Annotated in this window: 97 protein-coding genes and 3 tRNA genes (1 of these 100 cut by a window edge); 10 read left to right on the top strand and 90 right to left on the bottom strand. The window is 65.3% G+C overall.

Annotated features, from left to right (window positions below; translation table 11 throughout):
- Together H5T74_02510 and H5T74_02515 are read right to left on the bottom strand one after the other, a co-directional pair.
- Nucleotides 1–600, bottom strand: the 5' portion of a protein-coding gene (locus H5T74_02510; protein ID MBC7229250.1) for an acetyl-CoA acetyltransferase. It extends 549 nt beyond the left edge of the window; only the first 600 of its 1,149 coding nucleotides appear in the window; it begins with the start codon at nt 598–600; the stop codon falls past the left edge of the window.
- A 96-nt stretch (nt 601–696) separates the two neighbouring features.
- Nucleotides 697–1,266 carry a gamma carbonic anhydrase family protein gene (locus H5T74_02515; GenBank protein ID MBC7229251.1) on the bottom strand — a complete coding sequence of 190 codons (570 nt, stop codon included), beginning with the start codon at nt 1,264–1,266 and terminating at the stop codon, nt 697–699.
- Between the two features lie 263 nt (nt 1,267–1,529).
- Here H5T74_02515 and H5T74_02520 point away from each other — a divergent pair, with 263 nt between their 5' ends.
- Entirely contained in the window at nt 1,530–2,264 is a 735-nt protein-coding gene (locus tag H5T74_02520) for a hypothetical protein (GenBank protein MBC7229252.1), read from the top strand.
- Nucleotides 2,265–2,284: 20 nt separating this feature from the next.
- Here the strand turns inward: H5T74_02520 and pcrA are convergent, their stop codons facing one another.
- The 13 genes from pcrA to H5T74_02585 all read right to left on the bottom strand — a co-directional run bounded on the left by pcrA (nt 2,285) and on the right by H5T74_02585 (nt 15,558).
- A complete protein-coding gene (gene pcrA, locus H5T74_02525; GenBank protein ID MBC7229253.1) occupies nt 2,285–4,465 on the bottom strand; it encodes a DNA helicase PcrA in 2,181 nt (726 codons plus the stop codon).
- 168 nt (nt 4,466–4,633) lie between these two features.
- Entirely contained in the window at nt 4,634–5,428 is a 795-nt protein-coding gene (locus tag H5T74_02530) for an NUDIX hydrolase (protein ID MBC7229254.1), read from the bottom strand.
- Between the two features lie 330 nt (nt 5,429–5,758).
- Entirely contained in the window at nt 5,759–7,303 is a 1,545-nt protein-coding gene (gene guaA, locus H5T74_02535) for a glutamine-hydrolyzing GMP synthase (GenBank protein ID MBC7229255.1), read from the bottom strand.
- A 46-nt stretch (nt 7,304–7,349) separates the two neighbouring features.
- Nucleotides 7,350–8,510: a GuaB3 family IMP dehydrogenase-related protein gene (locus H5T74_02540; GenBank protein MBC7229256.1), complete on the bottom strand. Its 1,161-nt coding sequence runs from the start codon at nt 8,508–8,510 to the stop codon at nt 7,350–7,352.
- A gap of 600 nt (nt 8,511–9,110) precedes the next feature.
- Nucleotides 9,111–10,727, bottom strand: coding sequence for a chaperonin GroEL (gene groL, locus H5T74_02545; GenBank protein MBC7229257.1), 1,617 nt, complete (start codon nt 10,725–10,727; stop codon nt 9,111–9,113).
- Between the two features lie 44 nt (nt 10,728–10,771).
- A complete protein-coding gene (gene groES, locus H5T74_02550; GenBank protein MBC7229258.1) occupies nt 10,772–11,077 on the bottom strand; it encodes a co-chaperone GroES in 306 nt (101 codons plus the stop codon).
- A gap of 401 nt (nt 11,078–11,478) precedes the next feature.
- Nucleotides 11,479–12,501, bottom strand: a complete 1,023-nt coding sequence (gene tsaD / locus H5T74_02555) for a tRNA (adenosine(37)-N6)-threonylcarbamoyltransferase complex transferase subunit TsaD (GenBank protein MBC7229259.1) — start codon at nt 12,499–12,501, stop codon at nt 11,479–11,481.
- Between the two features lie 57 nt (nt 12,502–12,558).
- Nucleotides 12,559–13,068 carry a ribosomal protein S18-alanine N-acetyltransferase gene (gene rimI, locus H5T74_02560; GenBank protein ID MBC7229260.1) on the bottom strand — a complete coding sequence of 170 codons (510 nt, stop codon included), beginning with the start codon at nt 13,066–13,068 and terminating at the stop codon, nt 12,559–12,561.
- Complete coding sequence (gene tsaB / locus H5T74_02565; GenBank protein MBC7229261.1) at nt 13,056–13,802, bottom strand: tRNA (adenosine(37)-N6)-threonylcarbamoyltransferase complex dimerization subunit type 1 TsaB; 747 nt, start codon at nt 13,800–13,802, stop codon at nt 13,056–13,058. The genes rimI and tsaB overlap by 13 nt, the downstream gene beginning before the upstream one ends.
- Nucleotides 13,803–13,850: 48 nt before the next feature.
- Entirely contained in the window at nt 13,851–14,333 is a 483-nt protein-coding gene (gene tsaE, locus H5T74_02570) for a tRNA (adenosine(37)-N6)-threonylcarbamoyltransferase complex ATPase subunit type 1 TsaE (GenBank protein ID MBC7229262.1), read from the bottom strand.
- A 108-nt stretch (nt 14,334–14,441) separates the two neighbouring features.
- Nucleotides 14,442–14,645 carry a hypothetical protein gene (locus H5T74_02575; protein ID MBC7229263.1) on the bottom strand — a complete coding sequence of 68 codons (204 nt, stop codon included), beginning with the start codon at nt 14,643–14,645 and terminating at the stop codon, nt 14,442–14,444.
- Nucleotides 14,646–14,650: 5 nt separating this feature from the next.
- The gene (locus H5T74_02580) at nt 14,651–15,313 is read right to left on the bottom strand and encodes a uracil-DNA glycosylase (GenBank protein MBC7229264.1); all 663 of its coding nucleotides are present in this window, start codon (nt 15,311–15,313) and stop codon (nt 14,651–14,653) included.
- An 8-nt stretch (nt 15,314–15,321) separates the two neighbouring features.
- Entirely contained in the window at nt 15,322–15,558 is a 237-nt protein-coding gene (locus tag H5T74_02585; protein MBC7229265.1) for a zinc ribbon domain-containing protein, read from the bottom strand.
- Between the two features lie 213 nt (nt 15,559–15,771).
- Here H5T74_02585 and H5T74_02590 point away from each other — a divergent pair, with 213 nt between their 5' ends.
- From H5T74_02590 to H5T74_02600, 3 genes are all read left to right on the top strand, one after another.
- Nucleotides 15,772–19,317 carry a glycosyltransferase gene (locus tag H5T74_02590; protein ID MBC7229266.1) on the top strand — a complete coding sequence of 1,182 codons (3,546 nt, stop codon included), beginning with the start codon at nt 15,772–15,774 and terminating at the stop codon, nt 19,315–19,317.
- Entirely contained in the window at nt 19,317–20,363 is a 1,047-nt protein-coding gene (locus H5T74_02595) for an NAD-dependent epimerase/dehydratase family protein (GenBank protein ID MBC7229267.1), read from the top strand. The genes H5T74_02590 and H5T74_02595 overlap by 1 nt, the downstream gene beginning before the upstream one ends.
- Nucleotides 20,364–20,434: 71 nt before the next feature.
- A complete protein-coding gene (locus H5T74_02600; GenBank protein ID MBC7229268.1) occupies nt 20,435–21,562 on the top strand; it encodes a DegT/DnrJ/EryC1/StrS family aminotransferase in 1,128 nt (375 codons plus the stop codon).
- Nucleotides 21,563–21,795: 233 nt separating this feature from the next.
- On the opposite strand, the gene H5T74_02605 is transcribed toward H5T74_02600, so the two are convergent.
- The 14 genes from H5T74_02605 to H5T74_02670 form a co-directional block, all read right to left on the bottom strand.
- On the bottom strand, nt 21,796–22,314 hold the full coding sequence (locus tag H5T74_02605) for a nitroreductase family protein (GenBank protein MBC7229269.1): 519 nt from the start codon (nt 22,312–22,314) through the stop codon (nt 21,796–21,798).
- Nucleotides 22,315–22,327: 13 nt separating this feature from the next.
- Nucleotides 22,328–23,275, bottom strand: coding sequence for a P1 family peptidase (locus tag H5T74_02610; protein ID MBC7229270.1), 948 nt, complete (start codon nt 23,273–23,275; stop codon nt 22,328–22,330).
- A gap of 137 nt (nt 23,276–23,412) precedes the next feature.
- On the bottom strand, nt 23,413–24,891 hold the full coding sequence (locus H5T74_02615; GenBank protein ID MBC7229271.1) for an HD domain-containing protein: 1,479 nt from the start codon (nt 24,889–24,891) through the stop codon (nt 23,413–23,415).
- Nucleotides 24,892–24,983: 92 nt separating this feature from the next.
- Complete coding sequence (locus H5T74_02620; protein ID MBC7229272.1) at nt 24,984–25,403, bottom strand: hypothetical protein; 420 nt, start codon at nt 25,401–25,403, stop codon at nt 24,984–24,986.
- Nucleotides 25,400–26,011: an NTPase gene (locus H5T74_02625; protein MBC7229273.1), complete on the bottom strand. Its 612-nt coding sequence runs from the start codon at nt 26,009–26,011 to the stop codon at nt 25,400–25,402. The genes H5T74_02620 and H5T74_02625 overlap by 4 nt, the downstream gene beginning before the upstream one ends.
- A 272-nt stretch (nt 26,012–26,283) precedes the next feature.
- Entirely contained in the window at nt 26,284–27,417 is a 1,134-nt protein-coding gene (gene alr / locus H5T74_02630; GenBank protein ID MBC7229274.1) for an alanine racemase, read from the bottom strand.
- A 30-nt stretch (nt 27,418–27,447) separates the two neighbouring features.
- Nucleotides 27,448–27,903, bottom strand: a complete 456-nt coding sequence (locus tag H5T74_02635) for a CBS domain-containing protein (GenBank protein ID MBC7229275.1) — start codon at nt 27,901–27,903, stop codon at nt 27,448–27,450.
- Nucleotides 27,900–29,459: an NAD(P)H-hydrate dehydratase gene (locus H5T74_02640; protein MBC7229276.1), complete on the bottom strand. Its 1,560-nt coding sequence runs from the start codon at nt 29,457–29,459 to the stop codon at nt 27,900–27,902. The genes H5T74_02635 and H5T74_02640 overlap by 4 nt, the downstream gene beginning before the upstream one ends.
- Nucleotides 29,456–29,839 carry a holo-ACP synthase gene (gene acpS, locus H5T74_02645; protein MBC7229277.1) on the bottom strand — a complete coding sequence of 128 codons (384 nt, stop codon included), beginning with the start codon at nt 29,837–29,839 and terminating at the stop codon, nt 29,456–29,458. The genes H5T74_02640 and acpS overlap by 4 nt, the downstream gene beginning before the upstream one ends.
- A gap of 80 nt (nt 29,840–29,919) precedes the next feature.
- A complete protein-coding gene (glmS, locus tag H5T74_02650; protein MBC7229278.1) occupies nt 29,920–31,746 on the bottom strand; it encodes a glutamine--fructose-6-phosphate transaminase (isomerizing) in 1,827 nt (608 codons plus the stop codon).
- Nucleotide 31,747: 1 nt separating this feature from the next.
- Complete coding sequence (locus H5T74_02655; protein ID MBC7229279.1) at nt 31,748–33,103, bottom strand: phosphoglucosamine mutase; 1,356 nt, start codon at nt 33,101–33,103, stop codon at nt 31,748–31,750.
- Nucleotides 33,104–33,285: 182 nt separating this feature from the next.
- The gene (gene rpsI / locus H5T74_02660) at nt 33,286–33,678 is read right to left on the bottom strand and encodes a 30S ribosomal protein S9 (protein ID MBC7229280.1); all 393 of its coding nucleotides are present in this window, start codon (nt 33,676–33,678) and stop codon (nt 33,286–33,288) included.
- 21 nt (nt 33,679–33,699) lie between these two features.
- Nucleotides 33,700–34,140, bottom strand: coding sequence for a 50S ribosomal protein L13 (gene rplM / locus H5T74_02665; GenBank protein MBC7229281.1), 441 nt, complete (start codon nt 34,138–34,140; stop codon nt 33,700–33,702).
- 349 nt (nt 34,141–34,489) lie between these two features.
- Nucleotides 34,490–35,566 carry a bifunctional phosphoglucose/phosphomannose isomerase gene (locus H5T74_02670; GenBank protein ID MBC7229282.1) on the bottom strand — a complete coding sequence of 359 codons (1,077 nt, stop codon included), beginning with the start codon at nt 35,564–35,566 and terminating at the stop codon, nt 34,490–34,492.
- Nucleotides 35,567–35,735: 169 nt separating this feature from the next.
- Here H5T74_02670 and manB point away from each other — a divergent pair, with 169 nt between their 5' ends.
- Both manB and H5T74_02680 read left to right on the top strand, forming a co-directional pair.
- Nucleotides 35,736–37,079, top strand: a complete 1,344-nt coding sequence (gene manB, locus H5T74_02675; GenBank protein MBC7229283.1) for a phosphomannomutase/phosphoglucomutase — start codon at nt 35,736–35,738, stop codon at nt 37,077–37,079.
- Nucleotides 37,076–37,798: a hypothetical protein gene (locus H5T74_02680; protein ID MBC7229284.1), complete on the top strand. Its 723-nt coding sequence runs from the start codon at nt 37,076–37,078 to the stop codon at nt 37,796–37,798. Before manB ends, H5T74_02680 begins: the two co-directional genes overlap by 4 nt.
- Nucleotides 37,799–37,999: 201 nt before the next feature.
- Here the strand turns inward: H5T74_02680 and truA are convergent, their stop codons facing one another.
- Nucleotides 38,000–38,821 carry a tRNA pseudouridine(38-40) synthase TruA gene (truA, locus tag H5T74_02685; protein MBC7229285.1) on the bottom strand — a complete coding sequence of 274 codons (822 nt, stop codon included), beginning with the start codon at nt 38,819–38,821 and terminating at the stop codon, nt 38,000–38,002.
- Between the two features lie 242 nt (nt 38,822–39,063).
- Here truA and H5T74_02690 point away from each other — a divergent pair, with 242 nt between their 5' ends.
- Complete coding sequence (locus H5T74_02690) at nt 39,064–39,279, top strand: hypothetical protein (GenBank protein ID MBC7229286.1); 216 nt, start codon at nt 39,064–39,066, stop codon at nt 39,277–39,279.
- Nucleotides 39,280–39,455: 176 nt separating this feature from the next.
- Here the strand turns inward: H5T74_02690 and rplQ are convergent, their stop codons facing one another.
- The 51 genes from rplQ to H5T74_02945 all read right to left on the bottom strand — a co-directional run bounded on the left by rplQ (nt 39,456) and on the right by H5T74_02945 (nt 75,238).
- Nucleotides 39,456–39,806, bottom strand: coding sequence for a 50S ribosomal protein L17 (rplQ, locus tag H5T74_02695; protein MBC7229287.1), 351 nt, complete (start codon nt 39,804–39,806; stop codon nt 39,456–39,458).
- Between the two features lie 37 nt (nt 39,807–39,843).
- Nucleotides 39,844–40,782, bottom strand: a complete 939-nt coding sequence (locus tag H5T74_02700) for a DNA-directed RNA polymerase subunit alpha (GenBank protein ID MBC7229288.1) — start codon at nt 40,780–40,782, stop codon at nt 39,844–39,846.
- Between the two features lie 80 nt (nt 40,783–40,862).
- Nucleotides 40,863–41,489 carry a 30S ribosomal protein S4 gene (gene rpsD / locus H5T74_02705; protein ID MBC7229289.1) on the bottom strand — a complete coding sequence of 209 codons (627 nt, stop codon included), beginning with the start codon at nt 41,487–41,489 and terminating at the stop codon, nt 40,863–40,865.
- 12 nt (nt 41,490–41,501) lie between these two features.
- Nucleotides 41,502–41,903, bottom strand: a complete 402-nt coding sequence (gene rpsK, locus H5T74_02710) for a 30S ribosomal protein S11 (protein MBC7229290.1) — start codon at nt 41,901–41,903, stop codon at nt 41,502–41,504.
- 40 nt (nt 41,904–41,943) lie between these two features.
- Nucleotides 41,944–42,318 (bottom strand): 30S ribosomal protein S13, encoded by a 375-nt coding sequence (rpsM, locus tag H5T74_02715; GenBank protein ID MBC7229291.1) that lies wholly within the window; start codon nt 42,316–42,318, stop codon nt 41,944–41,946.
- Nucleotides 42,319–42,339: 21 nt separating this feature from the next.
- Nucleotides 42,340–42,453 (bottom strand): 50S ribosomal protein L36, encoded by a 114-nt coding sequence (gene rpmJ / locus H5T74_02720; GenBank protein MBC7229292.1) that lies wholly within the window; start codon nt 42,451–42,453, stop codon nt 42,340–42,342.
- A gap of 31 nt (nt 42,454–42,484) precedes the next feature.
- Complete coding sequence (gene infA, locus H5T74_02725; GenBank protein MBC7229293.1) at nt 42,485–42,706, bottom strand: translation initiation factor IF-1; 222 nt, start codon at nt 42,704–42,706, stop codon at nt 42,485–42,487.
- A 105-nt stretch (nt 42,707–42,811) separates the two neighbouring features.
- The gene (gene map / locus H5T74_02730) at nt 42,812–43,561 is read right to left on the bottom strand and encodes a type I methionyl aminopeptidase (protein MBC7229294.1); all 750 of its coding nucleotides are present in this window, start codon (nt 43,559–43,561) and stop codon (nt 42,812–42,814) included.
- Nucleotides 43,562–43,583: 22 nt separating this feature from the next.
- Nucleotides 43,584–44,228, bottom strand: coding sequence for an adenylate kinase (locus tag H5T74_02735; protein MBC7229295.1), 645 nt, complete (start codon nt 44,226–44,228; stop codon nt 43,584–43,586).
- Between the two features lie 29 nt (nt 44,229–44,257).
- Nucleotides 44,258–45,526, bottom strand: coding sequence for a preprotein translocase subunit SecY (gene secY / locus H5T74_02740; GenBank protein MBC7229296.1), 1,269 nt, complete (start codon nt 45,524–45,526; stop codon nt 44,258–44,260).
- A gap of 1 nt (nt 45,527) precedes the next feature.
- Nucleotides 45,528–45,971 carry a 50S ribosomal protein L15 gene (rplO, locus tag H5T74_02745; GenBank protein MBC7229297.1) on the bottom strand — a complete coding sequence of 148 codons (444 nt, stop codon included), beginning with the start codon at nt 45,969–45,971 and terminating at the stop codon, nt 45,528–45,530.
- 44 nt (nt 45,972–46,015) lie between these two features.
- Entirely contained in the window at nt 46,016–46,213 is a 198-nt protein-coding gene (gene rpmD / locus H5T74_02750; protein MBC7229298.1) for a 50S ribosomal protein L30, read from the bottom strand.
- Nucleotides 46,210–46,722 carry a 30S ribosomal protein S5 gene (gene rpsE, locus H5T74_02755; protein MBC7229299.1) on the bottom strand — a complete coding sequence of 171 codons (513 nt, stop codon included), beginning with the start codon at nt 46,720–46,722 and terminating at the stop codon, nt 46,210–46,212. Before rpsE ends, rpmD begins: the two co-directional genes overlap by 4 nt.
- A gap of 40 nt (nt 46,723–46,762) precedes the next feature.
- Nucleotides 46,763–47,125 carry a 50S ribosomal protein L18 gene (gene rplR / locus H5T74_02760; protein ID MBC7229300.1) on the bottom strand — a complete coding sequence of 121 codons (363 nt, stop codon included), beginning with the start codon at nt 47,123–47,125 and terminating at the stop codon, nt 46,763–46,765.
- A gap of 35 nt (nt 47,126–47,160) precedes the next feature.
- Nucleotides 47,161–47,697: a 50S ribosomal protein L6 gene (gene rplF, locus H5T74_02765; GenBank protein MBC7229301.1), complete on the bottom strand. Its 537-nt coding sequence runs from the start codon at nt 47,695–47,697 to the stop codon at nt 47,161–47,163.
- Nucleotides 47,698–47,719: 22 nt separating this feature from the next.
- Entirely contained in the window at nt 47,720–48,118 is a 399-nt protein-coding gene (gene rpsH / locus H5T74_02770; protein MBC7229302.1) for a 30S ribosomal protein S8, read from the bottom strand.
- A 15-nt stretch (nt 48,119–48,133) separates the two neighbouring features.
- Nucleotides 48,134–48,319 (bottom strand): type Z 30S ribosomal protein S14, encoded by a 186-nt coding sequence (locus H5T74_02775; protein ID MBC7229303.1) that lies wholly within the window; start codon nt 48,317–48,319, stop codon nt 48,134–48,136.
- Between the two features lie 11 nt (nt 48,320–48,330).
- The gene (rplE, locus tag H5T74_02780; protein MBC7229304.1) at nt 48,331–48,876 is read right to left on the bottom strand and encodes a 50S ribosomal protein L5; all 546 of its coding nucleotides are present in this window, start codon (nt 48,874–48,876) and stop codon (nt 48,331–48,333) included.
- A gap of 31 nt (nt 48,877–48,907) precedes the next feature.
- A complete protein-coding gene (locus tag H5T74_02785; GenBank protein MBC7229305.1) occupies nt 48,908–49,219 on the bottom strand; it encodes a 50S ribosomal protein L24 in 312 nt (103 codons plus the stop codon).
- Between the two features lie 34 nt (nt 49,220–49,253).
- On the bottom strand, nt 49,254–49,622 hold the full coding sequence (gene rplN / locus H5T74_02790) for a 50S ribosomal protein L14 (GenBank protein ID MBC7229306.1): 369 nt from the start codon (nt 49,620–49,622) through the stop codon (nt 49,254–49,256).
- A 30-nt stretch (nt 49,623–49,652) separates the two neighbouring features.
- Nucleotides 49,653–49,913: a 30S ribosomal protein S17 gene (gene rpsQ, locus H5T74_02795; GenBank protein MBC7229307.1), complete on the bottom strand. Its 261-nt coding sequence runs from the start codon at nt 49,911–49,913 to the stop codon at nt 49,653–49,655.
- Between the two features lie 27 nt (nt 49,914–49,940).
- The gene (gene rpmC, locus H5T74_02800) at nt 49,941–50,156 is read right to left on the bottom strand and encodes a 50S ribosomal protein L29 (GenBank protein MBC7229308.1); all 216 of its coding nucleotides are present in this window, start codon (nt 50,154–50,156) and stop codon (nt 49,941–49,943) included.
- Complete coding sequence (gene rplP, locus H5T74_02805) at nt 50,146–50,568, bottom strand: 50S ribosomal protein L16 (protein MBC7229309.1); 423 nt, start codon at nt 50,566–50,568, stop codon at nt 50,146–50,148. Before rplP ends, rpmC begins: the two co-directional genes overlap by 11 nt.
- A 6-nt stretch (nt 50,569–50,574) precedes the next feature.
- The gene (rpsC, locus tag H5T74_02810; GenBank protein ID MBC7229310.1) at nt 50,575–51,399 is read right to left on the bottom strand and encodes a 30S ribosomal protein S3; all 825 of its coding nucleotides are present in this window, start codon (nt 51,397–51,399) and stop codon (nt 50,575–50,577) included.
- 4 nt (nt 51,400–51,403) lie between these two features.
- The gene (gene rplV / locus H5T74_02815) at nt 51,404–51,820 is read right to left on the bottom strand and encodes a 50S ribosomal protein L22 (protein MBC7229311.1); all 417 of its coding nucleotides are present in this window, start codon (nt 51,818–51,820) and stop codon (nt 51,404–51,406) included.
- Nucleotides 51,821–51,854: 34 nt separating this feature from the next.
- The gene (gene rpsS / locus H5T74_02820) at nt 51,855–52,139 is read right to left on the bottom strand and encodes a 30S ribosomal protein S19 (GenBank protein ID MBC7229312.1); all 285 of its coding nucleotides are present in this window, start codon (nt 52,137–52,139) and stop codon (nt 51,855–51,857) included.
- 17 nt (nt 52,140–52,156) lie between these two features.
- The gene (gene rplB, locus H5T74_02825) at nt 52,157–52,984 is read right to left on the bottom strand and encodes a 50S ribosomal protein L2 (GenBank protein ID MBC7229313.1); all 828 of its coding nucleotides are present in this window, start codon (nt 52,982–52,984) and stop codon (nt 52,157–52,159) included.
- Nucleotides 52,985–53,005: 21 nt separating this feature from the next.
- Nucleotides 53,006–53,299, bottom strand: coding sequence for a 50S ribosomal protein L23 (rplW, locus tag H5T74_02830; GenBank protein MBC7229314.1), 294 nt, complete (start codon nt 53,297–53,299; stop codon nt 53,006–53,008).
- Nucleotides 53,283–53,921 carry a 50S ribosomal protein L4 gene (gene rplD / locus H5T74_02835; protein MBC7229315.1) on the bottom strand — a complete coding sequence of 213 codons (639 nt, stop codon included), beginning with the start codon at nt 53,919–53,921 and terminating at the stop codon, nt 53,283–53,285. Before rplD ends, rplW begins: the two co-directional genes overlap by 17 nt.
- Before the next feature lie 16 nt (nt 53,922–53,937).
- Nucleotides 53,938–54,600 carry a 50S ribosomal protein L3 gene (rplC, locus tag H5T74_02840; GenBank protein ID MBC7229316.1) on the bottom strand — a complete coding sequence of 221 codons (663 nt, stop codon included), beginning with the start codon at nt 54,598–54,600 and terminating at the stop codon, nt 53,938–53,940.
- A 52-nt stretch (nt 54,601–54,652) separates the two neighbouring features.
- Entirely contained in the window at nt 54,653–54,967 is a 315-nt protein-coding gene (gene rpsJ / locus H5T74_02845) for a 30S ribosomal protein S10 (protein ID MBC7229317.1), read from the bottom strand.
- A gap of 102 nt (nt 54,968–55,069) precedes the next feature.
- The gene (tuf, locus tag H5T74_02850) at nt 55,070–56,272 is read right to left on the bottom strand and encodes an elongation factor Tu (GenBank protein ID MBC7229318.1); all 1,203 of its coding nucleotides are present in this window, start codon (nt 56,270–56,272) and stop codon (nt 55,070–55,072) included.
- A 92-nt stretch (nt 56,273–56,364) separates the two neighbouring features.
- Nucleotides 56,365–58,494: an elongation factor G gene (gene fusA, locus H5T74_02855; GenBank protein MBC7229319.1), complete on the bottom strand. Its 2,130-nt coding sequence runs from the start codon at nt 58,492–58,494 to the stop codon at nt 56,365–56,367.
- Nucleotides 58,495–58,501: 7 nt separating this feature from the next.
- Nucleotides 58,502–58,972 (bottom strand): 30S ribosomal protein S7, encoded by a 471-nt coding sequence (gene rpsG / locus H5T74_02860; GenBank protein ID MBC7229320.1) that lies wholly within the window; start codon nt 58,970–58,972, stop codon nt 58,502–58,504.
- Between the two features lie 25 nt (nt 58,973–58,997).
- Complete coding sequence (locus tag H5T74_02865) at nt 58,998–59,375, bottom strand: 30S ribosomal protein S12 (GenBank protein MBC7229321.1); 378 nt, start codon at nt 59,373–59,375, stop codon at nt 58,998–59,000.
- 143 nt (nt 59,376–59,518) lie between these two features.
- Nucleotides 59,519–63,631, bottom strand: a complete 4,113-nt coding sequence (locus H5T74_02870) for a DNA-directed RNA polymerase subunit beta' (GenBank protein MBC7229322.1) — start codon at nt 63,629–63,631, stop codon at nt 59,519–59,521.
- A gap of 46 nt (nt 63,632–63,677) precedes the next feature.
- Nucleotides 63,678–67,010, bottom strand: coding sequence for a DNA-directed RNA polymerase subunit beta (rpoB, locus tag H5T74_02875; GenBank protein MBC7229323.1), 3,333 nt, complete (start codon nt 67,008–67,010; stop codon nt 63,678–63,680).
- A 359-nt stretch (nt 67,011–67,369) separates the two neighbouring features.
- The gene (gene rplL, locus H5T74_02880; GenBank protein ID MBC7229324.1) at nt 67,370–67,756 is read right to left on the bottom strand and encodes a 50S ribosomal protein L7/L12; all 387 of its coding nucleotides are present in this window, start codon (nt 67,754–67,756) and stop codon (nt 67,370–67,372) included.
- 116 nt (nt 67,757–67,872) lie between these two features.
- Nucleotides 67,873–68,397 carry a 50S ribosomal protein L10 gene (gene rplJ, locus H5T74_02885; protein ID MBC7229325.1) on the bottom strand — a complete coding sequence of 175 codons (525 nt, stop codon included), beginning with the start codon at nt 68,395–68,397 and terminating at the stop codon, nt 67,873–67,875.
- A 254-nt stretch (nt 68,398–68,651) separates the two neighbouring features.
- Entirely contained in the window at nt 68,652–69,380 is a 729-nt protein-coding gene (gene rplA, locus H5T74_02890) for a 50S ribosomal protein L1 (GenBank protein ID MBC7229326.1), read from the bottom strand.
- A 138-nt stretch (nt 69,381–69,518) separates the two neighbouring features.
- Nucleotides 69,519–69,944, bottom strand: coding sequence for a 50S ribosomal protein L11 (gene rplK, locus H5T74_02895; protein MBC7229327.1), 426 nt, complete (start codon nt 69,942–69,944; stop codon nt 69,519–69,521).
- 22 nt (nt 69,945–69,966) lie between these two features.
- Nucleotides 69,967–70,491, bottom strand: a complete 525-nt coding sequence (nusG, locus tag H5T74_02900) for a transcription termination/antitermination protein NusG (GenBank protein ID MBC7229328.1) — start codon at nt 70,489–70,491, stop codon at nt 69,967–69,969.
- 14 nt (nt 70,492–70,505) lie between these two features.
- Nucleotides 70,506–70,784, bottom strand: a complete 279-nt coding sequence (gene secE, locus H5T74_02905) for a preprotein translocase subunit SecE (GenBank protein ID MBC7229329.1) — start codon at nt 70,782–70,784, stop codon at nt 70,506–70,508.
- A 43-nt stretch (nt 70,785–70,827) separates the two neighbouring features.
- Nucleotides 70,828–70,904 (bottom strand) — tRNA-Trp (locus H5T74_02910).
- Nucleotides 70,905–70,978: 74 nt separating this feature from the next.
- Nucleotides 70,979–71,128, bottom strand: a complete 150-nt coding sequence (rpmG, locus tag H5T74_02915; GenBank protein MBC7229330.1) for a 50S ribosomal protein L33 — start codon at nt 71,126–71,128, stop codon at nt 70,979–70,981.
- Nucleotides 71,129–71,321: 193 nt separating this feature from the next.
- A complete protein-coding gene (tuf, locus tag H5T74_02920; GenBank protein ID MBC7229331.1) occupies nt 71,322–72,524 on the bottom strand; it encodes an elongation factor Tu in 1,203 nt (400 codons plus the stop codon).
- Between the two features lie 222 nt (nt 72,525–72,746).
- A tRNA-Met gene (locus tag H5T74_02925) sits at nt 72,747–72,823 on the bottom strand.
- Nucleotides 72,824–72,838: 15 nt separating this feature from the next.
- Nucleotides 72,839–72,914, bottom strand: a tRNA-Thr gene (locus tag H5T74_02930).
- A 163-nt stretch (nt 72,915–73,077) separates the two neighbouring features.
- A complete protein-coding gene (locus H5T74_02935; GenBank protein ID MBC7229332.1) occupies nt 73,078–73,749 on the bottom strand; it encodes a DUF1638 domain-containing protein in 672 nt (223 codons plus the stop codon).
- Nucleotides 73,750–74,048: 299 nt separating this feature from the next.
- A complete protein-coding gene (locus H5T74_02940) occupies nt 74,049–74,444 on the bottom strand; it encodes a hypothetical protein (protein ID MBC7229333.1) in 396 nt (131 codons plus the stop codon).
- Nucleotides 74,445–74,662: 218 nt separating this feature from the next.
- Complete coding sequence (locus H5T74_02945) at nt 74,663–75,238, bottom strand: SCP2 sterol-binding domain-containing protein (GenBank protein MBC7229334.1); 576 nt, start codon at nt 75,236–75,238, stop codon at nt 74,663–74,665.
- A gap of 627 nt (nt 75,239–75,865) precedes the next feature.
- On the opposite strand from H5T74_02945, the gene H5T74_02950 reads away from it, so the two are divergent.
- Nucleotides 75,866–76,024, top strand: coding sequence for a hypothetical protein (locus H5T74_02950; protein ID MBC7229335.1), 159 nt, complete (start codon nt 75,866–75,868; stop codon nt 76,022–76,024).
- Between the two features lie 180 nt (nt 76,025–76,204).
- Complete coding sequence (locus tag H5T74_02955) at nt 76,205–77,707, top strand: CoA-binding protein (GenBank protein ID MBC7229336.1); 1,503 nt, start codon at nt 76,205–76,207, stop codon at nt 77,705–77,707.
- On the opposite strand, the gene H5T74_02960 is transcribed toward H5T74_02955, so the two are convergent.
- On the bottom strand, nt 77,644–78,039 hold the full coding sequence (locus tag H5T74_02960; GenBank protein MBC7229337.1) for a transposase family protein: 396 nt from the start codon (nt 78,037–78,039) through the stop codon (nt 77,644–77,646). The two genes, H5T74_02955 and H5T74_02960, sit on opposite strands and share 64 nt — an antisense overlap.
- 81 nt (nt 78,040–78,120) lie before the next feature.
- On the opposite strand from H5T74_02960, the gene H5T74_02965 reads away from it, so the two are divergent.
- Entirely contained in the window at nt 78,121–78,549 is a 429-nt protein-coding gene (locus H5T74_02965) for a hypothetical protein (GenBank protein MBC7229338.1), read from the top strand.
- 426 nt (nt 78,550–78,975) lie between these two features.
- Here the strand turns inward: H5T74_02965 and H5T74_02970 are convergent, their stop codons facing one another.
- From H5T74_02970 to H5T74_03005, 8 genes are all read right to left on the bottom strand, one after another.
- A complete protein-coding gene (locus H5T74_02970; GenBank protein ID MBC7229339.1) occupies nt 78,976–80,142 on the bottom strand; it encodes a hypothetical protein in 1,167 nt (388 codons plus the stop codon).
- Nucleotides 80,143–80,181: 39 nt separating this feature from the next.
- Complete coding sequence (locus H5T74_02975) at nt 80,182–80,547, bottom strand: hypothetical protein (GenBank protein MBC7229340.1); 366 nt, start codon at nt 80,545–80,547, stop codon at nt 80,182–80,184.
- Between the two features lie 20 nt (nt 80,548–80,567).
- The gene (locus H5T74_02980; GenBank protein ID MBC7229341.1) at nt 80,568–80,888 is read right to left on the bottom strand and encodes a hypothetical protein; all 321 of its coding nucleotides are present in this window, start codon (nt 80,886–80,888) and stop codon (nt 80,568–80,570) included.
- Between the two features lie 215 nt (nt 80,889–81,103).
- A complete protein-coding gene (locus H5T74_02985) occupies nt 81,104–81,373 on the bottom strand; it encodes a hypothetical protein (protein ID MBC7229342.1) in 270 nt (89 codons plus the stop codon).
- Nucleotides 81,357–82,058, bottom strand: a complete 702-nt coding sequence (locus H5T74_02990; protein ID MBC7229343.1) for a hypothetical protein — start codon at nt 82,056–82,058, stop codon at nt 81,357–81,359. The genes H5T74_02985 and H5T74_02990 overlap by 17 nt, the downstream gene beginning before the upstream one ends.
- 44 nt (nt 82,059–82,102) lie before the next feature.
- Nucleotides 82,103–82,321, bottom strand: a complete 219-nt coding sequence (locus H5T74_02995; GenBank protein ID MBC7229344.1) for a transposase — start codon at nt 82,319–82,321, stop codon at nt 82,103–82,105.
- 473 nt (nt 82,322–82,794) lie between these two features.
- Complete coding sequence (locus H5T74_03000; protein ID MBC7229345.1) at nt 82,795–84,483, bottom strand: hypothetical protein; 1,689 nt, start codon at nt 84,481–84,483, stop codon at nt 82,795–82,797.
- 398 nt (nt 84,484–84,881) lie between these two features.
- The coding region (locus H5T74_03005; GenBank protein ID MBC7229346.1) for a transposase at nt 84,882–85,127 on the bottom strand (246 nt) is incomplete at its 5' end.

An 85,127-nucleotide genomic window follows, 5' to 3' on the forward strand; every position in this document is an offset into this window, starting at 1 on the left:
GAGCCTCACCGGCTCCGCCACCGGCTCGGATTCCAACACGTGTTCGATGGATATGGACGCCCCGTAGCCTGCCAGGGGGTTCTTGAGCGCGTTGGCTTTGTTCTTGACCACCACCGCAGCACACTGTTCCCTGGTCGCCCTGCCGTCGGTGAGGAAACGGTTCATCTCCAGCCCGGCCAGCGCATAGGCCGTGACGTCGAGTGGACGGTTGAGGACGGGGTCGAAGGCGAAGTTCAACAGATCAGGGATGGTCTTCATGTTACTTGCCTTGCTGAGCGCCTGCACCACCACGATGTCGAACTGCTCCGTGAGGATGTGCATGACGCCCACGGCGAGGGAATGGAGAAAATCTCCCGGTATGGTCTGGGCGGGCTTAAGTACCGCTCCGAGCTGGTCATTGCAATACTCGTCCGAGATGCTGTAGCCCTCGAGCATGTCCTCGGACGTGCACACGAAAGAATCCACGTCCTTGGGCTCTATGCCCGCTTCCTCGTAGGCTTTCACCGCCGCTTCGTAGGTCAGCTCACGGTATGAGCTACCCGGCGATACCGAGGTGAAGGCGGTGTAGCCCAAGCCGGCGATCGCCACCCTTTCACGCATAAGCAACCTCCTTTGATCGGACCCCTACCGGACGCAAGAGGATGTGTACAGGCCGGATCACCTCCCCGCTTAATGTGTCCGTGCTACGTGACGACTTCAATATTTCGGCATGTGCGGCCGGGCGAACTCGAAGTAGGCGGTGGCTATCTCCCGCAGCTTTTCCTCGTTCTCCTCCGGGAACTCCTTGGTCACCTTCGCCGGGACGCCCACCACCATGGAGCGTGGGGGGATGTTCATGCCCTGGGGCACCACGGCGCCCGCGGCCACGATGCTCCCGTGTCCCACCACCGCGCCGTCGAGGACCACGGCGTTCATCCCGATGACGCAGTTGTCCTCCACGGTGGCGCCGTGCAGGATGGCTCCGTGGCCGCAGGTGACGTGGTCGCCCACCTTCACCGGGCCGTGGAGCACGCAGCAGTCCTGGATGCTCGAGAACTCGCCCACCTGGATCTCGCCCCGGTCGGCGCGCAGCACGGCGTTGAACCAGATGCTGGAGTTGGCGCCCACATGCACGTCGCCGATGAGCATGGCGCCCTCCGCGATGAAGGCCTCGGGCGACACCCGCGGTACGCGGTCCTGGTACGGGATCAGGGCCAAGCGAATCCCTCCCTCTTGCTCGCCTCGCCATCCCGGGCTCGCCCCTCGGTCCCGGGAGCCCGGGATCATTAAGTAATAAGCAACACTGTGCCGGAAAGCGACACCATATTATCATACCGCCGGTAAAGCATCCAAACCGTTTCCGCGAACGGGAAGGATGAACGGAACGTCGTAAAGCCCCCGGGGGCGCGCCCGCGGCACAAGCCCCCTCTCTTTCTCAAGTGAAGCCGCCGCGGGGACGATAAACTCATCGGATTCCTTGAAGGTCGAAGCGGGGCCCGGGCGGCGCTCGAGCTTCCCGTTCCGATGCCTGTCGGGCGAGAGGAGGTAAAGTGGCCAAACGGCTCTACTGCCCCAGGTGCCTTACGCACGGGGACCCCCAGGCGGAGTTCTGCACCTCCTGCGGCACCAGGCTCGTTCCCCGCATGCGCGTGGTGATCATGCCCTTCGTGGAGAGCGGGCAGGAGCCGGAGTCCCTGGGAGAACACCGCGCGCTGGTGGAACGCGACGGCGAGCTCCAGCCCTCCCAGGCCATCGGGTGCCAGATGTACATGACCAGCGACCTCGACCGGCCGCGCCTCATCGTCAGCGCCAAGGAATCGTATTTCGCCGCCGCGGAGCGCATGCTCCCCGGGCTGGTCAAGGAACACCTCGACCCCATGGGCTTCTACGACGTCCCCGACCCCGCGGACGTGGACCGGGTGGCGGAGAGCGCCGCCCATATGCCCACCGAGCTCTTCGTGCTCATCCAGAGCGAATACGACCCCGAATACCTCTTCCTCCCGGAGGTGAACTACTTCTTCTTCCGGTATCCGCGCCTCCACGGCACGGGCTCGGGCCCGGACAGCGGCTTCGGCTTCGTGCAGATAAGCGCCTTCCTCCTGGACAACCGCGAGAACCGCATCGTGGGCCGGGGATCCGGATCGGGTCTCGAGCTATACCATCCCGGGGACGTGAGCCTGGACGAGAACTTCAGCGTGCCCCCGGAAGTCCAGGCCGAGGTCATGCGGACGGCGGGGACACGCGCGGTGGAATCCCTGCTCAAAGAGATGAAGATGATCAGGTGATCCAGCCGCGGTGAGCGCCGTCAGCCATCGAGCTTCCGCAGCGCCGCATACCTCAAGTGCAGCAGCTTCTCACCCACGCCGGGGAAGTTCACCGTGACCTCAGTCCCGCCGCGGGTACGCGAGACGGAGAGCACCAGGCCCTCCCCGAAGACGTCGTGCGCGACGCGGTCTCCGGCGTGCAGGGTGAGTGCCGTCTCCCCCGCCTCCTCCATCCACGTCCTCCGGGACGGAGCGGCGGCAACCGTGCCCGGCAGCTCGGAGGGCAGCCGCAGCAGGCAGTGCCGGGGGATGTCGGCGATGAAGCGCGACTCCGGGTTGTATTTCGTGTCCCCGTACTGCGAGCGCGTGGCCGCTCCCGTGAGATAGAGCCTGTCCTTGGCGCGGGTCATGCCCACGTAGAAGAGGCGGCGCTCCTCCTCCATGCTCTCCGGGTTGTCCATGCAGCGCAGGTGGGGAAAGACCCCGTCCTCCATGCCCACGATGAACACCACCGGGAACTCCAGTCCCTTGGCGTTGTGCAGGGTCATGAGGGTGACCGCACCCTCTTCCTCGTCGTAGAGGTCTATCTCCGCCACCAGGGACACCCTTTCCAGGAAGGCGTCCAGCCCCTCCCCGGGGTGGGCGGAGTGGAACTCCACCACCGCGCGCTTGAGCTCCTCGAGGTTCTCCAGCCTCCCGGCGGCCTCGAAGGTATCCTGCCGGCGCAGCGCCTCCAGGTAACCGCTCCTCTCCAGAACCGCCTGCAGGAGCTCCGGGAGGGAGAGGGTTTCCATCTCGCCCGCCAGACCCTGCACGAGCTCCGTGAACCCCTGCAGCTTTCCCCGCGCCGAGCTCCCAAGGTTCGGGACCTCGTCGCTGCTCCTCACCGCTTCCCACAGGCCCACCCCCCGGGAGCGGGCGAAGGCCTCCAGGTGGGCCAGGGTGTTGTCGCCGATGCCGCGCTTGGGCTCGTTGATGACGCGGCGTAGGCTCACGGAGTCGTCGGGGTTCAGGAGCAGCTTGAGGTAGGCGAGGACGTCCTTGACCTCCTTGCGCTCGTAGAACTTGAACCCTCCCACTATCTTATAGGGGATGCCGCATCGCAGCAGGACCTCCTCGAAGGGACGCGACTGGGCGTTGGTGCGATAGAAGACCGCGAAGTCGCGGTGCCCGTATCCCCCCTCCTCCATGAGCCGGTTTATCTCCAGGGCCACGAAAGCGGCCTCGTCGCCGCCGGAGGGGGCGAAGAAGAAGCGGATGGGCTCACCGTCCTCGCGCTCCGTCCACAGCCTCTTATCCCTGCGGCCGGCGATGCGCGAGACCACGTGGTTGGCGGCCTCGAGGATGATGCGGGTGGAACGGTAGTTGCGCTCCAGGCGCACCACCCGCGCGTCGGGGTAGTCCCTCTCGAAGTCCAGGATGTTGCGCAGGTCGGCTCCGCGCCAGGAGTAGATGCCCTGGTCGTCGTCTCCCACCACGCACAGGTTGCGGTGCTCCTCGGAGAGCAGCTTTATCAGGCGGTACTGGGCGGGGTTGGTGTCCTGGTATTCGTCCACGTTGATGTAGGAGAAGCGCTGGCGGTAGTGCTGCAGCACCGCGGGGAAGAGCTCCAGCACGGCGATGGTGTTGAGCAGGAGGTCGTCGAAATCCATGGCGTTGTTGTTCAGGAGCTGCCGCTGGTAGCCCTGGTACACGGCGTACACCGCGTCGGTGAACTCGTCCTCCACGCGCTCGCGGTAGGAATCGACGTCCACCATCTCGTTCTTGGCGCGCTCGATCATGGCCCGCATCATGCGGGGGGGATAGAGTCTGGTGTCCATATCCAGATCGCGGAGGACGCGCCCCACCAGGCGCAGCTGATCGTCGTCGTCGTAGATGACGAAGTTGCGGCGGTAACCGAGGCGTTCCGCCTCCCGGCGCAGGATGCGGGAACAGGCGGAGTGGAAGGTGGAAATCCACACCGCCCCCGCCCGCGGGCCCACCAGGCGGTGTATCCGCCCCCGCATCTCCTCCGCCGCCTTGTTGGTGAAGGTGATGGCGAGGATGCGCGCGGGGTCCACCCCGCGGCTCTGCACCAGCAGGGCCACGCGGTGGGTGAGCACTCTCGTCTTGCCGCTGCCCGCCCCCGCCAGGATGAGCAGGGGCCCGTCGAAATAACAGGCCGCCTCGCGCTGCTCCGGGTTCAGTTCGCCGAGGATCGCTTCCTCACTGGTCTTCGTCATACGGCATTCATCCTTCCGATGGTTCCGTCAGCGCCTTCATCCCTCCCGTCCCGGGATGCGCCACAGAATATTTTACAGGCAGGGAGTGATGTCCCTCTGCGTCGAGTTTAAGCATGTCACCCGCACCAGGAGGCCGACGCGGTCGCTTCGCCCGCCCGCGCCTCGGATTCACCGGTAGTCGGGGTCGCCCGGCAGGACCAGCTTCATGCGTCCGTCCTCCACCACCACCCGGGGAGAGACGGCGGTGACCTCACGGCCGGCGGAGAAGGCCAGGGCCTCCTCTACGCTGGTAAATCCTGCCAGAGTCATAAGGTTGACCATGGTGGGAGGGAGCATGGCGAAGGTCCCTTCGCGGTTCCTCTCCAGCGCTTCCGACGGGGATATCCAGAGGTGACCGGTCACCTCCAGGTCGTCCTGCGCGGCCACCTGGCAGGGAGGTGCGGCGGCGAGGAAGAAACGGGTGTCGAAGCGTACGGGCATGATCTCGGGGGTGATCCAGTGCGCGAAGTACCGCAAGCGGTCCAGGGCAAGCTCGAGGCCCTCCCTGGCCACCATCTCCGTGAAGGTGAGGCTCCCCTCCCTGAGGGCCTCGCGATAGGCGGCGTAACGCCCCGCCGCCTCCCCGCGGCAGTCCACCATCTCGCCGTGGGCATCGCGGGCGAGGAGGATCCCGACCTCCTCGAAGGTCTCCCTTATCCCCGCCACCAGGATCCCCAGGGCCCTGGCCGGCGATGGAGCATCCGCGAGCAGGGACATGGCCTCGCCGGGTCCCATCCCCGCGCAGATGCCCGCCGCCTCTTCCCCGCAATCGGAGTCCTCCACCGTTCCGCCGGGAAAGACATGCATGTCGGCGGCAAAGTCGCTGTGCGCGCTTCGCCTGACCATGAGGACCTCGACCCCGCTACCGCCGGACGCGTCGCGCAGGAGCATGACCGAGGCTGCGTCCCTGGGTTCCGCTGGCATACCGTCTCCCTTCTCCTTCCCCATCTTAACATCTGGGGTCAGATCTATAGCTGTGTCATATGACGTTATCTTCGATCTTCGATACGTATTTGTTTACGGGGGTTCCGAAGGGGGGCGGTATGGGTTCAGGCATAAAGACGGGGGCGAATCGGGAAGTCATGGCAAATAATGGGGTACATCGACCTTCGATGGGGATCCGCTCGCGGGGGTTCAGGCACAAAGCCGAAGGCGAAAAGGGACTTCCCCGCTGGGGCGCGCAAGCATATATCGCCGTGACTCCACCGTCGACCTATGATACCGACATCGAAGATCGAAGATCTGACCCCACCGTCATTCCCACTCGATGGTGGCGGGAGGCTTGGAGGAGATGTCCAGGACCACGCGGTTCACGCCCTTGACCTCGTTGATCACCCGGCTGGAGATGCGCTCCATGACCTCGTAGGGGAGACGCGCCCAGTCTGCGGTCATGGCGTCCTCGCTGGTGACGGCGCGCACCACGATGGGGTAGGCGTAGGTGCGCTCGTCCCCCATCACCCCCACCGACTTGATGTCCGGCAGCACGGCGAAGGACTGCCATATCTCCCGGTAGAGGCCGGCGCGCTTGATCTCCTCCACCACGATCTCGTCCGCGTCGCGCAGGATGGCCAGCTTCTCCGCCGTCACCTCGCCGATGATGCGGATGGCCAGACCGGGCCCCGGAAAGGGCTGGCGCCACACGATCTCCTCCGGCAACCCCAACTCCTCCCCCACCGCGCGTACCTCGTCCTTGAAGAGGTTGCGCAGGGGCTCCACCAGGGTGAAATCCATGTCCTCGGGCAGGCCCCCCACGTTGTGATGGGACTTGATGCGGGCGGCGTCGCGGGTGCCGCTCTCGATGATGTCCGGATACAGGGTGCCCTGGACCAGGAAATGGGTGTCCTTCATCTCCCGCGCCACCTCCTCGAAGACGCGGATGAACTCCTCCCCGATGGCCTTGCGCTTGACCTCGGGGTCGGTGACCCCCTCCAGGCGGCGGAGGAAGCGGTCCTGGGCCTTGACGTGGACGAGGTTCATATGGAAGTGACGCCGGAAGGTGTCCTCCACCTGCTCGGCTTCTCCTTTGCGCAGCAGGCCGTGGTCCACGAAGACGCAGGTGAGCTGGTCGCCCACCGCCTTGTGCACCAGCACCGCCGCGGTGGCGGAATCAACCCCGCCCGAGAGGCCGCAGATGATCTTGTTCTCCCCCACCTGCTCGCGCACCTCGGACACCGCCTCCTCGATGATGGAGACCATGGTCCAGGTGGGCAGGAGGTCGGCAGCCGTAAAGAGGAAGTTCTTGAGGATCTCCTTGCCCAGTGGAGTGTGGATGACCTCGGGATGGAACTGCACCCCGTACAGCCCGCGCGCGGGGTCCTCCATTGCCGCGACCGGCGAGGAGGCGGTGGTGGCGGTGACCCTGAAGCCGCTCGGGGATTGCACCACCGTGTCCCCATGGCTCATCCATACCGTCTGGTGCAGGGGCAGGCCGTCGAAGAGCGCGCTCTCCCCCACGATGTCTAGCTCCGTCTTGCCGTACTCCCTTATCCCTGTGGCTTCCACCCGTCCCCCAAGCTCGCGGGCCAGCAACTGGTGCCCGTAGCAGATGCCCAGGATGGGAAGGCCCATGGACAGGATCTCGGGGTGGGGACGCGGCGCTCCCTCCTGGTAAACACTGGAAGGACCGCCGGAGAAGATCAGCGCCCTCGCGCCGCGTCTCCTTATCTCCTCCGGGGAGATGTCGTGAGGCACGATCTCGGAATAGACCCTGCATTCCCTCACCCTGCGGGCGATGAGCTGTGCGTACTGAGCCCCGAAGTCGACCACCAGCACGCTTTCCCTCGTTCCGGTGCTCAACATCCCCTCCCTTTTCGTCTCCGCCTATGCCCGTGGAACCTCGCGGCGTTCATTTGATCATGCCCACACCCTGCTCGAACTGCAGGGCCTTGCCCTCGGTGCGGATGGCCGGGGCGACCATGACCTCGGCGCGCTGGAACTCCTTGATGTTCGCGTACCCGCAGGTGGCCATGGAGGTGCGCAGGGCCCCGAAGAGGTTCACGGTGCCGTCGTTCTCGTGCGCAGGCCCCACCAGGATCTCCTCGATGCTCCAGCGCTGCTCCGTCTTCACCCTGGTGCCGCGCGGCAGCTCGGGGTGGAAGGTGGCCATGCCCCAGTGGTAACCCAGGCCCGGCGCCTCCTTGGCCGCGGCTATGGGCGAGCCCAGCATCACCGCGTCCGCGCCGCAGGCGATGGCCTTGGCGATATCCCCTCCCGTGCGCATGCCGCCGTCGGCGATGACATTGACGTACTTGCCCGTTTCCGTGAGGTGACGGATGCGGGCCGCGGCCGCGTCCGCCAGGGCTGTCGCCTGGGGCACCCCTATGCCCAGCACCCCCCGGGTGGTGCAGGCGGCACCCGGCCCCACTCCCACCAAGACCCCCACCGCTCCCGTGCGCATGAGGTGCAGGGCGGTGGAGTAGGAAGCGCAACCGCCCACCACGGTGGGGATGGGCAGTTCGGCGATGAACTTCTTGAGGTTCAAGGGCTCGCTGCGGGTGGAGACGTGTTCGGCGCTTATCACCGTGCCCTGGATGACCAGGATGTCCAGGCCCGCCTCCAGGGCGACGCGGTAATACCGCTCCACCTTCTGGGGGGTGAGGGAAGCGGCGGCCACCACTCCCCCTTCCTTGATCTCCTTTATGCGCCGGGCGATGAGCTCCTCCTTGACGGGCTCCTGGTAGAGTCTCTGCATGCCGCGGGTGGCCTCTTCCTTGCTGAAGGAGGCTATCTCCTCGTAAACCGGCCCGGGATCCTCATAGCGGGTCTGGAGCCCCTCGAGGTTGAGCACCGCCAGCCCGCCCAGTTTTCCTATGGTTATGGCCATCCGCACATCCACCACCGCGTCCATGGCCGAGGCGATCAAAGGGAGCTGGAAGCGGTATCCGCCCAGCTCCCAGGTGATGTCGATATCGTCGGCGTCCCGTGTGCGCCTCGAGGGCACGATGGAAATGTCGTCGAACCCGTAGGCTCTTCTTCCTGATTTTCCCAGACCTATCTCGACCTCCATCTCCACCTCCATACTTGCCTTGCCACGATATATGACTGTCTTCCCCTCCTGTTCCACGATACGGGGAAGCCCGCTGGTCCAGATGCGGTTTGCATCCCTTCAACCGGGGTAACCGTGAAATCCTTTTCATCTATTATTTGATGAGAACTACTATACTCCTTTTCCGATCTCGGAAAAACGCGCTCTTTCTTCGATACGCGGCCCGCGAGCGCCGAGCGAGACCGTTACCCGGCGGCCCGGGCCGGAAGAAGAACCCGAGAGCAACCCCTGCCCGGGAACGACCGGGTCGGTACGAGCGAGGCCGCGCTTGAAGCGGTCGCTTTGCCCGTTCCCTGCCCCATGCGCGCCGAGCGAGACCGTTACCCGGCGGCCCGGGCCGGAAGAAGAACCCGAGAGCAACCCCTGCCCGGGAACGACCGGGTTGGTACGAGCGAGGCCGCGCTTGAAGCGGTCGCTTTGCCCGGTCCCTGCCCCATGCGCGCCGAGCGAGACCGTTACCCGGCGGCCCGGGCCGGAAGAAGAACCCGGCCCGAAACAAAAAAGGGAGGGGATGCAAAGGGGAGGGGCGGAGCCCCTCCCCTTGCGGGAATCTCCCCTTTATTACATCATCCCCGGCGGCATACCGCCCGGCATGCCCGCGGGATGCTCCTCCGGCTTCTCCGCCACCACCGCCTCGGTGGTGAGCAGCAGCCCGGCGATGGAGGCCGCGTTCTGGAGGGCGGAGCGCGTGACCTTGGCGGGGTCGATGATGCCCTCCTTCATCATGTCCACGTACTCGCCGTTGACGGCGTTGAAGCCGTGGCCCTTCTTGAGGCCCTTGACCTTCTCCACCACCACGGAGCCCTCGGCGCCCGCGTTGTTGGCGATCTGGCGCAGCGGCTCCTCCAGGGCGCGGCGCACGATCTCGGCGCCGGTCTTCTCGTCGCCCTCGAGGTCGTCGGTCTTGATGGCCCCGATGGCGTTCACCAGCACCACGCCTCCACCGGCCACGATGCCCTCCTCCACGGCCGCCTTGGTGGCCGAGAGCGCGTCCTCGATGCGGTGCTTCCTCTCCTTCAGCTCCACCTCGGTGGCGGCGCCGACCTTGATCACGGCCACGCCGCCGGAGAGCTTGGCCAGGCGCTCCTGGAGCTTCTCGCGGTCGAACTCGGAGTCGGAGCGCTCGATCTCGGACTTGATCTGGTTGATGCGCCCCTTGATGTCCTCGGGCGACCCGGCGCCCTCGACGATGATGGTGTCCTCCTTGGTCACCTTCACCTGGCGGGCCTTGCCCAGCATGTCCAGGGTGACGTTCTCGAGCTTGATCCCCAGCTCCTCGCTGATGGACTGGCCGCCGGTGACGATGGCGATGTCCTGCAGCATGGCCTTGCGGCGGTCACCGAAGCCGGGGGCCTTCACCGCCACGGACTGGAAGGTGCCGCGGATCTTGTTCACCACCAGGGTGGCCAGGGCCTCGCCCTCCACGTCCTCGGCGATGACCAGGAGGGGCTTGCCGGCCTGCATGACCTTCTCCAGCACGGGCAGGAGATCGGCGATGGCGCTGATCTTCTGGTTGGCGATGAGGATGTAGGGGTCGTCCAGGACCGCCTCCATGCGCTCCGGGTCGGTCACCATGTAGGGGGACAGGTACCCCTTGTCGAACTGCATACCCTCCACGACCTCGAAGCTCATGCCGAAGGTCTGGCTCTCCTCCACGGTGATCACGCCGTCCTTGCCCACCTTGTCCATGGCGTCGGCGATGATGTTGCCCACCTCGTCGGAGTCGGCGGAGATGGCGGCCACGCGGGAGATCTCCTCCTTGGTCTCCACCTCCTTGGCCATCTTCTTGATCTCGTTGACCACCATGTCCACGGCCTTGTCGATGCCGCGCTTCAGGGCCATGGGGTTGGCTCCGGCGGCCACGTTGCGCAGGCCCTCGCGCACGATGGCCTGGGCCAGCACGGTGGCGGTGGTGGTGCCGTCACCGGCCACGTCGTTGGTCTTGGTGGCGACCTCCTTGGCGAGCTGCACGCCGCAGTTCTCCCAGACGTCCTCCACCTCGATCTCGCGGGCGATGGTCACGCCGTCGTTGGTGATCACGGGGGCGCCGAACTTCTTCTCCAGCACCACGTTGCGCCCCTTGGGGCCCAGGGTCACCTTCACCGTGTTGGCGAGCTTGTTCACGCCTTCCTCGAGCAAGCGTCGCGCTTCCTCGTCGTACATTATCTCCTTGGCCATTTTCCCTTTTCTCCTCCTTCAGGGTTCCCTGATTCCAAGGACCACTACTTCTTTTTCTTGTCCTCTTTCTCGACCACGGCGAGAATGTCGCGCTCGCTGAGTATGAGGTGCTCTTCTCCCTCGATCTTCACCTCGGTCCCGCCGTACTTGGAGTAGATGATGGTGTCCCCCTCCTTTACCTCCAGCGGGACGTACTTGCCGTCCTCCCAGCGGCCGGGACCCACGGCGATCACCGTCCCCTCCTGGGGCTTTTCCTTTGCGGTGTCGGGGATGACCAGTCCGGACGGGGTCTTCTCCTCGCTCTCCCCGGGCTTCACGATCACCCGATCACCCAGAGGCCTCAGCTTCATCTACACATCCCTCCATTCCTCTCTTTCCTCTTCCTGCTTCCTTCCCGACTATCTCCACCTGGCACTCAACATGCCAGAGTGTTATCACTCTTTGTTGAAGGCTGTTAGCACTCTAGATATTAGAGTGCTAAGGGAAGGATAGGGCAAGGAAGAAAAAAAATCAAGGGGGTTTTTACGGAAGAGCTGCAGGGGAAAGGCCTTGGAGGCGGCAACGGGCTCGCCCGGGCGAGCCAGGGCTACCCCCACCTCCCCGTAGCGGTGGGACAGGGGTCGGCAGACCCCTGCCGCAAGGAGCTCATGCGCCGCGACGGCACCCCGACCAGCGGGGCGGGAGGAAAGGGGGCGGCCAACCCCTGCCACCCGAAAAGCCGCATACGGCCTCCGCGACCGGCGCCATGCCCTCAGGCCAGGGGAAGGGATGCGGCGGCGTCCACCTCGAGCGAGGCCACGTCGCCCTCCTGCAACATGCGCCACCCCAGGGCGGCGATCATGGCCGCGTTGTCCACGCAGAGCCGCATGGGGGGGTAATATAGCATGATGCCCCGCCCGTAGAGCTCCTCGGCCAGCCTCTCGCGCAGGCTGCGGTTGGCGGCCACGCCCCCCGCCAGCAACACCCCTCCTACCCCCTTCTCCAGCGCCGCGCGGGTTATCTTGTGCACCTGCACGTCCACCACCGCCGCCTGAAAGGAGGCGGCGATGTCGGCCACGTTCACCGTACCGCCGCTCTCCCTCACCCTCCTTACGTGGTTGATCACCGCCGTCTTCAGGCCAGAGAGGGAGAAATCATATCCCGCCTCGCGCATGAGGGCGCGCGGAAAGCGGACGGCCTCGGGGTCGCCCTCGCGGGACAGGCGGTCTATCTCCGGACCCCCGGGATAGCCGAGCCCGAGGTATCTCGCCACCTTGTCGTAGGCCTCGCCCGCCGCGTCGTCCAGGGTCTCTCCCAGCACCTCGTAGCGGCGGTGGGAGGGCATATAGACGAGCAGGGTGTGACCCCCGGAGGCCAGAAAGGCGACAAGGGGGGGTTCCAGGCTTGGGAAATGCAGGAAATTGGCGTAGATGTGCGCTTCCAGGTGGTTGACGCCCAGGAGGGGGATGTCCAGGGAGAAGGCCAGCGCCTTGGCGGCGGTCAGTCCCACCAGGAGGGCTCCGATGAGCCCCGGTCCCCGCGTCACCGCCACCGCCTCCAGCTCTCCCATCCCCACCCCCGCGCCCTCCAGGGCCTGCTGCACGGCGGGCAGGATGGCCTCCAGATGCGCCCTGCTGGCGAGCTCGGGGACCACCCCCCCGTAGCGACGGTGCAGGTCGGCCTGGGAGGAGATGACAAGGGACAGCGTCTCCTCTCCCCTCCGCACCACGGCGGCCGAGGTCTCGTCGCAGGAGGTCTCGATGCCCAGGATCAGCCCGTCCTTCGCCCCGCTCATCTCCGCGCCTCCCCTTCACGGCGTGCGGCCGGGGGTGCGGCGGCGGCGTTCGCGCCCTCAGCCCTCCTCCACATCCCCGTATCTCCTCCGTAGGTCTTCCAGCAGCCGCCGGTACTCCGGCGTGGTGATGTCCTCTGTCCACATGATGAGGGCGTTCTCCAGGTTGTCCAGGTAATAATGCTTGCGCTCGCCCATCACCTGGAACCCGAAGCGGCTGTACAGCTCGATGGCGGCGAGGTTGGACTTCCTGACCTCCAGGGTGAGGAAACGCGCTCCCTTTTCCTCCGAGCGTCGCACCAGTTCCAGGAGGAGCCTCGCCCCCACCCCGCTGCGGCGCCGGTCCTCCCGCACCGCGAGGGTCATCACGTGGGCCTCGTCCAGGATGAGCAGCGTGCCCCCGTAACCCGCCAGCTCACCCCCGCATCTAGCGACCACGTAGCACCCCTCCGGTTTTTCCAGCTCGCGCAGGTACATGTCCCGGGTCCAGGGGCTGGCGAAGGCTCTTCTCTCCAGCTCCATCACCTCGGCGAGGTCTTCCTCGCGCATGGTCGCCATCACCAGGCGCATCGCCCCTTCTCCCTCCTCTTCCCCGTGTCGGGGCGCCTTACGTAGAGCGGCCGGAGCGCGAAGGGATCCACGGTCTCCCCTCTCTCAGCCGCCATGCGGCACAGTCGCACCAGGCCCTCCACGCTCGGGGCGCCGTTCCCCGCCACCCCCGCCCCCGCGGGCCATACGCCGGGGTACGCGGCGATCCCCGTTCCCGTGAGGACCGCCTCCCCGCCACAGCGCTCCAGGCAGGCCGAGAGCTCACGCGCCGCCTGCTCCGGTGGAGCGACGCGCGGCGGCAGCAGGGTCCTCGGGTAACCATCCTCCACGCGGTAGATCCCGTAATACACCTCTCCCCTGCGCGCGTCCACGGCCACGAACACCAGCCGGCCGGGGCTCCCCACCCCCGCGGCCGCCACCGCCAGGCTCTCCGGAGCCACGAGCGGGACCCCCAGGGCGAAGGCCAGCGTCTTGGCGGCGGTCACCGCCACCCGCACCCCGGTGAAGGACCCGGGGCCTCTGCCCGCGCCCAGGAGGGCGATCTCCTCCCTGGAGACGCCCGCCTCGTCCATAAGTTCGTGTATCTCGGAGAAGAGAAAGGCGGTCCGCTCGCGCGCGGGGACCTCGCGGCTGAGGGTGCTCCCGGGCCCATGGAGGGCCAGCACCCCACAGGGCACAGAGAGGTCGAAGGCCAGCAGCCACCCGCCTCCCAGGGCATCCAATTCCTTTTTTTGCCTCTCATCCGCCCCGCGCATCCGCCTGTCGCCTTCCCGTCTCGTCTCCCCTCGCCGCCCGCCGCCCCCTCATCGCCCGGACAGCCCCGTAAGCCGGCTGCGCCATCCCTCGCCCCTCGGGAGGAAGACGATATGCCTTTCCTCCTCTCCGCCGCCGTAGGCGAACCTCACCTCGAGGTACGGGGGCCTGAAAAAACCCCTCGCGCGGTCCGCCCACTCCACCACCAGCACCCCGTCTCCCTCCAGATATTCCTCCACCCCCAGGTCGAAGAGATCGAGGGGTCCCTCGAGGCGGTAGGCGTCCAGGTGGACGAGGGGAAGCCTGCCCCGGTATTCTCGCAGCAGAGTATAGGTGGGGCTGGTGAGCTTCTCCCACACTCCCAGTCCCCTCGCCACTCCTTGGGCAAAACAGGTCTTCCCCGTCCCCAGCTCTCCCACCAGCAACAGCACGTCACCCGCGCGCAGCTCCTCCGCCAGCCTCTCCCCCAGGTTCTGCGTCTCCGAGGGACCGCGAGTCACCAACCTCACCGCGCCTTCGCCTGATGCGGCCATCAAACCTCCCGGATATTCCCACGGTTACCTGCGACGGCTCCGGGCGGAAACGTCCCGCCTTCCGCCCTTCCTCGCTCCGGGCCAGGTCCGGAACGCGACCCTCGCGCCTCAGAGGTTCATCTGCTCGGGCTCGCTCTCCGGCGGCTCCACCAGTCTATCTTCACGCCGGACAGTATGGGCATTATCCCGGTTCATCTGCTCGGGCTCGCTCTCCGGCGGCTCCACGGTCCCGACCTCCGGCTCGGGCCGCGCCTCACTCCTCCAGCGCGCACTCTCGGCGTCCAGGTGCTCCCGCAGTCCCCGGGGGCTCATGCTTTTCAGAAAAGGTTCATCTGCTCGGGCTCGCTCTCCGGCGGCTCCACGGTCCCGACCTCCGGCTCGGGCCGCGCCTCACTCCTCCAGCGCGCACTCTCGGCGTCCAGGTGCTCCCGCAGCCTCTGGAAATCCTCGACGAGCACGCTTTTAAGGGGCGGTTTGTGCAGGGCCGCCGCGGGATGGAACAGGGGCACGTAGGCCAGGCCGTCCCTGTACAGGAGCCTGCCGTGGAGCTGGGATATCCCCGTGCTCGTCTTGAGCAGGGTCCTGGTGGCGTGGTTGCCCAGGGTACAGATGATGCGCGGCTTGATGATCTCTATCTGCTTGAAGAGGTACGGGGTACAGGTCTCGAGCTCCTCCGGCAGGGGGTCGCGGTTTTCCGGCGGCCGGCACTTGAGGGTATTGGCGATATATACCTGGGAGCGTTTGAGTCCTATGGAGGCCAGGAGCTGGTCCAGGAACTGCCCCGCCGGACCCACGAAGGGGATTCCCTGCCGGTCCTCGTGGAAGCCCGGCGCCTCGCCCACGAACATGATGTCTGCATCCTCGGTCCCCGTGCCCAGCACCAGGTTGGTGCGGGTGTTCCCAAGCGAACAGCGCCGGCAATCCTTTATGGCCTCGTAGAGCTCACCGATGGTCGCGGCCCCGCGCCAGTCGCCGGCCATGTCCACCTCTACTTTGAGCAGCTGGAGCAGCTCGCCGCGGTGCAGGAGCCGCATCCCGAGGAGCCGGCCGAGGATCTGAAATCCCCCGCGGATGCCGACCCGCTCTTGAAGCCGAAAGTGGAAAAGAGCTTCCTGATCTTCTTCTTGCCGCAAAGGGTGCAGCGCTCCGCCTCCTCCGACATGCTTCGCGCGAAGAACTCGAAGGTCTCGCCGCACGCCTCGCACCTGTATTCGTAGAACGGCATAGCTCATCCCTTCCTTTTCGCGTTCTCGACTTGATTTTAATCACAACCGGGTTGCCGGGCAACGAGCTGCGTCATCCGGCCTTTCGGGAGGGACGTATTTGCCTCGCCACCGGCCATGGGGTAATTTCTTGCTAGTCTTGTACCCATCCCGTCGCCCGACCGAGGCAGAGGACAGCCATGGCCGTCTTGCATGGAGCGGAGAGAAAACGCGGTTTGAGCCTTTGGCCCCTCGCCATAACCGCCCTGGTGCTGGCGGCTTTCTTCCACTCCATACTCACCCTCTCCAGGGTCCCCTGGATCTCCGACATCAAGTCCTACTACTACCCGGCCTGGCGCTATCTCTCCCAGGCCTTTCGTTCCGGTGGGCCTTCCCTGTGGTGTCCCGGGATTTACTGCGGCTTCCCCCTCTTCGCCGACAGCGAGACGGGGCTGTTCTACCCTCTCAACCTCCTTTTCTTCCAGCTCCCGGCCACCGCCGGTTTCAACTATTCCATCGTCCTCCACTACCTCCTCGGGGGCTTTTTCACCTACGCCTACTGCCGGCGCCTGAACCTGGCGCGCTCCTCCTCGCTCTTCGCCTCCCTGCCCTTCGTGCTGGGCGGTTTCTTCCTGGCCCACCTGGTACACCCCAACACCATCGCCACCGCCGCCTGGATACCCCTCTTCCTCTACTTCCTCGAGCGCGCGCTCGCCGAGGGCAGGCCGTCCTTCCACCTCGCGGCGGGAGGGGTGATCGGACTGCAGTGCCTCTCCGGTTTCCTGATGATCCCGCTCATGGAGGCGTTGCTGGCCTTTTTCTACATCGTCTTCTACCGCTTCGAGGGCGAGGGGACGGGGCGGAAAGAGGCGTTGCGCAACCTCGCCTGGCTCGCCCTGGCCTTGGCGCTGGGGATGGGTCTGGGCATGGTGCAGAACCTTCCCAGTTATTACCTGGTGCAGAACTCCTACCGCGCGGGGGGGCTCTCCGAGAAGGTCGCCGCCATCGGAAGCCTGCCCCCCGCACAGCTCCTGGGGGTGGTCTTTCCCCGCCTCTTCGGACGCGGCATCGCCCAGGGAGACTACCTGGGCGCCTGGACCTTCGAGGAGACCTACGCCTACATGGGGATACTCCCCCTCCTCTTCGCCTCTGCGGCGCTGCTGCGACCGCGCCGTCGCCACGCCGTCTTCTTCCTCTGGGTCGGCGCCGTATCCCTGGTCCTGAGTCTCGGGAAGTACGGCCTCCTGTGGTCGGCGGTCCGCCACCTTCCCGGCTTCAGCGTGCTCAAGGGGTCGAGCAGGTTCATCCTCACCTTCAACCTCTCCCTGGCGGTGCTGGGAGGGATGGGCTTCGAGCGCTGGCGCGGCGCGGAGTTTCCCTCCCGGCTGTCAACGACCCTTTCCCGTGCCTGGATAAAAACGGGCGCGATCGCAACGGGGCTCACCGCCCTTTTCGTTCTCCTCTACCGCTTCAACCTGCTGTGGTTCAGGGACCTGGCCACGGCCACGGCCAGGCCCCTGCTGGAGGGCATCAAGCTGCCCACCCACCAGGTCCTGGACGGCCTGGTGTCCTTCTTCACCGCTCCGCGCCTGGAGTTCCTTCTCCCCCTGGTGATGCTCGCTCTCTTCCTGCTCCTCCTGCGCACCGAGGGAGGAGCGGGACGGGGATACGGCCCCAGCCGCCTCAAGTTGTTCATCGTAGTGGGCCTGGCGGTGGCGGATGTCTTCGTCTTCGGCAGCTTCGTGCTCAAGCCGGTGCCCCGGGCGCGCGCGGACTTCAAGCCCCAGGTCGTCTCCTTCCTCGAGGAGCACGCCGGCGATGCGCGGGTGGCCATGGCCAAGGAGCCGGGGGTGGACCGCGGGGAGTTCCCCCTCTGCTCCAACCAGCTTCTTCCCTACGGGCTCGAGGACGCCTTCGGATTCTCCACCATACCTCCCGCGCGCCTCGACCGCTTCCTGGCTCTGGCGAACAACCGGCCCGAGACCTCCGCCTTCGCGCTCCTCGGCGTGCGCCTGCTCTTCTCCAGCCTTTCCAGGGTGGGGGATACCGCCTACGATCTCTCCGACCCCTATCCCATACCCGGAGGCCTCGGCTCCGTGAGCTACGCCTTCCCGCAGGACACCTCGGGAAGGGAGCTCCGTCTCCTCCTGGACGGCAAGATCCTCGAATCCAGCGCCTCGGGACGCCTGTGCGTGAAGCTGAACTCCATAATCAACGGCCGCGTGACCAGGCAACCCGTGCTTCTTCTACATAAGGACACGGGTCGCGACGCCTTCTTCCTCGAGCTCATCGACACCGAGCAGGCCGCTTCCTTCGAGCGCACGCGGTTCAAGTCTCCCGGTTACGGCCGGGGGCGCGACGCCCTGGAGATCAGGGTCCCTCTCCCCCGGCTCGGCGAGGCGGACGAGATCGTCCTGACCACCCTCTGCGACCCGTCCCTCGCGGGGACCCGCCTGGCGGCCCTCACGGCCATCGACGAGGACGGAAGGCGCGTGCCCCTCACCGCCTGGCCGTCCGTCTTCAGTGACGGCAGGTTCGCCGTTTACGAGCTGCCGGGCGACCGCTTCCCAGCCTACCCGGCCAACGAGGTCTCCTGGAGCCAGGACTGGAAGGAGGCTGTGGACCGCGCCTTCCGCGAGAGGAAGGGTCCCGGCGAGGTCATCCTGGTGGAGAACGAGGTGGACGCCGAGACGCGGGAGGCCGTCACGAGGCTCCCGTCGGCACGGGAGGAGCCTTCCGTGGAGATGGTGGAGCGCGGGGGGAGCGGCATGTCCCTGCGCGTCAACAGCGATTCAGGCTTCATCCTGGTCATACCCTTGAACTATCTCCCCGGCTGGAGGGCGACGGTGGACGGGACGGGGACGAGGCTCTTCTCCGCCAACGGTTTCATGACCGCCCTCTACCTCCCGGCAGGAGACCACGAGGTGCGCCTCGCTTACCGCCCGCCCGGCCTCGTGGGAGGCGCGGCGCTATCGGCGTTCTCCCTGCTCCTCCTCTCGCTCCTCTTCGTCCTCGCGAGGAGGCGCGAGGCGGGAGAGACGGCGGCCCCTGGGGGCGAGAAGCCCGCGGCCGGGCCGGCGGGGGGGAGCATCAGCGCCTTCTTCCCGTGCTACAACGACTCCGCCACCCTCAAGGGGCTCATAGAGAAGGCCCTCTCCGTGCTCGCGGAGCTCACCGACGATTACGAGGTGATCGTGGTAGACGACGGGAGCGCGGACTCCTCCAGCGAGGTGATAGACACCCTCGCCGCATCCTACCGGAAGGTCCGCGTGGTCAGGCACGACCGCAACCGAGGCTACGGCGCGGCCCTGCGCAGCGGTATAAAGACCTCCAGCAAGGACTGGGTCTTCTACACCGACAGCGACGGACAGTACGATGTCGAGGACCTCCGTCGGCTGTATGCCTTGAGCGGCACCGCCGACGTGGTCAACGGCTACAAGGTGGGGCGCAGCGACGCCTGGTACCGCAGGCTCCTGGGGTCTGCCTATAACCGGCTGGTGCATTTCGCCTTCGCCATCCCCATCCGCGACGTGGACTGCGACTTCAGGCTCATGCGCGGAGACCTGGTGCGCGGACTCCACCTGCGCTCCGAAGGGGGGGCCATCTGCGTGGAGCTGGTCAAGGAGCTGCAGGCGGCAGGGGCCGTCTTCGCGGAGACGCCGGTGGGACATTACCCGCGCGCCGAGGGCAGGAGTCAGTTCTTCCGCCTGAAAAACCTGCTTGTCATGGTAAGGGAGATTACGGCACTATGGTGGAGGATGCAGAAGAAGGGAGTGGTTTGATGGGCGAACCCGCCCCGCTTCAGGAAAGGTATGCCGGCAAGAGCGTCCTGGTCACGGGCGGATTGGGGTTCATCGGCAGCGGCCTGGTGCGCCGGTTACTGCGCATGGAGGCTTGCGTCACCGTCATCGACGCCTGCTTCCCCGACCAGGGCGCCAACCTCTTCAACCTCAAGGAGGTGCTCGACGAGGTCGTCCTGGTGGTCGCGGACATCGGACGCGTGGAGGACATCTCGGCGTACCTTGTGGACCAGGACTACGTCTTCAACCTGGCCGCCTGCATAAGCCACGTGGGGTCGATGCGCGACCCCATGCGGGACCTGGAGCGCAACTGCGTGAGCCAGCTGCGTTTCCTGGGCGCGCTCACGGAGCTGAGTCCGGGAACCCGCGTCCTGTACACGGGCTCGCGCAGCCAGTACGGAAGCCCACTATACCTCCCCGTGGACGAGGACCACCCCCTCAAGCCCGTGGATTTCAACGGGGTGCACAAGACGGCGGTGGAGGAATACCACCGCATACTCCACGAGCTGGGCAAGCTGCGCTACACCTCGCTGCGCCTCACCAACATCTACGGTCCCCGGCACCAGATGCACAACGACGGTCAGGGCTTCCTGAACTGGTTCATACGCCAAGCCCTGGCGGGCCAGGAGATATGCGTTTACGGCGACGGCGCTCAGAAGCGGGATTTCCTATACGTCGACGACGCGGTGGATGCCATCCTCGCCGCCGCCTCCGACCCCCGGTGCGAGGGCCGCGTCTTCAACCTCGCCTCCGGGGTCGCGGTGAGCGTGCTGGAGGCGGCGTCCATCATCTGCGAGCTCGCCGGCAACGGCTACCGCTGCGCCCCCTACCCCCCCGATGCGGGAGCGGTGGAGCCCGGGGATATCCGTCTCGACGGCTCGCGGCTGCAGGCACTGCTGGGGTGGCGGCCCCGTACAGACCTCAAGGAAGGCATCTCCAGGACCCTGTCCTTCTACCGCCGCCACGGGCTGCGCTATTTCCGGGAGGGAAAGGCGCGCGTGGCGCTCAAGGGGGGTGCCCCGGGATGAGGTGCGTTTCCGGCAGGACGCCCGCATACGCGCCCCGTCCGGGATATCGCGGCGGATCGGGCTAGTATCCCATGGGCGACATCCGCGTCCCCTTCCTGGACCTCTCGCGCCATGACCGGGCTCTGCTCCCGGAGCTCTCCGCGGCATTCTCGCGCGTTCTGCAGGGAGGGAGGTTCGTGCTCGGCCCCGAGGTATCCGCGTTCGAGGAGGAGTTCGCCTCCTTCTGCGGCGCGAGGCACGCGGTAGGGGTGGCCTCGGGGACGGACGCCATCGTCCTCGTCCTCAGGGCGCTGGGGATAGCTCCGGGAGATGAGGTGGTGACTCCCGCCCTCTCCGCTCCCCCCACCGCCGTAGCCGTCTCCCTGGCCGGAGGACGGCCTCTCTTCGTGGATATCGACCCCGCAACCCGCTGTATCGACCCCTCGCAGGTCGAGAGGTCCATCGGCCCCCGCACCCGCTTCCTCCTGGCGGTGCATCTCTACGGCCGCCTCGCGGAGACGGAGGAGCTGTCACGGATCGCGGACGGTCACGGCCTGGTGCTGGTGGAGGACTGCGCGCAGGCCCACGGCGCCCGCCGCAACGGCCGCTCCGCGGGCACCTGGGGACGGGCGGGCTGCTACAGTTTCTACCCCACCAAGAACCTGGGGGCGTACGGGGACGGCGGCGCGGTGATCACCGATGATGCGCAGCTCGCGCGCCGCCTGCGCGAGCTGCGGGATTACGGCCGCGTGGATCGAGACCGCATCGCGGAGGTGGGGACGAACAGCCGCCTGGACGAGCTGCAGGCGGCCTTCCTGCGCGTCAAACTGGGAAGACTGGAGGAATGGAACCGCCGCCGCAGGGATCTGGCGCGCCGCTACTGGGAGGAGCTGGAAGGCCTGCCCCTCGACCTCCCGGAATGGGACGGAATGGAGGACCACTGTTTTCACCTCTGGGTGGCGGCCTGCGAGGAACGCGATGCCCTGCGCGCCTGGCTGGCGGAAGAGGGCATCGAGACCGCCGTCCACTATCCCGTGCCCCTGCACCTCCAGGCGCCTTACCTCGAGGGGGGGAAGCCGGCCTTCTCATGCCCGGAGGCGGAGCGTTTCTGCGCCAGGGCCATCTCCCTCCCCCTGCATCCCTCGCTCTCGGAGGACGAGCAGGATGCGGTGATCTCCGCGGTGAAGGGCTTTTTCCGCCGGCGTCGGAAGACGGCATGACCTCCGCATCCGCAAGCACTTCCGGTATCCTTACATTTATTACCAAGTGCCACGCAGGTACGGTATCCGTGTTTCGTGCCGCCCCCCGTGCTCGGATCCGCGTCTTGCATCGACATCCGGCGGCACCGCGCAGGTCAGAGACAGGTGATCAGGCGCATGCAGTCCATCTTCCGCGGCTGCGCCTCCTCGCGCGCCGCACAACCCGTGAGGAAGATCCGCTTCGCAGTGCCCGGTCAGAGATAGGTGGTCAGGCGCATGCAGTCCATCTTCCGCGGCTGCGCCTCCTCGCGCGCCGCATATCCCACCGGTACCAGGGCCAGGGGCCTTATGTCCCGCGCCAGGCGGAGTTCGCGCGCCACCTCCTCCTCCCGGAATGCCCCCACCCAGCAGGCCCCAAGACCGAGGGCGGTGGCGCAGAGCAGCATATTCTGGGTGGCCGCCGCGGTGTCCTGCACGGCGTAGAGCTCCACCCCGCGCCTGCCGTAGGCGGCGGCGTGGGCGGCGAGGTCGGCGCACACCACGATGACCACGGGAGCCTCGGCCACGAAGGACTGGCCCAGGGCCGCCTTTGCCAGGCGCTCCTTCAATCCCGCGTCGCGCACCACCACGAAGCGCCACGGCTGCACGTTCCCGGCCGAGGGCGCCTGGCAGGCGCAGCGCAGGAGCTCCTCCACGAGCTCGTCCGCCACCTCCCTGTCCGCACGGAAGGAACGCACGCTGCGCCTCTTCTCCATGGCCTCGAACACGTCCATGTCGCGCCCCTCCTCACACCAGGTCGGCGTGGGCGGGAATGCCCGCCACTCCCTTCGCGTGCAGTACCGCGTTGCGCACCGCGCGCGCCATCAGCTCCGCGGCCATGATCCCCACCACATCCGCGGAAGCCTCCACCTCCCCCGTGGCCGCCGCGAAGACCAGATCTCCGTCCACCTTGGTGTGGCTGGGGGAGATGGCCCGGGCGAAACCGTTGTGGGCTCTCTGGGCCACCCAGTTCACGTCGGTCTTGCCGAGGCGCGCGTTGCTCACGACCACCCCCAGGGTGGTGTTGGTGAAGGGCATGACATAACCGCCGCCCAGGGAGGACTCGATGAGCGATTGCGTGCCCGCGAACCCCCCCTCGGGGAGGCGCGCCCCCGCCAGCACCCGCCCCTCTTCGTCCACCACGTCCCCGAAGGCGTTGACCACCGCCAGGGCGAGCATCTTCAAGCCCTCTCCCTCGAAGAACGCCGTGCCCAGGCCGCTCTTGGTGGCGTTGGCGGGGCCCAGCATCATCCCCACCGTGGCGCCCATCCCCGCGCCCACGTTCCCCTGGCGCGTGGGGTCATCGCTCGCGTCCAGGCAGGCGCGGTAGCCCATCTCCGCGTCCGGCCGGGCACCAGGATCTCCCACCGCCAGGTCGAAGATCACCGCCGCGGGCACGATGGGAACGCGCGCCACCCCGGTGTCGAAGCCGATGCCCCTTTCCTCGAGGTAACGGACCACTCCGGTGGCGGCGGCGAGCCCGAAGGCGCTGCCGCCGGAAAGCACGAAGGCGTGTATCTCCTCCACCAGGTTCACGGGATGGAGCAGGTCCGTCTCCCGCGTCCCCGGAGCACCTCCCCGCACATCCACGCCGCCCTTGGTGCCCGGGGGAAGCAGCACTACCGTGCACCCCGTGAGCCCGTTCTCGTCATGCGCATGCCCCACCCTCACGCCGTCTATCGCCCACTCTGCCATGGATCCCTCCTTGCCCGCACATAACGTGGGTACCCACCGGAAAACGCCTGCCCCTACACGGTCCATTGCGGCTTCCGCGGCGGGCCCCAGCTCCGGCGTCCGCCCTCACCGCCGCCCTCGGCCGCGCCGCGTGCGCCTCAATCGGCGCGGTGGATCAGGTCCCGGGCGAACCGCAGGGCGTCCTCCCTGCTCTTGAGCACCCCCTCCATCTGCGCCGCGCGCACTTCCCTCAGTATCTCCCCCACGAAAGGGCCCTCCGGTAGGTGGAACTCGCGGACGAGGTCTCTCCCCATGATCAGGGGAGGGGTCTCCCTCTCGCGACCGTGCTCCTCCAGGAGAGCGGCGCAGAAAGCCACGTAGCGCTCCAGTTTGTCCGGGGTGGAGAGGGGTCCCCGGGTCGCGCGGCGGTCGGCCACCGAGAGGAGGACCACGTCCACCAGCTCTTCCCCCAGGCGCGAGAGGAGGTGGCGCAGCCGCCTGCGGGTGGGTCGGTCCACCACCGCCAGCCCGATATCCATGTGCTTCGCCACCACGTCGACCACGTAGTCTCCCGCCCGGCGAGAAAGCCGCAGTCTTTCCGTCAGCTCCCGCGCCGCCCCGCGGCTGTGCTCCTGGTGGGAATAGAAATGGATGCGTCCCGAGGCGTCTCGCGACACCGTCTCAGCCTTGCCGGCGTCGTGATAGAGAGCCGCGAGGCGCAGGAAGGCCTTGCGGGGATAGAGGTCCTGGAGCGGCTCCTCCATGCGCTCCCGGATATGGTCCTCGTGGCCCGGGAACATCCCCCCGGGATCGGCGATCAGGCGGTCGAGTTCCTCCAGGGTGAGCAGGGTGTGCGACCATACGTCCAGGTGGTGGTAGGCGTTCTGCTCCAGGCCCACCAGGGGCACGAGGTGCGGGAACACGTACTGCATGAGGCCCGTGGACTCGAGGTCCGCGAAGATGGGGGCGGTGTCCGGGATGAGCAGCGTCTCCAGCAGCTCCACCGCCACGCGCTCCCCCGGCGTCCTGGTGACCAGGGGGGCGTATTTCTTCATGTGGTTCAAAGTGCGCTCCTCGTATTCCAGGCCCAGGACGTGCCGAAAGCGCAGGGCACGCACCAGCCGCACCGGGTCCATGAGAAAGGACTCGTTGGAGCACTCGCGCAGGATGCCCCGGGAGAGGTCCCGCCATCCGTAATGCTTGTCCACCAGGTCGCGCGGCAGCCACAGCCCTCCCGCCGCCAGCCTCTCCACCTCGAGGGCCATGGCGTTGACGGTGAAGTCGCGGTAGGAGAGGTCCTCCTCGACGCTCATGCCCCTGATGGGAGAGAAATCCAGGGTGCGCCTGCCGTCCCCGCCGCTCGCGACCACCACGCGGTGCGCCCTCTCCTCCTCGTGCAGCACGAAGGCCTTGCCTCCGAAGCGTGCGGCGACCTCCGCGGCCACCGCCGCGGGGTCGGCGGAGGTGATGAAATCGATATCCGCGGGCACGGCGCCCAGGAAGTAATCCCTTAGATAACCTCCCACGAGATAGAGCTCCCCCCGGCGCCGGGAGGCGAGAAAGGAGAGCAGCGAGCCCATGAAGGGGTCCGCCCTCTTCAGTTCATCCAGGTCCATGGTCTTGGGGAGGGACCGCAATTCTCTCCTCCGCTAGGCAAGCCGCTTTCCCGACCCCACATTATAACCCAGTGACGGCGTCCCGGCGGCCATGCCGCGCCTCCGCGGGGTCCTCAGTCCCGGGTCCAGTAGACGCGGGCGAAGTCGGAATGGTGCTGCCACTGGATGTCCAGGTGGCCGGAATACGCCTTCTCGAACTCCTTGCCCAGCCTTTCCGCCAGGGTGCGGTCGGTGGTCTCTATGACGATCTCGTCCTTTTTCTCCTCTATATGGTAGATGCGCGCCGCGATGTTCTTGCGCAGCTTTTTCTGGGCCACGCTGCGTATGAGGTTCTTTACCTCCTCGCGGTGTCTGGCCACGAAGTCCCCCCTGAGATAGACCACGCCGTCCACCTGTCCGCGCGCCACCCGCTCGCACCCCGGGCAGAGGTGCTTCTCCCATCCGTTGCCCTTCATGGCCTTCTCGCGGACGGGTTCGTTGAAATCCCACTTCTGGTCGACGCAAACGGCGTAGCAGGACGGACATATCTTCATGGCTCCGTACCTCCTTCGGGATCCGCGCAAACACCATCTTCAGCCAGCAGGTTCAACAACTCCTCATATATCACCCCCGCAATCTCGTCGCGGTTGGAAACGGACAGCCCGTGCACCCGCACGTCCTCACGCTCCAGCAGGCGGCGCGTGAGGGGATTATCCCCCGCTTGCACGGTGGCAAGCAGGGGCAGGGGGGAATCGAAGAGGCCGGGTAGCAGGGAGCGGAAGGAATCCGAGCACAGCTCCATGCGTCCTATCTCGTCCACGACCAGGAGGTCGAAATCTTCGTCGCCGGTGTCCAGTGCTCTCAAGGCCACCCTCTCGAAGGCCAGCGTATCGACGCCGTATTTTCCCACCCGGGGGCCTACGCGGCGCGCCGCGTGCGCGAGGACCGCCGTCTCCCCTGCCAGGTCCCGTACCATGAAACCGACCCGGGAGGATCCCTCTCTCATCTCCTCGGTCACGAAGCCCCTCGCCTTGAACCCGGCCGCGGCGAGCTCCCGGACCACCTTGAGCACCAGGGTGGTCTTGCCGCAACCAGGCCGCCCGGTCACCAGGATGTTGCGGAGCGTCCTCCCTTCCCGGCTAACGCTCACGCCCTCCGCCACACGAGCCTCCCCGCCGCTTCGGCCATGCCCTGCCCCCGCAAGATGCTCCGTGCCTCACGCGCCCCCCGGTACCGGCGTCCTCCATGGCGCCGGAACGCCGCGCCTACGGCGCCTTTCCCCCGCGGGAGCGCCACACCCCGGCCACCGCATCCCGTGTACCCGCTTACATATCGTGCATATTAATCCTACCCCGCCCCTCCAGCGTTAAACCGCCGCCGTCCCGGGGCGGGAACGGCGGCCATCAGGCCTCTGCTCCCCGCCTGCGCGCGACCCTAGAGGCGGTGGAGATAGCATCTCGGCACCCGCTTACCGATGGCGCATACCACCTCGTAGTTGATGGTCCCGAGCTCCGCCGCCATGCGCTCCACGCCCACCGACTCCTCCCCGTAGCCGCCTATGACCGTCACCTCCTGGCCGGGCTCGTAGCGGTCTTCCCCGAGGTCTACCATGCAGAGGTCCATGCAGATGGTGCCCACCTGGGGGTAGCTCCTCCCGTCGATGAGCACCTCCCAGCATCCCGAGAGGGCGCGGTTCAGCCCGTCGGCGTAGCCCAGCGGCAGGACGGCTATCCAGGTATCCCGGGCACAGCGATACCTCAGTCCGTAGCTCACCCCCTCTCCGCCGCGCGCCCTCAGCAGGTGGCTGATGCGCGTGCGCAGGGAGAGCGCCGGCCTCAAGTCCAGCTTCTCCCGGAAGGCCTCGCCGGGAAGGAGGCCGTACATGGCTATCCCCAGCCTGATCATGTCCAGGCGCAGGTGGGGCAGGGCGGCGGCCGCCCCGGAGGCCGCAACGTGGCGCATGGGCACGCGCAGGCCCTTCCTTTCCAGGTCCCGGAGGACGCCCGCGAAGGCCTCGCCCTGACGGAGATTGAAAGGGTGTTCGGGATCCGAACCCATGGCCAGGTGGGTGCAGACCCCTTCGAGGAGGAGCCCCGGGTCGGCGGATATCTCCTCCGCAAGGGAGGGGACCTCCTCAGGGGCGGCGCCCACGCGGTGCATCCCGGTATCCACCTCCAGGTGCACCGGCACCCTCTTACCCGCCGCTGCTGCGGCACGAGACAGCTCGCGTAAGAACCCGCGCGTGTAGACGGTGGGGGTCAAGGAGAGCTCGATCACCCTTGCCGCCGCCTCCGGGGGAGGCTCGAAGAGAAGGTGCACCGGCGCTTCGAGGCCCGCCTCTCGGAGCTCCTCCCCCTCCTCCACCAGGGCCACACCCAGCCGTGTCGCCCCCGCCTGCAGGGCGGCCCGCGCCGTCTCCACCGCGCCGTGGCCGTAGCCGTCGGCCTTGACCACCGCCATGACCTCGCATCCGGGTCCGGCCATCTCCACGAAGAGGCCCACGTTGTGGCGGATGCACTCCAGGTCCACCACCGCGCGCGTGGGCCTCCAGCCCTCTCTCCCCTTCAACCCCGTCCGCCCCCTCGGAAGACTCCGACCTCAAGCCCCGCTCAGGGTCCTGAGGATGTCCTGGCGTGTGACCACGCCCTCCAGGCGCCCTTCCTCCAGAACCAGAACGTACTCCAGGTCCTTTTCCACCATGAGGGTGGCGACCTCCTCCACGCTGACCAGGGGACCCACGGCGGGAAAATCGCTCTCCATGACCTCGCCCGCGGTGGCGCCCACCGCCTGGCGCAGCTCCTTTTCGAAGCGCTTGAGGGACCCGGGCAGCATGATATAGCTTTCCAGAAAATGGATAAAAGTGGGGAAATGGACCTTGGCGTCCTGGTGCACCAGGTCCTCCTCGTCCACCACCCCCAGCACCCGACCGTCCTCGCCCACCACGGGGAGGAGGCGGATACGGTTCTCCACCATGATCTGCGCCATCTCCTTCACCGTGGCTTCCGGACCCACGGTGATGACCTCCCGGCTCATGATGTCACGCGCCGCTTTCACCTTTTCGCACCCCTTTCGCCTTCCTTCATCAGGGCCGTGAGCGCCAGGGGGAGGTGGGCGACGATGTCTCCCGCCAGCATCCCCACCGCTCCCGTCAACTGCGCGGCGATCCCCGCCGCCCTGGCGTGTACGTAGACCCCGCATATCCCCGCCTGTACGGGATCCAGGCCTTGGGCCAGGAATGCCGCCGCGCAGCCGGTGAGGACGTCGCCGCTTCCCGCCGTGGCCAGGGCGGGCAGGGCTACGGGGTTGATGTGCAGCCGGCCCCGGGGCGAGGCCACTATGGTGTAGGCTCCCTTGAGCGCCACTGCGCATCCGAAATCTCCCGCGGCCCGCGCCGCGCATTCCAGGCGCGAGCGCTGCACCTCCCGCGCGCCCGACCCGAGCAGGCGTCCCAGCTCGCCGGGGTGGGGGGTGATGAGGGTCGGCCATGCCCTGTCCCGCAGCGCTCCCGGAAAGGCGGCGGCGCAGTTGATGCCGTCCGCGTCCAGCACCAGCGGTCTGCGAGCCCGCCGCAGCAGCCCCTCCACCACCCTCGCCGTGGAGGGAGCGGTCCCCAGCCCGGGACCCAGCGCCAGGGCGTCGTAGCCCTCCAGCGCCTCCAGCACCGTATCCAATGCCTCCTCCGCCAGGTGCCCGCGTTCGTCCGGGAGGGGAAGGGTCATGACCTCGGTGAGCTTGACCTCCATGATGGCGTTGAGGGAACGCGGGATGCCCAGGGTCACCACCCCGGCCCCCGCCCGCATGGCGGAACGCGCGCAGAGCGCCGCCGCACCCGTGAGCCCCTCGCTTCCCGCCACCACCAGCACGCGACCGCATTCACCCTTGTGGGCATCGAGTCTCCGGCGGGGGAGCAGCGCCGCCACCTCCGCCTCTTCGACGGTCTCGATGTCGCTCTCCACCACCTCTCCCAGCAGACTCCCGGGGATGCCGATATCCACCACCACCAGTTCCCCCACCAGCTCCGCGCCGGGAAACAGGTACTGGCCCACCTTAGGCCAGGCGAAGGTCACCGTACGCGCCGCCCTCACCGCCGGCCCCTCCACGCCTCCCGTCGCAGCGTCCATCCCCGAGGGCACGTCCACGGCCAGCACGGGGGCGCCGCTCGCGTTCACGGCCTCGATGGCCCGGGCATGCACTCCCTCCGCCGCGCCGCGGAAACCGGTTCCGAAGACCGCGTCGATCACCAAGTCATGGCCCTCTCCCTCAAGCCTCTTCAGGCCCTCCTCGGCCCCCACCACCTCTCCTCCCGCCTCCAGGAGGCGTTCGTGGTTGGCGGCCGCGTCCCGGCTGAGCTCCGACGCTTCCCCGAGGAGCACCACCAGCGTCTCCGCCCCCCAGCCCGAGAGGTACCGCGCGGCCACCAGTCCGTCGCCCCCGTTGTTGCCCCTTCCCGCCACCACCGCGATCCTCTTGCCCGCGCAGAGCCCCAGCATGTCCCGCGCCTGCTCGGCCACGTGCCTTCCAGCCCTTTCCATGAGCTCGAGCGACGGCGTGCCCGCCTCTATCGCCGCGCGGTCCAGGGCGGCCATCTCGGCCGGGTATACCACCCTCATGGTCCCTCCCCCACGGCCTGCGCCACCGCCACCACCATGTCGCGGGTGTGCGAGACGCTCACCAGCACATCGCTTATCCCCAGGCTGGCGGCCAACTCCTTCGCCTTCCCGGAGAGGACCAGGCGGGGCCGCCCGTCCTCCTCCGCCAGCAGCTCGACCTCGCGCCACGAGAAACCCCGCATCCCGGTGCCCAGGGCCTTCGCCGTCGCCTCCTTGGCGGCGAAACAGGCGGCGTAGCGCACGGCGGGGCGCGAGCAGTCCCGGCACCTCTCCGCCTCACGGGGCGAAAAGAGGCGCGGCACGAAGCCCTCGTGCCGCGCCACGGCCCTCTCGATCCTCTCCACCTCTACCAGGTCCACCCCTATCCCCAGGACACGCATATACTCCCCTACGTCCCTTCCTCTCGGAAAGGAGACGCGGTCACGGCATTCTTCTTCCTTGCGCCCCGCCTTCCCTTTCCTCACTCCACGGTGACCGTCTTTGCCAGGTTGCGGGGCTGGTCAACGTTGCAGCCCCGCATCTTGGCGATATGGTAGGCGAAGAGCTGCAGGGCCGGGGCCAGCACCACGGGGTTGAAATGCGGCCTGACCTCGGGGACCCAGATGACCTCGTCGCAGAAGCCTTCCACTTCCGCGTCTCCCCTGGTGGCCAGGGCGATCACCGGCGCCTGCCTCGCCCGCACCTCCTCGATGTTGTTGCGTACCTTGTCGTAGATGGGGTCGCGGGGGATGAGGGCCACCACCGGGAAACCGGGATGAAGGAGGGCTATGGGGCCGTGTTTCATCTCTCCCGCCGGGTAGCCCTCGGCGTGGATGTAGGATATCTCCTTCAGCTTCAGGGCCGCCTCCATGGCCATGGGATAGTTGATGTTGCGCCCCAGGAAGAGGAAGTCCTCGCAGCGGCAGTACTTGTCCGCGCAGGCCTCGACGGCCTCGGTGTCCTGGAGCACCTCCTCTATGGAAGCGGTGAGGCCCTCGAGGTAGGAGAACACCTTGCGCACGAACCCCTCCTCCAGCAGCCCTCTCTCCTGTCCCAGGTAGAGGCCGAGGAGGTAGACCGCCGCCATCTGCGACATGAAGGTCTTGGTGGCCGCCACGCCGATCTCCAGGCCGGCATGGGTATAGAGCACCCCGTCGGATTCCCGCGCCATCATGCTTCCCACCACGTTCACGATGGAGAGGGAGGGGGCCCCGCAGCGCGCCGCCCAGCGCACCGCCCCCATGGTGTCCAGGGTCTCCCCCGACTGACTCACCGCCACCACCAGGCAGGAGGGGTCCAGGCGCGGCTCGCGGTAATAGAACTCCGAGGCTATGTCCACCTCCACGGGGATGTCCATCCAGGTCTCGATGATGTAGCGGCCCAGCAGGGAGGCATGGTAGGAGGTGCCGCAGGCCACGAAGATGATGCGGCGGATGGAGCCGAAGTCGATGCCGTGGCCTTCCAGCTCCTCGATGCGCAGCCTTCCCGTCCTGCCCACACGCCCGCGCAGGGTATCCCGCCATGCCTGGGGCTGCTCGTATATCTCCTTGAGCATGAAGTCGGCGTAACCGCCCTTCTCCACCGCCGAGACGTCGTAGGGGACCTCGAAGGGTTGGCGCTCCACCGGCCTTCCCTCCATGTCCGTGAGCTTCCAGGTTTCCCTGGTAATCCTTGCCAGCTCACCGTTCTCCAGCGCTAGGGCGCGGCGTGTGCAGTCCAGCAGCGCCGGGGTGGCGGAGGCCAGGAGGTTCTCGTTCTCGCCCAGCCCCAGGACCAGCGGGCTGTCCTTGCGCGCCCCCACCAGCACCCCGGGCTCGCGGGAGGACATCACCACCAGAGCGTAGGCGCCCTCCAGTTTCCGCAGGGCCTTTCTCACCGCCTCCAGGAGGTCCCCCTCGAACTCCTCCTCCACCAGGTGGGCCACCACCTCGGAGTCGGTCTGGGAACGGAAGCGGTGCCCGCGCGCGGACAGTTCCTCGCGCAGCTCCTGGAAGTTCTCGATGATGCCGTTGTGCACCACCGCTATCTCCTCCCCGCAGTCGAGATGGGGGTGGGCGTTCTCGGTGGTGGGGTGCCCGTGGGTGGCCCAGCGGGTGTGGGCGATGCCCGTGGATACGCCGTCGGGAAGCCGGCCCAGGTGAGGTTCCAGGCTGTCCAGGTTCCCCCTGCGCTTGAGCAACGCGATCCCGCCGCCGTCGAGCAGCGCTATCCCCGCGGAGTCGTATCCGCGGTACTCCAGGCGGCGCAGCCCGCGGAAGAGGACCTCCTTCACGGGGCGCTCACCGACATAACCGATGATGCCGCACATCTCAGCCCAGCTCCCGCTCCACTAACGCCGCCAGCTCCCGCGCGGCCTCCTCCGCCAGCGCGGCGTCGAGCGCCTCCACCATCACCCGCACCAGGGGCTCGGTGCCCGAAGGGCGCAGGAGCACGCGGCCCCGCTCTCCCAGGCGCTCCTCCCATTCCCGGACCGCCTCAGAGACCCCGCGCGCACCCTCCAGCGCGGACCTGTCCCGCACCCTCACGTTGACCAGCACCTGGGGGACGCGCTCCACCAGTCCTCCCAGGACGGAGAGCCTCTCCCCGCTCTCCACCAGCACCTCCATCAGTTTCAGGGCCGTCACCAGGCCGTCGCCGGTGGTGGCGTGGTCGCCGAAGATGATGTGACCCGACTGCTCGCCTCCCAGGTTCAGCCCTTCCTCGAGCATCTTCTCCAGCACGAAACGGTCACCCACCGCGGTCACGTGCACCTCTATGCCCTCCCTGCGCATGGCGCGGTGGAAGCCGAGGTTGGACATCACCGTGGCCACCAGGGCGTTCTTCCTCAGGCGCCCCGCCGCCTTCATGTGCACCGCGCACAGCGCCATGATGGCGTCTCCGTCCACCAGCTCACCCGACTCGTCCACCGCCAGCAGGCGGTCGGCGTCTCCGTCGAAGGCGAGGCCGAGATCGGCCCCTTTCTCCACCACCGCGCGCTGCAGCCTTTCCGGTCGGGTGGAACCGCAGGCGTGATTGATGTTCCTGCCGTCCGGGTCCACCCCCAGGGCATCCACCTCCGCCCCCAGCCTGCGCAGCACCTCGGGGGCCAGGCGGTAGACGGCGCCGTTGGCGCAGTCCACCACCACCCTCTTCCCCGTGAGGTCGGGGCTGGCCACGGAGAGCAGGTGTTCGAGGTAGAGGTCCTCGGCGTCGCCCCCGTGCACCACGCTTCCCACTTTATCCCCGTCCGGCCTCCCGTCCTCAACCTCGCCGCGCACCAGGGATTCCATGGCCAGCTCCAGCTCGTCCGGCAGCTTGTATCCGGTGCGGTAGAAGAACTTGATGCCGTTGTCGCGCGCCGGGTTGTGCGAGGCGGAGATCACCGCCCCCGCGTCGGCGCCCTTGGCTCGCGTGAGATAGGCCACCGCCGGGGTGGGGATGACCCCCAGGCACTCCACCCGCCCACCGCAGGAGCATATCCCCGCCGCCAACGCGGACTCCAGCATGGTCCCGGAGATGCGCGTATCCCGGCCGATGACCAGGAAGGGGTGGGCGTTCCCCGAGGCCAGCACCTTCACCGCCGCGTATCCCACGCGCATGGCCAGTTCCGGCGTGAGCTCCAGGTTCGCGATACCCCTTATGCCGTCGGTGCCGAAAAGCCGAAGCCCCCCAACGCTATCCCGCATGGCATTCTCCCCTTTTTTCATACCAGGACTATAGCACCCGCTCTTTCGGCCCTTCAAGAAACGCCCCGCCGAGAAAGAAAGGAACGCCGCTCCGCTCCGGGCCGGCTCCGCCGGACACGAGAATCTCCCCATGGAAGAGCTTGGCGGCGTGCCCTTTCAGCGCGTAGTGAGGACGTGGGGGATCAGCGCTTGGAGAACTGCGGGCGCTTGCGTGCCTTCTTGAGGCCGTACTTCTTGCGCTCCTTCATGCGCGGGTCGCGCCTCAGCAGCCCCGCCTTCTTGAGATCGGTGCGGAGGGTCTCGTCGCAATCCACCAACGCACGTGCGATGCCGTGGCTCAGCGCGCCCGCCTGCCCCGAGATGCCTCCACCCTTGATGGTGGCCTTGACGCAGTAACGCCCCTTGCTCGCCGCCACCTCCAGGGGCTGCATGATCTGGTAGCGCAGGGTCGGGCGGGGGAAATATTCCTCCAGGCTCTTCCCGTTGATGGAGAACTCCCCCTCCCCGGGGTACAGCCATACCCTGGCCACCGCCTCTTTCCGCCTTCCCGTGCCGTATCCCAGATGCTGAGGCAAAGGGGTTCACCCGCCCTTTCTTCAAGCTCTCGAGGCCAACTCGATCTGCTCGGGCTTCTGCGCCTGGTGGGGATGGTCGGGGCCCGCGTAGACGTGCAGTTTCTTGAGCATGGCCCTTCCGAGGCGGTTCTTGGGCAGCATGCCCTTCACCGCCTTTTCCACCACCATCTCCGGCTTTTCCCTCAGGAGCACCTCGTAGGAGGTCTCCTTGAGCCCGCCGGGATAGCCCGAATGCCGGTAATGTACCTTGTCCCGCAGCTTGTTGCCGGTGAGCACGACCTTGTCCGCGTTGACCACCACCACGTGATCGCCCACGTCCAGGTGGGTGGTGAAGATGGGCTTGTTCTTTCCCCTGAGGATCCTGGCGACCTCCGCCGCCAGCCTCCCCAGGACCATGCCCTCGGCGTCCACCAGGTACCATGACCTGGTTATATCGGCCTTTTTCACGCTGTAGGTCTTCATGCTCCTCGCGCGTTCCGTCCCGTCCCGTTCATTGCACGACAAGCAATAATGATAGAGGGGTGCCCCATCCCTGTCAAGCGACCCTCGCCCTCGTTTCCCTCACCCCGAGCTCGCGCTCCCGAAGGCCGGGCTGCATCCCGGGGACGGACCGCTCGGGCAGGTGAAAACCCGTCTCGTAACTTCTCCCCGGCTTCTCCCACGCGCCTTTGCATTCCCGCGGCCGTGCGGCCGAGAGCCGCAGGGACGCGGCTGCGCCCGGAGGCGGTCGTTCACGGCCCCCGGCGGCCATGCGTTCCCCCCATCGGCTCCGATAAGGGACGGTAGCCTCCCAAGACCTCCGGGGTACCCTTCAGCCCTCGGCGGCCATGCGCTCCTTGAGCAGGGTTATGACCTCCACGGGAGTGGGGTCCACGCCGTTGAGCACCGCGAGGTAGGCGCTCACGAAATCCCCCAGGTGGATGGCGCTGAAAAGACGCTCGGTGCGCGTGCCTCCCCCCACCCGCAGCACCGTCACGCCCCCCACCTTTTCCCGCAGCAGGTCCGCGGTTATCTCCACCCTCTTGGCCACCCTGGAGGCATCGTCCTCCTCCGCCAGGAAGATCGCCTCCACTCTCCTGGCATGATCATCCAGGGCGTGCCACCCCACGATCTCGTTATGGTTCATCTCCGGAAGGGCGTGGCAGAAGGCGGGCACCTTGGAGTTCTCGTTGAACTGGCACTTCCAGCGGTATGCCGCCACCGAGAGGATCCCCTCCACGCCGTAGATGACCGGGACCTTGCCACGCAGCCGCACCGCGAGCTGCTTGGCGAAGTTCCTCTCCAGGGGGGAGAGGCGCCCCCACTGCTCCCCTTTGCCGCGCAGGGCCTCCGCCGTCTCGTGGGCCACCCTGGTGAAACCCTGGATAAGCCCCATCCTCTCCATGGCCGCGGCGGCGGTGAGTGACAGGTAGCCGAGGGCCGCCCTGGGCTGCAGCCCCCCGGGCACCAGCAGGGCGGGAAAGCGGTTTGCGCGCGCCCTCTCGAGCAGTTTCCCCCCCGTGGTCAGCACCAGCACCTTGCAGCCCAGGTACACCGCGTCGTCCAGGGCGGAGAGGGTCTCCTCCGTGTTGCCCGAGTAGCTCACGAAGACGGCGAGGGTGTCCGGACCCAGCAGGCTGGGAAGGCGGTAGGAGCGGTGCACGCTCATGGGCATCCCCACCACGTCCTCGAGCAGCGCCCTCAGGATGTCCCCGCCGATGGCGGAACCGCCCATGCCCACGAAGGCCACCCGGGATATCCCCTCCGCCGCCGGGAGCTCCGGCGCATCCCTCCCTATGCCCAGCGCCTCCGCGCACTGGCGGGGGAAGTCCTCGATGGCCGCGAGCATCCCTCCGGGATCCATTTCGCCCAGGGCCATAACGTCGTCAAGGTTCACCGGCTCATGCATGAATACCCCCTCACAAGACCATCGCTCCCGATACCCGGGCCTCCGCGTCCCGGCCCCCCGAGGGGGACCGGCGACGGAGCCTCGAAAAGACGCCGCCGGCCTCCGCCGCACCGCCGTGGCGCGCCATCCGGCTATGGTAGAATTCTAGCATGCATGAAAGGAGGCCGGCGTGAAAGAAGTGCATCCCGGGATCTTCAAGGCCTATGACGTGAGAGGGGTGTATCCAGAGGAGATCGACGAGGAGGTGGCCTACCGCATCGGCAGGGCTTTCGTCACCTTCCTGGGGGAGCGGAGTATCGTCACCGGCAGGGACATGCGGCTCTCCTCCCCTTCCCTCTCCCGGGCCTTCATCGAGGGCGCCACGGACCAGGGCGCGGACGTCACCGATATCGGACTCTGCTCCACGGACATGCTCTACTTCGCCTCCGGGGCCCTGGACATGCCCGGCGCCATGTTCACCGCCTCCCACAACCCCAAGGAGTACAACGGCCTCAAGCTCTGCCGCCGCAGGGCGGCGCCCATCAGCATGGACACCGGCATCGCCGAGATAAGGGACCTGGTGCTGTCGGGGGAGTTCCCGCCGGCCTCCGCCAGAGGCGCAGTCACCGAGACGGACATGCTGGAGCGCTACGTGGAACACGTCCTCGGCTTCATCTCCGTGTCCTCGCTCCGCCCCCTGAAGGTGGTGGCCGACGCGGGCAACGGCATGGCGGGCATGATCCTACCGGCTCTATTCGAGCGCCTTCCCTGCGAGCTGGTGCCCCATTGTTTCGAGCTCGACGGTTCCTTCCCCCACCACCAGCCGGACCCCATAAATCCCGAGAACATCCGCCTCCTCTCGGCGTGGGTCCTGGAGGCACGGGGGGACCTGGGCATGGCCTTCGACGGCGACGCCGACCGCGTCTTCCTGGTCGACGACCGGGGAGATCCCGTCAGCGGCTCGCTCACCACCGCCATGGTAGCCAGGCGCATACTGGAGACCAATCCGGGGGAGAAGATCATCTACAACTGCATCAACAGCTGGGTGGTGCCGGAGACCATACGCGCTCACGGGGGCATCCCCATCCGCGAGCGGGTGGGACACTCGTTCATCAAGCAGACCATGGCGGAGACGGGGGCGGTCTTCGCCGGGGAGCATTCCGGGCATTACTACTTCCGCGACAACTACCGCGCTGACTCGGGGCTCATCGCCGCCATGTTCATCCTGGAGATCGTGAGCCTTGAGGGCAAGCCGCTCTCCGAGATCCTTGCGCCCTTCCGGAAATATCACGCCTCGGGAGAGATCAACAGCCGCGTGGAGGACATCCCGGCCAAGCTCGAGGATATAGCGCGGACCTATTCCCATGGCAGGGTGGACAGGCTGGACGGCGTCACGGTGGAGTTCGAGGACTGGTGGTTCAACGTGCGTCCCTCCAACACCGAGCCCCTCCTGCGCCTCAACCTGGAGGCGAAGAGCCGGGAGCTCATGGAGGAGAAACGAGACGAGGTGCTGGCGGTGATCCGCTCGCGATGATCCGCTTCCGCTCCATCTCTGCCGCATGCCTCGTCCTTCTCGCCGCCCTCGTATTCCCTGCAGGCTGCGGCACGCCCCGCGACGGCGAAGAGGCGGCCCTGCGCGGAGAGGCCCTCTCCTCGCTGCAAAGGCTGGCGGAAACCCCGGCTTTCCGCTACCGCCTGCGCCTGGAGAGCATGGTGGGGGTCTCCGGCCAGACCGTCTCGGGAGAGGAGAGATGCGAGGGCTCGCGCACCCCAGCGGGGTTCACCCTCTCCCTCGCCCGCTCCACGCCCGTGGGCGAGGAGGGATCCGTTCTGCTGGAGACCGGCGGACGCCGCTTCAGGCAGGAGGGCGAGACCTGGAAGGAGTCTGAGGACGCGGCATGGAACCCGCTCTACGACCCCCTTTCCTTCACCGGCGTGGCGAGACATGTGCAGTCGGCGGTCCTGGAGGGAGAGGAGGAAAGGGGCGGCGTATGGTACAGGCGCCTCCTGCTGCGCCTGGATCCCTCCGCGGCCGGGGACCTCCTCACCGCGGGTACCTGGTCCTATTTCTCCCACCTGCGCTACGAGCTCTTCCTGCGGCTCTGGGCAGGGGACGCCGCCTCCCCTCCCCTCTCGCTGCAGCTGGAGGTGCTGGCATACGACCCCGCCGAGAACCTCCTGCGCTACCGCATGCTCGCCACCCTCGAGCCCTACGACCTGGGGGCAGCGGACATCTCGCTCCCACAGCCGTGAGCCGGGATCCCGAGACGGTCGCGTTCCAGGAAGCCCTTTCCGGCTCATGGAGCCGCATATAGAATGCGGCGGTCAGGACCGGGAAACCGTGCCTGTGTCCGGGGCATCCTGATGAAGAGACGCTGCATCATCGATGTCGCTGGAAATAATATGCAGCGAATACCTGCGAACAGCGAGGGGCTCCCTTCTCCGTCCCACGGTTCAGGATGATCCCGGCGGGCCATTCTCCGCCGATGCGGATGGGCTGCGCGACATCCTCGACCCCAGGCCGGCGGAAGGGAATACCCACCCCGGGTAATACACCTTCTCCAGGAAAAGGCCATGGGGCGGCAGGGCGGGGGCGCCGTGGTCACACTCCCCGCTCTCCAGCACCTCGCGGAAGCGGGCCGGAGCCCACCTTCCCCTCCCTACCTCCAGGAGCGCGCCGCAGATCATGCGCATCATCATCCAGGCGAAGGCGTTGGCCTTCACCCTGATGCACATCAGTCCTCCCGCCGCCTCCAGGCAGGCCTCATATACCTCCCGCACCGTCGACTTCCCCTCCTCCCGCCGGCAGAAGGGCGCGAAGTCGTGCACCCCGGCCAGGGCCTGCAGGGCCTCCCGCATGCGCCCCTCGTCGAGGACTCCGCGGTGATGGTGCACATACCTCCGCGTGAAGGGAGAGGGGTGGCCGCCCGCCTGGATATAGTAGGCGTATTCCCTGGCCAGGGCGCTCCTGCGCGCGTGGAAATCACCGGGCGCCTCCGCAGCCTCAAGCACCGCGATGTCCGGCGGCAGCAGCGAGTTCAAAGCGAGGGGCAGCCGCTCCACCCCCACCTTCAAGGCCGCGCGGAAGCTCACCACCTGCCCCCTGGCATGCACGCCGGCATCGGTGCGGCCCGCCGCGTACAGGGGGCCCTCCAGCACCGCCACCTTGCCCAGGGCCTCCTCGAGGGCGCCCTGGATGGTGGACAGTCCCGGCTGCCTCTGAAAGCCGTGATAGCCGGTCCCGTCGTATTCCAGCACCAGCAGATGGTTGGCCATGCAAAGATTCTACCACCGCGCCTTCCGCACACGGCCCCGTCGCCGAAAACCGCGGTGCCGCGACAGGTCCAACGCCGTCTCCAACCGCATCCTGGAGATCGCCGGGAACCTCTTTGACATCTCCCTTCCCACCCCGGAGGCGGAGCTTGACTCGAGCGAGGAGGGAAATTCCGGTTCCGCCTCGGAGACCGGCCCTCCGACCTGGAGACTCCGACCTGGAGACGATCATCGGCACCGTGGCGATGTCCCTTCCCGCGAAGCACTCTCACCGCCTGCCGCGCAAGAGCAAAAAGGAGGATCTGCTCATGCTCTTCGACCGCCACTGCGGAAGGGTGCGCTGCGACTTCTACCTGCGCCTGCAGAAAAGCGTCAACGCCCTCATCTGCGCCGTGGACGAGGCGATCGGGAGACCCTGGACATCGTCGAGGCAGGGATCGCGAGGGCGGTGGAGCAGTTGAGCACACGGAGGACAGGGATATCGAGGCCGCCCTGCAGGACCTGCGGGAACGCAAGAAACGGCTGCGCTCCGCCCGTGTACGGCTGTAACGGCTGCTGCGCCGACCTCCTCGTCCCGATCAGCCCCGCGGGAAGGCGCCTCGGGCCCGCGAAGCGGTCGTCATGGGGTGGGGGGGTATCAGACGAACTCTATGACCGCCATGGGTGCCGCGTCTCCCTGCCGGTAGCCGGTCTTCACCACCCGGCAGTATCCTCCTTCGCGGTCCTCGTAGCGGGGCCCGATCTCGTCGAAGAGCTTGTGCACGATGTCGCGGTCGGGGATGATGGCCAGGGCCTGGCGCCTGGCGTGCAGGTCGCCGCGCTTGGCCAGCCCCACCAGCTTCTCCACCAGGGGCTGGACTTCCTTGGCCTTCGCCTGCGTGGTCTCTATCTTCTCGTGCTCGATCACCGCCCTGGCCAGGTTGGCCAGGATGGCCCTCTGGTGGGATGCGCTCCCGCCCAGCCTTCTTCCTTTCTTGGGTTGCGGCATGTCTGTTACCTCTCGTATCCCTGCTCGCCGGCGCCGCTCACTCCTTGGAGCGCAGGGAAAGCCCCCTCTTGGCGAGCTTCTCCTTCACGTCCTCGATGGAACGCGCCCCGAAGCTGCGCAGCGCCAGGAGGTCGTCTTCCGTCTTCTCTATCAGCTGGCCCAGGGTGCTTATGCCCCCGCGGTGGAGGCAGTTGAGCACGCGCACCGGCAGCTCCAGCTCCTCTATGGAGACCTGGAGCTCTTTCCCGGAACCCGCCGGCACGGGAGGTCCGAAGATCCCCCCCTCGTCCGCGACCTCCTCCCCTTCCGCGAGGGAGGAGAAGATGGCGATGTGTCCCGACAGCACCTGCGCCGCCTTCACCAGGGCTTCCTGTGCGTTTATGCTGCCGTCGGTATACACCTCCAGGATGAGGCGGTCGTAGTCGGTGCGCTGACCCACGCGGGTGTTCTCCACCTGGTAGGAAACGCGCACCACGGGCGAGAACATGGCGTCCAGGGGGATGGTGCCCGCCACCTCGCGATATCCTCCCAGATGCTCCGCGGCCACGTATCCGCGGCCCTTGCGCGCCGCCATCTCCGCCTTCAGCCGTCCCTTGCCGTTCAGGGTGCAGATCTTGAGGTCCGGGTTTATTATCTCCACCCCCGCGGGGACCTGGATGTCTCCCGCCGTGACCGTCTTCGGTCCCGTGACGTCGAGGGACAGCGCGTAGGCCCCCTCCCCATCGATCTTCAGGATCACGCTCTTGAGGTTGAGGATGATGTCCATGACGTCCTCTTTGACCCCCTCGATGGCGGTGAACTCGTGCACCACCCCCTCGATGCGTACCGAGGTTATCGCCGCTCCCGGGATGGAGGAGAGAAGCACGCGACGCATGGAGTTCCCAAGGGTGTGCCCCAGCCCCCTCTCCAGGGGCTCCACGATGAACCTGCCGTAGGAGTCCTCGAGTTTGTCCACCACGACATGGGGTTTCTGCATCTCAAGAACCAAGACCAGTTCCCTCCTTGTGTGGGCCCGTCTCCGCGGACCCGCCTCTACCTGAGACTCTCACCTTATATTTACTTTGAATAGAGCTCCACGATGAGGTGTTCCTTGATCGGAAGCTCTATGTCCTCGCGCCTGGGCTGGGCCGTGACCTCCACCCGCCGCTTGTCGTGATCCACCTTCAGCCAGGGAATCACGGGCCGCCCCTCCGCGTATTTCACCGCCTGCAACACCCGCGCGGCGTCTCTGCTCTTCTCCTTGAGCTCCACCACGTCCCCCACCCTGAGCTGGTAGGAGGGGATGTTGACCTTGCGCCCGTTCACGGTGACGTGCCCGTGGCGGACCAGCTGCCGGGCATCCTTGCGCGACGTCGCCAGCCCCCCGCGGTAGACCACGTTGTCGAGCCTGGTCTCCAGGAGGAAGAGCAGGTTCTCGCCGGTGATGCCTTTCTGGCGCGAGGCCTTTCCGTAATAGCGGCGGAACTGCCTCTCCAGCACCCCGTATATGCGCTTCGCCTTCTGCTTCTCGCGCAGCTGCAGCAGGTATTCCGTCTCCTTCACCCTTCCCCGCCCGTGCTCGCCGGGCGGATAGGGCCGCCTCTCCATGGCGCACTTATCGCTCTCGCAACGCGGCCCCTTGAGGAAGAGCTTCTCGCCCTCCCTGCGGCACTGCTTGCACGACGGATCGGTGTTCCTCGCCATCTCCTCGCCCCTCTACACTCTTCTTCTCTTCTTGGGACGGCAGCCGTTGTGCGGCTGCGGCGTCTCATCGGTGATGCTCGCTACCTCCAGTCCGTTGGCCTGCAGCGTCCTGATGGCGGTCTCGCGCCCCGACCCCGGACCCTTCACGAAGACGTCGACTCTCTTCATGCCGAACTCTTGCGCCGCCCTCCTGGCCACGTTCTCCGCCGCCTGCTGCGCGGCGAAGGGGGTGCTCTTGCGCGAACCCTTGAACCCCACCGTTCCCGAGCTGCTCCAGGTCAGGGTGTCTCCGTTCTTATCGGTGATGGTGATGATGGTGTTGTTGAAGGTCGACTTGATGTGCGCCTCGCCATGCAGCACCGTCTTCTTCTCTTTCCTCTTGCCTCTTCCTCTTCCCCTCGCAGGCCTGGCCAAATCTCAACCTCCTGTCAGGTCGCGCCGCCCTCTCCGGCGCCTACTTCTTCTTCCTCTTCACGCCCACCGTCTTGCGCGGCCCCTTGCGGGTTCGGGCGTTGGTGTGGGTACGCTGGCCGCGCACCGGCAACCCCATGCGGTGGCGCAGCCCCTGATAGCACCCGATCTCCATCTTGCGCTTGATGTTCTGGGCCACCTCACGCCTCAGGTCTCCCTCCACCTTGAGGTTCTGGTCTATGTAGCTGCGCAGGCGCACCACCTCCTCGTCGGTGAGGTTGCGCACCTTGGTGTCGGGGTCTATGCGGCAGTTCTGCAGGATGGCCTTGGAGGTGGACCTGCCCACCCCGTAGATATAGGTGAGGGCGATCTCCACCCTCTTGTCCCTCGGTAGATCAACGCCTGCTATACGCGCCAATTCGACATACCTCCCCCGGGCTCATCCCTGCCGCTGCTTGTGGCGCGGGTTCTGACATATAACCAGCACCTTGCCGTGGCGGCGGATGATCTTGCATTTATCGCACATCTTCTTGACCGACGCTCTGACCTTCATCTGCGCTGCGACCTTTCCCAATCCCGCCGTATCACTTGTACCTGTACACGATGCGCCCCCGGGTCAGGTCGTAGGGAGATATCTCCACCACCACCTTGTCGCCGGGCAGGATGCGGATGTAGTGCATCCTCATCTTGCCGGAAATGTGCGCCAGTATCTTGTGCCCGTTCGCCAGCTCCACCTTGAACATGGCGTTGGGAAGCGGCTCCAGCACCGTCCCCTCGACCTCTACGGCGCCTTCTTTCCTGGCCAATCCTCACTCTCCTCGCGCCGCCCTCACCTCACGGGAGGAGCGCATATGTTTTTCGCACCAGAATTTATATACTAACAAAACATCATCTTTTCGTCCAATCGCCCTTCAGGGCAGGGTCAGCACCACCGGGCCCTCCTCGGTGACCGCTACGGTGTGCTCAAAATGCGCGGAGAGAGTGCCGTCCACGGTGCGTACCGTCCAGCCGTCCTCTCCGTCCACCTCCACCTCGTAGCTTCCCTCGTTGACCATGGGCTCCAGCGCGAAGGTCATCCCCGCCTCCAGGAGCGGCCCCCTCCCGGCGGGCCCGAAGTTGGGTATCTGCGGCTCCTCGTGCATCTCCCGGCCGATGCCGTGGCCCACGAACTGCACCACCACCGAAAACCCCCCCGCCTCCACCGTGCGCTGGATGGCGTTGGAAACGTCTCCCAGGCGGTTGCCGCGCCGGCAGGCGCGGATCCCCGCCCGCAGGGCCTCCTCAGTGACCTCCATGAGCTTCCTGGCCACCTCGCCAACCTCGCCCACCGCGTAGGTGCGCGCCGCGTCGGCGTGGTATCCTTCCAGGATCACCCCCACGTCCACCCCGATGATGTCCCCTTCCCTGAGGCGCTCGCGCCCGGGTATGCCGTGCACCACCACGTCGTTGATGGAGGTGCATATGGAGGCGGGGAATCCCCGGTACCCTAGGAAGGACGGCGTACCGCCCCGTCCGCGGATGTACTCGTCCGCCAGCTCGTTCAGGGTCTCCGTCCTCGTGCCCGGCCTGATATGCTTTTCCAGCATCTCGAGCACGCCCGCCACCACGCGACCCGCCTCTCTCATCCTCGCTATCTCGTCATGGGATTTCCTGATGATCATGGGCCCTTCCGCCCGCCCGGCCTCATGCTTCCACCACCGCGCGTATCTCCCGCAGCACCCCCTCCATGGAGGCGGCGCCGTCGATGTCCCTCAAAAGCCCCTCGCGACGGTAGTAATCGACGAGGGGACTTGTCTTGGCCTCGTACTCGCGCAGGCGGGCGCGCACCGTCTCCTCCCGGTCGTCGTCCCGGCAGTAGAGCTCGCCCCCGCAGGCGTCGCAGGTATCCTCCTTCACGGGGGGGTCGAAGAGGAGATGGAAGACCTTTCCGCAGGAACGGCAGGTGCGGCGCGCCGTCAGCCTCTCCACCACCACCTCCTCCGGCACCTGCACGTTGAGCACGTGGTCGATGGCCCTGCCCGTCTCCGCCAGCATGTCCTTGAGGGCGTCGGCCTGGGCCACGGTGCGGGGGAAACCGTCCAGGATGAACCCCTTCTCGCAGTCGGGCTGCGCCAGGCGGTCCCTCACGATCCCGATGACCACCTCGTCGGGGACCAGCTCCCCGCGGTCCATGTATTCCTTTGCTCTGCGCCCCAGCTCCGTGCCCCGCTTGAGGTTGTCCCGGAAGATATCCCCGGTGGAGATGTGGGGCACCCCATAGAGGGCGCTTATCCTCTCCGCCTGGGTCCCCTTCCCGGCCCCCGGCGGCCCCAGCAGCACAAGGTTCATCGCCGTCCTACCTCCCCTTCTCGCGTCCCTTACCTCAAGAAGCCCTCGTAGTGGCGCATCTGGAGCTGCGCCTCGATCTGCTTCATGGTCTCCAGAGCGACGCCGACGATGATCATGATCGCGGCCCCCCCGAAGGGTATCTGCCTGGTGCCGAAGAAGTAGAACATCACCGCCGGGAGCATGGCGATGCACGCCAGGGCGATGGAGCCCGGCAGGGTGATGCGGTTGATGACCTTGCCGAAATACACCGCCGTGGGGGTGCCCGGCCTGATGCCGGGGACGAAGGCGCCGTATTTCTTGAGGTGCTCCGCCTGGGTATAGGGATCGAAGACGATATAGGTGTAGAAGTAGGCGAAGAAGATGATCATGCCGGTGTAGAGGACGAAGTACAGCCAACCCTGCGAGAGGCTCTCCGCGAAGCCCTTGAGGCCGGGGATGAACTGCGCCAGCATGGTGGGGAAGAAGATCACCGAGGAGGCGAAGATGATGGGGATGACCCCGGAGGTGTTTATCTTCAGCGGGATATAGGTGGTGCCTCCCATGGTCATGCGCCTGCCCCGTATCTGCTTGGCGTACTGCACGGGTATGCGCCTCTCCCCCTGGTCGAGGTAGATCACCGCCACGATCACTCCCAGGGACATGGCCGCGGAGATGATGATGCCGTAGACGATGCTGCCGTAGCGCAGCTCCGTCTGGGTGATGAGGGTCTTGAACTCCATGGGGACGCGGGCGATGATGGATGTGAAGATGAGGATGGACATGCCGTTGCCGATGCCCCGTTCCGTGATCAGCTCCCCGAACCACATCAGCAGGGCCATGCCCGCCGTGAGGGTCACGATGATCACGATGCCCTTGAGCCAGGTGAACTGGACTATGGGGACGCCGTCCACGTCCTGGCGCGAGAAGGTATAGACCAGCCCGATGGACTGCATGAGGGCCAGCGCCAGGGTGAGATAGCGCGTGACCTGGGTAATCTTCCGGCGCCCGGACTCGCCCTCCTCCTGCCATTCCTTGAGCTTGGGGATTACCGCCACCAGCATCTCCATGATGATGGCGGAGGTGATGTAGGGCATGATGCCCAGGCCGAAGATGGCCAGTTGGGCCAGGGCGCCCCCGGAGAAAAAGTTGAGGAAGCCGAGGATGCCGCCCTCCTCCACCAGCTTGGAGAGGGCCTGGGTGTTCACGCCGGGGGAGGGGATGGCGCTCCCCAGGCGATAGAGGAGGATGATGAAGAGGGTGAAGAGGATTTTGCGGCGCAGGTCCGCTACCTTGAAGATGTTGCGGAAGGTGCGCAGCAAGCTATACCACCTCTACGCTTCCCCCGGAGGCCTCGATCTTCGCCGCGGCCCCGCGGGTGAAGGCGTGCGCCCTCACCGTGAGCCTGCGCTCGAGCTCCCCCCTTCCCAGGATCTTCACGTCCCTGTCCAGCTTGCGGATCATCCCCTTCTCCACCAGGGACTCGGGGGTGACCACCTCCCCGTCCGCGAAGACGTTCAGCGCCTCCACGTTGACCAGGTGGAACTCCTTCTTCGCCCGCGGCTTGAATCCGCGCAGCTTCGGCACCCGGCGCTGCAGGGGCATCTGGCCGCCCTCGAACCCCACGCGGGTCTTGCCCCGGGCCTTCTGCCCCTTCATGCCCCGGCCGCTGGTCTTGCCGTGCCCGGAGGACCTGCCCCTGCCCACGCGCTTCGGGGCGTGGGCGGACCCCTCCGCCGGCTTCAGGTCGTTTATCTTGAAGGTCATGACATCCTCTCCCGTTCCGTCTCCAAACCCGTGCCCCCGGCGCCTCAATCCTCCAGCCGTTCCACCTTAACCAGGTGGCGCACCCTCTCGATCATCCCCATTATCTCGGGGGTCTCCCTCTGCTCCACGGAGTGGTTCAGTCTCTTCAGACCCAGGGCGCGCACGGTGCGTTTCTGTTTGAGCTGCCTCCCGATGGGGCTGCGGACCAGGGTTATGCGGATCCTGCTCTCCTCCGCGCTCATTCCGCCACCGCCTTCTCGGCCTTGCGTGCCTCCGCTATCCTCATCCTCGCCACGTCCCGCGTGCGGCTTATGGCCTTGAGGCCCTGCACCGTCGCCTTGACCACGTTCACGGGGTTGCGCGATCCGTAGGCCTTGGTGAGCACGTCCTGGATGCCCGAGAGCTCCATCACCGCCCGCACCGGCCCGCCGGCGATGACCCCCGTGCCCTCGCTGGCCGGCTTGAGCAGCACGCGGGAGGACTCGTACTTGCCAACCACCTGGTAGGGTATGGTGGTCCCCCGAGTGGGGACCTTGAATAGGTTCCGCTTCGCCCGCTCCACGCCCTTCTGGATGGCCAGCGGCACCTCCCGCGCCTTGCCGTACCCGTAGCCCACCACGCCTGCCTTGTCCCCGACCACCACCAGGGCGGTGAAGCTGAACCTGCGGCCTCCCTTCACCACCTTGGCGACGCGGTTTATGTCTATGACTCTCTCCTCCAGCTCAAGGACGGTCGGGTCTATCTTGGGCATCTGCAACCTCCGCGCCTCATCTCGCACTCTTCATCTCATCTCAGAACTCCAGGCCGCCTTCGCGCGCCCCCTCGGCCAGGGCCTTCACCCGCCCGTGGTAGAGGTTGCCTCCGCGGTCGAAGACCACCTTCTGCACTCCCTTCTCGCGGGCGCGGGCCGCCACCAGGCGTCCCATCTCCCTGGCCACATCCGTCTTGCTCTTGCCGTCCAGCTCCAGGCCCTTCTCCAGCGAGCAGGCGCTCGCCAGGGTGTGCCCCGCGAGGTCGTCGATGACCTGCGCGTAGATATGACGGTTGCTGCGGAACACGCACAGCCTGGGTCGATCCGGGGTCCCGCTCACCTTCTTGCGCACCCGCCGTTGCCGGCGCGCCCTTCCCGCCTGTCGAGTGTTCTCCTTCTTCATCTTCTCTTCACTCTCTCCGATCTCCGCCAGCGGTCCTACACGGAGGTCTTTCCTGCCTTGCGCCTGATCTGCTCACCCGCGTAACGCACTCCCTTGCCCTTGTAGGGGTCGGGCTTGCGCAGGGCCCTGATCTTGGCCGCCATCTGTCCCACCTGCTGCTTGTCGATACCCTTGATGCGCAGCTTGGTGGGGGTGACCACCTCGAACTCAATGCCCTCCGGGGCCTTCACCAGCACCGGGTGCGAGAAGCCGAGGCTCAACTCTATGTCGCGGTCGCGGGCCACGGCGCGGTAACCCACGCCGTGTATCTCCAGGTTCTTCTCGAAGCCGCTGGTCACCCCCTCCACCATGTTGGCGAGGAGGGAACGCGTGAGGCCGTGCAGGGAGCGGTGGAACCCCACATCCGAGGGCCGCTTCACGAGCAGCCTGTCCTCCTCCATCTCGATGATCATCTCGGGATGGAACTCGCGCGTGAGCTCCCCCTTGGGGCCCTTGACCGTCACCCTGTTGCCCTCTATCCTGACCTCCGTCCCCGGGGGGACGGTTATGGGCGCTCTTCCGATCCTTGACAACTCCAACCTCCGCTTCTCCCGCCTACCATACGTAGGCCAAGACCTCTCCCCCCACGTTCAGCTCGCGCGCCTCGCGGTCGGTGATCACTCCCCGCGAGGTGGAGATGATGGCGATCCCCAGGCCCCCCAGTACGCGGGGCAGTTCCGCCCGCTTGCTGTACACGCGCAGACCCGGCTTGCTTATGCGCTTGATGCCGTTGATGAACTGCTCGCGGTTGGGGCCGTATTTCAGGGTCAGCCTCAAGATGTCGTAGCTCTCGCCCTTGACCACCTCGAAATCCGCGATGAACCCCTCTCTCTTCAATATCTCCGCGATGGAACGCTTGATGCCGGAATAGGGCATCTCCACCGCCTCGTGGCGGGCGGCGCTGGCGTTTCTTATGCGGGTCAGCATGTCCGCGATGGGATCGGTCATGGTCATCTTCTGTCTGCCTCCTTACCAGCTGGACTTGGTTATGCCCGGCACCTCGCCCTCGTGCACCAGCTCACGCAGGCAGACGCGGCACAGCTCGAATTTGCGGAAATACCCGCGCGGACGCCCGCATCGCTTGCACCGGTTATAGGCCCGGGTGCTGAACTTGGGAGGTCTCTTCTGCTTGGCGATGAGCGATTTCTTTGCCATGCGGCCTCTCCTTATTTCCTGGCGCGGAAGGGCATGCCCAGAGCCTCCAGGAGGGCCAGCCCTTCCTCGTCCGTCTCCGCCGTGGTGACGATGGTGATGTCCATGCCCCGCACGCGGTCTATGTCGTCGTAGTCTATCTCTGGGAACACCAGCTGCTCGTCCAGGCCCATGTTGTAATTGCCCCTGCCGTCGAAGGACTTGGGGTTCAGCCCGCGGAAATCCCTCACCCGCGGTATGGCCAGGGACACCAGGCGGTCCAGGAACTCGTACATGCGATCCCCGCGCAGGGTCACCTTGCATCCCACGGACATGCCGGTGCGCAGCTTGAAGCCCGCCACTGACCTGCGGGCGCGGTTCAGCTTCGCCTTCTGGCCGGTGATCACCGCCAGGTCCTTCATGGCCCCGTCGATGGCCTTGGGGTCGTGGGCGCCTTCCCCCACCCCCATGTTGACCACGATCTTCTCCAGCCGGGGCACCTGCATGTCGTTGCGGTATCCGAATCTCTCCCTGAGCGCCGGGAGCACCTCCCGACGGTATCTCTCCTTCAGCCTGGGCACGGTTCTTCCTTCCTTGGCCACGGTCTCTCTCCTAATCGAGGTCAGCGCCGCACTTGCGACAGATCCGCCTCTTCACTCCCTCGCCGTCGAAGCGGTAACCCACCCGCACGGCGCGTCCGCAGGAATCGCACACCAGGGCGACGTTGGACACGTGAATGGGCGCCTCCTTGGTGGCTATGCCGCCCTGGGGGTTCTCCTGGCTCGGACGCGCATGCTTCTTGACCAGGTTCACCCCCTCCACGATGACCCTGCGCTCCCCGGGGATGCTCCTCAGGACCTTTCCCTGCTTGCCGCGGTACTTGCCCGTGAGCACCTCCACCTTGTCGCCCTTCTTTATCTTCATTCCTCCGCCCATATCATCTTCTCCTTGCACGCCCCTAGAGCACTTCCGGGGCCAGGGAGATTATCTTCATGAACTTCTTCTCCCGCAGCTCCCTGGCCACCGGCCCGAAGATGCGCGTCCCGCGCGGGTCCCTGGCCTCGTTGATGAGCACCACCGCGTTCTCGTCGAACTTGATGTACGAGCCGTCCTGCCTGCGGCGCTCCTTCTTGGTACGCACCACCACCGCCTTGACCACGTCGCCCTTCTTCACCGCCCCGCCCGGGGTGGCGGCCTTCACCGTGCCCACCACGATGTCTCCCACATAGGCGTAGCGGCGCTTGCTCCCTCCGAGCACCTTGATCACCAGCAGCTCCCTCGCTCCGGTGTTGTCGGCGATCTTCACTCGCGATTCCGCCTGTATCATCTTCTTCCTCCGAATCGCGGCCCGGGACCGCTACTCCGCCTTCTCCACTATCTCCACCAGGCGCCAACGCTTGGTGCGCGAGAGAGGCCTGGTCTCCATGATGCGCACCAGGTCTCCCACCCGGCACCGGTTCTCCTCGTCGTGCGCGACGTACTTCTTGCTGCGCCGCACGATCTTGCCGTAAAGCGGGTGGGGCATGCGGGTCTCCACCTTGACCACGATGGTCTTGTCCATCTTGTCCGAGACCACCGTGCCCACCCGCACCTTTCTCCGGCTCGTCCTCTCCGCCATATGCTCGGTTTCCCTTCTACCTCAGTCTCAGGACGCTTCCCCGCTCAGCTCGCGCTCCCTGATAACCGTGCAGATGCGCGCGATGTCCTTCCTGGTCTCAAGGATCCTGCTGGTGTTGTCGAGCTGCCCCGTGGCGGCCTGGAAGCGCAGGTTAAAGAGCTCCTCCTTGGCCTCCTTCAGTCTCTGGAGCAGTTCCTCGTAGGAATAGTCCCTCAGTTCCCTGGCCTTCACCTCACTCACCACCCAGCGTCTCCCGTTTCACGAAACGGCACTTCATGGGCATCTTGTGGGCCGCCCTGCGCATGGCCTCCGCCGCCACGTGCTCCGGGACGCCCGAGAGCTCGAACATCACCCGTCCCGGCTTCACCACCGCCACCCAGTGGTCGGGGTTGCCCTTGCCGCTCCCCATGCGCGTCTCCGCGGGTTTCTTGGAGACCGGCTTGTCGGGGAAGACATTTATCCACACCTTCCCGCTCCTCTTCACGTGTCGGGTGATGGCCACCCTGGCGGCTTCGATCTGCCTTGCCGTCACCCACGACGGCTCCAGGGCCTGCAGTCCGTACTCTCCGAAGTGCACCTGGGTGCCGCCCTTGGAGCGTCCCTTGAGGCGGCCCCGCTGCACCTTTCTGTGTTTGAACTTGCGCGGCATCAACATGGGTCCTCAGACCTCCTCGTCCTCTCGCGCTTCATGCGAGGCGGCCGCCGCGGGCACGGCCGTCTCCATCTCCTCTCCTGCATCCGCTGCCGCCGCCGCTTCGCCGGCGGCCTCCGTCCCGGCACCGGCCTCCCCCGCCTCGCCGGCGGGCCGGCTGTCGGGCCTCGTCTCTTCCGCGGCCGCCTTCTCCCTGGACCTGCGGTCAGGCCCCGCGATATCTCCCTTGTAGATCCACACCTTGACCCCGATGACCCCCATGGTGGTACGGGCCTCGTAGTAGCCGTAATCTATGTCCGCGCGCAGGGTCTGCAGGGGAACGCGGCCCTCGCGGTACCACTCCGTCCGCGCCATCTCCGCTCCCCCCAGCCTTCCGGCACAGGAGACCTTGATGCCCTTAGCCCCCGCCCGCATGGCGTTCTGCACCGCCCTCTTCATGGCGCGTCGGAAGGAGACCCTGCCCTCGAGCTGCTCCGCGATGTTCTGGGCCACCAGGTAGGCGTCCAGCTCGGGATAGTTGATCTCCTGGATGTTCACCTGCACTTCCTTGTCGGTCATGCGCGCGAGGTCTCGCTTGATGCGGTCGACCTCCGCCCCTTTTCTCCCGATGACGATGCCAGGCCTGGCGGTGAAGATGTCCACCTTTACCCTCTTGCTGGTCCTCTCTATCTCCACGCGCGAGATGGCCGCCCTGCGCATGTGCTGCCTGATGTGGCGCCTGATGGCCAGGTCTTCCTGGAGAAGCTCCGCGTAGCCGCGATTGGCGAACCAGCGCGACTTCCAGTCGTATATCACTCCCAGGCGAAAACCGTAGGGATGGACCTTCTGACCCACGCTCTCATCCTTTCCTTCGCTGCGCCGGACGCCTGCGCGCGCGGCGTCCGCCCTTTTCGCCCGACTCGCGCTCGCCCACGATCACCGTGATGTGGCTGGTACGCTTGCGGATGCGGTTGGCCATGCCCCTGGCTCTTGGCCGCCAGCGCTTCAAGGTCGGGCCCTCGTCCACGTAACAGTTGACCACCACCAGGTCCTCGGCGCGCAGGCCGTTGTTGTTCTCGGCGTTGGCCACCGCCGACTCCAGGACCTTGCCCACCAGGCGGGCGGCGGCCCGGTTGGAAAAACTTGTTATATAACGGGCTTCCTCCAGGTCCTTGCCGCGGATGAGGTCCGCGATCTGCCTGGCCTTGTAAGGGGACACTCGCACGTAGCGCGCTACGGCGCGCACCCTTACGCCCTCTCCTCCTGCTTCCGCCATGTTTCTCTCCTGCCTGCTCCTCGAACCCCGACGCTCACTTCAGACGGGTGGTGCGCTCGTGGGCGTGGCCGTGCTTGGTGCGCCGGCGCGTGGGAGCGAACTCCCCCAGCTTGTGCCCCACCATGTTCTCGGTGACATAGACCGGGACGTGCCTCTTGCCGTCGTGCACGGCGATGGTGTGTCCCACCATCTCCGGGAAGATGGTGGAGCGGCGCGACCAGGTCTTCACCACCCGCTTCTCGTTGCGCCGGTTCAGCTCCTCTATCTTGAAGTAGAGCTTCTCGTCGATATAGGGGCCTTTCTTCAACGACCTGCCCAAGGCTACCTCCCTGTCCCTCAGCTCTTACGGCGACGCACGATATACTTGCTGGACGGCTTGTTCTTCTTGCGCGTGCGGTATCCCAGCGTGGGCTTGCCCCAGGGCGTCACCGGGTGCCGGCCTGCCGAGCTCTTGCCCTCGCCGCCTCCGTGGGGATGGTCCACGGGGTTCATGACCGTTCCGCGCACCGTGGGCCGCCTGCCCTTCCAGCGCCCGCGACCCGCCTTGCCCTCCGAGAGCAGCTCGTGCTCCACGTTGCCCACCTGGCCGATGGTGGCGCGGCAGTTGATGTCCACCAGCCGCACCTCGCTGGAGGGCAGGCGCACGTGGGCGAAACCTCCCTCTTTGGCCATGAGCTGTGCGGCTCCCCCCGCCGAGCGCACCATCTTTCCGCCCGCGCCCGGCTTCAATTCGATGTTGTGGATGGTGGTGCCGGTGGGAATGGCGTAGAGCGGCAGGGCGTTGCCCGGCTTGATGTCGGCCTCGGGGCCGGACATCACCCTGTCCCCCACCTTTAGCTTGAGGGGAGCGAGGATGTAGCGCTTCTCGCCGTCCTCGTAGTGCAGCAGCGCTATGCGCGCGCTGCGGTTGGGGTCGTACTCGATGGCCGCCACCTTGGCCGGGATGTTGTCCTTGTCCCGCCTGAAATCGATGATGCGGTACTTGCGCTTGTTCCTGCCCCCCTTGTGGCGGGTGGTTATCCTGCCCTTGTTGTTGCGCCCCGCCTTGTAGTTCATGGGAGCGAGGAGGGTCTTCTCGGGCTCCTTCTTGGTTATCTCCGAGAAGTCGGACACGGAGGCGAAGCGCCTTCCCGGCGAGGTCGGTTTATATCTCTTGATGCTCATCTCCTACCATCCTCTTCCTCGTCAACCCAGCGGGCCCTCGAAGAACTCTATGCTGTAACCGGGAGCCAGGGTCACCACGGCCTTCTTCCGCGCCGCCGTCTTTCCGGCCGTCCATCCCTGCCGCTTGGGCTTGGGGGGCACCTTGATGGTGTTGACCCCGGTGACCTTGACGTTGAAGATCTCCTCCACCGCCTTGCGCACCTCGGTCTTGTGCGCCTTTGGGTGCACCTCGAAGGTATATTTGTTCTGGTCGATGAGCGTGTAGCTCTTCTCCGAGATGATCGGCCGGATGATCACGTCATGCGGGTCTTTCATCTTCCACCCCTTCCTGTAGCCTCTCCAGGGACGTGCGGGTGAAGATGACGCGGTCGTTGGCGAGCACGTCGTAGGTGTTGAGGTGCTCCAGCCGTATCACCTCCACGCTCGGAAGGTTCCGCATGGACTTGATCACGTTCTCGTCCTCCTCCGCGAGCACCAGCAGCACGTGATCGTCCACTCCCAGCGCCTTGAAGATAGAGGCCGCCGCTTTGGTCCTGGGCTCGGTGAAGCTGAAGTCCTCGAGCACCATGACCCGGTCCTCGCTCGCGCGCACGCTCAAGGCCGACCGCAGCGCCAGCCTGCGCACCTTGCGGTTCACCTTGAAACCGTGGTCGCGAGGCTGCGGCCCGTGCACCGTACCGCCTCCCCTCCAGAGGGGAGAGCGTATGGAGCCGGCCCTGGCCCTTCCCGTGCCCTTCTGCCGCCAGGGTTTGCGCCCGCCGCCCCGCACCTTGCTGCGCGGCCTGGTGGCGGCCGTGCCCCTGCGGGCACAGGCGAGCTGGCGCCGCACCACCATGTGCATGACGGGGACGTTGACCTCGCAGCCGAAATAGTAGTCCTTGAGCTGCGCTTCGCCCTTCCTGTTTCCCTCTATGTCGTAGACCGGTACCGTCTTCATCTCCACCTACCACCCATCAGGTCAGCACGTGCGCCTTTTTCCCGGCCTTCTTGCGCGTCTTCACGGATTCCCTGATGACCAGGATGCCGCCGTCGGGGCCGGGAACGCTGCCCTTGACCAGGAGCAGGTTGCGCTCCGGCTTGACGTCCACCACCTCCAGGTTCAGGGCGGTCACGCGCTCCCCGCCCATGCGCCCGGGCATGCGCGAGCCCTTGAACACCCGCGAGGGGGTGGCGCAGGCCCCGATGGCCCCCGGGGCGCGGTGGAAGTGGGCTCCGTGCGAGCCCGGCCCGCCGCCGAAGTTGTGACGCTTGATGACGCCCGCGTATCCCTTGCCGCGCGAGCGCCCGGTTATGTCCACGCGGTCGCCCTTGGAAAATATATCCACCTTTATCTCCTGGCCCAGGCGGTAGGAGGAGGGGTCGTCGATGCGGACCTCCGCCAGATGGCGTCGCGGCTCCAGGTCCTTGCTCTGGAAGTGGCCGCGTCGGGGGCGGTTGAGCTTCTTCTCCTTGACCTCCCCGAACCCCAGCTGCAGAGCGTCGTAACCCTCCTTCTCCACCGTCTTTATCTGCGTGACCAGGCAGGGACCCGCCTCCACCAGGGTCACGGGGATGACCTTCCCGTCCTCGGAGAAGACCTGGGTCATGGCTATCTTCCTACCGATGATTCCCTTCAATTCCTCCACCTCTCCACGGCGCGGCCTTCGCTTCCTCCGCGGCCCTCAGCGGTCACAGCTTTATCTCGATGTCCACTCCCGCCGGCAGATCCATGCGCATGAGGGAATCCACCGTCTTCGGCGTCGGCTCCATGATGTCTATGAGCCTCTTGTGCACGCGCATCTCGAAATGCTCCCGCGAATCCTTGTTCACGTGCGGGGAGCGGATGACGCAGTAGACGTGCTTCTCCGTGGGCAGGGGCACCGGCCCGGAGATGGACGCCCCCGTTCGCCTCACCGTCTCCACGATCTGCCTGGCCGAACGGTCGACCACCTCGTGGTCGTAAGCCTTAAGCCTTATCCTTATCTTCTGTCTCTGCTTGGCCACTCCAGCCTCCAATCTCGCTGCTCATCCCCGCCGCCCCCTCCCCATACCCCGAGAGCCCTTCCCGGCCCGGGGGATGGGGGACGGCGGCCGCCCCCCGCGCCTCTACTTCAGGATGGCCGTCACCCTGCCGGCGCCCACCGTGCGGCCGCCCTCGCGGATGGCGAAGCGCAGCCCCTCCTCCATGGCGATGGGGGAGATGAGCTCGATGGACATCTCGGTGTTGTCGCCGGGCATGACCATCTCCACCCCCTCGGGGAGGGTGACGGTGCCGGTGACGTCGGTGGTGCGGAAGTAGAACTGGGGACGGTAGCCCGAGAAGAAGGGGGTGTGGCGGCCTCCCTCCTCCTTGGAGAGCACGTAGACCTGGGCCTTGAAGGCCACGTGGGGGGTGATGGAGCCGGGCTTGGCCACCACCTGGCCGCGCTCCACGTCCTTTCTGCCGATGCCCCGCAGCAGCAGGCCCACGTTGTCCCCCGCCTGGCCCTCGTCCAGGATCTTGCGGAACATCTCCACCCCGGTGACCACCGTCTTTTGGGTGGGACGGATGCCCACGATCTCCACCTCGTCCCCGGTGTGGATGGCCCCGCGCTCGATCCTCCCGGTGACCACGGTGCCGCGGCCGGTGATGGAGAAGACGTCCTCGATGGCCAGGAGGAAGGGCTTGTCCACGTCGCGGGCGGGGGTGGGGATGTAGTCGTCCACGGCGTCCATGAGCTCCATGATGGGGCCGCAGGCCTCGCACTCGCGCTTGCCGCAGCCGCACTCCATGGCCTTGAGGGCCGAGCCGGCGACCACCGGGATCTCGTCCCCGGGGAACTCGTACTTGCTCAGGAGCTCGCGCACCTCCAGCTCCACCAGCTCAAGCAGCTCGGGGTCGTCCACCATGTCCGCCTTGTTGAGGAAGACCACCATGGCGGGCACCCCCACCTGGCGGGCCAAAAGGATGTGCTCGCGGGTCTGGGGCATGGGGCCGTCGGCGGCGGAGACCACCAGGATGGCCCCGTCCATCTGGGCGGCGCCGGTGATCATGTTCTTGATGTAGTCGGCGTGCCCGGGGCAGTCCACGTGGGCGTAGTGCCTCTTGTCCGTCTGGTACTCCACGTGGGCGATGGCGATGGTGATGCCCCGCTCCTTCTCCTCGGGGGCGTTGTCTATGGAGTCGAAGGACCGCACCTCCACGTCCTGTCCCTGGCTGGCCAGGCACATGGTGATGGCCGAGGTCAGGGTGGTCTTGCCGTGATCGATGTGCCCGATGGTGCCCACGTTCACGTGCGGCTTGGTCCTCTCGAATTTCTTCTTGGCCATTTTGACATTCCTCCTGCATCAACTTCCGGTGTCGCGCTTTGGACACAACTCCCCTATTCTAATAGCCTTCCATACCTCGCTCAAGACCTTTTTCATTCCCCCCTTATGCGCCGCACGATCTCCAACGCGATGTTCTGCGGCACCTCCCCGTAATGGGAGAACTGCATGTGGTGGGTGGCCCTTCCCTGGCTCAGGGAACGGATATCGGTGGCATATCCGAAGGTCTCCGCCAGAGGGATGAAGGCGGTCACCACCTGCTGCCTGCCGCGGGTCTCCAGACCTTCGACCTTTCCCCGGCGCGAGTTGACGTCGGCGATGATGTCCCCCAGGTTCTCCTCGGCCACGGTGATCACCACCTTCATCACCGGCTCCAGGAGGATGGGCTGGGAACGGCGCAACGCCTCCTGGAAGGCGGCCGAACCCGCCGCCTTGAAGGCCAGGTCCGAGGAGTCCACCTCGTGGTAGGACCCTCCCCTGAGCGTGACCCTCACGTCCACCACCGGGTATCCCGCCAGCACCCCGAACTCCAAGGCCCCGGCCACCCCCTGTTCCACCGCGGGGATGAACTCCCTGGGTATGGCGTTTCCGGTCACCCTGTTCACGAACTCGAACCCGCCTCCCCTGGGCAGGGGCTCGAGGTCGATGATCACGTGCCCGTACTGGCCGCGCCCGCCCGTCTGGCGGATGAACCTGCCCTCCACCCCTCTGGCGCTTCCCGCCACCGTCTCGCGGTAGGACACCTGGGGCTTTCCCACGTTGGCGCCAACCCCGAACTCCCGCAGCAGCCGGTCCACGATTATCTCCAGGTGCAGCTCCCCCATGCCCGAGATGATGGTCTGCCCGGTCTCGGGATCCAGCTTGACCCGGAAAGTGGGGTCCTCCTCGGCGATGCGCTCCATGGCCTCGCTCAGCCTGTCCTGGTCCGCCTTGGTCCTGGGCTCGATGGCGATGGAGATCACCGGCTCGGGAAAGACCATGGATTCCAGGAGTATGGGCCGGTGCGCGGAACACAGGGTGTCCCCGGTATAGGTCTCCTTGAGCCCCACCGCGGCCACGATATCCCCGGCATAGACCGCCTCCAGCTCCTCGCGGTGGTTGGCGTGCATCTGTAGGAAGCGCCCGATGCGCTCCTTCTTCCTGCGCGCGCTGTTGAAGACCGTAGCCCCCGCCTTGAGGGTCCCGGAATACACGCGCAGGTAGATGAGCTTCCCCACGTAAGGGTCCGAGACCACCTTGAAGGCCAGGGCGGAGAAAGGCTCGTCGTCGGAGGCGTGCCGTATCTCCTTCTTGTCCTCCTTGCCCACCTGCACTCCCTCGATGGGGGGCACATCCAGGGGCGAGGGCAGGTAGTAGACCACTCCGTCCAGGAGGGGCTGTACCCCTTTGTTGCGGAAAGAGGCCCCGCAAAACACGGGCACCACCTCACAGGCGAGCACGCCTTTGCGCAGGGCTGCGCGTATCTCATCCGGGGTTATCGCACCCTCGTCGGTGAGGTATTTCTCCGTCAGCACGTCGTCGTAGTTGGCGCACGCCTCGAGCAGGACATGGCGGTAGAGCTCGGCGGTGACCCTCAGGTCCTCCGGGATGTCGATGGTCTCCCACCGTGTGCCCATCTCGTCGGTATATACGACGGCTTTCATCTCCACCAGGTCCACGCAGCCGCGGAAATCGCTCTCCGCTCCCAGGGGGATCTGCACCGCCACCGGCCGAGCCTCGAAACGCTGCTCCAGCATCTCCAGGCAGGCGAAGAAGTCGGCTCCCGGGCGGTCCATCTTGTTCACGTAGCAGATGCGCGGCACGCCGTAATGGTCGGCCTGCCTCCACACCGTCTCCGTCTGGGGCTCCACCCCGGCCACCCCGTCCAGGATGGCGATGGCTCCGTCCAGGACCCTGAGGGAGCGTTCTACCTCCACCGTGAAGTCCACGTGGCCGGGAGTGTCTATTATATTTATACGGTGGTCTTTCCAGAAGCAGGTGGTGGCGGCGCTGGTGATGGTGATGCCGCGCTCCTGCTCCTGCACCATCCAGTCCATGACCGCGGAGCCCTCGTGCACCTCGCCCATCTTGTAGGTCTTTCCGGTGTAGTAGAGGATGCGCTCGGTGGTGGTGGTCTTTCCGGCATCGATATGGGAGATGATGCCGATGTTCCGCACGCGGGAAAGGGGGAACCTCCCCTCCGCCGCCTGGGCTTTCTCCACCCTTCCCGTCGTGGTCACCTTCATAACCATATCACCAGCGGTAATGCGCGAAGGCCTTGTTGGCCTCCGCCATCTTGTGCAGGTCCTCCTTTTTCTTGATGGACGTGCCGATGCCGTTGGAGGCGTCCAGGAGCTCCATGGCCAGGCGCTCCATCATGCTCTTCTCCTTGCGCTGCCGCGCGAAGTTGACTATCCACCGTATGGCCAGGGTGGTGCTGCGGCGCGGCCGCACCTCCACAGGCACCTGGTAGCTGGCGCCGCCAACGCGCCGCGACCTCACCTCGAGCACGGGCCTGACGTTGTCGGTGGCCTTCCTCAACACCGCGAGGGGATCGTTCCCCGTCTTCTGGTGCAGGATATCCAGTGCCCCGTAGACGATCTTTTCCGCCTTGCTCTTCTTGCCGTCCAGCATAACCTTGCGGATGTACTGCTCCACCAGCACGCTGTGGTACCTGGTGTCCGGGGGTATCTCCCTTTTCGGCGCCGGTCCTTTCCTGGGCATGCTGTCTCTCCTTCCGCCCCGACCCCTAGAGGCCGGCCGTCTTCTTCGTCCCGTAGCGGGAACGGGCCTGCTTGCGATTGGAAACCCCCGCGGCATCCAGGGTGCCGCGGATTATCTTGTAGCGCACGCCGGGCAGGTCCTTGACCCTTCCTCCCCTTACCAGGACGATGGAGTGCTCCTGCAGGTTGTGGCCGATCCCGGGGATGTAGGAGGTAACCTCGATGCCGTTGGTCAACCTCACCCTGGCGATCTTGCGCAACGCCGAGTTGGGCTTCTTGGGCGTGGTCGTCTTGACCTGCGTGCATACCCCCCGCCGCTGCGGGCAGCCCTGCAAGGCCGGGGTCTTGGTCTTCTTGTGCTTCTCGGCGCGGCCCTTACGAACCAACTGGTTGATGGTGGGCAAACCTACCTCCTCAGTGCCTTATATCCTGTTCTACCTGCTGTTTTTCCTCCGGCGCACAAAACGCAAGTTTACCATCGGGTCCGCGGGGTGTCAATCGCGACGGCGGAGCGACGGCGGCACGTTCCTGCCCTTTTGCTTCCCGTTCAGGATTCCTCCGCCTGTTCTTCCTCCGCCCGCTCTTCCTCTCCCGACTCCGCCTCCTGGAGCCCCAGCGGCTCCTCCTGCGGCTCGCGCAGCAGCCCCGCCTTCCTCAGCTCCTCGATGTTGCCCCTTCCGAGCCCGGCATCGTAGAGCTCTTCCTCGTCCATCCTCAGCAGGTCGCTGGTGGTGTTCACGTTGGCCTGCTTGAGCAGGTTCTTGGTGCGGGTGGAGAGAGGCAGCTCCTGGATGTCCACCTCGTCCGCCTCCAGCACGGCGGACACCGCCTCCGCGCCGAAGATCTCCTCCAGCTCCTCCTTGGAGGGAGCCCTGGTGCGCGATATCCCGGAGGTGAGCGCCTCCACCTCCTCCAGCAGCCCCACTCCCGCGTGCTTGGGCCTCACCTTGATGTTGCGGTAGCGGCTCATGCCCGTGCCCGCGGGTATGAGCTTGCCGATGATCACGTTCTCCTTCAGACCCAGCAGGGGGTCTACCCTCCCGGAGATGGCCGCGTCCGTGAGCACCCGGGTGGTCTCCTGGAAGGAGGCCGCAGAGAGGAAGGAGTCGGTGGCCAGCGAGGCCTTGGTGATCCCCAGGAGCATCTGCCGCGCCGTGGCCGGCTCGCCTCCTTGCGCCACCACCGCCTCGTTTACCTCCTCGAAATACTTGCGGTCCACCTTCTCGCCCGGCAGGAGGTCGGTATCTCCCGCCTCCAGCACCTCCACCTTCTTGAGCATCTGGCGCACGATGAGCTCGATGTGCTTGTCGTGGATGTCCACGCCCTGGCTCTTGTACACCTCCTGCACCTCCCGGACCATGAACAGCTGGGCGGCCTGGGGGCCGAGCACGCGCAGGATGTCGTGGGGGTTCGCCGATCCCTCGGTGAGCTGGTCGCCGGCGTTAACCTCCTGTCCGTCGCGCACCCGCAGGCGGGCGCGGCGCGGGACCTGGTAGGAGCGCTCCTTGTCGCCGGAACCGGTGATGGTTATCTTGCGCGCCTTCTCCGACTCCTCGATGGACACCTTGCCGGAGATGTCCGCGATCACCGCCTGGCCCTTGGGCTTGCGCGCCTCGAAGAGCTCCACCACGCGCGGGAGGCCGTGGGTGATGTCCTCACCCGCCACCCCTCCGGTATGGAAGGTGCGCATGGTGAGCTGGGTGCCGGGCTCTCCGATGGACTGGGCGGCGATGATCCCCACCGCCTCGCCGATCTCCACCAGCCTGCCTGTGGCGAGCATGGTCCCGTAGCACCTGCTGCACACTCCGTGGCGTGACTCGCAGGTCATCACCGAACGTACCATGACCTCCTCTATGCCCGCCTTGGCAAGCTTTTCCACCATGGCCAGGTCGATCTCCTGGTTCTTCTCCAGGAGCACCTCCTTGGTCCTGGGGTGTTTCACCTTCTCCAGGGCTACCCGCGCGGCCAGGGAGTTGTTCAGCTCTCCCTGGGGAGTGAGCACCTTGACCGGTATGCCCTTGTCGGTGCCGCAGTCGAACTCCCGCACGATGACCTCCTGGGAGACGTCCACCAGCCGGCGCGTGAGGTACCCGGAGTCCGCGGTCCTGAGCGCGGTGTCGGCGAGGCCCTTCCTGGCCCCGTGGGTGGAGATGAAGTACTCCAGCACCGTGAGCCCCTCGCGGAAGTTGGACTTGATGGGGCGGTCGATGATCTCTCCTTTGGGGTTGGCCACCAGGCCGCGCATGCCGGCGAGCTGGCGGATCTGCTTTATGTTGCCGCGCGCCCCGGAGTTGGCCATGAGGAAGATGGGGTTGAAGGTGTCGAAGCTGCGCTCCATGGCCTCGGTCACCTCGTCGGTGGCCTTGGTCCACAGCTCCACCACCCTCTGGTGGCGCTCGTCGTCGGTGATGAGGCCGCGCTTGTAGCTCTCCTCGATCCGCTCCACCTCCGCCTCCGGCTCCTCCAGGATCTTCTCCTTGTCCGAGGGCACGGTGATGTCCTGTACGGAGATGGTGATCCCCGCCCTGGTGGCGTACTGGAAGCCCACCCGCTTGATGTTGTCCAGGATCTCCGCCGTCTTCACGGTGTCGTAGCGGCTCGCCACGTCGGTGACGATGCGCTGCAGCACGGATTTGTTCACCGGCTCGTTGACGAAGGGATAGTCGTCGGGGAGGGCGGAGTTGAAGATGACCCTTCCCACCGAGGTCTCGTACACCTTGGGAGGGCGGCCCTTCTTGCGTATGCGTACCCTGACGGGGGCATGGAGCTCGATCTCCTTGAACTCATAGGCCATCATCGCCTCCTCGGGAGAGGCGAAGAGCTTGCCCTCCCCCTTCTCGCCCTCCTTGACCACGGTGAGGTAGGAGGCGCCCAGCACCATGTCCTGGGTGGGGGTGGTGATGGGGCGACCGTGGGCGGGCGAGAGGATGTTGTGGGCGGAGAGCATGAGGATGCGCGACTCCGCCTGCGCCTCCGCCGACAGCGGCAGGTGCACGGCCATCTGGTCGCCGTCGAAGTCGGCGTTGAAGGCCGTGCACACCAGGGGGTGGATCTGGATGGCCTTGCCCTCCACCAGCACCGGCTCGAAGGCCTGGATGCCCAGGCGGTGCAGGGTGGGGGCGCGGTTGAGGAGCACCGGGTGCTCCTGGATCACCTCGTCCAGGACGTCCCAGACCTCGGGTCTCTGGCGCTCCACCATGCGTTTGGCGCTCTTTATGTTCTGGGCGTATTCCTTGTCCACCAGGAGCTTCATCACGAAGGGCTTGAAGAGCTCCAGGGCCATCTGCTTGGGCAGACCGCACTGATGCAGCTTGAGGTTGGGGCCCACCACGATCACCGAGCGCCCGGAGTAGTCCACCCTCTTGCCCAGCAGGTTCTGGCGGAAACGCCCCTGCTTGCCCTTGAGCATGTCCGAGAGGGATTTGAGGGGGCGGTTGCCGGGTCCGGTGACCGCGCGGCCGCGGCGCCCGTTGTCGAAGAGGGCGTCCACCGCCTCCTGCAGCATCCTCTTCTCGTTGTTGACGATGATCTCCGGCGCGCCCAGGTCCAGAAGCCTCTTGAGGCGGTTGTTGCGGTTGATGACCCTCCGGTAGAGGTCGTTCAGGTCCGAGGTGGCGAAACGCCCCCCGTCAAGCTGCACCATGGGGCGCAGGTCGGGAGGGATCACCGGTATGCAGTTGAGGATCATGGAGGTGGGGTCGTTCTCGGTGTTGAGGAAGGCGGACACCACCTTGAGGCGTTTTGTCGCCCGCTGCCTCTTCTGGCCCTTGGAGTTGCGGATGATCTCGCGCAGCTCCGCCGCCTCGGCCTCCAGGTCCACGTTGGCCAGCATCTCGCGGATGGCCTCCGCGCCCATGCCGCCGCGGAAATAGTCCCCGTAGCGCTCGCGCATCTCCCGGAAGAGCATCTCGTCCGATACCATCTGGCGGTACTCCAGGTTCTTGAACTCCTCGAAGACCAGCCGCAGCTCCTCTATGCGGCGCTTCGCCTTCTCCTCCAGGGACTTGATCTCCTTTTCCAGTTGCTGGGGATTGAGTCGCGGCACCCGTTCCTCCGCCTCTTCCTCATCGACCTCTTCCCCGCTTCTTTCCCTCTCCTCTTCCTCCGCCTCCGCATCCTCGCCTTCCCCGGCGGCGGCGCGCAGCTCCTCTATCCTCAGGCGCGTGCTCTCCTCGATCTCCGCGATCTCCTCGTTGAGCTCGTCCTCGAGCATCGGCAGGTCGCGCTGCCTCTTCTCCTCGTCCAGGAAGGTCACGATATAGGCGGCGAAATAGAGGATCTTCTCCAGGTCCTTGGGGGCGATGTCCAGGAGGTAACCCATGCGCGAGGGCACGCCCTTGAAGTACCAGATATGGGCGACGGGCGCCGCCAGCTCGATGTGCCCCATCCTCTCGCGTCGCACGCGGGCACGGGTCACCTCCACGCCGCAGCGCTCGCAGATGATGCCCTTGAAGCGCACGCGCTTGTACTTCCCGCAGTAGCACTCCCAGTCCCGGGTGGGACCGAAGATCTTCTCGCAGAACAGGCCGTCCTTCTCGGGCTTCAGGGTACGGTAGTTGATGGTCTCCGGCTTCTTCACCTCGCCGTGGGACCAGGACCGGATCTGGTCCGGGGTGGCGAGACCGATCTTCAGCTTGTCGAAGTCGTTGACGTCCAACAAGGGATTACCTCCTTAACCCATATTCACGCGACGTCTCCAGGCGGACTCAGAACTCCTCGCGCCGCTCCTCGTCCCTCTCCTCCTCGCTTCGGGTGGAGAGGAGTGCGGCGGAGGCGGTCCGGAGATCGATGCCGAGGTCGTCCGCTGCGCGCATGAGATCCTCGTCCGTCTCCCGGATCTCTATCTCCTCGCCCGTCTCCGACAGCACCTCCACGTCCAGGCAGAGCGCCTGCATCTCCTTGACCAGCACCTTGAAGGACTCCGGTATCCCGGGCTCCGGGATGTTCTCTCCCTTCACGATGGCCTCGTACACCTTCACGCGGCCCATGACGTCGTCGGACTTCACGGTGAGGAGCTCCTGGAGGGTGTAGGCGGAGCCGTACGCCTCCAGCGCCCATACCTCCATCTCCCCGAACCTCTGTCCGCCGAACTGGGCCTTGCCGCCCAGCGGCTGCTGGGTGACCAGGGAATAGGGGCCCGTGGAGCGGGCGTGGATCTTGTCGTCCACGAGGTGGAGCAGCTTCATCATGTAGATATAGCCCACGGTGATGGGCTGGTCGAAGGGCTCCCCGGTTATGCCGTTGTAGAGGATGGTCTTCCCGGATTCCGGGAGTCCCGCCTCCCTCAGGGCCTCCTCGATCTCATGCTCGCGGGCGCCGTCGAAGACGGGGGTGGCCACATATACCGGGCCCTCGACCCTGTTCTTCCCCTTCTTGGGCCAGCCCTCGTGCGCCGCCCATCCCAGGTGGGTCTCGAGGATCTGCCCGATGTTCATGCGCGACGGCACCCCGAGGGGGTTGAGCACCAGGTCCACGGGGGTCCCGTCCTCCATGAAGGGCATGTCCTCGACGGGGAGGATCTTGGAGATGACCCCCTTGTTGCCGTGGCGCCCGGCGAGCTTGTCGCCGTCGGAGATCTTCCTGACCTGCGCCACGTAAACGCGCACCATCTGGTTGACGCCGGGCGGAAGCTCGTCGCCTGCGTCGCGGGAGAAGACCTTCACGTCGATGACCTTGCCCGACTCGCCGTGGGGGACCTTGAGGGAGGTGTTGCGAACCTCCCGGGCCTTCTCCCCGAAGATCGCCCGCAGCAGGCGTTCCTCGGCGGTGAGCTCCGTCTCCCCCTTGGGGGTCACCTTGCCCACCAGGATGTCGCCGGGGTTCACCTCGGCGCCGATGCGGATGATGCCCATCTCGTCCAGGTCCTTGAGCATCTCCTCGCTCACGTTGGGGATGTCGCGGGTGATCTCCTCCGGACCCAGCTTGGTGTCGCGGGCGTCCACCTCATGTTCCTCGATGTGGATGGAGGAGAGCACATCGTCGTAGACCATACGTTCCGAGACGATGATGGCGTCCTCGTAGTTGTACCCCTCCCAGGGCATGAAGGCCACCAGGAGGTTCTTGCCCAGGGCGATCTCCCCGTGGTCGGTGCAGGGACCGTCCGCGATGACCTGGCCCTCTTCCACCTCGTCTCCCTCGTCGACGATGGGCTTCTGGTTCACGCAGGTGCCCTGGTTGGAGCGGCGGAACTTGGCCACCCTGTAGACGTCCACCGTCCCGTTCTTCCTCTTCACCTCGATGCGCTCCGCGTCCACGTAGGTCACGGTGCCGCTCGCCCTGGCGGTGATGACGTCGCCGGTATCCTTGGCGGCGCGGTATTCCATGCCCGTCCCGATGAGAGGGGCTTCGGAGCGCAGGAGGGGTACCGCCTGGCGCTGCATGTTGGACCCCATGAGGGCGCGGTTGGCGTCGTCGTGTTCGAGGAAGGGGATGAGGGCTGTGGCCACCGATACGATCTGGCGGGGGGAGACGTCCATGTAGTCCACGTCCTCGGGGTGGGCCGCGACCACGTTACCTCCCTTGGTGCGGCAGAGGACGGTGGGGCTCTCGAAGCGGCCACGCTTGTCCACGGGGGCGTTGGCCTGGGCGATGACGTACTTCTCCTCCTCATCGGCGGTGAGGAAGACGATCTCGTCCGTCACCCGTCCCTTGATCACCTTGCGGTAGGGGGTCTCGATGAAACCGAACTCGTTCACCCGCGCGTAGGTGGCCAGCGACCCGATGAGCCCGATGTTGGGGCCCTCCGGGGTCTCGATGGGGCACATGCGCCCGTAATGTGAGGGGTGCACGTCGCGCACCTCGAAGCCGGCCCGCTCGCGCGACAGCCCTCCCGGCCCCAGGGCGGAGAGCCGGCGCTTGTGGGTCAGCCCCGCCAGGGGATTGGTCTGGTCCATGAACTGCGAGAGCTGGCTGGATCCGAAGAACTCCTTGATGGCCGCCACCACGGGCCGGATGTTGATGAGGTTCTGGGGGGTGATGGCCTCGGCCTCCTGGGTGGTCATACGCTCCTTCACCACCCGCTCCATGCGGGAGAGGCCGATGCGCACCTGGTTCTGGATGAGCTCGCCCACCGAGCGCACCCTGCGGTTGCCGAAATGGTCGATATCGTCAACCTCTTCGATGTCGTTCTGCACCACGCTGAGGAGGTAGCGGATGGTCGCCACGATGTCCTCGACGGTCAGGGTGGTGATGGAGAGGTCTATGTCCAGCCCCAGCTTCTTGTTCAACTTGTAACGCCCCACCCTCGCGAGGTCGTAGCGCTTGCGGTTGAAGAAGAGGTTTTCGAGCAGGGTGTGGGCGGAGTCCGCGGTGGGGGGCTCTCCCGGCCTAAGCTTGCGGTAGATGTCGATGAGGGCGTCGTCCCGGGTCCGGGTGTGATCCTTCTCCAGGGTGGCCTCGATGAGCGGAGAGCCGTCGAAAAAGGAGAGGATCTGCTCGTCGTCCTCGTAACCCATGGCGCGCATGAGCACCGTCACCGGCTGCTTGCGCTTGCGGTCTATCCTCACCCCGATGACGTCCCTTTTGTCGGTTTCGAACTCCAGCCATGCCCCGCGCGAGGGGATGATCTTGGCGTAGTAGAGCTCCTTGTCCGTGGCCTTGTCCAGCTCCTTGTCGAAGTACACCCCCGGCGACCTCACCAGCTGGGACACCACCACGCGCTCGGTGCCGTTGATGATGAAGGTCCCCCTCTCCGTCATGAGGGGGAAATCCCCCATGAAGACCACCTGTTCCTTGATCTCTCCCGTATCCTTGTTGATGAAGCGCACGGTCACGAAAAGAGGCGAGGAATAGGTCATGTCCTTTTCCTTGCACTCGTCCACGTCGTACTTGGGGTCCTGGAAATGATGCTCTCCGAACTCCACCACCAGGTTGGTCCCGTAGCTCTCTATGGGCGAGATGTCCTCGAACACCTCCCGCAGGCCGTCGGTCCTGAACCACTCATAGGATCTCTTCTGGATGTCGATGAGGTTTGGGACTTCGAGGATCTCCGGTATCTTGGCGAAGTTTCTTCTCACGCGAACGCCCTGGCTTCCGTTCACCGTTTACCTCACTCCTTTACCGTGACAAGGCGCAAAAATCCCTCCTGATACGCAAAACACTATATTATGACGATTATAGTCTTGATGTCAAGGAAGGGTCTTGCACAGTCGCGCGCTCCCGGACCACTCCGCATTCGGGCCGCTCGGTCCTCGGCCCGGTTGCCTGTTTCCTCTTCTCCGCCCCGCGTACGGGAATACCTCCCGCGCCCTGCCGGTGGTGCATGGAAAGAGGGGTTCGGTCCGCATCCGCCGCCGGAGCGCCCTTCCCCGCCGGTACGGCGGATAAGGACTGCCCTCCGCGGGGGAGCGGCCACCGCTCACGCGATGCGGTCCGGGCTCCGCGCTCTCGTCTGAGGGGATTATTTTATCTCGACCTGGGCGCCGGCATCGCGCAGCTGCTCGGCGATGCGCTCCGCCTCGTCCCTGGATACTTTTTCCTTCACGGGCTTCGGGGACTCGTCCACCAGCGCCTTGGCCTCCTTCAGGCCCAGTCCGGTGATCGTCTTGACCTCCTTGATCACCTGGACCTTGCGATCCCCGGCCGCGAGGAGGATGACGTCGAACTCCGTCTTCTCGCCCTCCTCCGCAGCGGCCTCCGCGCCCTCGGGTGCCGGCCCGCCGGCCACCGCCACCGCCATGGGGGCCGCGGCGCTCACGCCGTACTTCTCCTCCAGGGCCTTCACCAGCTCGTTGAGCTCCAGCACGGTCATGGAATCGATGGCCTCGAGGATCTCCTCCATGCTCAGTTTCTTCTCCGCCAACTCTCACACCTCCGTAGATTCCACCATCTCTTTCATCGTCATCTTTCTCGTCGGGCCTGTCCGCCCTCGCGCCCCCCGTAGCGGACCCGGGGGCTGCGCCCTCACGCGGCCTCGGAGCGGGCCTCCGCCACCGCCCGCAGCGCGTACACCAGCTTGCGATACGGGCCGGAGAGCACGCCGCACAGCCCATATAGCGGCGCCTTGAACGAGCCCGCGACCTTGGCCAGGAGCACCTCGCGCGAGGGGAGGGTCGCCAGGCTCCTCACCTCGGCGTCCCCCAGCGCCCTGCCCTCCATAAACCCTCCTTTGAGGACGAATCTGGGGTTGGCCCGCGAGTACGCCACCAGCTCCTTGGCCACCGCCATGGGGTCGCCGGCCACGAAGGCCGCCGCCACGGGGCCCACCAGGAGCTCTCCCATAGCCTCGTATTCGGTGTCCTTGATGGCCAGCAGGGTGAGGGTGTTCTTGAGCACCCGCAGCTCCGCGCCCATATCCCGCAGCTTGAAGCGCAGCTCGTTTATCTCCTGCGCCGTCAGCCCGGTGAAATCGGCGAGGAAGACCACCCCGTGCGAGAGGAACCTCTCCCGGATGGACTCTACCTTCGCCACCTTATCCGGCCTTGCCATGCTTCCCTCCTTTCCTCGCCTCACGGGCTCCGACCCGTGGCAGGAAAACGCCCCCCGCGAAGCGCGAGGGGCGGCAAATAACAGCTGCTCCTGCCTCCGCGGGCATACATTAAGTCCTTGCCGGACACCCGCTTCTCGGGCTCAACGGCGAAAAGTTACCACGCTTGAAGGCGGGTGTCAAACGCGCCCGCCTTCCGGGTCCCCGTCTCAGGCCACCACCGTTTGCCGCCGGCGCGCCGTGGCCTCACGCGGGATCACGCGGATTGCGCGGCCTTCTCCTCGCCCAGCACGTCGCGCACCACCATGGGATCCACCCTGATGCCGGGCCCCATGGAGGTGGTCATGGTGATGTTCTTGATATACTTTCCCTTCGCCGCCGCGGGCTTGGCGCGGATGACCTCCTCGAGCACGGCGGCGTAGTTCTCCAGCAGTTTGCGGTCGTCGAAGCTCTTTTTGCCGATGACGAAATGCATGTTGCCCTGGCGGTCGACGCGGTATTCGATCTTTCCCGCCTTGATGTCCCGGACCGCCTTCTCCACCTCGAAGGTGACCGTGCCGGCCTTGGGGTTGGGCATCAGCCCCCGCGGGCCCAACAGCTTGCCCATCTTGCCCACCTGGGACATCATGTCCGGCGTGGCCACCATGGCGTCGAACTCGAACCATCCCCCCTGGATCTTGTCCAGGAGCTCCTGCCCTCCCACGTGATCGGCGCCCGCCGCCTCCGCCTCGCGGGCCTTGTCGCCCTGGGCTATGACCAGGACGCGCACCTCCTTGCCGGTGCCGTGCGGCAGGTTCACCGTCCCCCTGATCATCTGATCCGCCTTGCGGGGGTCGACCCCCAGCCGGAAGGCCACCTCAACCGTCTCGTCGAAACGGCTCGACGGCATCTTCTTTATGAGCTCGACCGCCTCGCGGGGATGGTACAGCTTCTGGCGGTCGATGAGCTCCAGGGCTTCCCGGTAACGCTTGCTCCTCTTTTTCATCTCTCTACCTCCGTGGTGATCCCGGGCTTACGCCCTCCCACACTCTGCGGCTCGACCTCCTCCCCGGCCGGTACCCGGACACGATGCCTTCATCGGGTGGCAAACGGCGTTTTCAGGTCACGGAAAGACCGGCGCGGATCAATCGGCCACCACGACGCCCATGCTGCGGGCCGTGCCCTCGATGATGCGGCCCGCCGCCTCGAGGTCCTTGGTGTTGAGGTCGGCCATCTTCTGCTGCGCTATCTCCAGCACGTCCTTGCGGGTCAGACGCGCCACCTTCTGCACGTTGGGCTCCTTCGAGCCTTTCTCGATCCCCGCCTTCTGCTTGATCAGCACCGCCGCCGGGGGAGTCTTGGTGACGAAGGAGAAACTGCGGTCCTCGTAGACGGTTATCTCCACCGGGATGATGGTCCCGATCTGGGACTGCGTCTGGGCGTTGTAGGCCTTGCAGAACTCCATGATGTTCACGCCGTGCTGGCCGAGGGCCGGCCCCACAGGGGGAGCGGGGTTGGCCTGTCCCGCCGCTACCTGCAACTTGATCTTGGCAATGACCTTCTTGGCCATCTCTCTCCACTTCCTCCCTCGTTCACAATTTGGTCACCTGGTCGAAGGTGAGCTCCACGGGGGTCTCCCTGCCGAAGATGGAGACCATCACCTTCAGCTTGCTCTGGTCTATGTTTATCTCCGCGATGGTCCCGGTCATGTCCGCGAAGGGGCCGGAGGAGACCCTCACGCTCATGCCCTCCTCGAACTCGGTCTTGGGGCGGGGCTTCTCGGTAGCCACCGGCTTGAGCAGCTTCCTCGCCTCCTGCTCCGTGAGGGGGGTGGGCTTGGCGCTGGAGCCCACGAACCCGGTCACCCCGGGGGTGTTTCGCACCACGTACCAACTGTCGTCATCCAGCTCCATCTGCACCAGGATATACCCCGGCAGCATCTTCTTCTGTACCACTTCCTTCTTGCCGCCCTTGATCTCCATGACCTCCTCGGTGGGGACCACCACCTTGAAGATCATGTCCCCCATGTCCATGGACGCGATGCGGTGCTCGAGGTTGCTCTTCACTTTGTTCTCATATCCCGCGTAGGTATGTATCACGTACCATTTCGGATCCATGTACCGACCCCCGCTCACAGTATTATCAGGTCCACCAGCTTGGTGAACAGGATATCGGCGAAATACACCAGGCCGCCCATGATCACCACCGTCACCAGCACCACGATGGTGTAGGAGACCACCTCGTCCCGGGTGGGCCAGGTGACCTTCTTCATCTCCGCGCGCACCTCGGTGAGGAACTGGGAGACGGTCACCCGCTGCTTCTTCGGCCCGCCTTTCCTGCGCGCGCCTGCGCTCTTCTTCAGCTGGGCACGCTTCTTCTCCATGCCCAACTTCTGCTGCATGCGGCGCATCTCTCTGCTCGGCAAAGCGTCCTCCTTATGGCCACAAAAAATATGGCAGGCCTGGAGGGACTCGAACCCCCAACTTCCGGTTTTGGAGACCGGCGCTCTACCAGTTGGAGCTACAGGCCTACGCTTATCCCTTAAGCCGGGTGCTCACTCATCGGGCAGTTGGAAGCACCCTCCTTGCACTATAATATATTAGCCTAGCGCGTCTCGCGGTGCAAAGTGTGCGTCCTGCACCACGGACAGTACTTCTTCAACTCGATGCGGTCGGGATCGTTGCTCTTGTTCTTTTTGGTACTGTAATTGCGCCTCTTGCACTCCGTGCAGGCCAGCGTCACCAGTATTCTCATCTTCTTTCTCCCGCTTGAAAAAGGAACCGAAAAGTTAAGCTACCACGAGCGGCATCGGGTGTCAATGCGGGGGCGGGCGTCTCCGGGGCACCTCGCGGGCGCCATCCCCGGCCTCGCGTCCGCACCTCCTCCCCGTACCCCGAGAGCCCTTCCCGGCCCGGGGGATGGGGGACGGCGGCCGCCCCCCGCGCCTCTACTTCAGGATGGCCGTCACCCTGCCGGCGCCCACCGTGCGGCCGCCCTCGCGGATGGCGAAGCGCAGCCCCTCCTCCATGGCGATGGGGGAGATGAGCTCGATGGACATCTCGGTGTTGTCGCCGGGCATGACCATCTCCACCCCCTCGGGGAGGGTGACGGTGCCGGTGACGTCGGTGGTGCGGAAGTAGAACTGGGGACGGTAGCCCGAGAAGAAGGGGGTGTGGCGGCCTCCCTCCTCCTTGGAGAGCACGTAGACCTGGGCCTTGAAGGCCACGTGGGGGGTGATGGAGCCGGGCTTGGCCACCACCTGGCCGCGCTCCACGTCCTTTCTGCCGATGCCCCGCAGCAGCAGGCCCACGTTGTCCCCCGCCTGGCCCTCGTCCAGGATCTTGCGGAACATCTCCACCCCGGTGACCACCGTCTTTTGGGTGGGACGGATGCCCACGATCTCCACCTCGTCCCCGGTGTGGATGGCCCCGCGCTCGATCCTCCCGGTGACCACGGTGCCGCGGCCGGTGATGGAGAAGACGTCCTCGATGGCCAGGAGGAAGGGCTTGTCCACGTCGCGGGCGGGGGTGGGGATGTAGTCGTCCACGGCGTCCATGAGCTCCATGATGGGGCCGCAGGCCTCGCACTCGCGCTTGCCGCAGCCGCACTCCATGGCCTTGAGGGCCGAGCCGGCGACCACCGGGATCTCGTCCCCGGGGAACTCGTACTTGCTCAGGAGCTCGCGCACCTCCAGCTCCACCAGCTCAAGCAGCTCGGGGTCGTCCACCATGTCCGCCTTGTTGAGGAAGACCACCATGGCGGGCACCCCCACCTGGCGGGCCAAAAGGATGTGCTCGCGGGTCTGGGGCATGGGGCCGTCGGCGGCGGAGACCACCAGGATGGCCCCGTCCATCTGGGCGGCGCCGGTGATCATGTTCTTGATGTAGTCGGCGTGCCCGGGGCAGTCCACGTGGGCGTAGTGCCTCTTGTCCGTCTGGTACTCCACGTGGGCGATGGCGATGGTGATGCCCCGCTCCTTCTCCTCGGGGGCGTTGTCTATGGAGTCGAAGGACCGCACCTCCACGTCCTGTCCCTGGCTGGCCAGGCACATGGTGATGGCCGAGGTCAGGGTGGTCTTGCCGTGATCGATGTGCCCGATGGTGCCCACGTTCACGTGCGGCTTGGTCCTCTCGAATTTCTTCTTGGCCATTTTGACATTCCTCCATCCCTCATCCGACTCATCCCGGCCTTACGCCGGCCGGGAACACCCCGCAACATGCCTTTTCGATGGGCGGGCCGCAGGCGCACACGCGCGGTCCACGAAACGACCCCGCCCGATCTCCGGTCCTCGGGCGGGGATGTCGTCTCTTCCGGCACGAGCCTGCCGCTCCTGCCCCCTTTTCTATAGCGACGGGAGTCTCCCGTTCTCGGCTGGTAGCGGTGAGAGGACTTGAACCTCTGACCTCGCGGGTATGAACCGCGCGCTCTTACCAGCTGAGCTACACCGCCACGACATTGAATCAATGGAGCCCGCTAGCAGACTCGAACTGCTGACCCCATCCTTACCATGGATGTGCTCTACCAACTGAGCTAAGCGGGCTCGTACACTCACAAGCGCGTAAAATATATTACAACAACCTCTTCCCCGATACAACGCGCCGCCCGTACTTTGCCCGTCATTCTCGGGGGGCGTCCCCCTTCCGCCCTCGCCCCCGCAGATGCCGCCTTCCACTACGGCGGGGCGCCGATCTCCCGGCCCGTTCTCACTGCAGGAACATGGCAAGGGTGGTCTCCTCGCCGGGCTCGACCACCACGAACTCGGAGTTCCACTCGCCGTCCAGCATCATGCGCAGGAGGCGCGTGGAGCCCGGTATCTCCTCGTACCGCAGTCCCAGGGTCTCCGCCATGGCCATGGCGGTGGCGCGGAATTCCTCAAGACGATAGTTGCCGGTGTTGATGAGCACCAGGCGCCTGTAGTTCGCCAGCATGGCCCTGGCCACGCGACGGGCCTTTTCCTCTCCGTACCTCTCCACCAGCCTCCCGTACTCGGCGACGGGCAGCTCCGCGGCCTTGATCCACCCCTTGGTGAGGAAATAGGTGCCCGGCTCCTCGCGCAGGCGGCGCAGGTGCTCGCTCCGCGAGCCCAGGAACAGGGCAATGCAGTCGTCGACCCGCGGGATGACCAGGCGGTGCGTAGACGAAGAGAGCCCCACCGCGGCATTGGAACACAGGCCGTATCCCAGGATGATGTCCTCCTCCCCGGGCATGGCGTCTATCCTCTCCTGGAGCGCCCGGTGGAGTGCCCCGGGGTCGTTGTGCAGTCCGAACTCCAGCTCCACCAGGTCGTCCTCGCTCACCCCCATGAGCCTGAGCTCCTCCGCCACCGTGGCGCAGGAGATGATCTTCTTCTTTCTCTCGCTCCGAAATATACCCAAGGGCGGACCTCCTGTCTCAGGGCAGGCACCGACGGCCTCTCGACTCCATCACGGCGCCCCTTCGCCCTCCGCGATCGCGGTCGCCTGCACATGATACAACCCCCTGCCTCGATCGTAAAACGGGACGCTCGCATCCTTCCGGCACTCGCGGCGACCGACTTTCATGCACGGTCATGCTCCACACCGGCGCCCGAAAAGCCCCGGCTCCGTTCTTATCCCTCAAGGACGAGGAGCGTCCGCCCTCGCCCGGTTACGGATCGGGCATCATGACGTAGCTCTCGGGCATGCCCGTTGATCCGCTACGTCCCGCCCGGAACATCAGGGCGCGGCGCCCGGTCGGACCCCGCGTCGCACGAGAGGCCCGAGTTCAGCCTGCGGCAAGCTCCCGCCAGCCCGGCATAGAGGTCGCGGAAGACCCCGTAAAGGCGGTCATAGGTCTCGCGCACGCCGCCTCGCGCATGGAAGACCTTCCTCACGCGCACCACGTCCCTTATGGCCCTGAAGGAGGGTATGGCCCCCGTGGCCACCGCCATCTCCCTGGCAAACCATTCCAGGCAGGCGCCCGCCGTCTCCGATTCCCCGATGAGCAGGAACATCTCCGGGTCGGGGGATACCACGGCTGCAATACCATTCCTTCCCAGGTTGGTCCGCCTGCGCACCGACAGGCAGAGCCAGCTAGAGGTCCCGATGCTCATATGGGCATCCCCATTTCTCAACTCGGGGCTTTGCCATATCCCCGCGCCGTCAAGGCCACCGACAAAGCCGAGGCCATATGGCATGAACGGAGGTCCTCCCCCTGCGCCGGCATTTTCTCCCCCACATGGCGACCGGGACGGGACCTCCGAGTCCCGCCCCGGCTGGGTTCGCCCTTGCGAGGTCGCCCTTGTAGGGTCTTTCGCCCCGCTCAGGAGGGTTACATCATCAGGTTGCCCAGGGACATGGCGAAGGGCATGTCGCCCTCGATCTTGAGCTTGCCGGTCATGAAGGCGGTGGGGCCGGCGAGCTCTCCCTTCTGCATCAGCGCCCAGTCCTCGAGCCCGATCTTGAAGGTGACCTCCGGCGAGGACGCCCCGTTGAACACCACCTTCAGGGGCACCGTGGAACCGTCGGGCATGCCCAGCTCAACGTTCATGGTGCCCTTGGTGGAGTTGAGGGTGTCGTAACGCTTGCGGTTGGCGTTCTGGCCCATGTCCGTGAACATGTCCATGGCGCCCTCCATCTTGCCGGTGACCGCCTTGCGCCAGGTGTCCTCGTCTATCTCCACCTTTATCATGGGGTTGTCGAGGGCGCCCTCCTTGACCTCGAGGTCCTTGGCGTCCTTGACGGTGATGCCGTAAACGTAGGTCTGGTCTCCCTTGATGTCGAACTCCACCGTGAAGACCGTGCCCTCCATGCCCGTGATGCTGGCCCCGGAGAGCTGCTCCTCGACCATCTTGGGCACCACTTCCTCGAAATACTCCTTCACGCTGATGTTCTCCGGTACGTCCATGCTTACCTCCTTCTCCACGTGCTTTTGACCGTCCGGGCTTTTTTCACCCCACCTCCCGCCGCCAGGAGGTGGCCGAAGCCGTTAATTGGTACTGACATGTCATTACTATAACCATGTGCTACCATAAAGTCAACATTTTGGGGGAGATCTATACGGAAATGCCGCGACGCGTGGCCTGAAGGGCATGAGCGGCCGGCCCGGGTTGCCGGCCAAAAAAGAGAAAGGGGCCGGTCTTGGAGATGACCTCATCCGCCATCAAGGAGGCCCTGCACTCAGAGGGCATAGACCTGGTGGGGATCGCGGACGCGACGACGATCCTGCTCGCCCCCCCCCACGGCCGGCGACGGACCTCATGCCTGCGGCGCGCAGCGTCGTCGTCATGGCCGTGGCCCACAGCCTCGGGGCGGTGTACGCGCCCGACATCAGGATGTGGACCCGCAACAAGATGCAGACCTCGCGCTTGCTGGACCAGGCGGCGGAGCGGCTGGCGCGGGAGCTGGAAAAAGAAGGGTTCCTCTCCCTTCCCGTCTCCGCCGACAAGCCGGTGGAGATACACAAGGTCGATGGTCCCTGGGGTTCGAGCGCGCGCGGCCGCGCCGGCTCTCGCAGTGGCCGGCTTTCCTGGCCATGCTCCTCCGGCATTCCCGGCGCAGGGACATCCTGGTCGAGTGGGGGCAGATCTTCATCACCGACGTGGACTTCTGCATGGAGTGCATGAAGGCCTGCCCGGTGGGAGAGCGCTGGGAGAGGATAAGGCCCGGCGGGCCCGGAGAGAGCGGGGCATAGTGGAGGGGCCCGTGTACGGACGGCGCGTCTGTTGTTAAAGAGGCGCGTTCGAGGTTTAATAATGACTTGACGTGGGAACACGGCGGTGTTTTTCGGCCGCCCGCAGCAAGGATAACGGCAGCGACAAAACAAGAGGCCGGCAGCGCAACAGGAAAGCGGCACGCAAGGAGTACGCAGCACATGGACCAGAGGCTGAAGAACCTCGATTACGTGTTCAACCCCCGCTCCATCGCCTTCATCGGCGCCACGGAGAGCATGCGCAAATGGGGCTTTCTCATACTCAACAACCTGCTCACGGGGGGATACGAGGGCGAAGTGTACCCGGTGAACCCCAACCGCGATACCATTCTCGGGCTGCCCTCCTATCCCTCCGTGCGAGAGATACCCGGAGAGATCGACCTCGCGGTGTTCACCGTCCCCGCCCGCCAGGTCCTGAGCTCACTGGACGAGTGCATCGCCAGGGGAGTCAAGGCCGGCCTGGTGATAACCGCGGGCTTCAAGGAGCTGGGCGAGGAGGGCGCGGCGGCGGAGGCGGAGATGGTGAGGAGGGCACGCGAGGCGGGCATGGTGCTGGTGGGTCCCAACTGCCAGGGTATCTGCTGCCCCAAAAACAGGCTCTATTCCTGGATGCCCATCCTCTTCCACCCCCATCCCGGAAAGATCGGTTACGTGGCCCAGAGCGGAAACATCCTCAACATGCTCATCGGCCACGCCGTCAACGCGGGCCTGGGTGTATCCAAGGCCGTCTCCAGCGGGAACGAGGCCGATATATCCACCGAGGAATACTATTCCTATCTCGCCGAGGACCCCGACACCGAGGTCATCGTCTCCTATATCGAGGGCGTTCCCGACGGGCGGCGTTTCCTGGAATATTCCCGGGCGGTGACGGCACGCAAGCCGGTGGTGGTGCTCAAGGGCGGCCGCACCAGCGCGGGGGTGTCGGCGGCCAGGTCCCATACCGGGGCCATGGCGGTGAGCGAGAGGCTCTTCGAGGCAGCGTGCCGTCAGGCGGGGATAACCCTCACCTACTCCATCGTGGAAGCGGGAGTGACCGCCGCGGCTTTCGTCAACCGTCCCCTGCCGCGCGGCAGGCGGGTGGGCATCATCACCGGAGGCGGGGGATTGGGGGTCATCGCCTCGGACTTCTGCACCGAGATCGGCCTTGAGGTGGCCACGCTCTCCGGGGATACCCTGAAAAAACTCGAGGAGCTGCTCCCCGACTGGTGGGTCCCCGGGAACCCGGTGGACCTGGTGGCCGGGCTGGACTTCACCGTGCTCAAGCCGGTGATCGAGATACTGATGAAGAGCGGAGAGGTGGACGCGGTGATGTTCCTGTGGATCGGGGCTCCCCGCAGGCGGGGGGAGGCCGCCACGTTGAAGGGAGACCGAGGGATGGACATCTCCGGCATCTGGAGAATGATGGACCAGCATTTCGTCAGCTTCTCCCGGGAGCTCTACGGCTTGATGCACGAGCTGCAGGTGCCTCTGTACATCGCCACCACCATAGAGATGAGCGAGGACGGGGACGGGGAAGGAGAAGATGGCGACTGCCTACCCCTGGTCTTCCGCGACGTGGAGTCCACATGCCGCGCGGTCAGCGCCATGGCCGACTACCGCTCCTATCTCGATGGGGTCAGCCCCGGACATGGGACAAAACCCAGTGCAAGTAGCAGGGCGCGATGAGGAGGCGCCGGGGAAACCATCGAGAAAAGACCCTCCACGGTCAAGATCGAGATAGACAGGGAAGCGCACTTCGCGGTCTTATCGGAGAACTCGTCCGCTGCGAGCAACTTGGCCGGGGTATCCGAGGGATGCGGCAGCTCCCGCTCCAGCGCCCGCTTGTCGATCTCCTTTACCGTCTTCCGATCCAGGCCGTATTGCTCCGCTATGGCCTTGAGGGAGCGGGTCTTGCGGCAGGACAGCGCCACCTCCGCCGCCAGCCTCTTGGCGTAGGTGGCCCAGAGATCGCAGAAGGGGAGTTCCTCCCTCACCACCCCGCAGCGCGGGCAGTCCACCCTCACCTTGGGGAAGGCAAGCCAAGAGTGTCGGTAGGAGCCGAAGGGCAGGTCTCTTACTATGCGCCAGGAGTAGTCATAATGGGGTCGCTGGCGGGAAAAGAGATCTTCCTTCTGCGCAACTTAAGCCGGGGAAAAGGCGTGAGTTTCTTTGAGGGGTGCCGCTTCTACCCCGATTTTATCCTGTGGATTGTGGATGGAAAAAAACAACGCATCGTGTTCATTGAACCGCACGGCATGTTGCACGCCAAAGCCTACCGCGAAGACGAGAAGGCGCAACTTTGGGAACATCTGCCCGAGCTGGGAAAAGAAATAGGGCAAAGAAGCGACCGACAGGACATTGAGCTCGATTCATTCATCATCTCGGCTACGCCCTACGAGGACCTGTACAAACGTTACGATGATGGTAATTGGGACCGGGAGAGATTTGCTAAACATCATATCTTGTTCCCGGAACGGAACCAGGGCTACGACTATCTCTGTAATATTTTTCAAGAACATGAGCAATAAACATGAAATCCGGTATGCAAAGGAGCACTTTCAGGGATAGCTTCAATAAATCTGTGCCCGTATATCCGGCCATCCTATCCCCGCACCGAATTATTGCTGAGGCCTCGAAGTCTCCTCTGCTGCAGCTTCTCCTTCTCGAACCTGATTATGAGATAGAGCACGGAGATGAGGCTATCCTCCGAGGAGAGCGCCTAGATGACCTTGCATCTCCTCTTCACTTCCTCGTTGGTCCTCTTAAGCTGGTCGGCGGCGTAGATGTAGGGAAGCACCTTTTATGGTATTTCATGAACACGGTCAGGGGAGAGAGGTTCTCCCGCCAATGCTTGACCAGGCCTGGGCAGCGCCTTTTCCTTGCCGGGCTAACCCACGGAGCCGGGCGTCGTGAAGCAAATGGCCGCCCCCGAACCCGGGGGCGGCACCGGTCTTTTACAGCCCCATACAAGTAAAAGCTACTCCTGTAGATGTATGCATGCCTGTCCAACCGGGGCCATAGGAGAAAGCCATAACCCTTTCTGAACAGTTCGCGGCGGCGATGGCGATGTCGGTATGGGGGAACTGGTTATTGACTCGCCACACGCATGCCTCCCACCTACGTTCTCCTTCTCGCGCCTCCCAATACACAGGGATGAGTTGCTCAGCCCCGGGCAAGTAACAATCGTAGACGACGATGGTTCTTTCAGAAGAAGTTTTATTAGAATCCAAAGTAGTACAGACCATCCACATGGTAAAGCCGTCCCCAGTGTGCCCTTCAGCGTACTTGGCTGCAGAATATGTCCTTCCCACCACTCTACCCGCATATATATCGTCTTCAGCGCGCTGACCGAAGCTCACCGAGCCCCCGCTGATAGTCTCGGGGTTGGAAGGCTCGCGGAACTCAAACTCCATATAGACGGGCCGTTCCACGAGAATAGGGAGGCTTGCGTCCTTGGCGCGCACCCAGAAGCAGGAGGGCTCGCGGCTTGGCCCAGGAAGCAGGTGGGGGTAATAGATGGTGGTCCTCTGCAGGGGCGGCAGGACACGCTCCTGTGCCACCAACCCCTCCTTAGTGCATACGGAGATGGTCACCGGAGCAGGGGCGGGGTTGGGGTTCTGCAAACACACCCAGGTGTCCCCCCACCCCATGCCGGGCACGAACTTTACCGGGGCAAAGGCGAACCCCACCTCGTTCGCGGTGGCTCCCCTGGCCCCCACCATCACGTGCCCTCCGGCCCATACTCTGCCGGGACGAGCGGGGTTCACGCTGCGGTAGGCGAAGTACATTGGGCGCTCGGCCGCCACCGGCACGTCGGAGACCAGCTCCAGAGAGACATCCTTCCCCTTCCCCACGTGGTCGGGGACGTAAAAGGTCGCCCGATGTTTCGGCGACACGCTTTCCCGCACCGTCTTGAGCCCTTCTCCCTCCACCATGTAATTAAAGGTGAGAGAGGCGGTCTTTTGGTTGGGGTTAAACACGCATATCCACTCATCAAACCCGTCGCGGGTAGTGCCCTCGGCGAAGTAGAGCTTGTGCGGGAGGGGGTCTGCCATGGGCGAGGCCACGTGCCCGCCTTCCCAAGGCTCGTGGCCTCCCGTCCCGGTATAGGAGAAATACATGGGACGCTCGGCAGAGAACTTTCGCGCAAGAGCGCGCAGCTAAACATCCGGCGCTTCTTCGGCAAGTTCCCGACAGCTCACCCCTACACGGAAAGACACGTCCTTTTCAGGCCCCACCACGCCGTTCACGTTCACAGTAGCGCGGTTGAAGCCGGGGACTACATATTTCTCCGTGAGCAACACCCCGTGGTTGGATACATAGTCTACCCTCACATCACAAGCGCATCCGGTGACGTTGACAAAAGTAAGCCACGTGTGGAAACCCTCCCGTGTACAGCCCTCCGCGAAGTAAATGAACGCCTCCTCCGGAGCGGGCGTGGCTCCCGGAGCGGGCGTGGCTCCTACTACCATCAACGCCGCCAACAGCAACGCCGCAACAGTCCTCACAAACACCCCCGCCGTCATGTCTCCTACACCTCCCTTGTTCAGTTCTCCTGTGGAGAAAAGAACCGGAACACCGCAGTGTCTCTCTCCTCCCCACAGTCCTCCTTGCCCTCATCCGATACCTGGTCGAGAAAGTCTTTGAATGCATCCAAGGCCTTGGAAATGCTCTCCTCAGGCACTCCACGTTCAGCGAGCATATCTCGAAGCATTTCTTCCACCACCAACTCGGTAAGCACAGCCTGTTCTACCGCCTCCCGCAACCGCGCGGAGAACACGGCGCTGCCATCATCAGCGCTTTCCCAGATGTTGAACACAACATCCGAAGCGCAACCCTCAAACGGGGGCACCCCCACCACAAGCACTCGGGACAAACCTAAACGCTCTCGCAGGTGACGAACCGCCTTATGCGCATCGCGTCGGCCAAAGGCCATGCCTCCACCTCTTCGTTTCAATCTCTTTATCGGAGATCTTTCTTTTTTTCTTAGAGGTGAATCATGGACGCCATAGTGATGAAAATAGCCTTGTTTCAATCTCCTGATCGGAGATTTTTCTTTTTCTACGCTTCACGGATTTTACCTCATTTTAAAAGGTATTTTGAGCGAAATCGCGACGATCCAAGGTCAATGCCCATGATCGCATCTCTATTTTTCCGCTGTAATCTGGTCCTCTTGAGGCGGCGGGCGTACAGGCGGTCCCTGCGTACACAAAGCTCGTCTTCTATGAGCAACTCCAGAAACTCGCGGCAGGAAAGATCGGCCCGCTCCGCCTCGAGCAGCCGCGCGGAGAGGCTTTCCGCCGTCCCCGAGAGGCGCAGGGAGCGCAGCCTCCTCTCAAGCTCTACGCTCAATTGCTTTCACCTCCTCTCCGATCTCGGATAGCGGCCGGATGAGCTCGTGGAACTGGGTAAGCTCGGGGATCTCCTCCCTTCCCTCCGCCCTCTCCACGAGCTTTTTTAAGGAACGGTAGTGATGGCAGGAGTTCTCATGCGCTAGGCGGCAGGCCCAGTTCACCGCCTCCGTCGGGTGTTTGCCAGTGAGGGCGAGCATCCCCTGCAGGAGGCGGTAGGAGAGGGGGCCCCGGGCGGCAATGGCGCCCTTCGCCCAAGCGAGCGCACCCTTGCCCATCCTCTCCGCCCGGGAAAGCAGATAGCGCTCATACTCCTCCGCCTTGGCGGGTTTTTCGGCCGGGCGGTGCTCGTCCGCGGTTACAAACGTCCCCGGCGCGGAGATGGCGTGCACCGCCACCAGCTCCCCTGAGCGATAGATCTTTAAGATGCGCTCGGTGTAGCGCACCTCCACCTCCTCCCTGAGCAGGTGGTGGGGGACGGAGTAGAAGGCGTTCCCCACCCGGATATGGCCGCCTGAATGGACCATCCGCCTGCCGTAGCTTGAGTGCTCGAATGATGACGCGGGCAGCGGCTGAAGGGCCCCCTTCTCCGCCTCCAGGAAGTGGGCGAGGACCTGCCTTTTCGTAGTGCCGTGGATGCGCAGGCTGGCGATGTTGCGGTTCCATCTCTTGAGGTGCTCGTTCATATCCGCAAGCGAGTCGAATCTCCTGCCCTTGAGCGCGTTGCTCTTCAGGCAGTCTCCCGTTTTTCCACCTTGCCCTTCTCCTTGGCTTTTCCGGGAAAACGGGGCAGGGGGCAGAAGCCCGAGTGGGAGGCGAAGGCAGAATAGACGGGGTTGATGTCGGGGTCGTAGAGGCAGGCGCGGGCTACTCCGGCCTTGAGGTTATCCAACCTGACCACCCGGGGCACACCGCCGAAGAAGCGGAAAGCGCGCTCGTGCAGGCGGATGAAGGAGAGGAAGTCCTGGGTCCGGACCGCCTCCTCGCAAGCGTGTTTTTTGGAGGAGTTTGGACCGCTTCCCTTCCTATCTCAAGTGGCCGGTTTTGAGGTGCTGATTAACATGAAAGGGGATGGATTATGGCTAGCGAGACCTGCGCGTACTGCGGAAAGACAAAGGATGTATTCAGAGGTAAGGCCTGCGACAACGGCCGCTTCGTCTGCAAGGACTGCCACAGGGCCAGCGCAAGTGTAAAATGCCGTCTGTGCGGAACGAGGCAGAAGTAAGCGATTATACTCTCCGAATAGGCCTTGACTCTTGGTCGGTGACAGTCCGGCCTCGGGTCATGGGACGGTCTTCAGTCGAAGGATGCGGCTATTGTCCGGTAGGTTAAGGTAGAGATGGTAAGTTCCGGGGTCGAAGACCGAAACGGAGCCGGGCGTTGTCAAGCGACGCCCGGCTCCGTGGGAAACGGAAAAGAAGGTTAGGGCATGGCGGTATGCATCCCCGCCCATTTTCCTCGGTAGAGGAAGACCATCACCCGTTCCGTGAACCGATTGCTTCTGATGGTCAGGTCGGTGTCGGGAAAGTCGTTGTTGGCGAGCCAGAGGTAGGTTTCCCACCAGCGTGAAATCCCCGCCCGTTTCGTTTGGGCGATGGATATAGTACGCTGCACGCACGGCCCGTGGGGGTCGGGGGAGGAATCCGCGGGGAAGATGCACTCCCAGCCAAACCACACCTCGTCCTGCTTTGTGGGGTCGTCCCATCTTTCCCCGAGTATCTCTGGGTTTTTTACATTAAACTTAGTGACATATTTGTTCATGGCCAGCCAGCATTTGAACCCCGGCCGGGTGCAGCCCTCGGCCATGCCGCCGCGTGCCTCATACCTGCCCCGCCCGGTAGTCCCCCCTGAAGGGGTCTGCCCCGCGGCGGGGAGGGAGTCGAATTCCATATAGACGGGCCGCTCCATGAAGAACGCGTAAGGCTGCACGCCGTTGGGGTGGGATTCCTGGTGCAGTCTGACGACGAAGCCTCCCGCCCCCGGCGAGGACGCCCCCAGCTCCTGCAATATCTCGGGGTAGTAGAAAGTGGTACGGCGTTTGGGAGGAAGGGTCTTGACCAGCCCCATGATTCCTCCCGCGGTAACGGCCGTTATCTCCACATTTATGGGGAAGTCGTGGGGGTTCTGTAGGCACAGCCAGGTGTCCCCCCAGCCCATGCCGGGGATATACGTGGTGGGCGCGAAGGGGAAGGCCGCGCAGGAATACTCCTCGTCATAGTTCGTCCAAGTAGGGCAAAGCCCCATGATGACATGCCCCCCGTACCAAGCCCTCCCCGGCCGCGCGGGGTTCACGCTGCGGTATTTGAAGTACATGGGCCTCTCCGCCACCACCCCTACATCAGAGAGCAGTTCCAGGGACACGTCCTTGTTCTTTCCTATGTGGTCGGCGACATACCAGGTGCCGCGGTGCTGGGGGGGTAGGGTCTCGGTGACCGTTTTCAGCCCCTCTCCCTCTATCATATAGTTGAAGGTGAGCTTGGCGGGCTCCGGCTCAGGGTTGAGCACGCATATCCACTCGTCGAAATGCCGCTCCGAGTCCTGGCGTGTGGTGCCCTCGGCGAAATAGAAGCGCTTCCCACAGATTTCATCGCCCGGGGCACTAATCTTAGGGTCTTTATTAAGGGAATTTTCATCGCGCCGACAGGGAAAGCCGTACGCCACATGCCCCCCCTGCCAAAGCTCATGCCCTCCCCGCCCGGCATAGGCGAAATACATGGGACGCTCGACGACGATTCCCCCCGTCCCTAGTTTGTTTAGATACAGGAAAAGCAGAAAGGAAACGTCGTGCCCCGGCCCTATCTCGGCGTTGACGTTTATGGTAAAGCGCGCCCCCAAAGGGAGGTCGTAGTATTTTTTGTCCAACAGCCCCGCGTTAGTTATATACCACACCTCCAGCTTGCATTTGACGTCTGCGGGGGTATATCGGTTGGGCCAGGTCTGGTTGCGTATACACAGCCAGGTCTCGAACCCTTCTCTAGTGCACCCCTCGGCGAAGGCCCACCCACCGTGGCGAAAAGGGTACCCCGGGGGATAGGCGGCATCGGTCAGCGCCCATGCCGGGGCTTGGGGAGCGGCGGCCGGCACCAGGGATACGCTAAAGACCGCCGCCAACAACGCCGCCGCGATTCTGCGCGCCGCCCCCCCCGCCTATCTTTTTTCTTTCTCCGCCACGCATGTCTCCGCGACCTCCTTTTGTCGAGCTTCGATACGTTTTATATCTCGGCTAAACCCGGTTCTTGTATTAGACGGGATTTCCCATATACCCCTCCTGGCGGCAGGTTATTACCCAGATCGAGGATGGTCAAAACGTCCAAGCCCCGGCATTCTCCCCTCCCCATGATGCCCTGCCTCGTTTTCGCGCCGGGAGCTTCGACTTAAGCGATATCCAGAGAGGCTTGAGCGCTCGAGGCGAGCTCCATAAGCAGTTTCCTTTCTAGCTCATCTCCCTAAAGTGTGGGTAGCCGGCCTGAAGGCTCCCCGTATCTTGAGAAAGAAATAATCCTCGTCTCTTACCCATAGGCTGCCCTCTTTATGGCCTTGACCTTGTTGTCGGCTCCCTCGAGCACGCCGGCATGAATAGGATAGCGGCAGTGGGCCAGGATGCCGGGAAGCCTTCTTTTGAGCATCCCGGCGAACTTCTTCAGGGGCTCGATCTCGGAGCAGGCGGCCCTCAGGTGCCAACCCCGGAGGAAACGCTCCGCCCAATGGGGGCTGCGGCATCGCCGGAGGCGCTTTAAGCCGTCCCTCAGCGGATA

The sequence above is a fragment of the Actinomycetota bacterium genome (genome assembly GCA_014360645.1).
GTDB lineage: Bacteria > Actinomycetota > Geothermincolia > Geothermincolales > RBG-13-55-18 > Solincola_B.

Coding starts and splice junctions, on each gene's coding strand:
- H5T74_02735 (MBC7229295.1), bottom strand. CDS start 44,228: ATGAACCTTGTGCTGCTGGGGCCGCCGGGGGCCGGGAAGGGGACCCAG.
- H5T74_02580 (MBC7229264.1), bottom strand. CDS start 15,313: ATGGCCGGCGACTGGCGCGGGGCCGCGACCATCGGTGAGCTCTACGAG.
- rplA (MBC7229326.1), bottom strand. CDS start 69,380: ATGAAAAAGAGGAGCAAGCGTTACCGGGAAGCCCTGGAGCTCATCGAC.
- H5T74_02970 (MBC7229339.1), bottom strand. CDS start 80,142: ATGTATTTCTCCTATACCGGGACGGGAGGCCACGAGCCTTGGGAAGGC.
- H5T74_02575 (MBC7229263.1), bottom strand. CDS start 14,645: ATGAGCCCCCGGGGACTGCGGGAGCACCTGGACGCCGAGAGTGCGCGC.
- acpS (MBC7229277.1), bottom strand. CDS start 29,839: ATGCGTGTCCTGGGGATAGGGGTGGACCTGGTAGAGGTGGAGAGGATC.
- groL (MBC7229257.1), bottom strand. CDS start 10,727: ATGGCCAAGGAGATAATGTACGACGAGGAAGCGCGACGCTTGCTCGAG.
- rplQ (MBC7229287.1), bottom strand. CDS start 39,806: ATGCCGCAACCCAAGAAAGGAAGAAGGCTGGGCGGGAGCGCATCCCAC.
- H5T74_02620 (MBC7229272.1), bottom strand. CDS start 25,403: ATGAAGATATGTCCGTCCTGCTACGCCGTTTGCGTCGACCAGAAGTGG.
- H5T74_02775 (MBC7229303.1), bottom strand. CDS start 48,319: ATGGCAAAGAAATCGCTCATCGCCAAGCAGAAGAGACCTCCCAAGTTC.
- truA (MBC7229285.1), bottom strand. CDS start 38,821: ATGGCCAACCATCTGCTGGTGCTGGAATACGACGGGACCGGCTATCAC.
- rplP (MBC7229309.1), bottom strand. CDS start 50,568: ATGTTGATGCCGCGCAAGTTCAAACACAGAAAGGTGCAGCGGGGCCGC.
- H5T74_02540 (MBC7229256.1), bottom strand. CDS start 8,510: ATGGAGGTCGAGATAGGTCTGGGAAAATCAGGAAGAAGAGCCTACGGG.
- rplJ (MBC7229325.1), bottom strand. CDS start 68,397: ATGGCAAGGCCGGATAAGGTGGCGAAGGTAGAGTCCATCCGGGAGAGG.
- H5T74_02950 (MBC7229335.1), top strand. CDS start 75,866: ATGCTCCTCCGGCATTCCCGGCGCAGGGACATCCTGGTCGAGTGGGGG.
- rplO (MBC7229297.1), bottom strand. CDS start 45,971: ATGACCTTCAAGATAAACGACCTGAAGCCGGCGGAGGGGTCCGCCCAC.
- map (MBC7229294.1), bottom strand. CDS start 43,561: ATGATCATCAGGAAATCCCATGACGAGATAGCGAGGATGAGAGAGGCG.
- H5T74_02655 (MBC7229279.1), bottom strand. CDS start 33,103: ATGCGGGATAGCGTTGGGGGGCTTCGGCTTTTCGGCACCGACGGCATA.
- H5T74_02945 (MBC7229334.1), bottom strand. CDS start 75,238: ATGGACGTACCGGAGAACATCAGCGTGAAGGAGTATTTCGAGGAAGTG.
- rplN (MBC7229306.1), bottom strand. CDS start 49,622: ATGATACAGGCGGAATCGCGAGTGAAGATCGCCGACAACACCGGAGCG.
- rpsQ (MBC7229307.1), bottom strand. CDS start 49,913: ATGGCGGAGAGGACGAGCCGGAGAAAGGTGCGGGTGGGCACGGTGGTC.
- rpmJ (MBC7229292.1), bottom strand. CDS start 42,453: ATGAAGGTCAGAGCGTCGGTCAAGAAGATGTGCGATAAATGCAAGATC.
- H5T74_02690 (MBC7229286.1), top strand. CDS start 39,064: ATGTCCCTTCCCGCGAAGCACTCTCACCGCCTGCCGCGCAAGAGCAAA.
- H5T74_02600 (MBC7229268.1), top strand. CDS start 20,435: ATGGGCGACATCCGCGTCCCCTTCCTGGACCTCTCGCGCCATGACCGG.
- tuf (MBC7229318.1), bottom strand. CDS start 56,272: ATGGCCAAGAAGAAATTCGAGAGGACCAAGCCGCACGTGAACGTGGGC.
- H5T74_02530 (MBC7229254.1), bottom strand. CDS start 5,428: ATGCCAGCGGAACCCAGGGACGCAGCCTCGGTCATGCTCCTGCGCGAC.
- pcrA (MBC7229253.1), bottom strand. CDS start 4,465: ATGACGAAGACCAGTGAGGAAGCGATCCTCGGCGAACTGAACCCGGAG.
- glmS (MBC7229278.1), bottom strand. CDS start 31,746: ATGTGCGGCATCATCGGTTATGTCGGTGAGCGCCCCGTGAAGGAGGTC.
- rplW (MBC7229314.1), bottom strand. CDS start 53,299: ATGAAAGACCCGCATGACGTGATCATCCGGCCGATCATCTCGGAGAAG.
- tsaE (MBC7229262.1), bottom strand. CDS start 14,333: ATGGCCGCATCAGGCGAAGGCGCGGTGAGGTTGGTGACTCGCGGTCCC.
- tuf (MBC7229331.1), bottom strand. CDS start 72,524: ATGGCCAAGAAGAAATTCGAGAGGACCAAGCCGCACGTGAACGTGGGC.
- guaA (MBC7229255.1), bottom strand. CDS start 7,303: ATGTTGAGCACCGGAACGAGGGAAAGCGTGCTGGTGGTCGACTTCGGG.
- H5T74_02700 (MBC7229288.1), bottom strand. CDS start 40,782: ATGCAGAAACCCCATGTCGTGGTGGACAAACTCGAGGACTCCTACGGC.
- rplB (MBC7229313.1), bottom strand. CDS start 52,984: ATGAGCATCAAGAGATATAAACCGACCTCGCCGGGAAGGCGCTTCGCC.
- H5T74_02680 (MBC7229284.1), top strand. CDS start 37,076: ATGATCCGCTTCCGCTCCATCTCTGCCGCATGCCTCGTCCTTCTCGCC.
- H5T74_02975 (MBC7229340.1), bottom strand. CDS start 80,547: ATGACGGCGGGGGTGTTTGTGAGGACTGTTGCGGCGTTGCTGTTGGCG.
- H5T74_02990 (MBC7229343.1), bottom strand. CDS start 82,058: ATGAACGAGCACCTCAAGAGATGGAACCGCAACATCGCCAGCCTGCGC.
- rplV (MBC7229311.1), bottom strand. CDS start 51,820: ATGGCGGAAGCAGGAGGAGAGGGCGTAAGGGTGCGCGCCGTAGCGCGC.
- H5T74_02595 (MBC7229267.1), top strand. CDS start 19,317: ATGGGCGAACCCGCCCCGCTTCAGGAAAGGTATGCCGGCAAGAGCGTC.
- H5T74_02940 (MBC7229333.1), bottom strand. CDS start 74,444: ATGAGCATCGGGACCTCTAGCTGGCTCTGCCTGTCGGTGCGCAGGCGG.
- H5T74_02605 (MBC7229269.1), bottom strand. CDS start 22,314: ATGGACGTGTTCGAGGCCATGGAGAAGAGGCGCAGCGTGCGTTCCTTC.
- rimI (MBC7229260.1), bottom strand. CDS start 13,068: ATGCGCCTGGTGATGGCGACCATGCGCGAGGAAGACCTCGCCGAGGTG.
- H5T74_02585 (MBC7229265.1), bottom strand. CDS start 15,558: ATGCCGTTCTACGAATACAGGTGCGAGGCGTGCGGCGAGACCTTCGAG.
- H5T74_02610 (MBC7229270.1), bottom strand. CDS start 23,275: ATGGCAGAGTGGGCGATAGACGGCGTGAGGGTGGGGCATGCGCATGAC.
- nusG (MBC7229328.1), bottom strand. CDS start 70,491: ATGGATCCGAAATGGTACGTGATACATACCTACGCGGGATATGAGAAC.
- fusA (MBC7229319.1), bottom strand. CDS start 58,494: ATGAAGGTGACCACGACGGGAAGGGTGGAGAAAGCCCAGGCGGCGGAG.
- rpmD (MBC7229298.1), bottom strand. CDS start 46,213: ATGAGCGCGGAGGAGAGCAGGATCCGCATAACCCTGGTCCGCAGCCCC.
- H5T74_02670 (MBC7229282.1), bottom strand. CDS start 35,566: ATGCATGAGCCGGTGAACCTTGACGACGTTATGGCCCTGGGCGAAATG.
- tsaD (MBC7229259.1), bottom strand. CDS start 12,501: ATGAGCGGGGCGAAGGACGGGCTGATCCTGGGCATCGAGACCTCCTGC.
- rplM (MBC7229281.1), bottom strand. CDS start 34,140: ATGAAGACCTACAGCGTGAAAAAGGCCGATATAACCAGGTCATGGTAC.
- tsaB (MBC7229261.1), bottom strand. CDS start 13,802: ATGCGCGGGGCGGATGAGAGGCAAAAAAAGGAATTGGATGCCCTGGGA.
- rplK (MBC7229327.1), bottom strand. CDS start 69,944: ATGGCCAAGAAGGTCATTGCCAAGATCAAGTTGCAGGTAGCGGCGGGA.
- secE (MBC7229329.1), bottom strand. CDS start 70,784: ATGCGCCGCATGCAGCAGAAGTTGGGCATGGAGAAGAAGCGTGCCCAG.
- rpsG (MBC7229320.1), bottom strand. CDS start 58,972: ATGCCCAGGAAAGGACCGGCGCCGAAAAGGGAGATACCCCCGGACACC.
- rpsE (MBC7229299.1), bottom strand. CDS start 46,722: ATGCCCAAGATAGACCCGACCGTCCTTGAGCTGGAGGAGAGAGTCATA.
- H5T74_02785 (MBC7229305.1), bottom strand. CDS start 49,219: ATGAAGATAAAGAAGGGCGACAAGGTGGAGGTGCTCACGGGCAAGTAC.
- rplD (MBC7229315.1), bottom strand. CDS start 53,921: ATGAAGACGGTACCGGTCTACGACATAGAGGGAAACAGGAAGGGCGAA.
- rpmG (MBC7229330.1), bottom strand. CDS start 71,128: ATGAGAATACTGGTGACGCTGGCCTGCACGGAGTGCAAGAGGCGCAAT.
- H5T74_02955 (MBC7229336.1), top strand. CDS start 76,205: ATGGACCAGAGGCTGAAGAACCTCGATTACGTGTTCAACCCCCGCTCC.
- H5T74_02965 (MBC7229338.1), top strand. CDS start 78,121: ATGGGGTCGCTGGCGGGAAAAGAGATCTTCCTTCTGCGCAACTTAAGC.
- H5T74_02640 (MBC7229276.1), bottom strand. CDS start 29,459: ATGAGGGTGGTATACCCGGCCGAGATGGCCGCCCTGGACCGCGCGGCG.
- rpsH (MBC7229302.1), bottom strand. CDS start 48,118: ATGACCATGACCGATCCCATCGCGGACATGCTGACCCGCATAAGAAAC.
- H5T74_02515 (MBC7229251.1), bottom strand. CDS start 1,266: ATGATCCCGGGCTCCCGGGACCGAGGGGCGAGCCCGGGATGGCGAGGC.
- rpsD (MBC7229289.1), bottom strand. CDS start 41,489: ATGGCGAGGAACACCGATCCGTCGTGCAAGCAGTGCCGCAGGGAGGGC.
- groES (MBC7229258.1), bottom strand. CDS start 11,077: ATGAAGCTGAGGCCTCTGGGTGATCGGGTGATCGTGAAGCCCGGGGAG.
- rplR (MBC7229300.1), bottom strand. CDS start 47,125: ATGAAGAAGGAGAACACTCGACAGGCGGGAAGGGCGCGCCGGCAACGG.